This is a genomic window from Mycobacteroides franklinii, assembly GCF_002013895.1.
GTDB classification, from domain to species: Bacteria; Actinomycetota; Actinomycetes; order Mycobacteriales; family Mycobacteriaceae; genus Mycobacterium; species Mycobacterium franklinii.
The window spans coordinates 170694-283990 of record NZ_MAFQ01000008.1 but is presented as its reverse complement, the minus strand read 5'-3'; the positions used below and the strand labels follow the sequence as shown (position 1 = coordinate 283990).

At 64.7% G+C, this 113297-nt stretch carries 117 protein-coding genes, 4 tRNA genes, 1 other RNA gene and 3 pseudogenes (1 of these 125 only partly in view); 75 read left to right on the top strand and 50 right to left on the bottom strand.

Annotated features, from left to right (window positions below; all coding sequences use genetic code 11):
* Window positions 1–230 precede the first annotated feature (230 nt).
* The gene (locus B4393_RS15870) at window positions 231–677 is read left to right on the top strand and encodes a hypothetical protein (RefSeq protein ID WP_133052521.1); all 447 of its coding nucleotides are present in this window, start codon (window positions 231–233) and stop codon (window positions 675–677) included.
* Window positions 678–679: 2 nt separating this feature from the next.
* On the opposite strand, the gene B4393_RS15865 is transcribed toward B4393_RS15870, so the two are convergent.
* Window positions 680–1201, bottom strand: coding sequence for an OsmC family protein (locus B4393_RS15865; protein ID WP_078334928.1), 522 nt, complete (start codon window positions 1199–1201; stop codon window positions 680–682).
* Window positions 1202–1292: 91 nt separating this feature from the next.
* Here B4393_RS15865 and B4393_RS15860 point away from each other — a divergent pair.
* Both B4393_RS15860 and B4393_RS27505 read left to right on the top strand, forming a co-directional pair.
* Window positions 1293–1623: pseudogene (locus tag B4393_RS15860) on the top strand (cupin domain-containing protein).
* Window positions 1624–1686: 63 nt separating this feature from the next.
* Complete coding sequence (locus B4393_RS27505; RefSeq protein WP_157901282.1) at window positions 1687–2319, top strand: hypothetical protein; 633 nt, start codon at window positions 1687–1689, stop codon at window positions 2317–2319.
* A gap of 18 nt (window positions 2320–2337) precedes the next feature.
* On the opposite strand, the gene B4393_RS15855 is transcribed toward B4393_RS27505, so the two are convergent.
* Both B4393_RS15855 and B4393_RS15850 read right to left on the bottom strand, forming a co-directional pair.
* Complete coding sequence (locus B4393_RS15855) at window positions 2338–4218, bottom strand: family 2A encapsulin nanocompartment cargo protein cysteine desulfurase (protein WP_078334880.1); 1881 nt, start codon at window positions 4216–4218, stop codon at window positions 2338–2340.
* Window positions 4205–5128, bottom strand: a complete 924-nt coding sequence (locus tag B4393_RS15850) for a family 2A encapsulin nanocompartment shell protein (protein WP_070937495.1) — start codon at window positions 5126–5128, stop codon at window positions 4205–4207. The genes B4393_RS15855 and B4393_RS15850 overlap by 14 nt, the downstream gene beginning before the upstream one ends.
* Window positions 5129–5545: 417 nt before the next feature.
* Here B4393_RS15850 and B4393_RS15845 point away from each other — a divergent pair, with 417 nt between their 5' ends.
* Window positions 5546–6817 carry a thioester domain-containing protein gene (locus B4393_RS15845; RefSeq protein ID WP_078334879.1) on the top strand — a complete coding sequence of 424 codons (1272 nt, stop codon included), beginning with the start codon at window positions 5546–5548 and terminating at the stop codon, window positions 6815–6817.
* Here B4393_RS15845 and hisC read toward each other — a convergent pair.
* Window positions 6814–7857 carry a histidinol-phosphate transaminase gene (gene hisC, locus B4393_RS15840; RefSeq protein ID WP_078334878.1) on the bottom strand — a complete coding sequence of 348 codons (1044 nt, stop codon included), beginning with the start codon at window positions 7855–7857 and terminating at the stop codon, window positions 6814–6816. The genes B4393_RS15845 and hisC overlap by 4 nt on opposite strands.
* Before the next feature lie 136 nt (window positions 7858–7993).
* Here hisC and B4393_RS15835 point away from each other — a divergent pair.
* The 3 genes from B4393_RS15835 (at window position 7994) to B4393_RS15825 (ending at window position 8653) form a co-directional block, all read left to right on the top strand.
* Window positions 7994–8082, top strand: a tRNA-Ser gene (locus tag B4393_RS15835).
* 48 nt (window positions 8083–8130) lie between these two features.
* Window positions 8131–8203, top strand: a tRNA-Arg gene (locus B4393_RS15830).
* 21 nt (window positions 8204–8224) lie between these two features.
* A complete protein-coding gene (locus tag B4393_RS15825; protein WP_078334877.1) occupies window positions 8225–8653 on the top strand; it encodes an SRPBCC family protein in 429 nt (142 codons plus the stop codon).
* Between the two features lie 28 nt (window positions 8654–8681).
* Here the strand turns inward: B4393_RS15825 and B4393_RS15820 are convergent, their stop codons facing one another.
* Window positions 8682–9275, bottom strand: a complete 594-nt coding sequence (locus B4393_RS15820; RefSeq protein WP_078334876.1) for a TetR/AcrR family transcriptional regulator — start codon at window positions 9273–9275, stop codon at window positions 8682–8684.
* A gap of 112 nt (window positions 9276–9387) precedes the next feature.
* On the opposite strand from B4393_RS15820, the gene B4393_RS15815 reads away from it, so the two are divergent.
* From B4393_RS15815 to B4393_RS15795, 5 genes are all read left to right on the top strand, one after another.
* Complete coding sequence (locus tag B4393_RS15815) at window positions 9388–9612, top strand: hypothetical protein (protein WP_078334875.1); 225 nt, start codon at window positions 9388–9390, stop codon at window positions 9610–9612.
* A gap of 99 nt (window positions 9613–9711) precedes the next feature.
* A complete protein-coding gene (locus tag B4393_RS15810; protein ID WP_078334874.1) occupies window positions 9712–11298 on the top strand; it encodes a GMC family oxidoreductase in 1587 nt (528 codons plus the stop codon).
* Between the two features lie 69 nt (window positions 11299–11367).
* Window positions 11368–11661: a hypothetical protein gene (locus B4393_RS15805; RefSeq protein ID WP_078334873.1), complete on the top strand. Its 294-nt coding sequence runs from the start codon at window positions 11368–11370 to the stop codon at window positions 11659–11661.
* Window positions 11661–13532 carry an alpha/beta hydrolase gene (locus tag B4393_RS15800; protein WP_078334872.1) on the top strand — a complete coding sequence of 624 codons (1872 nt, stop codon included), beginning with the start codon at window positions 11661–11663 and terminating at the stop codon, window positions 13530–13532. Before B4393_RS15805 ends, B4393_RS15800 begins: the two co-directional genes overlap by 1 nt.
* Window positions 13529–14041, top strand: a complete 513-nt coding sequence (locus B4393_RS15795) for a hypothetical protein (RefSeq protein WP_078334871.1) — start codon at window positions 13529–13531, stop codon at window positions 14039–14041. The genes B4393_RS15800 and B4393_RS15795 overlap by 4 nt, the downstream gene beginning before the upstream one ends.
* Here B4393_RS15795 and B4393_RS15790 read toward each other — a convergent pair.
* Together B4393_RS15790 and B4393_RS15785 are read right to left on the bottom strand one after the other, a co-directional pair.
* Window positions 14038–14709 (bottom strand): histidine phosphatase family protein, encoded by a 672-nt coding sequence (locus tag B4393_RS15790; protein WP_078334870.1) that lies wholly within the window; start codon window positions 14707–14709, stop codon window positions 14038–14040. The genes B4393_RS15795 and B4393_RS15790 overlap by 4 nt on opposite strands.
* A gap of 17 nt (window positions 14710–14726) precedes the next feature.
* Window positions 14727–15443, bottom strand: a complete 717-nt coding sequence (locus B4393_RS15785) for an SHOCT domain-containing protein (protein ID WP_078334869.1) — start codon at window positions 15441–15443, stop codon at window positions 14727–14729.
* Window positions 15444–15491: 48 nt separating this feature from the next.
* On the opposite strand from B4393_RS15785, the gene B4393_RS15780 reads away from it, so the two are divergent.
* The gene (locus B4393_RS15780; RefSeq protein ID WP_078334868.1) at window positions 15492–16727 is read left to right on the top strand and encodes an acyl-CoA dehydrogenase family protein; all 1236 of its coding nucleotides are present in this window, start codon (window positions 15492–15494) and stop codon (window positions 16725–16727) included.
* On the opposite strand, the gene B4393_RS15775 is transcribed toward B4393_RS15780, so the two are convergent.
* The 5 genes from B4393_RS15775 to B4393_RS15755 all read right to left on the bottom strand — a co-directional run bounded on the left by B4393_RS15775 (window position 16717) and on the right by B4393_RS15755 (window position 21173).
* Window positions 16717–18003, bottom strand: coding sequence for a threonine/serine exporter family protein (locus tag B4393_RS15775; protein ID WP_078334867.1), 1287 nt, complete (start codon window positions 18001–18003; stop codon window positions 16717–16719). The two genes, B4393_RS15780 and B4393_RS15775, sit on opposite strands and share 11 nt — an antisense overlap.
* A gap of 47 nt (window positions 18004–18050) precedes the next feature.
* Window positions 18051–18764: a hypothetical protein gene (locus tag B4393_RS15770; RefSeq protein WP_133052517.1), complete on the bottom strand. Its 714-nt coding sequence runs from the start codon at window positions 18762–18764 to the stop codon at window positions 18051–18053.
* 72 nt (window positions 18765–18836) lie between these two features.
* Window positions 18837–19208: a LapA family protein gene (locus tag B4393_RS15765; protein WP_078334865.1), complete on the bottom strand. Its 372-nt coding sequence runs from the start codon at window positions 19206–19208 to the stop codon at window positions 18837–18839.
* A 103-nt stretch (window positions 19209–19311) separates the two neighbouring features.
* The gene (locus tag B4393_RS15760; RefSeq protein ID WP_078334864.1) at window positions 19312–20394 is read right to left on the bottom strand and encodes an NAD(P)H-dependent amine dehydrogenase family protein; all 1083 of its coding nucleotides are present in this window, start codon (window positions 20392–20394) and stop codon (window positions 19312–19314) included.
* Entirely contained in the window at window positions 20391–21173 is a 783-nt protein-coding gene (locus B4393_RS15755; protein WP_078334863.1) for an SDR family oxidoreductase, read from the bottom strand. Before B4393_RS15755 ends, B4393_RS15760 begins: the two co-directional genes overlap by 4 nt.
* A gap of 59 nt (window positions 21174–21232) precedes the next feature.
* Between B4393_RS15755 and B4393_RS15750 the strand changes: the two genes are divergently transcribed.
* The 6 genes from B4393_RS15750 to B4393_RS15725 all read left to right on the top strand — a co-directional run bounded on the left by B4393_RS15750 (window position 21233) and on the right by B4393_RS15725 (window position 25948).
* Window positions 21233–21853 (top strand): TetR/AcrR family transcriptional regulator, encoded by a 621-nt coding sequence (locus B4393_RS15750; protein ID WP_078334862.1) that lies wholly within the window; start codon window positions 21233–21235, stop codon window positions 21851–21853.
* Between the two features lie 63 nt (window positions 21854–21916).
* Window positions 21917–22849: an ABC transporter substrate-binding protein gene (locus B4393_RS15745; protein WP_078334861.1), complete on the top strand. Its 933-nt coding sequence runs from the start codon at window positions 21917–21919 to the stop codon at window positions 22847–22849.
* Between the two features lie 4 nt (window positions 22850–22853).
* Window positions 22854–23960: an ABC transporter ATP-binding protein gene (locus B4393_RS15740; protein WP_078334860.1), complete on the top strand. Its 1107-nt coding sequence runs from the start codon at window positions 22854–22856 to the stop codon at window positions 23958–23960.
* Window position 23961: 1 nt separating this feature from the next.
* Window positions 23962–24615 (top strand): ABC transporter permease, encoded by a 654-nt coding sequence (locus tag B4393_RS15735; protein WP_078334859.1) that lies wholly within the window; start codon window positions 23962–23964, stop codon window positions 24613–24615.
* The gene (locus tag B4393_RS15730) at window positions 24612–25373 is read left to right on the top strand and encodes an ABC transporter permease (protein ID WP_078334927.1); all 762 of its coding nucleotides are present in this window, start codon (window positions 24612–24614) and stop codon (window positions 25371–25373) included. The genes B4393_RS15735 and B4393_RS15730 overlap by 4 nt, the downstream gene beginning before the upstream one ends.
* 26 nt (window positions 25374–25399) lie before the next feature.
* Window positions 25400–25948, top strand: coding sequence for a putative glycolipid-binding domain-containing protein (locus B4393_RS15725; RefSeq protein WP_070939095.1), 549 nt, complete (start codon window positions 25400–25402; stop codon window positions 25946–25948).
* On the opposite strand, the gene B4393_RS15720 is transcribed toward B4393_RS15725, so the two are convergent.
* The gene (locus tag B4393_RS15720; RefSeq protein WP_078334858.1) at window positions 25945–26904 is read right to left on the bottom strand and encodes a prephenate dehydrogenase; all 960 of its coding nucleotides are present in this window, start codon (window positions 26902–26904) and stop codon (window positions 25945–25947) included. The genes B4393_RS15725 and B4393_RS15720 overlap by 4 nt on opposite strands.
* 71 nt (window positions 26905–26975) lie before the next feature.
* Here B4393_RS15720 and B4393_RS15715 point away from each other — a divergent pair, with 71 nt between their 5' ends.
* Together B4393_RS15715 and B4393_RS15710 are read left to right on the top strand one after the other, a co-directional pair.
* Window positions 26976–27506: a tRNA adenosine deaminase-associated protein gene (locus B4393_RS15715; RefSeq protein ID WP_070937473.1), complete on the top strand. Its 531-nt coding sequence runs from the start codon at window positions 26976–26978 to the stop codon at window positions 27504–27506.
* Window positions 27503–27961 carry a nucleoside deaminase gene (locus B4393_RS15710; RefSeq protein WP_078334857.1) on the top strand — a complete coding sequence of 153 codons (459 nt, stop codon included), beginning with the start codon at window positions 27503–27505 and terminating at the stop codon, window positions 27959–27961. The genes B4393_RS15715 and B4393_RS15710 overlap by 4 nt, the downstream gene beginning before the upstream one ends.
* A gap of 63 nt (window positions 27962–28024) precedes the next feature.
* On the opposite strand, the gene B4393_RS15705 is transcribed toward B4393_RS15710, so the two are convergent.
* Together B4393_RS15705 and B4393_RS15700 are read right to left on the bottom strand one after the other, a co-directional pair.
* Window positions 28025–28321: a hypothetical protein gene (locus B4393_RS15705; RefSeq protein ID WP_078334856.1), complete on the bottom strand. Its 297-nt coding sequence runs from the start codon at window positions 28319–28321 to the stop codon at window positions 28025–28027.
* 188 nt (window positions 28322–28509) lie between these two features.
* Window positions 28510–28806, bottom strand: coding sequence for a hypothetical protein (locus tag B4393_RS15700; RefSeq protein WP_078282010.1), 297 nt, complete (start codon window positions 28804–28806; stop codon window positions 28510–28512).
* Window positions 28807–29161: 355 nt separating this feature from the next.
* Between B4393_RS15700 and B4393_RS15695 the strand changes: the two genes are divergently transcribed.
* Window positions 29162–29252 (top strand) — tRNA-Ser (locus B4393_RS15695).
* A 53-nt stretch (window positions 29253–29305) separates the two neighbouring features.
* On the opposite strand, the gene B4393_RS15690 is transcribed toward B4393_RS15695, so the two are convergent.
* Genes B4393_RS15690 through B4393_RS15680 form a run of 3 tightly spaced genes read right to left on the bottom strand, consistent with a single transcriptional unit; the run spans window position 29306 to window position 30847 of the window.
* A complete protein-coding gene (locus B4393_RS15690; protein WP_078334855.1) occupies window positions 29306–29779 on the bottom strand; it encodes a hypothetical protein in 474 nt (157 codons plus the stop codon).
* 40 nt (window positions 29780–29819) lie between these two features.
* Window positions 29820–30248 carry an SRPBCC family protein gene (locus tag B4393_RS15685; protein ID WP_078334854.1) on the bottom strand — a complete coding sequence of 143 codons (429 nt, stop codon included), beginning with the start codon at window positions 30246–30248 and terminating at the stop codon, window positions 29820–29822.
* 47 nt (window positions 30249–30295) lie between these two features.
* The gene (locus tag B4393_RS15680; RefSeq protein WP_078334853.1) at window positions 30296–30847 is read right to left on the bottom strand and encodes a DUF4334 domain-containing protein; all 552 of its coding nucleotides are present in this window, start codon (window positions 30845–30847) and stop codon (window positions 30296–30298) included.
* Between the two features lie 85 nt (window positions 30848–30932).
* Here B4393_RS15680 and tgt point away from each other — a divergent pair, with 85 nt between their 5' ends.
* On the top strand, window positions 30933–32153 hold the full coding sequence (gene tgt / locus B4393_RS15675) for a tRNA guanosine(34) transglycosylase Tgt (protein WP_078334852.1): 1221 nt from the start codon (window positions 30933–30935) through the stop codon (window positions 32151–32153).
* Between the two features lie 62 nt (window positions 32154–32215).
* On the top strand, window positions 32216–33445 hold the full coding sequence (locus tag B4393_RS15670; protein ID WP_078334851.1) for a cytochrome P450: 1230 nt from the start codon (window positions 32216–32218) through the stop codon (window positions 33443–33445).
* Here B4393_RS15670 and B4393_RS15665 read toward each other — a convergent pair.
* Genes B4393_RS15665 through B4393_RS15655 form a run of 3 tightly spaced genes read right to left on the bottom strand, consistent with a single transcriptional unit; the run spans window position 33442 to window position 36889 of the window.
* The gene (locus B4393_RS15665; RefSeq protein ID WP_109558228.1) at window positions 33442–34887 is read right to left on the bottom strand and encodes an ABC transporter substrate-binding protein/permease; all 1446 of its coding nucleotides are present in this window, start codon (window positions 34885–34887) and stop codon (window positions 33442–33444) included. The two genes, B4393_RS15670 and B4393_RS15665, sit on opposite strands and share 4 nt — an antisense overlap.
* Window positions 34888–34931: 44 nt before the next feature.
* Window positions 34932–35798 (bottom strand): tRNA glutamyl-Q(34) synthetase GluQRS, encoded by an 867-nt coding sequence (gluQRS, locus tag B4393_RS15660; protein ID WP_078334925.1) that lies wholly within the window; start codon window positions 35796–35798, stop codon window positions 34932–34934.
* 26 nt (window positions 35799–35824) lie between these two features.
* Window positions 35825–36889, bottom strand: coding sequence for an ATP-dependent DNA ligase (locus B4393_RS15655; protein ID WP_078334850.1), 1065 nt, complete (start codon window positions 36887–36889; stop codon window positions 35825–35827).
* An 18-nt stretch (window positions 36890–36907) separates the two neighbouring features.
* On the opposite strand from B4393_RS15655, the gene ligD reads away from it, so the two are divergent.
* Genes ligD through B4393_RS15640 form a run of 3 tightly spaced genes read left to right on the top strand, consistent with a single transcriptional unit; the run spans window position 36908 to window position 39698 of the window.
* Window positions 36908–37936 (top strand): non-homologous end-joining DNA ligase, encoded by a 1029-nt coding sequence (gene ligD / locus B4393_RS15650; RefSeq protein WP_078334849.1) that lies wholly within the window; start codon window positions 36908–36910, stop codon window positions 37934–37936.
* Window positions 37936–39192 carry a glycosyltransferase 87 family protein gene (locus B4393_RS15645; protein WP_078334848.1) on the top strand — a complete coding sequence of 419 codons (1257 nt, stop codon included), beginning with the start codon at window positions 37936–37938 and terminating at the stop codon, window positions 39190–39192. Before ligD ends, B4393_RS15645 begins: the two co-directional genes overlap by 1 nt.
* Window positions 39192–39698 carry a hypothetical protein gene (locus B4393_RS15640; protein ID WP_078334847.1) on the top strand — a complete coding sequence of 169 codons (507 nt, stop codon included), beginning with the start codon at window positions 39192–39194 and terminating at the stop codon, window positions 39696–39698. The genes B4393_RS15645 and B4393_RS15640 overlap by 1 nt, the downstream gene beginning before the upstream one ends.
* On the opposite strand, the gene B4393_RS15635 is transcribed toward B4393_RS15640, so the two are convergent.
* From B4393_RS15635 to B4393_RS15625, 3 genes are all read right to left on the bottom strand, one after another.
* Window positions 39695–40420, bottom strand: coding sequence for a hypothetical protein (locus B4393_RS15635; protein WP_078334846.1), 726 nt, complete (start codon window positions 40418–40420; stop codon window positions 39695–39697). The genes B4393_RS15640 and B4393_RS15635 overlap by 4 nt on opposite strands.
* Window positions 40421–40445: 25 nt before the next feature.
* Window positions 40446–40534: transfer RNA gene (locus B4393_RS15630), tRNA-Ser, on the bottom strand.
* A gap of 5 nt (window positions 40535–40539) precedes the next feature.
* Window positions 40540–41718, bottom strand: coding sequence for an MFS transporter (locus B4393_RS15625; protein WP_078334845.1), 1179 nt, complete (start codon window positions 41716–41718; stop codon window positions 40540–40542).
* A 104-nt stretch (window positions 41719–41822) separates the two neighbouring features.
* On the opposite strand from B4393_RS15625, the gene B4393_RS15620 reads away from it, so the two are divergent.
* From B4393_RS15620 to B4393_RS15585, 8 genes are all read left to right on the top strand, one after another.
* Window positions 41823–43229, top strand: a complete 1407-nt coding sequence (locus B4393_RS15620; RefSeq protein WP_078334844.1) for an alpha/beta hydrolase — start codon at window positions 41823–41825, stop codon at window positions 43227–43229.
* 66 nt (window positions 43230–43295) lie between these two features.
* Complete coding sequence (locus tag B4393_RS15615) at window positions 43296–44270, top strand: NADPH:quinone reductase (RefSeq protein WP_078334924.1); 975 nt, start codon at window positions 43296–43298, stop codon at window positions 44268–44270.
* Between the two features lie 124 nt (window positions 44271–44394).
* Window positions 44395–44943: an SRPBCC family protein gene (locus B4393_RS15610; RefSeq protein ID WP_078334843.1), complete on the top strand. Its 549-nt coding sequence runs from the start codon at window positions 44395–44397 to the stop codon at window positions 44941–44943.
* Entirely contained in the window at window positions 44940–46505 is a 1566-nt protein-coding gene (locus B4393_RS15605; RefSeq protein ID WP_078334842.1) for an AMP-binding protein, read from the top strand. Before B4393_RS15610 ends, B4393_RS15605 begins: the two co-directional genes overlap by 4 nt.
* A 34-nt stretch (window positions 46506–46539) precedes the next feature.
* Entirely contained in the window at window positions 46540–47745 is a 1206-nt protein-coding gene (locus B4393_RS15600) for an FAD-dependent monooxygenase (RefSeq protein ID WP_078334841.1), read from the top strand.
* Window positions 47746–49674, top strand: a complete 1929-nt coding sequence (locus B4393_RS15595) for an FAD/NAD(P)-binding protein (protein ID WP_078334840.1) — start codon at window positions 47746–47748, stop codon at window positions 49672–49674.
* Window positions 49671–51053, top strand: a complete 1383-nt coding sequence (locus B4393_RS15590) for a nitrosuccinate lyase (RefSeq protein WP_078334839.1) — start codon at window positions 49671–49673, stop codon at window positions 51051–51053. Before B4393_RS15595 ends, B4393_RS15590 begins: the two co-directional genes overlap by 4 nt.
* A gap of 229 nt (window positions 51054–51282) precedes the next feature.
* Window positions 51283–53034, top strand: coding sequence for a helix-turn-helix domain-containing protein (locus B4393_RS15585; RefSeq protein ID WP_078334923.1), 1752 nt, complete (start codon window positions 51283–51285; stop codon window positions 53032–53034).
* On the opposite strand, the gene B4393_RS15580 is transcribed toward B4393_RS15585, so the two are convergent.
* Complete coding sequence (locus tag B4393_RS15580; RefSeq protein ID WP_078334838.1) at window positions 52930–54216, bottom strand: IS701 family transposase; 1287 nt, start codon at window positions 54214–54216, stop codon at window positions 52930–52932. The two genes, B4393_RS15585 and B4393_RS15580, sit on opposite strands and share 105 nt — an antisense overlap.
* Before the next feature lie 313 nt (window positions 54217–54529).
* Here B4393_RS15580 and B4393_RS15575 point away from each other — a divergent pair, with 313 nt between their 5' ends.
* The 9 genes and pseudogenes from B4393_RS15575 to B4393_RS15535 all read left to right on the top strand — a co-directional run bounded on the left by B4393_RS15575 (window position 54530) and on the right by B4393_RS15535 (window position 64398).
* Window positions 54530–56155, top strand: coding sequence for a carboxylesterase/lipase family protein (locus B4393_RS15575; protein WP_109558233.1), 1626 nt, complete (start codon window positions 54530–54532; stop codon window positions 56153–56155).
* A 16-nt stretch (window positions 56156–56171) separates the two neighbouring features.
* Window positions 56172–57353, top strand: a complete 1182-nt coding sequence (locus tag B4393_RS15570; protein WP_078334836.1) for a 3-deoxy-7-phosphoheptulonate synthase — start codon at window positions 56172–56174, stop codon at window positions 57351–57353.
* Complete coding sequence (locus B4393_RS15565) at window positions 57347–58105, top strand: SDR family NAD(P)-dependent oxidoreductase (RefSeq protein WP_070937446.1); 759 nt, start codon at window positions 57347–57349, stop codon at window positions 58103–58105. Before B4393_RS15570 ends, B4393_RS15565 begins: the two co-directional genes overlap by 7 nt.
* 3 nt (window positions 58106–58108) lie before the next feature.
* Complete coding sequence (locus B4393_RS15560; RefSeq protein ID WP_070937445.1) at window positions 58109–58777, top strand: isochorismatase family protein; 669 nt, start codon at window positions 58109–58111, stop codon at window positions 58775–58777.
* Complete coding sequence (locus B4393_RS15555) at window positions 58774–60630, top strand: anthranilate synthase family protein (RefSeq protein ID WP_078334835.1); 1857 nt, start codon at window positions 58774–58776, stop codon at window positions 60628–60630. Before B4393_RS15560 ends, B4393_RS15555 begins: the two co-directional genes overlap by 4 nt.
* Before the next feature lie 5 nt (window positions 60631–60635).
* On the top strand, window positions 60636–61604 hold the full coding sequence (locus B4393_RS15550) for an amidohydrolase family protein (RefSeq protein WP_078334922.1): 969 nt from the start codon (window positions 60636–60638) through the stop codon (window positions 61602–61604).
* 55 nt (window positions 61605–61659) lie between these two features.
* Window positions 61660–62963 (top strand): annotated as a pseudogene (locus B4393_RS15545) (HNH endonuclease signature motif containing protein).
* 6 nt (window positions 62964–62969) lie between these two features.
* Window positions 62970–63066: signal recognition particle sRNA small type (gene ffs / locus B4393_RS15540), an RNA gene on the top strand.
* A 48-nt stretch (window positions 63067–63114) separates the two neighbouring features.
* Window positions 63115–64398 (top strand): aminotransferase class I/II-fold pyridoxal phosphate-dependent enzyme, encoded by a 1284-nt coding sequence (locus B4393_RS15535; RefSeq protein WP_078334833.1) that lies wholly within the window; start codon window positions 63115–63117, stop codon window positions 64396–64398.
* Here B4393_RS15535 and B4393_RS15530 read toward each other — a convergent pair.
* Window positions 64395–65051 (bottom strand): hypothetical protein, encoded by a 657-nt coding sequence (locus B4393_RS15530; protein ID WP_078334832.1) that lies wholly within the window; start codon window positions 65049–65051, stop codon window positions 64395–64397. The two genes, B4393_RS15535 and B4393_RS15530, sit on opposite strands and share 4 nt — an antisense overlap.
* A gap of 31 nt (window positions 65052–65082) precedes the next feature.
* A complete protein-coding gene (locus B4393_RS15525) occupies window positions 65083–65817 on the bottom strand; it encodes a hypothetical protein (RefSeq protein WP_078334831.1) in 735 nt (244 codons plus the stop codon).
* A gap of 109 nt (window positions 65818–65926) precedes the next feature.
* On the opposite strand from B4393_RS15525, the gene B4393_RS15520 reads away from it, so the two are divergent.
* The gene (locus tag B4393_RS15520; protein ID WP_078334830.1) at window positions 65927–67963 is read left to right on the top strand and encodes a DNA polymerase III subunits gamma/tau; all 2037 of its coding nucleotides are present in this window, start codon (window positions 65927–65929) and stop codon (window positions 67961–67963) included.
* Here B4393_RS15520 and B4393_RS15515 read toward each other — a convergent pair.
* The 5 genes from B4393_RS15515 to B4393_RS15495 form a co-directional block, all read right to left on the bottom strand.
* On the bottom strand, window positions 67960–69270 hold the full coding sequence (locus tag B4393_RS15515; protein WP_078334829.1) for a class I SAM-dependent methyltransferase: 1311 nt from the start codon (window positions 69268–69270) through the stop codon (window positions 67960–67962). The genes B4393_RS15520 and B4393_RS15515 overlap by 4 nt on opposite strands.
* Window positions 69267–70637: an FAD-binding oxidoreductase gene (locus B4393_RS15510; protein ID WP_109558226.1), complete on the bottom strand. Its 1371-nt coding sequence runs from the start codon at window positions 70635–70637 to the stop codon at window positions 69267–69269. The genes B4393_RS15515 and B4393_RS15510 overlap by 4 nt, the downstream gene beginning before the upstream one ends.
* 76 nt (window positions 70638–70713) lie before the next feature.
* Window positions 70714–71988 (bottom strand): phosphopyruvate hydratase, encoded by a 1275-nt coding sequence (eno, locus tag B4393_RS15505; protein WP_078334827.1) that lies wholly within the window; start codon window positions 71986–71988, stop codon window positions 70714–70716.
* A complete protein-coding gene (locus B4393_RS15500; protein WP_078334826.1) occupies window positions 71985–72959 on the bottom strand; it encodes a phosphotransferase family protein in 975 nt (324 codons plus the stop codon). The genes eno and B4393_RS15500 overlap by 4 nt, the downstream gene beginning before the upstream one ends.
* On the bottom strand, window positions 72946–73617 hold the full coding sequence (locus tag B4393_RS15495) for a TetR/AcrR family transcriptional regulator (RefSeq protein ID WP_191988837.1): 672 nt from the start codon (window positions 73615–73617) through the stop codon (window positions 72946–72948). The genes B4393_RS15500 and B4393_RS15495 overlap by 14 nt, the downstream gene beginning before the upstream one ends.
* A gap of 91 nt (window positions 73618–73708) precedes the next feature.
* On the opposite strand from B4393_RS15495, the gene B4393_RS15490 reads away from it, so the two are divergent.
* From B4393_RS15490 to B4393_RS15480, 3 genes are read left to right on the top strand one after another with little or no spacing between them, the layout of a single operon-like run.
* Window positions 73709–74902 carry an acyl-CoA dehydrogenase family protein gene (locus B4393_RS15490; protein WP_078334825.1) on the top strand — a complete coding sequence of 398 codons (1194 nt, stop codon included), beginning with the start codon at window positions 73709–73711 and terminating at the stop codon, window positions 74900–74902.
* Window positions 74903–74915: 13 nt separating this feature from the next.
* Window positions 74916–75737: an enoyl-CoA hydratase/isomerase family protein gene (locus tag B4393_RS15485; RefSeq protein WP_078334824.1), complete on the top strand. Its 822-nt coding sequence runs from the start codon at window positions 74916–74918 to the stop codon at window positions 75735–75737.
* Between the two features lie 49 nt (window positions 75738–75786).
* Complete coding sequence (locus B4393_RS15480) at window positions 75787–76227, top strand: SRPBCC family protein (RefSeq protein ID WP_070937431.1); 441 nt, start codon at window positions 75787–75789, stop codon at window positions 76225–76227.
* A gap of 5 nt (window positions 76228–76232) precedes the next feature.
* Here B4393_RS15480 and B4393_RS15475 read toward each other — a convergent pair whose 3' ends face one another.
* Window positions 76233–76985: an Rv3717 family N-acetylmuramoyl-L-alanine amidase gene (locus B4393_RS15475; RefSeq protein WP_078334920.1), complete on the bottom strand. Its 753-nt coding sequence runs from the start codon at window positions 76983–76985 to the stop codon at window positions 76233–76235.
* Window positions 76986–77179: 194 nt separating this feature from the next.
* On the opposite strand from B4393_RS15475, the gene B4393_RS15470 reads away from it, so the two are divergent.
* Together B4393_RS15470 and recR are read left to right on the top strand one after the other, a co-directional pair.
* The gene (locus B4393_RS15470; protein WP_078282911.1) at window positions 77180–77524 is read left to right on the top strand and encodes a YbaB/EbfC family nucleoid-associated protein; all 345 of its coding nucleotides are present in this window, start codon (window positions 77180–77182) and stop codon (window positions 77522–77524) included.
* Complete coding sequence (recR, locus tag B4393_RS15465; protein WP_070937429.1) at window positions 77517–78125, top strand: recombination mediator RecR; 609 nt, start codon at window positions 77517–77519, stop codon at window positions 78123–78125. The genes B4393_RS15470 and recR overlap by 8 nt, the downstream gene beginning before the upstream one ends.
* A gap of 1 nt (window position 78126) precedes the next feature.
* On the opposite strand, the gene B4393_RS15460 is transcribed toward recR, so the two are convergent.
* The 3 genes from B4393_RS15460 to B4393_RS15450 form a co-directional block, all read right to left on the bottom strand.
* A complete protein-coding gene (locus B4393_RS15460; RefSeq protein WP_078334823.1) occupies window positions 78127–78840 on the bottom strand; it encodes a type 1 glutamine amidotransferase in 714 nt (237 codons plus the stop codon).
* Window positions 78837–80105, bottom strand: a complete 1269-nt coding sequence (locus B4393_RS15455) for a Mur ligase family protein (protein ID WP_109558225.1) — start codon at window positions 80103–80105, stop codon at window positions 78837–78839. Before B4393_RS15455 ends, B4393_RS15460 begins: the two co-directional genes overlap by 4 nt.
* A 112-nt stretch (window positions 80106–80217) precedes the next feature.
* The gene (locus tag B4393_RS15450) at window positions 80218–80778 is read right to left on the bottom strand and encodes a hypothetical protein (RefSeq protein ID WP_078334822.1); all 561 of its coding nucleotides are present in this window, start codon (window positions 80776–80778) and stop codon (window positions 80218–80220) included.
* A gap of 286 nt (window positions 80779–81064) precedes the next feature.
* On the opposite strand from B4393_RS15450, the gene B4393_RS15445 reads away from it, so the two are divergent.
* From B4393_RS15445 to B4393_RS15425, 5 genes are read left to right on the top strand one after another with little or no spacing between them, the layout of a single operon-like run.
* On the top strand, window positions 81065–81511 hold the full coding sequence (locus tag B4393_RS15445) for a MarR family winged helix-turn-helix transcriptional regulator (RefSeq protein WP_078334918.1): 447 nt from the start codon (window positions 81065–81067) through the stop codon (window positions 81509–81511).
* Between the two features lie 50 nt (window positions 81512–81561).
* Window positions 81562–82602, top strand: coding sequence for a phosphotransferase family protein (locus B4393_RS15440; protein ID WP_078334821.1), 1041 nt, complete (start codon window positions 81562–81564; stop codon window positions 82600–82602).
* Window positions 82599–83780, top strand: coding sequence for an acyl-CoA dehydrogenase family protein (locus B4393_RS15435; RefSeq protein WP_070937425.1), 1182 nt, complete (start codon window positions 82599–82601; stop codon window positions 83778–83780). The genes B4393_RS15440 and B4393_RS15435 overlap by 4 nt, the downstream gene beginning before the upstream one ends.
* Window positions 83781–83815: 35 nt before the next feature.
* Window positions 83816–84799, top strand: a complete 984-nt coding sequence (locus tag B4393_RS15430) for a DEDDh family exonuclease (protein WP_078334820.1) — start codon at window positions 83816–83818, stop codon at window positions 84797–84799.
* Window positions 84800–84812: 13 nt separating this feature from the next.
* A complete protein-coding gene (locus tag B4393_RS15425; protein ID WP_078334819.1) occupies window positions 84813–85964 on the top strand; it encodes a serine hydrolase domain-containing protein in 1152 nt (383 codons plus the stop codon).
* 16 nt (window positions 85965–85980) lie between these two features.
* Here B4393_RS15425 and rpsR read toward each other — a convergent pair whose 3' ends face one another.
* From rpsR to rpmB, 4 genes are read right to left on the bottom strand one after another with little or no spacing between them, the layout of a single operon-like run.
* Window positions 85981–86229, bottom strand: coding sequence for a 30S ribosomal protein S18 (gene rpsR / locus B4393_RS15420; RefSeq protein ID WP_070937422.1), 249 nt, complete (start codon window positions 86227–86229; stop codon window positions 85981–85983).
* On the bottom strand, window positions 86229–86534 hold the full coding sequence (rpsN, locus tag B4393_RS15415; RefSeq protein WP_070937421.1) for a 30S ribosomal protein S14: 306 nt from the start codon (window positions 86532–86534) through the stop codon (window positions 86229–86231). The genes rpsR and rpsN overlap by 1 nt, the downstream gene beginning before the upstream one ends.
* Window position 86535: 1 nt before the next feature.
* A complete protein-coding gene (gene rpmG, locus B4393_RS15410) occupies window positions 86536–86700 on the bottom strand; it encodes a 50S ribosomal protein L33 (RefSeq protein WP_005063154.1) in 165 nt (54 codons plus the stop codon).
* A complete protein-coding gene (rpmB, locus tag B4393_RS15405; protein ID WP_005063156.1) occupies window positions 86700–86936 on the bottom strand; it encodes a 50S ribosomal protein L28 in 237 nt (78 codons plus the stop codon). The genes rpmG and rpmB overlap by 1 nt, the downstream gene beginning before the upstream one ends.
* Before the next feature lie 131 nt (window positions 86937–87067).
* Between rpmB and mrf the strand changes: the two genes are divergently transcribed.
* On the top strand, window positions 87068–88255 hold the full coding sequence (mrf, locus tag B4393_RS15400) for a ribosome hibernation factor-recruiting GTPase MRF (RefSeq protein ID WP_078334818.1): 1188 nt from the start codon (window positions 87068–87070) through the stop codon (window positions 88253–88255).
* Window positions 88255–88497 (top strand): type B 50S ribosomal protein L31, encoded by a 243-nt coding sequence (locus tag B4393_RS15395; RefSeq protein ID WP_070937418.1) that lies wholly within the window; start codon window positions 88255–88257, stop codon window positions 88495–88497. The genes mrf and B4393_RS15395 overlap by 1 nt, the downstream gene beginning before the upstream one ends.
* A 71-nt stretch (window positions 88498–88568) precedes the next feature.
* Here the strand turns inward: B4393_RS15395 and leuA are convergent, their stop codons facing one another.
* Window positions 88569–90404, bottom strand: coding sequence for a 2-isopropylmalate synthase (leuA, locus tag B4393_RS15390; protein WP_078334817.1), 1836 nt, complete (start codon window positions 90402–90404; stop codon window positions 88569–88571).
* Between the two features lie 187 nt (window positions 90405–90591).
* Between leuA and B4393_RS15385 the strand changes: the two genes are divergently transcribed.
* From B4393_RS15385 to B4393_RS15375, 3 genes and pseudogenes are all read left to right on the top strand, one after another.
* Window positions 90592–91629: a hypothetical protein gene (locus tag B4393_RS15385; protein WP_078334816.1), complete on the top strand. Its 1038-nt coding sequence runs from the start codon at window positions 90592–90594 to the stop codon at window positions 91627–91629.
* 110 nt (window positions 91630–91739) lie between these two features.
* Window positions 91740–92654: a hypothetical protein gene (locus tag B4393_RS15380; protein WP_078334917.1), complete on the top strand. Its 915-nt coding sequence runs from the start codon at window positions 91740–91742 to the stop codon at window positions 92652–92654.
* A 34-nt stretch (window positions 92655–92688) separates the two neighbouring features.
* Window positions 92689–92817, top strand: a pseudogene (locus B4393_RS15375) (TetR family transcriptional regulator); the annotation flags it as partial.
* Here B4393_RS15375 and B4393_RS15370 read toward each other — a convergent pair.
* Entirely contained in the window at window positions 92817–93419 is a 603-nt protein-coding gene (locus tag B4393_RS15370; protein ID WP_078282921.1) for a nitroreductase family protein, read from the bottom strand. The pseudogene B4393_RS15375 and the gene B4393_RS15370 overlap by 1 nt on opposite strands.
* An 85-nt stretch (window positions 93420–93504) precedes the next feature.
* Here B4393_RS15370 and B4393_RS15365 point away from each other — a divergent pair, with 85 nt between their 5' ends.
* The 5 genes from B4393_RS15365 (at window position 93505) to B4393_RS15345 (ending at window position 98174) form a co-directional block, all read left to right on the top strand.
* A complete protein-coding gene (locus tag B4393_RS15365; protein ID WP_078282922.1) occupies window positions 93505–94770 on the top strand; it encodes an aspartate kinase in 1266 nt (421 codons plus the stop codon).
* A 28-nt stretch (window positions 94771–94798) separates the two neighbouring features.
* Complete coding sequence (locus B4393_RS15360) at window positions 94799–95836, top strand: aspartate-semialdehyde dehydrogenase (RefSeq protein WP_078334815.1); 1038 nt, start codon at window positions 94799–94801, stop codon at window positions 95834–95836.
* A 63-nt stretch (window positions 95837–95899) separates the two neighbouring features.
* Window positions 95900–96400 (top strand): hypothetical protein, encoded by a 501-nt coding sequence (locus B4393_RS15355; protein WP_078334814.1) that lies wholly within the window; start codon window positions 95900–95902, stop codon window positions 96398–96400.
* A 211-nt stretch (window positions 96401–96611) separates the two neighbouring features.
* Window positions 96612–97625: a DUF4185 domain-containing protein gene (locus B4393_RS15350; protein WP_078334915.1), complete on the top strand. Its 1014-nt coding sequence runs from the start codon at window positions 96612–96614 to the stop codon at window positions 97623–97625.
* Window positions 97626–97688: 63 nt separating this feature from the next.
* Entirely contained in the window at window positions 97689–98174 is a 486-nt protein-coding gene (locus B4393_RS15345; protein ID WP_078334813.1) for a tetratricopeptide repeat protein, read from the top strand.
* A 14-nt stretch (window positions 98175–98188) separates the two neighbouring features.
* Here B4393_RS15345 and B4393_RS15340 read toward each other — a convergent pair whose 3' ends face one another.
* Window positions 98189–99022, bottom strand: a complete 834-nt coding sequence (locus B4393_RS15340) for an alpha/beta fold hydrolase (RefSeq protein WP_078334812.1) — start codon at window positions 99020–99022, stop codon at window positions 98189–98191.
* Window positions 99023–99079: 57 nt separating this feature from the next.
* On the opposite strand from B4393_RS15340, the gene B4393_RS15335 reads away from it, so the two are divergent.
* From B4393_RS15335 to B4393_RS15310, 6 genes are all read left to right on the top strand, one after another.
* Entirely contained in the window at window positions 99080–99430 is a 351-nt protein-coding gene (locus tag B4393_RS15335) for a DMT family protein (protein ID WP_070939082.1), read from the top strand.
* 46 nt (window positions 99431–99476) lie between these two features.
* On the top strand, window positions 99477–99905 hold the full coding sequence (locus B4393_RS15330) for a Fur family transcriptional regulator (RefSeq protein ID WP_078334811.1): 429 nt from the start codon (window positions 99477–99479) through the stop codon (window positions 99903–99905).
* Window positions 99906–99940: 35 nt separating this feature from the next.
* Window positions 99941–101404, top strand: a complete 1464-nt coding sequence (locus tag B4393_RS15325; protein ID WP_078334810.1) for a catalase — start codon at window positions 99941–99943, stop codon at window positions 101402–101404.
* A gap of 61 nt (window positions 101405–101465) precedes the next feature.
* On the top strand, window positions 101466–101894 hold the full coding sequence (locus tag B4393_RS15320; RefSeq protein WP_078282929.1) for an organic hydroperoxide resistance protein: 429 nt from the start codon (window positions 101466–101468) through the stop codon (window positions 101892–101894).
* The gene (locus tag B4393_RS15315; protein ID WP_078334809.1) at window positions 101894–102523 is read left to right on the top strand and encodes a sensor domain-containing protein; all 630 of its coding nucleotides are present in this window, start codon (window positions 101894–101896) and stop codon (window positions 102521–102523) included. The genes B4393_RS15320 and B4393_RS15315 overlap by 1 nt, the downstream gene beginning before the upstream one ends.
* Window positions 102523–103173: a sensor domain-containing protein gene (locus B4393_RS15310; RefSeq protein ID WP_078282931.1), complete on the top strand. Its 651-nt coding sequence runs from the start codon at window positions 102523–102525 to the stop codon at window positions 103171–103173. The genes B4393_RS15315 and B4393_RS15310 overlap by 1 nt, the downstream gene beginning before the upstream one ends.
* A 36-nt stretch (window positions 103174–103209) precedes the next feature.
* On the opposite strand, the gene B4393_RS15305 is transcribed toward B4393_RS15310, so the two are convergent.
* Window positions 103210–104340: a nitronate monooxygenase gene (locus tag B4393_RS15305; protein ID WP_078334808.1), complete on the bottom strand. Its 1131-nt coding sequence runs from the start codon at window positions 104338–104340 to the stop codon at window positions 103210–103212.
* A 136-nt stretch (window positions 104341–104476) separates the two neighbouring features.
* Here B4393_RS15305 and B4393_RS15300 point away from each other — a divergent pair, with 136 nt between their 5' ends.
* Window positions 104477–105802 carry an ammonium transporter gene (locus tag B4393_RS15300; RefSeq protein WP_078334807.1) on the top strand — a complete coding sequence of 442 codons (1326 nt, stop codon included), beginning with the start codon at window positions 104477–104479 and terminating at the stop codon, window positions 105800–105802.
* Here B4393_RS15300 and B4393_RS15295 read toward each other — a convergent pair.
* Window positions 105786–106400, bottom strand: coding sequence for a methyltransferase family protein (locus B4393_RS15295; protein ID WP_078334806.1), 615 nt, complete (start codon window positions 106398–106400; stop codon window positions 105786–105788). The genes B4393_RS15300 and B4393_RS15295 overlap by 17 nt on opposite strands.
* Before the next feature lie 98 nt (window positions 106401–106498).
* Window positions 106499–107068, bottom strand: coding sequence for a hypothetical protein (locus B4393_RS15290; protein WP_078334805.1), 570 nt, complete (start codon window positions 107066–107068; stop codon window positions 106499–106501).
* 103 nt (window positions 107069–107171) lie between these two features.
* Between B4393_RS15290 and B4393_RS15285 the strand changes: the two genes are divergently transcribed.
* Both B4393_RS15285 and B4393_RS15280 read left to right on the top strand, forming a co-directional pair.
* Window positions 107172–108098, top strand: coding sequence for a carbohydrate kinase family protein (locus tag B4393_RS15285; RefSeq protein WP_078334804.1), 927 nt, complete (start codon window positions 107172–107174; stop codon window positions 108096–108098).
* Window positions 108099–108141: 43 nt separating this feature from the next.
* Window positions 108142–108810, top strand: a complete 669-nt coding sequence (locus B4393_RS15280; RefSeq protein ID WP_078334803.1) for a sensor domain-containing protein — start codon at window positions 108142–108144, stop codon at window positions 108808–108810.
* Here the strand turns inward: B4393_RS15280 and B4393_RS15275 are convergent.
* The 4 genes from B4393_RS15275 to B4393_RS15260 are packed head-to-tail and all read right to left on the bottom strand — an operon-like array spanning window position 108807 to window position 112996.
* On the bottom strand, window positions 108807–109685 hold the full coding sequence (locus B4393_RS15275) for an N-acetylglucosamine-6-phosphate deacetylase (protein ID WP_078334802.1): 879 nt from the start codon (window positions 109683–109685) through the stop codon (window positions 108807–108809). The genes B4393_RS15280 and B4393_RS15275 overlap by 4 nt on opposite strands.
* 1 nt (window position 109686) lies before the next feature.
* A complete protein-coding gene (locus tag B4393_RS15270) occupies window positions 109687–110700 on the bottom strand; it encodes an SIS domain-containing protein (protein WP_078334914.1) in 1014 nt (337 codons plus the stop codon).
* Window positions 110701–110714: 14 nt separating this feature from the next.
* Window positions 110715–111617: an N-acetylglucosamine kinase gene (locus B4393_RS15265; RefSeq protein ID WP_078334801.1), complete on the bottom strand. Its 903-nt coding sequence runs from the start codon at window positions 111615–111617 to the stop codon at window positions 110715–110717.
* The gene (locus B4393_RS15260; protein ID WP_078334800.1) at window positions 111602–112996 is read right to left on the bottom strand and encodes a sugar porter family MFS transporter; all 1395 of its coding nucleotides are present in this window, start codon (window positions 112994–112996) and stop codon (window positions 111602–111604) included. Before B4393_RS15260 ends, B4393_RS15265 begins: the two co-directional genes overlap by 16 nt.
* A 42-nt stretch (window positions 112997–113038) precedes the next feature.
* Here B4393_RS15260 and B4393_RS15255 point away from each other — a divergent pair, with 42 nt between their 5' ends.
* Window positions 113039–113297, top strand: the 5' end (the start) of a protein-coding gene (locus B4393_RS15255) for an LLM class F420-dependent oxidoreductase (RefSeq protein WP_078334913.1). It continues 629 nt past the right edge of the window; 259 of the gene's 888 nt are visible here — the first part of the coding sequence; it begins with the start codon at window positions 113039–113041; its stop codon lies beyond the right edge, outside the window.

Here is a 113297-nt window from a genome sequence, read left to right as displayed (position 1 = left end):
CCTTGCCACTTAGGGTCGGGAATGGGTACGCCGCTCGGGCGGCGTGTCGCGCGCTGACTGCCTAACCTGGTGGGGGCGACGGGATGTGGCTTGGCGCCGCGTGACGTTTACGTCCAACACTACGGGGTTGCTGTCGCCGATCTCGTCGTCTCCGGGCGGGTACTCCAGATTCGGGGTGCCAAGAATGGACACCTATCCGAGCTGCAAGGCGTCCCTGAGATCCTGTGCAGGTGAGCACAATGCGCTACGGTCCTTTGGCGTTCGTCGTGGATTCTCTGGGCTGGGCATATATCGCATTGCTTTTGGTCTGGATCATCAAATGCCGGGTGGACAGCGAGGCGTACAGCCCCCTCCAGGCGGCGCGGCACACGACCCGTATCGGAGTGACCTTGCTGGGGGTCGCTGGGGTGGTGTTTAGCGTCCTGATCGGTCTCACCCAGGTGATCCCCGCCGGGGTGGCCACCGCTCTTGGATCCATACTTGCCGTGGCGGTGATCGGTGCTAGCCGGCGCCTACCCATCTGCGGGCGTGGCCCTGACGCCGGGCGGCGCAGGGTGCTGCGCTGGCTTCTGTGGGTGGTGTGGGCAGTGCTGGGGCTCGCACTCCTGACCGTCTTCGGCGCGCTCTCCACCGCATTCGGGGGAGTTCTCGATCGGCCGGGCCGACCACTCCTCTGACATTACGACCGCGGGCGGGTGACCAGCGTGGTGTGCACGGGGGTGGAGCCGGTGGTCAGATCCAGTACCGGGCAGTGGGCGTCGACAGTCTCCTGGAGTTCGCGGTACCGCTCGTCGCTGTCCGGTCCGGAGACCGTCACGGTGACACGGATCTGCTGGAAGCCGGGCCGGATGGTGTCGTCCAGGCCGAAGAAGCCGCGCACATCCAGGTCGCCCTCGGCGCTTGCGCTCAGCGAATCAACCTGAATCCCAAGCCTTTCAGCCCAGAATCGGTAGGTCACTACTTGGCATGACAACAGCGAGGCGAGGTAGTACTCGACAGGGTTGGGTGCGGTGTTCTGCCCACCGAGGCTTGGCGGCTCATCGACGTGCACGCGGTACTTACCCAGGGTGATCTCACTGCCGACCGTGCCCTCCGGTTGAGCGGATGCCTTGAAGACCACCGTCGCCGCGGCCGGTTTGTCGGCGACAGCCGCCCGGGTCGCATCGGTAATCGCATTGAGAGAGGTTGTCGAGGCAGTCACGGGTAACAACGGTAGCGGCATCGACATCCTGGGTGGAGGGTTGCGTCCGCGGTGAATCCAATCCCCGGGGACGTAGTCCTATTTAGTAGTCATGGAGGTCATCTCGATAACGGCCCTGGGTGATGAGCGGGTGGACGCTGCGCGGAACGCGGCTAGCGGCCGGGCGGCACAGTGCATGGCGGCAGCGGGCACGTGCTGAGGCAGCAGTACTGGCGCTTGCGGCCGGCCGCAAGCTTGCCGAACACGAAAACCCGGGCGAGGCAACCTTGTTGGTACTGCGTGGGCGAGTTGAGCTCGCGACGGCAGCCGTTTGCGTTGCGGTCGCCGCCGGTGACTATGTGGTCATTCTGCAAGAGCGCCATGACCTTACGGCAGTTGAAGACTCTGCGGTGTTGCTGACTGTGGTGGGCGGGGTGAGGTAGTCATCGACACAAGCGGTGGTCGCGGAACCGGGCACTGCGCTCCGGGTCTTGTACGCTGCGGAAATGTCATACCCAGACTCTGCAGAACACCCAGACTTCGATGACCAGAAGTCCGGGCGAGAAGCCGACGAGGTAGCACCCTGGTACCGACAGCCCCCGGTACTGATCGCTCTAGTAGGCGCGGCGGTGGCCATTATCGCGGTCGGCGCGGCCCTGGTGATCAGGAGCGGCGACAGCTCAGCTCCGGAGCCGGCAGGCAGCACCGCGCCGAGCGCTACGACGTCGAGCAGTTCGGTACCCGCGCAGCCTGGTAGTGGGGAGCGCATCGCCACTGTGCCGTCTCAAGCGCCTGGCCAAAGACCCGGGACGTCGACGGTTGTCCTGATCCCCAACCCGAATGGTGACGGTTCGATGGTCCCGTGCGAGGGCACGATCTGCACCAATCCCAACCGTGGCGCTGGAGATCCGTCGGACCCGGTACCTGGACCCGGCTATCCGGCCCGCTCCGCGCCGTACCCCACCCCGGGAGACGCTCCCCCGGAGCCTGGGCAATCCACGTTCAGCGGACCTTCACCCACCGCTGGGCCTCCGGAACCCGGACAAACGACTTTCAGTGGTCCTTCGTCCGGCCCCGCCAATGCACCTGCCGACGGGCCGCCGGAGCCGGGACAACGTACCTTCAGTCCCGCAGGCTGACAGCGGAACCCCAAGGCCCTAGGCCTTGGGGCCACCACTTTCCGCGAGCCGCCGCACGGCATCGATGAAGACGTCGATCTCGTCGAAGGTGTTGTAGAACGCGAACGATGGCCGCACCGTCTGCTCCAGCCCCAGCCGGCGCAGGATCGGCTGCGCGCAGTGGTGCCCGGCACGCACCGCGATGCCGTCGGCGTTCAGTGCCTTGCCGACCTCCACCGGATCATGCCCGTCGAGGACGAACGACAGCACGGACGCCTTGTGATCGGCCGTCCCCACCAGCGTCACGCCGGGGATCGCGGCCAGCCGTGGCGTCGCGTACTCCAGCAGTGCGTGTTCGTATTCGGCGATCCGGTCGATGCCGATGCGCTCCACATACCGCAGTGCCTCACCCAGTCCGACGGCGTCGGCGATGTTGCCGGTGCCGGCCTCGAACTTGTTGGGCGGACCCTGGAACACCGCGCGCTGCAGGGTCACGTCGGCGATCATGTTGCCGCCGCCCTGCCACGGCGGAGTCTCCGCCAGCGCGTCCTCGCTGCCGTACAGCACACCGATTCCGGTGGGCCCGTAGATCTTGTGGCCCGAGAAGACGAAGAAATCGGCGCCGAGCTCCTGCAGGTTGACGGCCAGGTGCGGTACCGATTGCGCACCGTCGATGAGCACGCGTGCGCCATAGCGGTGCGCGATCTCGACGATCTGCTTGGCGGGTGTCACGGTGCCCAAGGCATTGGAAACCTGAGTGGCCGCAACCAGTTTGGTGCGCGGACCGACGAGGTCCTCCAGCTCGGACAGCAGCAGGTTACCGGCATCGTCCACCGGGGCCACCTTGATGATGGCGCCGGTCTTCTGCGCAATCAATTGCCACGGAACGATATTGGCGTGATGCTCGAGGTGGGTGATGACGATCTCGTCGCCGTGCCCCAGGTTCTTGCCGCCCCAGGCGTGCGCCACCAGGTTGATGGCCTCGGTGGCCCCGCGCACGAAAATGATGTTCTCGTCCGCCTCGGCGCCCAGGAACTTACGCGCCGCACCGCGGGCGTCCTCGTAGGCATCGGTGGCGCGTGCTGCCAATTCATGTGCGGCACGGTGGATATTCGAGTTCTCGTGCTGATAGAAGTGCACCAGGCGATCGATCACCGACTGCGGTTTCTGGGTGGTTGCCGCGTTGTCGAACCAGATCAGCGGCTTGCCGTTGACGGTCTCGGACAGAATCGGAAAGTCGGCCCGAATCGAGGCGACGTCGAAGGCGCGCGCGTCTTCATGGATCGGTGCCGCAACCGGTGCACCGCCCAGGAAGTAGTAGTTCGACTCATCGCCGCCAGTCGGTGCGGCCGGGCTCGTCCAACCCAGGTCCGGTACGGCCGGTGCCTGGGAGTGCGGAGCCACCCGGGGTGACGCGGTGGCCGGGGCCACCGAGTTCACCGAAGGGGTGGCGAGTACCCCGGGGATCGTTGGTACCAGCCCGGCAGGAACCGCGAAGTCGGACAGCCCCGTCGTCGGATAACCCGTTGCCGCGGTATGCGCCGCTGATGTACCCGAAGTCAGATCGCCACCGCCACCACGCGGAGCCACCGGTACGGCACCGGGAACGCCGTCGGGCGCGGCCGAGCTGAAGGCCGCGACCGGTGGGGCCACCGTGGCGGTCGACAGCGCGTCCGCCACAGGTGCCGGTGCGTACGGACTGGCCAGGGAACCTGCCGTGGCCGCCGCGGAGGATCCGGCCGTCGCGTCCGGGACGTTGCCCCGGGGTGCGACGGGTACCGCCGGGCCCGGGGTGTCGATACCCGGAGCGCCGGTAGGTGTTGCTTCCCAGAACAATTGGGTCGCCAACGCCGACAGCTCCGCCGCAGATGGGAAGCCAGGTGGGCTGTCGGTTACGGGAATCGCGTCACTTGTAGACATGGAACTTGTCCACCTGCACATCGTCGAGAACGGCCAGTGCGTCATCAGTCAGCACAGCCAGCGACGAATACAGGGTGACGAGGTACGAGGCGATAGCCGACCGGTTGATCCCGGTGAACCGCACCGACAGACCGGGTGCCTGCTCGCCGACCAGGCCGGGCTGGAACAGACCGACGACGCCCTGGCGCTCCTCGCCGGTGCGCACCAGCAGGAACTTGGTCTTGGCGTCCTTCACGGGAACCTTGTCCGACGGGATGATGGGGATGCCGCGCCACGTGATGAACTGGGCGCCGAACAGGCTGACGACCACGGGCGGCACGCCGCGGCGGGTGGCCTCACGGCCGAACGCTGCCACGCCCAAGGGGTGCGTCAAGAAGAAGCCGGGGGTCTTCCAGACCTTGGTGATCAGGGCATCCAGGTCATCCGGGGTGGGGGCGCCACCGAGCGTCTTGATGGTCTGCTCCGGGGTCGCCTGGGCCAGCAGGCCGTACTCGGCGTTGTTGATGAGCTCGCTTTCCTGACGTTCCTTGATGGACTCGATGGTCAGGCGCAGCTGCTGGGCGATCTGGTCGTGCGGGCTGGAGTACAGATCAGAGACCCGGGTGTTGATATCGAGCAGCGTCGAGATGGTCCGCAGCGTGTACTCGCGCGGGTTGGTCTCGTAGTCGACGTAGGTCTGCGGCAGCGGGGCCTCACCCTCACCCTGCTCTTCGCTGTGGATCGCGACCTTGTCGGGATTGATCACGCGGTTGACCCGGTAGATACCGGCCTCGACGGGGACCCAGTTGAGGAGGTGAAGCAGCCAGCGCGGGGTGATCGTCGAGAGCTGCGGGACGGTCTTGGTGGCATTGGCTAGCTGCCGTGCGGCGAGATCGCCGAGGGCCTGGGATTCATTCTTGGCAGCGGGCACAGCGGTTTCCTCCTCGGCTAATGGGGATCAAGACCTGACTGCTGAAATCCTAATCGCGATTGGGGCGGCGCATCAGGTAACGAACCCCCGTGCGCGAAACTCGCCGGGGCCGCTTTTTGCCGACACCCCGCCTTGTGGCGGACCGGTATTTGGCCCGTGTGGCAGGAGTCGGCTTGTCGACGAAAACCCGTCGTACCGCGACGCGTACGTAGACTGGATGCATGCAGCACGTCGCACCGTCGCACCGACTCCGGGCGATCCGCGGGCTGCGCGCCGACATCTTCGGGGCGCGCAGCGCCGCCGTGTGTTGCTGTTGTTGTTGATTCCCTAACCCCGCCCCTGGCATCCCGGCTCGTCGTTTTTCGATGTTATCGAGCTACTGGGCTGCAATCCGCCGGCATAAGGATCAATCAACCCATGACCACTCATTCTTTGCTATCACTCGTCGAATGGCCATCCGCCCGCATCACTGGCAGGCGCCGCGGTCATAACGTCGGGGTGCTCCCTCAGCGCCTGACGAGGTACCGCGGTGGCACCTATTCGTCCACGGTGGACGAGGTTGTGTTCACTGACGGAACTTCTGCTCGCACAGATTTAATTCGCCTCAACCCCACCATCGCGGCGTACTCACTCGATATCGCCGGCATCGCCCCCAATCTGCCCTCCGGCTATGCGGTGGCGGACTGGCTGTCGGTGGCGAATCTGCGGGCGCGCACCCGTGAATCGCAGGTCGCGTGGATTCTGGCCAACTCGTTCCCGGCGCTGTCCACGGCACAGCTGAGCCGTCGGTTGCGCGAGGCCGGATACCTGGGTGAGGCGAACATCAAGGACCACGAGGCCATCGCCGGAACTCAGGCGGCCATCTGGTTTCTCACCAACGGGGTGGAGCTGGACACCGCGGCGCGCAATGTGCCCACCGCTACCCGTAAGTCGCCTTCCTTCATCGAGTTTGAATTCAACGAACGGCCGCAGCTGGGCGGTCTGGCAGTGCGTACCGGCGCGGGGCAGCGGCCTGCCAGCGTTCGGCTGCACGCATCCGTCAACGGCGCGCTCTGGCGCGAGGTCTCGTCCTCGGAGCTGAGCTTCACAGAAGGAGAGGCGCGATACGTCAAGGCGCTGGGCGTGGGCGCGACGGTTGCCGAAACCCAGCACGGTGCACCGGATCTCGGGTACCGGTTTTACCGCCTGTATGTACAGGGCGGCACCGCTGACGTCGAGAGTGTCGAATTCTGGTTGCACGATGCGCGCAACCACCGCAACGCCGACCGCGTCGTGCGGCTGTATCAGTACCTGCTGGAGCAGTCGTTACTCTCCACCGGCCAGGCGGAGCATGCCCCCACGATCGACGACTCGCAGGCGGTCATGGCCGCCGGTCTTATGGGCCCGTTCGTGGTGGATTCGCAACGCCCGGTTCTGCTTTCGATCTCCGAGGGAGCCAAGGCGATGGACATCTCCGGCGCTGAGCTGACGGGGCCGGTGCAACCGGGTACCCGGTTCTATGTGCGCCCCGCGGAGTGCGTTGCGGCGGTGACGGTCTCGGTGATCGATCCAGCAGCGACCGCGCGTGTGCTCACCGGGGTGGCCGAGGGGCCGTTGACCCCGCTGGCCCTGGTGCACCCGGGTGCGCAGGACGTCGTCGAACTGACCGTCGAGTGGGCCGCGGCCGCGGAACTATCGCGGGTGAGCTAGCGCCAGGCGCGTGCGAACTTCAGGAACGCGTCGTTTTCGTCCGGCGCCCCGACGGTGACCCGAACGCCATCGGTTCCGAAGGGACGCACGATGATCCGAGCCTCTGCTGAGGCTTGCGCGAATTCGGTGGAGCGCTCGCCCAGCGGCAGCCACACGAAGTTCGCCTGCGACGGCGGTACGTCGTACCCCGCCTCCCGCAGTGCGCCGGTTACCCGGGTGCGTTCGGCGACAACGTCGTTGGTTCGTGCGAGCAGCTCCTCCGCGGCACCGAGCGAGGCCACCGCGGCGGCCTGCGCCAGGCTGGACGCGCTGAACGGCACGTACACCTTGCCCAGTGTGGTGATGACGTCGGGATCGCCGACCGCATAGCCCACGCGCAGTCCCGCCAGGCCATACGCCTTCGAGAAGGTGCGCAACACAACCACATTGGCGTGTTCGCGAACCAGGGCGAGGCTGTCGGTGAAGTCCTCGCGCACATACTCGATGTAGGCCTCGTCGATCGCGATGAGGATATGGGGCGGCACCGACTCGACGAACTGCCGCAGATCGGCCGGCGGCACCACAGTGCCGGTCGGATTGTTCGGGTTGCACACAAAGATCAGCCGGGTGGCATCGGTCACCGCGGCGGCCATGGCAGCGAGGTCGTAGGTGTAGTCGGTCAGTGGCACCTGTACCGGAGTGGCCCCGGCCACCCGGACCACCAACGGGTAGGTCTCGAAAGACCGCCAGCCGAACAACACCTCGTCGCCCACGGTCGCGGTGATCTGGACCAGCTGCTGGCACAGGCTCACCGACCCGCAGCCCACCGCGATGTGCTCCGGTGGCATGTCCACGTGCTTGGCCAGGTGCGAGCGCAGCTCGGCGTATCCGTTGTCGGGGTACCGGTTGATCAGCGAGGCCGCATCGGCGATGGCCGCGCGCACGCTCGGGAGGGGCTCCTGCACGGTCTCGTTACTGGCGAGTTTGATGGCGCCGGGGACGCTGCGGCCCGGGGTGTAGGCCGGTACATCGGTCAGCTCGGGGCGAAGTCGTGCAGGCACGCCACCAGACTATCGGGGCACGTGAGGCCGGATGACGACCAACGGCTTTGCCTTTCGGGCGCGAGGGCCTGTACTCTGTGCCCTCGGCGGTTCGGGATCCATTTTTATGGGTTCGGAGTACCGTTCGGGAAGTTCAGGAGGCGTGCCAGAGCGGCCGAATGGGACTCACTGCTAATGAGTTGTCCCCTTTACGGGGGACCGGAGGTTCAAATCCTCTCGCCTCCGCGTCGGTCTGCAGGCCAAACCTGTTGACCTGCAACAATTGAATAGCAAGCGCCCGTAGCTCAACGGATAGAGCATCTGACTACGGATCAGAAGGTTAGGGGTTCGAATCCCTTCGGGCGCACATATCCGCAGGACGGAGAAGATGACTCGGGTCGAGCGTTATTTCCCGCATCCTCCGCGCCGTGTGTGGGACGCGATACTCAATCCGAACAGCTGGTGGGAATCACCCGACAAACCCGCCGAGATCGCCATCGGTGCCACGTTCGAGATGAAGACGATCCCGGTGATGGGCACTCGATTCAGCGGCCTCTTCCAGATCGAGATTCTCGACGTGACTCCCTACGAACGATTGACGACGAGTCTGGTGGCGCTGGCACATCAGGGTGAGCCGACCCGCTGGGAGCGCCGGACGACGTTCCATGAGCACGAAGGCGGCACGCTGCTGACCATCGTGAATGCGGGCGTGAACACGAGTGATTCCGGCGAACGACTACTACTGCGCGCCGTCAAAGATCTGCAGGAGTGGGAGCTGCACGGTGTGGCCGAGCTCCTGGACCGGACCCACCTCTAACCCTTCACGAGACTGTCCACGGGCACGGTCAGGCCAATCCGTCACGGAGCCGCTGAAAACCCTGGGCGACAAGCGCTCCGGGATCTTTCGAGAGCGTGGAACCGGAAACCGCAAGTTGGATGACCGTGGCGAGGACCGCATAGGCGGCGTTGCAGACCAGCCGTGGATACAGGTCAGTGTCGGGATCCAGCCCGGCGCGCCGGCTGACCTCTGTGAGCACGACGGTTCCCACGTCGTCGGACCGTGCGGCGTCGTGTGCCGCCAAGCTGGGATTCTGTGCCGATAACCGGGTGACCGCCACGGTCGTGCTGAAGGACTCGGAAGTCGCCAGATCCAGCATGACGGCCTCCAGGGAATCGAGGACATGCTCGTCGACGGGGCGCTCACACAGCAGCGCGACGGCGTGGTCCTCGATGCCGCGCAGCGAGAACAGCACAGCGTCTTCCTTGCTGGTGAAGTAATTGCGAAATGTGCGGGGAGTGACACGTACCGCGTCGGCGATGTCGTCCACCGTGACTGCGGCCAGGTCTCCCCGGTCCAGTGCGAGCTCGACGGCGGCGCGGCTCAACGCCAACTTGGTCTCTGACTTCTTCTGCTCACGCAGGCCGATGGACGGTGGCATGTGGCCATAGTAACAACCTTTCTGTTTAAGGAAACTTTTCCAAAAACGGAAACGTTCTATGGGTATATCCGGCGTCACCGTGAGGCCGGAGCACCAAGAAGAGGCAATTGACATGCGGAAACTTCTAGCCACTGTGGGTGTCGCTGCGGTTCTGGCAGCTGGAAGCGTCGCGCTGGCCGGACCCGCTTCGGCGGCGCCGTGCGGCAAGGTCGTGGTGTGGGGAAACGGCGGCGGGACCTGCGAGTCTGATTTCTCGTCCGACGGCAGCTTCACCCGCTGCGACACCGTCTACGTGTTGGGTATCGGTGGGACGAACTGCTACCGGGTGTACCCGTAGGCCCCGAACGATGGGCCGACTCGGCCACAGCCGTCACAAGTGGGACGTCCTGTACCAGAACCTTCCCGACGTCATGTCCAGTCCGCTACCGTCCACCCCATGGTTGACGACCTGGCTGCTGATTTTGTCATTGTGGGCGCGGGATCGGCGGGGGCACCCCTGGCCACCCGGCTCTCCGAACGGACCAACGATCAGGTGTTGGTCCTGGAGGCGGGGCCCAAGGACAAGGACATGGGAATCCACATTCCGGCCGCGTTCTCGAAACTGTTCCGCAGCGACGTCGACTGGGACTATCTGACCGAGCCGCAGCCCCCGTTGAACAACCGTCAAATCTATTGGCCGCGAGGAAAGACCCTCGGCGGCTCGTCGTCCATGAACGCGATGATGTGGGTCCGAGGATTCGCGGCCGACTATGACGACTGGGCCGCGCTCGCAGGCGATCAATGGTCCTTCGCGAACGTCGCCCCCTATTTCAAGCGCATCGAAGCGGTGGAAGGCGCGACCGAAAGCGACGAGGGCACCGATGGCGCGCTGAAGATCTCCAAACAACGCAGTCCGCGGTCCAGCACCGCGGCGTGGTTGGAGGCGGTGAAGGAAGCCGGGTTTGACGTCGAACGGGCTAATACGCCTGAACCCAAGGGCTTCTCGGAGACCATGGTGTGTCAGAGCGGCGGCCGCCGGTGGAGCACCGCGGATGGTTATCTCAAACCCGGTCTGCGGCGGCGGAATCTGAACGTCGTCACCGAGGCCCAGGTGCGCCGTGTGCTCTTCGACGGGACTCGCGCCGTGGGAGTGGAGTACGTGCGCGACGGCATCACGCACACGGTGCATGCGCGGCGCGAGGTGATTCTGTGCGGCGGCGCGATCAATTCGCCTCAGTTGCTGATGCTTTCGGGGATTGGCGATGCCAAGCGTCTTGGTGAGCTGGGGATTCCGATCGTTCACAACGCTCCGCAGGTGGGCCAGAACCTGCTCGATCACCTGTGTTGCCCCGTGGGTTACGCGGTCGAGGCCGACTCGTTGTATGGCGCGGAGAAGCCGCTGCAGCTGGCCAACTATTTCCTGCGGCATCGCGGGATGCTCACCTCGAATGTTGGTGAGGCCTATGGGTTCTTACGTAGCCGTACCGATCTCGCGCTTCCCGACCTGGAGTTGATCTTCGCCCCAGCCCCGTTCTTCGACGAGGGCCTGGGTGAGGCCACCGAGCACGCGATCGTGATGGGCCCGATCCTGCTCAAGCCGGAAAGCAGCGGCGAGATCACCCTGACCTCACCCGATCCGCTGGCCAAGCCGCGCATTGATCCCCGCTATCTGAGTGATCCCGCCGGGCAGGACCGGGCCGCGATGATGTTCGGGCTGCGCACCACCGCCCGCATCGCCGAGACGCCATCGATGCGCGCGATACTCGGCAAGATTCTGCGGCCGAGGAACCCCGGCGACGACCTTGAAGAGACGCTCGTTGCCGCGCTGGAGAACAACTCGCACACGCTCTACCACCCGGTGGCCACGTGCCGAATGGGCGCAGATGAGGACAGCGTGGTGACGCCGGATCTCACCGTCCGCGGTGTGCAGGGGCTGCGGGTGGTCGATGCGTCCGTCATCCCCAGTCTGATCCGCGGGCATACGCACGCTCCGTCGGTGTTGCTCGGCGAGAAGGCGGCAGATCTCATACTTTCTCCACAATGATGAAACCGAATCTCGCCCGCCCGCGTCTAACTCGATAAAGTTGCTGCCAGGAGTTAGCGGAGGGGAACCATGACCGATCCGTTCGGGGTCCGTATCGAGGAGCTCGCGGGCATCTCGAAGGCGTGGCTGGGTGAGACGCTGCACATCAATGACATGCCGTGGTCGGCATTCGAGGATGCCTCGGGTGCGGGCAGCGAGGTGCTGGCAGCCATCCGCGACACCGCGTCGCCCGGCATCAAGGCGATGTCCTCGATCGCGCGCAGGTTCTCGGATATGGCGGGACTCGTCGACACTTTCGCCGCCAATGTCACTGCGCAGGATGAGAAGACGGCCACCTCCTTCGACGCGCTCAAACCACGCTGATGCGCCCCACGATCAGCCAGCTCCGGGGCTGGAATCTCGATGCGCTGGGCAAGGCGGCCGATACGGCACGGGATAACGCGCGGACCCTGGATGCGTCGCTGGACTCGTGTGACCGGGTGTTCAACGACGCCACCGGCTGGTTCGGAAAGACTCACGACGCGGCGAAGATCAAGGTGGACCAGGAACTGGATCACGGTCGCGAGATCCGCAATGTCTTGAACCGCATCTCCGATGATGCCGAGGACGCGGCGCGAACGCTGAAGCACGCCAAGGAGTTCACGCTTCAGGATGTGGATGCCGCGGTTTCCGAGGGATTCACGGTGACCGATACCGGCGAGGTAAGCCACCCGGATGCCAAGAAGGCACAAGCCGCCGCCGACCACCAGCGCAGGATTCAGTCCGGGCTCGACGAGCTCGCGCGCCTCGACGACATGTATGGCAAGAAGCTGCGGGAGGCCGTCAACGATTTGGAGAGCATGCGCGACGGGCACCAAGACGTCACCCTGCCTTCGGGGGAGAAGGTCGATCCCGACGCCCTGGTGGACCGCGTCGCGAAGATGAGCCCCGACGAGCGCGCTGCGTTCATGGCGACGTTGTCGCCCGAGACGGTGGACGCCATGGTGATCGCCAACCCCGAGGTCATGGGCAACAAGGACGGGATTCCGTTCGAGACCAGGATCGCGGCGAACGAGATCAACATTCGCAACGCGCTGAGCGACGAGCTGCAGAAGCAGCCGCCCGACCAGGCGCGGGTCAACCAGCTGCAAGACATGCTCAAACCGATGCAGGACCCGTTGGTCACGCGGCCGGCAGATGCCGGGCCCAGGGACTATTCGGTGGACCGGAAGTACGTCATGTTCTCCACCGAGGGCAATGGCCGCATGATCGAGATGATCGGCGATATCAAGCCGGGCATCAAGGGTGTCGGCGTGATCGTTCCCGGCACCAACACCAACCTCAACGGCAGCGGCTCCAATCACGAGTCGGCGCTCAAGCTGGCCAAGGAGAGCGGATCGCCCATCTTCCTGTATCTGGGCGGCGACTTTCCGCAGGGGCTGGACAAGGCGGCCGACCCCTCCTATGCGGCGGCGATGGCGCCCAAGCTGGTCGACTTCGGGCATGAGGTGGACCGTGCGGTGGGTCAGAGTGCCCCGGGAACACCGGTGACATACGTGGGGCATTCGTATGGCGGTGCCATCGTGGGAACCGCCGAGCAGATGGGCCTGCGTGCTGACCGCATCCTGCACGCGTCGTCGGCAGGGACGGGTGTTCTGCCCGGTGGGTATACGGACCCGAACCCCAATGTGCAGCGCTATTCCATGACGGCCCCGGGCGATCCGATCGCGCTCGTCCAGTCTCTGCCGCGCGATATGCGGCTCTCGGATATCCCTGGTGTGGATCAGATTCCGGGGATTCCGCACAGCGTGGACGGGCGGATCGGCAACCCGTTGGGCGGGCTGCCGTCGGCGACGGACCCGGACAAGATCCCCGGTGTGACTCGGCTGGATACCGGGTACTACGGAGAATTCGGCAAGCATCCGAATCAAGTGATCGTGGGGCCCGACGGTCATGGAAGTTATTGGGATGACCCGAATTCGGATGCCTTCCACAATATTGCGGCGGTCATCGGCGGCGGCGAGGCGACGGCCTACGTCGAGCGGGGAATCGAAACGAATTACGTCGACATCAAGGTCGGCGACGATGGGAATTTCCGGGCTGAGGCGTGGGATCAAGCGCGCGCAGGTGCGGCCCCCAAGGTGCCCGACCTCCCATGGGATGACCAGGGGACCATCGACCGCCGTCATCACCCATGGGACAACCCACGGGTGACCGATCATCCCGAGCATGGCCAGAGGATTCAGGTGAGATGAAGCGTCTGACAACGATTGTGGCCCTGCTGGCGCTAGCGGCCGCAACCGCATGTGGAGGACCGGACACCCGGGCGACGAAAACGACAAGTGAGGACACGATGCAACCCACCACGCTGACGGTGACCGAAGCCGCGCGCATCACCGCCGGCTATGTTTCGCTCGTTTCCGGGCAGGACGTGGATCCTGGCCCCGATAGTGTGGAGAAGGTCGGCTGCCTGACCAACAAGGAATCGTTGATGAGTGAGGGGCCGCCGTGGAAGGTGCGCCGGCAGTGGTGGGTGGACAACCCTCCCGCGGAGTTGGTCAATGGTGCCATGGGCCGATTGGATTCACTTGCTGCCCAGGGATTTAAGCGTCAACCCTGGACTCGGCCGGAGCCAGAACCATCGAACACCAAGACCTATCAGGACCCCCGGGGTTATGTGGTGGGCGCGCGGGCCTACACCACTGCCGGTGGACGGGATCTGTTCGAGGTCACTGCGATGTCGCCGTGTGCCGGCGAGGGCTAGCGGTAGGTCACCAGATCCCGATTGCCGCCGTCCCCGATCAGGTGGGTGTGGTCATTGAACGCGAGCAGGCTCACCCCGCGTTTGCCGTTGACCAGCGAAGTGATTGACGAGTTGATGACAACACGTTGTGCGGTAAGCCAATTCGAGACGCTTCCGCCCCACAGATCCGCGACGATCATGCCGATGACACCGGCCGAGGTGGCCACCACGGTGTCACCGTCGAGCGTGGTGGCATCGGCCATGGCGGCCAACACCCGCTGCTGAAAGCGGGTGTAGCTCTCGGCGTACTCGCCGGAAGAATCGGTGCTGGCCCATTGCGCCAGCCCATCCTCCAGAATGGCCTGGGTGTTTCCCTTGGCCAGACTCTTGACGGTGCTCACGGATGCCAGCCGCCGCATCCGTGAGTTGCCGACGATCTCTTTGTAGTCGTATTCGTCCCAGCGGTCGTCCTGCTGCGGCTCGGATCCCAGGGCCACCGCGATCGCTTCGGCGGTCTGCCGTTGCCGCTTCATCCCCCCGTGCAAGATCCGGGTACCTGCCAGTCCACGGCGGGCTATCTCGGCCGACACGGCGCTAGCCTGTCGTTCTCCGGTGCTGGTCAGTGGGCTATCGGGACTGCTCGAGTAATTGGCAGCCTGACCGTGCCGGACCAGGTAGATGACGCCCATACCGAGAATCGTATCGACTAGCCGCCGCCGAGGACCCGGCGCTTCTCGGCTTCGAACTCCGAATCGGTAAGTGCTCCGGACTCATGCAGGGCGGCAAGGGTTTTCAGTTGTTCGATGCGCACGCCGTCATCGGTGGGGAAGTGTGACGAGTACGTCCGAGTCTCGGTCGGCGGTGGCGCGGCGAATTTCGGGGTCTTACTCGCGCGGCCCCGCCAGAATCCGGCCAGCACGGTCATGGCCAAGCCCACGCCGAACAGCACACCGAACGTCACCGGCCACAGTGCCGAGGCGGTGTTGTTGCCGAAGGCCAGCCGTGGCCGGATATACCCGTTGACATCGCCTTTGGTGGTGACGGCGTATGTGCCCGCTGTGGCGATCTGCGCCACCCACACCCGCACGTGGGCGTCGTTGTTGATCGTCGTCGAACTGCCCATGTTCTCGGTGACGTGCGGATCCTCAACGCCATCCGGCGGAACGAGGTCCATCGTCAGCGGCGGGACGGGCAGGCTGCTGCCCTTGCCGCCCGTGACGCGCGCGTGGAAGCTGATGATCACCTCCCCCTTGGGGAGCACGACGGTGCCAGTGCCGGGGATGGGAACCTCGCCGTACGCGGTGTATCGGTCCAACACGAATGAGTTCATGAATATCGCCGCAATGAAGCCGAGAAGGCCGACGACCAGGGCCAAGATCCCGGCCACCCTCACGATGCGCGGGGCCCGCGGGCGGGTACTCATGCAGGAAGTCTGTCACCGATGGATTGCGCTCGTCGTAGCATCGGACAGATGGACTTCGCCCCGTCTGACCGTGCCGCCGAACTGATCACCGCTGTCCGCGAGTTCATTGACGGGGAGGTCATGCCGGTGGAACGTGCGGTCTTGGCCCATCATGAGGAGTTGTTGGGTGCGCGCGCGGGCACGACGGCCGAGCTGTGGAAAGTGCCCCCGGAGCTGGATACGTTGAAGGCGAAGGCGCGTGCCGCGGGATTGTGGAACCTCTTCTTGCCCGATCCGGAGTTGGGTGGGGGACTGTCGAACTCCGAGTATGCGCCGCTGGCCGAGCAGATGGGCCGCTCGTTGTTCGCGCCTACGGTATTCAATTGCAACGCACCGGATTCGGGGAACATGGAGGTGCTGCACCGGTACGGCAGCCAGGAGCAGAAAGAGGTGTGGCTCGAACCGCTGCTGGAAGGTGACATTCGTTCGGCATTCTGCATGACCGAACCCGATGTCGCGTCCTCGGATGCCACGAACATGGCGGCCACTGCCGTCGTCGAGGGTGACGAGGTGGTGATCAACGGGCGCAAATGGTGGAGCACCGGTGTCGGTCACCCCGATTGCAAGGTGATCATCTTCATGGGGCTGACCGACCCCGATGCGCACCGGTACGCCCGCCACTCCATGGTGCTTGTCCCGATGGACACCCCCGGCGTCACCATCGACCGCATGCTGCCCACCATGGGGTTCTATGACGAGCCGGGTGGCCACGGGGTGGTGTCCTTCGACAATGTTCGTCTTCCGGTGGATGCCTTCATCGCGGGGCCGGGCAAGGGATTCGAGATCGCACAGGGCCGGCTGGGGCCGGGCCGGGTGCATCATGCGATGCGCCTGATCGGGCTGGCCGAGGTGGCATTGGAGCACGCGTGTCGGCGCGGCCTGGAGCGCACCGCGTTCGGAAAACCGTTGGTAAACCTGGGCGGAAACCGAGAACGCATCGCAGACGCCCGCATCGCCATCAATCAGACCCGGCTGCTGGTGTTGCATGCCGCGTGGCTGCTGGACACCGTGGGCATCATGGGCGCGCTATCTGCAGTGTCCGAGATCAAGGTGGCCGCGCCCAATATGGCCCAGCGGATCATCGATATGGCGATCCAGATCCATGGCGGTGGAGGGCTTTCCAATGACTTCCCGCTGGCAGCTGCCTGGGTTAACGCGCGCGCTCTGCGACTGGCTGACGGCCCCGACGAGGTGCACCGTGGTGTGGTGGCCCGCATAGAGCTGGCGAAATACGCTAGCGAGTAACGGTGAGCGCGTAGCGCATTCCCCGGTGCAGACTTGCCCCCACCAACAGCCCTAGGGCGATCGAGAAGATCGCCATACAAGTGTCAAGCAGTGCGGTGAGGTTCGCGTGCCCGGTGGCGGCGACCTCGCTGACATTCACAAAACTCAGTGCGCCCGGCACCAGGCACCAGAAGGCGGCCAGTAGCAACACAATTGCCGACGGTGCACCCTTGAATCGGGCGGCGAACAGGGCGAAGGGAACGACGGCGACCGCGCCCACGAAACCCGTCATCGCCGGTGCCAGGAACAGGCCACCGAGGCGTTGCCCGAGCATGGCGACCCCGATCGCCAGCACCAACCACATCAGCGAGCCGCGCGGCGCGGACTTGTAGAGGTAGAAACCGACGGCGATCACCGGCACGGCCAGCGCGATCGTCCAGCTGCCCAGCGGCGGGCCCAGCGGCGAGGGCTCCGGTGGCCCAGCCACTTTCACGCCGATCACCACACCCAATGCCAGCAGCATCAATTGCGCGATGCCGTACACGATGCGGGTGGAGCCGGCCATCAACTGGGTACTCGTCAGTTCCAGCGCTCCGATGGTCAGCGTGACGCCGGGCAGCACGGCGATCAGGGCGGGTGCCAGCACGCGCGCCAGTCCCTCGCTGGGAACATTCGCGACAATAAACGTGCTGATCACCGTCACCACGAAGGCCGCCACTGCCGGCATGGTGGCGGCCAGGGTGGGCATCGGGTTGGTGGCCAGCATGAGCACCCCGACGATCAGGCCCAGCACCAAGTACGCGGGCAGCGCGGAGGAGGTGGGGGCCAACGCCAATCCGAAGCCTAGGGTCAAGATGGTGTGTCCGATAACGGTGACGATGGTTCCGAAACGGGGCTTCAGGCACCTGATCTCGTAGATGCGTGCGATCGCATCGGCGGGCGCGATGGCACCGGCGACGGCCATGTCGGCAATGGTGTCGATATGGCCGGCCTGGTCCAACTGCGCAGTGCTGCGGGTGGATTCCTCGACTTCGAGCTGCCCGGTGACACCATCGATCTGGATGATCAGCACCGTTGGCAGCACGACAGCGCGTAGCTCTTTGTCGGTGTATCGCGGTGCAATGTCATGCAATTTGGCGAGCACGAGGTTGGTGGGCTGGCCCACCTCGAGCATCGCGATGCCGAGCATCCGCAGCATCGTGACAACCTCGGCGTCGTCCGAGAAATGCTTCGCGTCGGCCAGCGGTACGGGCTTGTCCTTGAGAGTCTTCCGGACAAGCGCAGAAAATCTAGACATCGGCCATATTGTCCGCGTACGCGGTGTTGTACGCCGACTGAATCTGCTTATTCGTCTAATTCACGGAGCCTGCGCTCGAAGGCACTTGAGCAGGCGTCAATCGCTGCCAGCATCCACGGAAGACCTTGGTAGTCGGCGCGGGCACGGTCCAGCCAGGCGCGGACGTCGCTGTCTTCGTGGTCGCTGTAGGTGCTGGGATACCGACAGGCAGTCGATCCGGGTGGGTTCCACGCCATCCCGTACTTCACGAGAAATGAGTCGACACGGGCAAGTTCATCTATTCGTACGGTGAGGTCGGCAATCTGACCCCCATAGATCTGCCGTGACGCCGAGTCGTGGAGCACATGTGAGAACTGCTCCTCGGCCGATTGCCAGGGCGCCTCGTTATAACGTGCAATCGCATCCCACACCGGTTGGGCGATGAGCGCATGCACGATGAAGTCGCCGTCGAGCAATGTGGAGGGCTTGTGGCCACCACCGCCGGGCCCGAAAGAGGTGTTCACCTCGGAACACGTTGTGGTGCGCTCGATGACGTCGACGAGCGACTGAATATGGTCTCTTGTCGGCGGGATTCGATACTCGGGGCGGGTGGTGTCGTCGGCGGCGATGAAGCTTCCGTCGTCGTAACGGTCCATGAAATATTCGAGCACTAGCGCGCTATGGGCATCCGCGTCTGCGCTGATCGTGCCTTGCATGTCATAAGTGCCGTGCAGGGCCAGCGTGATTGGCGTGAAGGTCTCGCCGATTCGTCTCAGGATCACCAGTGCGGCATCCTGATACAGCAGACTGACCCCCGTGACCAGGCAATTGCAGTCGTAGAATCCCAATGGCAGTTAGGCCCGCAGGTTCTTCTTCGCGGCACGTCGCAGCTGGATGATTCGCACCCCACCGACCAGGGCGGTGAGCGCTGCACCGGTGATGGCCGCGAACAACACGGTGATGCCCAGGGGCATCTGGATCTCCCACGAGAGGAAGTGGGTGGTCGTGTCCGTCAGGTTCTGCAGAATGAACACCAGCAGCAGAATCAGGATCAACAGGCCGAGGATGACGCCCGTCCAGGTCGCGGCCGCGCGGGTCCGCTTGACCGCATCTTCCTTCTTCACGGGCTCGGTCTTGGCAGGCAGAGGCGGCCGCTCCCCGACGGGGACATCGGTCGACGAGTCGGCAACCGGAGAGTCCGGTGTGGTACCGGGGTCACTGGTCATGGGTTCATCATTTGCTACCTAGGCGCTGAATGCAAGCGTATGAGGCCGACTTTTCGCGGATGAGATCAACTAGATACCGCGAAAAGACGGCACTCAGCGCAGGTCAACCGCGGATAGTGCCTTGGCCTGCAATCAACGGAAGATCCAGTGGCGTCAGGAATCCCGGCTTAGCGTCGATAACCGCTGGTATGGCGTTGATCGCTCGCATCCCGGTGGCCAGGCAGCCGCCGATGGCGCCGTCACCGGAGCGTTCGTCGCGGAAGACGGTCTCTTGGGTGATGTTCGGGCTGCCCTTGATCTCAATGCGGTACGCGTCATTGTCGACGGACTGTGCCCGCGGCCAATGTGGAGCGGTGTCGTTGGTGATCCGATTGACATGCTCGATGATGATCTTGGGCTTCCCACCCACCCAGCCGCGAATCTCGAAACGCACGGCAGCGCAATGCCCCGCAGCGATGGTTCCGGTATTGGGCTCGGCCCCGTAAGCGATCTCGGTTGGAGTGGCCCACTTTTCGTAGACGGTGTCGATCTTGTCGAGTTTCACGCCGACGGCGTCGGCGATCATGGGAATGGTGTGGCCCCATGCCAGGATCAGCACCTCGGGGATCTCCAGCACCGCCTGCTGGTCCATAGGTGCACCCAGGCCCATCGGTGTGCTGAAATCGCCGTTATAGTACTGATAGTCCAGAAGCTCTTGTACCAGTACAGAATCCACGCGCCCGCCCACGCCGAGCAGCGTCATCGGGAACAGGTCGTTGGCGAAGCCGGGGTCGATTCCTGTGGTGAAACAGGATGTCTGGCCGTCCTCGCAGGCCTGGTTGATATCGGCGAGCATCTCTGGCGGACACACCTGCGGATACACCCACGGGGTCATCGCCGTGGAGACGACGTTGTGCCCGCTGCGTAGTGCGCGAGACATGTTGTCGATGTTCTCCAGGGCGTATTGCGCGGTCGGCCCGAAGTACGCGACGGTGCCCTCGGTACCCAGTGCGGCGTCGATGTCGGTGGTGGCCGCCAGTCCGATCGGATGACTGTCGACCAAGGTTCCCACGTCCACGCCGTCTTTGGCCGGATCGTGCACCAGGACGGCGGCCAGTTCGAAGACCGGATGATCCAGGAGTTCGCGGATCACCAACTTGCCGACAACCCCTGTGCCCCAGACGATAACGGGATACTTGTCACTCATGCGAAATACTCTCCTGCGTTGACGAATAGGGTCTGCCCGGTCACCATCCGGGCCCGGTCGGAGGCGAAGAACACCACGGCATCGGCGACGTCCTCGTCGGCGGGCATCTCACCCAGGGGGAATTTGGCCGTCAGTTCCGCCAGCACTTCCTCCTGGGTGATGCCGCGCTGCTGGGCGACCAGACCGATGTACAGCTGGATGGGCGGCCCGTACATCCAGGTCGGTACCACCATGTTGAGACGAATCTTGTGCGGCCCAAGCTCCTTGGCCAGCTGGTACATCGCGTTCTGAAGCGCGCCCTTGGATGTCGCGTACGCGGATTGGGGCAGCTGCGGGTGGAAGGCCGATTGCGAACCGATGAAGACCACCGATCCACCGTTCTTCTTCAGTTCCGGCACGGCCGCCTGAACGAGCTGCAGGGTGCCGACGACATTGGTGTTGAGCATCGCCTGCCACTGCGCCAGATCTGCGCCCTCGATTCCGCCGAACACATCCTCCTTGGCCGCGACGTTGACCAGTGCGTCCACTGCGCCGAATTTCTCGGCGGCGGTATCGATGAGGCCCTGGCACGCCGACGCGTCGTTGATGTCGGTGACGGCCCAGGCGGCGGTGCCGCCGGTGTCGTCGAGTTCGGTGGCCAGTTTTTCCAGGTTCTCCTGGGTTCGGGCGCCGAGCACGACGTTCGCGCCGTCCTGGTGTGCCTTCAGCGCGACCTCGCGCCCTAATCCGGTGCCGACACCGGATATCACCACCGTTTTTCCGGAAAGAAGTCCTGTCATTGGCCGCCCTTCTGTCTGTGACCCACGCCTCAACGTTACACAGTGTTACGATATTTGCAATGAGTACCGACGAGTTACCTCTGGGTAGGGGCCGGCGCCGCAGCTCCGATATCGACGTCAAGGCGCTTGCTGCCGCGCGCGAGCTTTTGGTGGAGCAGGGATGGGAGGCGACCACCATGGTTGCGATCGCCGAACGTGCCGGCGTTGGTAAGCCCGCGCTGTATCGCCGGTGGCCCTCCCGTGCCCACCTGGTGTTCGAGGCGGTGTTCGGGTGGACTGCCCCCACCCGGGAGATGAGCGCTGCGGCGGGAGTCGGCGATTGGGTTCGTCAATCCTGCACGTACACAGCGGAACTGTTCGAGCGGCCCGATGTCATCGCGGCAGCTCCTGCGCTGCTCGGTCAGATGCGCACCGATCCTGAACTAGGGCAGGCTCTGTGGGGAAGCTTCGGTGCGACGGGTGCGGAACTGCTGTCGAAGGTGATGCGTGCGCAATGCCCGGAGATCGATGAGCGGGAGGCGCAGGATCGAGCCAACGCCACCATGTTCATGATCATCGGAGCGAACATGCTCGCGCGTCAGTTGCTTCCCGACGAGCAGGCGGACGCAGTGATCAAATATTTGCCAGAACTGCTGGCAGGGCCCGGCGAGAGCGCCGGATCCGCCGACTCTTCTGGTTAGCCACCGGAATCTTCCTGACGGTAAAGCCGGGCGAGGCGCCGGTTGCCCGGTTAGTGTCGAAGGATGCGCAGGGCCGCACAATTGTTCGCTGCCGTCATGGCGGTGGTTGTCGTCGGCGGCTGTGGCAGCGCCAATCCCCTGGGTGGAGGCCCGCTTTCGGGTGATCTCAACACGTTGATCGTCGGTTCGGCGGATTTCCCGGAGTCGAAGACCGTGGCCGAGCTGTACGCGCAGATATTGCAGACCAACGGCTTTCAGATCACCAGGCAGTTGGGCATCGGTAGCCGCGAAACGTACGTTCCGGCGGTCAAAGACCATTCGATAGACCTCATCGCCGATTACACCGGAAATCTGCTGCGCTACTTCGACCCGGCGGCCACCGCTACCAAACCCGATGACGTTGAGCTTGCGCTCGTGCGCAAGCTGGACGGCGACCTGGACATCCTGACTCCGTCGCCGGCATCGGATGCCGACACGTTGTGCGTCACCAGAGCGACCGCGAACAAGTGGAATCTGCACTCCATCGCCGACCTTGCCGGGCATTCGGGGGAGGTGACGGTGGGTGCACCCTCGGAGTTCTTGCACCGCAGCGTCGGACTGGCCGGACTCAAGGCCAATTACGGGTTGGACATCCCGGAATCACGCTTCGTCGCGATCAGCGATGGCGGTGGCCCGGCGACGGTCAAGGCGTTGTTGGACGGGACCATCACCGCGGCCAATATTTTCAGTACGTCGCCGGCTATTGCCGAGCATGATCTGGTGGTCTTGGACGATCCCAAGTTCACCTTCCCGGCCGGCAATGTGGTGCCATTGGTCAACGCGCAGAAGAAGTCCGACAAGTTGAAGAAGGTGCTCGACGCGTTGTCGGCGCGACTGACCACCGAGGACCTCACCACGCTCAACGCCGCCGTGTCCGGCAACAACGGCGTCGACCCCAAGCAAGCTGCGCAAAAATGGTTGACGGACAAGGGCTTCGACAAACCGATGGGCAATTGATCGCGTGATCACTTTTGAGAATGTCACCAAGAAGTATCCCGATGGGACCACGGCGGTCGACGATCTCAGCATGCACGTGGACAAGGGATCGTTCACGGTATTCGTGGGGCCTTCGGGGTGCGGGAAGACCACCTCGATGCGGATGATCAACAGGATGACCGACCCCACTTCGGGTGTCCTGACGGTCGACGGCGCCGACGTCAGGACGGTGGATCCCGTCAAATTGCGGTTGGGCATCGGATACGTCATCCAGAACGCGGGTCTCATGCCGCATCAGCGTGTCATCGACAACGTGGCGACGGTTCCGGTGTTGCGTGGTGAATCCCGGCGCACCGCGCGCAAGTCCGCACTCGAAGTGCTGGAACGCGTGGGCCTCGATCCTCAGTTGGCCACCAGGTATCCGGCGCAGCTGTCCGGTGGGCAACAGCAGCGCGTCGGTGTGGCACGTGCGTTGGCGGCGGACCCACCGATCCTGTTGATGGACGAACCCTTCAGCGCCGTTGACCCGAACGTACGCGATGACCTGCAGGCCGAGATGCAGCGACTGCAGGCCGAGCTCAACAAGACCATCGTCTTCGTCACACACGATATCGACGAGGCAATCAAACTTGGGGACAAGGTGGCGGTCTTCGGGCCCGGCGGTGTGCTGCAGCAGTACGACGAACCCGAGCGTGTGTTATCCAACCCGGCAAGTGATTTCGTGGCCGGATTCATCGGGCGCGATCGCGGCTATCGCGGTCTGCAGTTCCGCGACGCGGGTGAGGTGCCGTTGTACGGGGTCAGGCAGGTTCTGGAGTCGCAGATCGGTGACCTGATCGTTGCGCCGGGCGACTGGGTGCTTGTCTGCAATCCCGACGGCACTCCGTTCGGGTGGATGGACGACGCCGGGGTGGATGTATACCGATCGGGGAAGTCTTTGTACGACAGCGTAATTGCGGGCGGGTCGCTATTCGGTCCGGACGGGACGCTGCGGCAGGCGCTCGATGCTGCGTTGTCTTCGCCGTGTGGGCTGGGTGTGGCGATCGGCGCTGATGGGCGGGTACGTGGCGGTGTCCGGGGTGACGATGTGTTGGTGGCGCTGGACCGTCAACGCCGTAACGGTCAGCGGTGATATGCGCTATCTCTTCACCCATCTCGGCGACGCGTGGCAGCTGTCGATGATTCACTTGCGGCTGTCGCTGGTACCGATTCTCATCGGCCTGGCCATCGCGATCCCCTGTGGCGCACTGATTCACCGGCACCGGATGGTGCGGCGGGTGACGACGGTGATCGCCAGCATCGTATTCACCGTCCCCTCACTGGCGCTGTTCGTCGCGTTGCCGCTGATCATCCCGACCCGGATACTCGACGAGGCCAACGTGATGGTGGCGCTGACTCTCTACACGACTGCGCTGCTCATTCGTGCGGTACCGGAGGCGCTCGACGCGATCGCGCCGAACGTGCGCGACGCGGCCACCGCGGTGGGATACCGTCCCTTGGCCCGCCTCGTCAGGGTCGAGTTACCGCTGTCCATACCGGTATTGGTTGCGGGCTTGAGAGTGGTTGCCGTCACGAATATCTCGATGGTCTCGGTGGGTTCGGTGATTGGCATCGGCGGGCTGGGCACCTGGTTCACCGAGGGGTACCAGGCCAACAAGAGCAGCCAAATCGTCGCGGGGATCGTCGCGATCTTTCTGCTGGCCGTCATCGTGGATTCGCTGCTGGTGATCCTCGGGCGCGCTGCCACACCATGGACCAGGGCGACGAAGGCCGTTGGTGCCGCGTGAATTTTCTCTCCGACGCGCTCGGCTACATATTCACCGCGTCCCATTGGACCGGCAGCAGCGGCCTGGGAATAAGGATCGGCGAACACCTGGAGTACACCGTGATCGCGGTGCTGGCGGCGGTGGTGATCGCCGTGCCGATGGGTCTGTTCATCGGACACACCGGTCGTGGCACCTTCCTGGTGGTGAGCGCGGTGAACGCGCTTCGGGCGTTACCGACACTGGGTGTGCTGCTGTTGGGTGTGCTGCTGTGGGGTCTGGGCCTGCTGCCGCCGACGGTGGCGTTGCTGCTGTTGGGTGTGCCGCCGCTGCTGGCGGGAACCTATTCGGGTGTCGCGAACGTGGACCGCACGGTGGTGGAGGCGGCCCGGGCCATGGGCATGACCGAACGCCAAGTGCTGTTCGGCGTCGAGGTGCCCAATGCGCTGCCGCTCATGCTGTCCGGGCTGCGGACGGCGACATTGCAGATCGTCGCGACCGCCACTGTCGCTGCCTACGCCAGCCTTGGCGGGCTCGGCCGGTATCTCATCGACGGCATCAAGGTTCGGCAATTCCACCTGGCCCTGGTCGGTGCCATCATGGTCACCGCGTTGGCCCTGCTGCTCGATGCGTTCCTTGCTTTCGCGGTGTGGCTCTCGGCGCCGGGGACCGGACGGCTGCGGACCGTTGCCGCCCTTACCGCCGGCGCCGGCCGGGTCAGTTCGGGTGGTAGGGGCTCAAGAGGAACCCAATTTGCGCGGTCGCCTACGGTAGACGGGTGAATACCCCCGAGGCGACTGGGCCTGCCGTGCTGACCTGGCGGGCTCACGACGCATCGCGCATGGAATCCACCAGGGTCCAACTATCTGGTCGGCGTATCCGTGCGCACGGCCGTTTCGTGGCCGGTGCGTCCGACGCCCACCCGGCGTTCAGTGCTTCATACGACCTGGTCACCGACGAGACCGGCTCCACCAATCGGCTGTCCTTGTCCACCACGGTCGCCGAGCGGGAACGCCAGCTGTCGATCGCCCGGGACGAAGAGGGCATGTGGACGGTGCAGAACCATGAGGGTGCGACGCGCGCCACGTTTGACGGCGCGCTGGACGTCGATGTGGTGTTCAGCCCCTTCTTCAACGCACTGCCGATTCGCCGGACGGGCCTCTACCAGCAGGAAGGCAGTGCTGTACTGCCGGTTGTGTACGTGACCCTGCCGGATCTGGCGGTCAGTCCCGCCACCATCAGCTACCGCAACGACGGCAAGGGCATCAAGGTGGTCTCACCGGTCGCCGACACCACCGTCACCGTGGATGACGAGGGATTTCTGCTGGAGTACCCCGGACTCGCCATCCGCATCTAGGGCACGTTCCGCAGCACGCCTCCGGCACGACCCGCTTCGGTCAGCTGTTCACGCCAGTCGGCGTCCTGTCGGCTGATGCCGGTGATATCGAACCGCTTGTGTGCCTCGTATCGCTGCCGCGCGGCGTACCCGGCCTCCACCAGCAGCTCTACCGAGTCTTCGGCATTCAAGGTGTTCCAGGTCGCCGCCAGCAGCGCCATGGCCTCTTCCAGGGCCGGCAGCACGCCATGTGGGTTCGATTCGCACATGGCGCGCACCAACGATGGATCTGTGGCGGCAACCCTGGTGCCGTCCCGGAATGATCCGGCGGCCAGCGAGTAGGCCAGGGGGATCCCGTCGGCGGTGACGGCGAGCGCCTCGGCGAGTAGGTGCGGCAGGTGCGAGATAGCTGCCGCGGCCGAATCGTGCTCGTCGGAGCGCGCCGGAACCACGACGGATCCGCAGTCCAGCGCCAGCTGGGTCACCTGCGCGAACACGTGCGGATCGACACCGTCGTCGACGCTGACCACCCAGGTCGCGTCGTGGAAAAGCTTTGCGTTCCCGGCGTTCCAGCCGGATTCGGTCGTTCCCGCCATGGGGTGGCCCCCGACGAATCGCGCCGTCAATCCGTGTGCCGATACTTCTTGCAGTACAGCGGATTTCACGCTGGTGACGTCGGTGATTGGACACTCCGGAGCCAGTTCCGCGATGCGGGTGAGCAGTGGTGACAGGGCCGGCACCGGCACCGCGAGCACGATGAGAGCCTGGGCATTGCGGGCTCGCCGCAGCGCCAGGTCCAGGTCGGCGGTGGCGTCGTAGCCGGCGGCACGTGCGGCGTCAGTGCCCTCGGCGGAGCGGTTGTATCCCCAGACGTGCCGCCCTGCGGCGGTGGCCGCGCGCACGAGGGAGCCACCGATGAGTCCGAGGCCAAGTACGCAGATCGGGGGGCGTTGGTGGTCGTGTTCGGCGGCGTTCACTCCATCAGGTTTGCATACGTGACCAAATGGATTGTGGTCACAACACGGTGTGTGGCACTACCGTATTGCCCATGGACGCACAGCGCGCAAAGGCCGTAGGGCCCAGTGCCGAGAGCCTGGAGGGCTTCGGCGTAGCCGTCGTGCGCGAGGAAGGCCGCTGGCGGGTGACATCGCTGAAGGCCGGAGCGCTCACCGATTTGGCGGCTGCCGAGACCGAGCTGCGTGAATTACGTAGCGCCGGTGCGGTCTTCGGTTTGCTGGATGTTGACGAGGAATTCTTCATCATCATTCGGCCGGCCCCCTCGGGAACGCATCTGCTGATCTCCGACGCCACGGCGGCCATCGATTACGACATCGCTGTCGAGGTGCTCGACAGACTGAATGTGCCGGTCCCGGAGCTCGATCCTGATGAGCTCGACGAGGTCGATCCCTGGGAGGAAGGCGATCTGGGCTTGCTTTCCGATATCGGGCTGCCCGAGCCGGTGCTCAGCGTGATCCTCAGCGAGAGCGATCTCTACCCCGACGAACAACTCGGCATGATCGCGGCCCGCATGGGCTTCGCCGATGAGTTCGGTGCGGTGCTCGACAAGCTGGATCGTTGACATTCCCAGACGATGAATCGCTGATTCGCGCCGCGCTGGTCGCGGCGGGTGAGGCCGGTGCGGAGGATGTGCCGATCGGTGCGGTGATCTACGCCGCCGACGGAACAGAACTTGCTCGTGCTGCGAATGCGCGTGAACGCCTTGGCGATCCGACCGCACACGCGGAGGTTCTGGCGCTACGGGAGGCCGCTGCCAAGCATGGTGACGGCTGGCGGCTGGAGGGTGCGACGCTGGCGGTGACCGTCGAGCCCTGCACCATGTGCGCCGGGGCCCTGGTTCTTGCCAGGGTGGGCCGGGTCGTGTTCGGGGCCTGGGAACCCAAGACCGGAGCCGTGGGATCGCTGTGGGACGTGGTGCGAGATCGTCGTCAATCGCATCGTCCCGAAGTGCGCGGCGGGGTATTGGAGAAGGAATGCGCGGCGCTGCTGGAGGAGTTCTTCGCCGCGAAAAGGTAAGTGACCCGCCCGGCGCGATCGGGGGTCGGGGTCTCGCGCCGGACGGGCCGTATTTAGGGGGCTTTACCGGTGCCAGTCGTTACCGTGGTCGGGCCCGCGATCGGGTCCTCGGTCGTCACGATGATCATCGGCGTGCCAGTCACGCCCGTGGTCGTCTCCGTCACGGTCGCGGTGGAAGTCGTCATGGCATTCGCCCCCTTCCCAGTTGAATCCCCAGATGGGGTTCCAGAACTCGCCCGGGCACCAGTGGTAGGCGGGAGCAGGTAGGGCCGGAGCAGGTGCGGCGCTGGCGGTGGCAGCCAACCCGAGCCCACTCGCGGCGATGGCAGCGGATGCGGCAATTCCAACGAGGATTTTCACGGGAACAGCAAAACATTGCTAACTGGCAATACGAACCCTCTATTCGTACAGAATGCTGTAAATACGCTGTTAGTCATGCAATTTCATGCATACGACGAGCACTCTTGATCACGGAAAGGCGTCAAACAGCAAACAATCTCACTCACCGGGCGTGCCGGTGGGCGGGATTGTTTGTGGGCTAGATGCGGCTACGGCCTCCAGTCACGATCGTGGTCGTGCCAGTCGCCGCGGTCATGGTCGTGCCAGTCGCCACGGTCGTCGCCGCGCCAGTCGCGGTCATGCCGGTCGCCATCGCGATCGCGGTGCCAGTCGTCGTGGCACTCTCCGAATTCCCAGTTGAATCCCCAGATGGGGTTCCAGAACTCGCCCGGGCACCAGTGGTAAGTGGGTGCGGGTATGGCGGGCGCCGCGTTGGCTGTGGCCGCCAGGCCGAGTCCGCCGGCCGCGATGGCTGCGGACGCCGCGATTCCTACGAGGATTTTCATTGGTCAGGGCCTTCCAATCTTGATTGTGTCGATCTCTGCCGTACCGACCTCGTCGTGGCGTTTGACCGCCGCGCAGCATCCGCCCGCCCCGACGGGGCGGCCGCTGCGATGTCAACGAGAACCTGCACAAGCAAGATGGAAAGCCACATTCCTGAGAGCAGCGCCGCTGTATTCGTAGAGGGCGCTGGGAGTTCTCTGTCAGTCATGCAATCTCACGCATATGGACGGTGTGTTGCTAACACTGCCGGTCGGTGGCGCGATATAGCACCTTCACCCGTGGTGGCGCGGGGGTCGTCCCGGATAGCTGGGCCAACCGATTGGGGGATAGGGCCTTGCTGCCTGTAGTCTTCTCGGCGGTGGCGTGTCCGAGCGGCCTAAGGAGCACGCCTCGAAAGCGTGTGACGGGTAACCCCCGTCCGAGGGTTCAAATCCCTCCGCCACCGCCATTACCCTCTGACTGCTAGAGCAGATCAGGGGGCGTTTTTCGGCCGAGCGCCGCTCATCCTGCGGGGCATAGCTGTTGCAGGCGGGAGTTGGCGGAGGCTCCGTGGGAAAAGCTCTTCTCCAGCCGAGAGCGAACTTCTGGTGGGGCGGGAGCGGCCAGGTCTGTTTGACCGCGAGAGTCCAAGCTGACGGTCATCTCGTTCAACGCATTGCGCTGATCAAACATGGCAGTGATCACGTCGATGTCGGATACCCGGCCCTGCGCCATCGTGAAAATGATGGCGTGCTGGTTCAGCATGTCCGCCCAATCCTTCACCAGGCGAGGTGATAACCCGCCGTCGAGTAGTTTGCCAATGAGCTCACGGTCGCCAACGCCCTGGCGCTCCTCATGGAATGTGGCGGAAGCCTGCGTGAGCTGCGGGAGAATCGCATAGTACTGCCGACAACTGTCCTCATCAGCTGTTGCGGTCGGTGCGGTTACGACGACGGACACCGCGACGGCGACGCCGACAGCGAGTTTGGTGAACATACCCCCCCTTTGATCTGTCCTGGTACAAGTACAGCACGTATTAGCGGGCGGTGCGCCCACTCAACATCTCCTGTAGCACGTGTAATGACCGCGCCGTGCTGTCGGTGACGACGCGCAGGAGCACCTTCTCGGAGTGATCATTGATATCGACCCCGTCGAGATACGTCGTGAGAAGGGTGCCGCCGTCCTCAGCGGTAAGGCGGTGGCTGATGGTCCAGCGGGCCGGATTGCCTTCGCGCACCGCGCCCACGAAGTCGACGGCCAGCAGCTCACCCGGATCCGCGGCGACGACGGTGCAGTCACCGGTGCCGAGCAGTCGGGTGCCCATGATGGCCGGATGAGTGATCCGGTACTGGCAACCGACCTCCGGTCGGAACCCATCGGTCTGCAGGGACCACAGGTCTGGATCGACCATCGCCCGCCACACCTGCTGCGGCGGGTAGGCGAAAGATCGCTCGAACAAGATCATTTCGACGCCCTCACGCGGGCAGCGTAGGCGCTGCGCGGCGCCAGCGCTCAGTCTCGGCGCAATGTGAAGAAGTAGGGCTGGTCCATATCGCGCAGATCCATGATGCCCAGCAGCGTCGCGTCGTCGACCTTGCGGAAGTGGTCGATGATCGCCTTGTGGTCGTAGACCATGGCCGCACTGACGGCGCCGCGGAACTCGATGTTGCGCAGACGGGCGCGATGCTTGTTGGTCCGGATCAGCGGTTTGAGCGCGGCCAGTGCGGTCGGCGACGTGCGTTTGACCATCGGGGACTCAGTCAGCCCACTGATCCGGCCCGCGAGTCCCATCGGCGCCAGCATCGGGTCGACCGCGAAGATATCGCCACCACCAAGGCTGAAAAGCAGCGGATGCACATGATCGACATCGTCGAACTGCTTGCCGTACCAGCCCGACACAGTCAGGATGCCGTCCATCGAATGCCCGGTAGGCACCTCACCGCCATGCCAGCGCTGGCCGATCAACTCTTCGGATCGCACGGGCTCCAAATTGTCGAAGAAGACCAAGGCCTCTGCAGTGGTGGTGCCCTGTTCCAGCGCGAGAAGATCCGACATCGTTGTCATCAGCCGAGCCTACGACGATGATGAGCCGCTTGGGCGAAGAGCCGAACGCCGGGCGCGCGACGCGCCCAGGGCAAAATAGCCTCCGATGACTGACCAGTACTTCTCCATCGACGCCACCTTGCCCGGGACTGCGGGCCGGGCAGGTGTCATTCATACCCCGCACGGTGACATCCAGACCCCGGCCTTCATCGCCGTCGGAACCAAGGCCACCGTCAAGGCGGTTCTGCCGGAAACCATGGCCGCGCTCGGGGCCCAGGCGGTGCTTGCCAACGCCTACCACCTCTATCTGCAGCCTGGACCCGACATTGTGGACGAGGCCGGCGGACTGGGCGCCTTCATGAACTGGCCCGGGCCGACATTCACCGACAGCGGCGGGTTCCAGGTGCTCTCGCTGGGTTCCGGGGCGCGCAAGGTGATGGCGATGGACGTCGACAGAGCGCGTGCTGATGACCATGTGATCGCAGGCAAGGACAAGCTCGCCCACGTGGATGACGACGGGGTGACCTTCACCTCGCATCTGGACGGTTCCACACATCGGTTCACTCCAGAGGTGTCCATGCAGATCCAGCATCAGCTGGGCGCCGACATCATGTTCGCCTTCGACGAACTCACCACCTTGATCAATACCCGTGAATATCAGGAGGATTCGGTACAGCGCACCCACGAGTGGGCGCAGCGCTGCCTGGACGAGCACGAGAAGTTGACGCGTGAGCGCGCCGACAAGCCGTATCAGGCGTTGTTTGGTGTGGTGCAGGGCGCGCAGTACGAGGATCTTCGGCGCCAGGCCGCGCGGGGACTGGAATCCCTCGTGAGCAGCGGGGATCGCGGCTTTGATGGCTACGGCATCGGCGGCGCGCTGGAGAAGCAGAATCTCGGCACCATCGTCGGCTGGGTGACATCCGAACTACCCGAACACAAGCCGCGCCATCTCCTCGGGATCAGTGAGCCCGACGACCTCTTCGCGGCGGTCGCGGCGGGGGCGGACACCTTTGATTGCGTGTCCCCGTCACGGGTCGCGCGCAACGCCGCCGTCTACACCCGCGATGGTCGGGTCAACATCACCGGCGCCAAGTATCGCCGGGACTTCACCCCCATCGACGCCGAATGTGACTGCTACACCTGCGCGCATTACACGCGGGCGTACCTGCACCATCTGTTCAAGGCCAAGGAGATCTTGGCCTCTACCTTGGCCACTATCCACAACGAGCGGTTCACCATTGGATTGGTCGACCGCATCCGCGCCAGCATCGTGGACGGGCGCTTCGACGAGCTGCGGGACGACACGTTGGGCCGCTACTACGGTTAAATTCCGGCGGCCGGACGCCGTTGCCTCAGGCGGATCTCAGAATCTCAACGCACACTGGACGCATGCCTACTACGACCGATCCGGGCACCCTGCTTCTTCAGGTGCTCGACCCGGCCAATCGTGCGAATCCGTACCCCGTCTACGGCCAGTTGGTCGAGCAGACGCAGACCGGTCCGGTGCATCCGCCCGGTATGGCAGTGAGTGTGCTGGCGACCTTCGCGGACTGCAACGCGGTGCTGCGCCACCCGCAGGCGTCATCGGACCGCCGTAAGTCGAAGATCGTCCAACGACAGCTTGCCCAGAATCCCAATCTGGTCGGCAGGCCCTCGTTCTTGGGGCTGGACGCCCCCGATCACACTCGGTTACGTAAGTTGGCTTCGAAGGCATTCGCCCCCAAGGTGATCAACGCGATGGCGGGAGACATCCAGGCCCTGGTGGATCAGCTGGTGGAGAACCTCGCCCGGCGCGGAACCTTCAATCTGGTCACGGATTTCGCCTATCCGCTGCCCGTCGCGGTGATCTGCCGCATGCTGGGGGTCCCCATCGAAGACGAGCCGGAATTCGGCAGGGCCTCGGCGCTTCTCTCCCAGGGATTGGACCCGGTGTACGCGTTGACCGGACAGTCTCCGGCCAACATGGACGAACGGTTCCAGGCCGCTCACTGGATGTGGGACTACTTCATCGACCTCATCGCGGCCCGGCGGCGCAATCTTGGTGACGATCTGCTGTCCGCGCTGATCCAGGTGGAGGAGGCCGGTGATCAGCTCACCGAGGAGGAGATCATCTCCACCTGCACCCTGCTGCTCATTGCCGGACACGAGACCACCGTCAACCTGATCGCCAACGCGTCGCTGGCGATGCTGCGTGATCCAAAGCAGTGGAAACTGTTGGGGCAGAATGCTGATCGCGCACCACTGGTTGTCGAAGAGGCGCTGCGCTACGACCCGCCGGTGCACATGGTGGCCCGTGTCGCCGACGGGGACATGACCATTCGCGACTTCACACTGCCGAGCGGCGAGTGGGTGCTGTTGATGCTCGCTGCCGCACAACGTGATCCGGAGGTCGGTCCCGACTTGGACGTCTTCAACCCCGACCGTGCCGAGATCAAACACCTGGCCTTCGGGCACGGACCACACTTTTGTCTGGGTGCTCCGCTGGCCCGGCTGGAGGCCAAGCTGGCGTTGAGTTCGATCACCGCTCGGTTCCCGGAAGCCCGGCTGATGGGTGAGCCCACCTACCGGCCGAATGTCACGCTGCGCGGGCTCGCCGATCTTCCGGTGAGCATCGCCTAGCGCGCGACCGACTTCTCCAGACGCTGTTCCAGCCGGTCCTGTACCACCGACATCGCCATGCAGACGATCCAGCAGTAGACCCCGGCGGTGACGTAAAGCGTGAAGAACTGGAAGGTCGGTGCGGCGGCGACCTGCGCCGTGCGCATCACGTCGGTCACCAGGATCGCCGATGCCAGCGAGGTGTCCTTCACCAGCGAGATCAACGTGTTCGACAGCGGCGGCACCGCGACCCGGCTGGCCTGCGGAATGACGATGCGCCACAACGTGGTGCTGTAACTCATGCCCAGGCTGGAGGCGGCCTCCCACTGCCCGCGCGGAATGCTCAGGATGGACGAGCGGATGATTTCCGCGGCATAGCCGCCCACGTTGAGGCTGAACGCGATAACGGCGGCGGGGAAGGGACTGATCTTCACTCCGAACTCGGGCAGTGCGAAGAAGATCAGAAACAGCTGAAGCAGCAGCGGCGTACCGCGAATAATCGAAATGTAGATGCGGGCGAGGCCGGATAGCACGCGATGATCCGACATGCGGGCCAACGCCACCCCGAGGGCGATCACCAGTCCGATCACGAAACTGATGGCGGTCAGCGGCAGGGTGACGGTGACCATGGCGCGTGCCATCGGCCACAGATTGTCCAGTACCAACTGAGTGTTGGATCTGACCTCACTGGAATCGTTCTGGCCTGCTTCGGTTTTGGTTGTTCCGCTGGCATCGGCCTTCAGGTATTTCTGGGAGATGCGGGTCAATGTGCCGTCGGCCGCCAGCTGATCCAGCGCCCTGTCGAGGTCGGGTAGTAGGCCGCTGTTCTTCCGGGCCGCGAACCCCTGCTCACTGCGCTGTCCGGTGGTCCCGGCGATCTTCACGGCCGGATCGCCGGTGCTGGCTAGGTAGGCGTAGACGGCGATGCTGTCGTTGATGACGACGTCGACCCTGCCCTGGCTCAGCAGGGTGATGGACTGGGTGAAGCCCTCGACCGTCTCCACCCGGGCGCCGGCGTCGCGGGCGATCTGCGACCAGTTGCTCGTCGCGTTCTCGGCGGCCACCTTGCCTCGGACATCGGCCAGGCCGTGAATGGTGTCGTCGTTGGCGCGGGTGACGATCACGCCCTCGCCGATGGCGTAGGGCGTGGACAGGTCGTACTTGGCTTTGCGTGCCGGGGTGATCGTGACTTGGTTTGCGACGATGTCGAACCGTTCGGCGTCCAATCCGGCGAAGATCGCGTCCCAGGGGATCTCCACGAACTCCACCGGGCGGCCCAGTTTCTCACCGACGGCGCGAGCCACATCCACGTCGTAGCCCGTCAACTCCCCGGTGCGCCCGTCGTGAAAGCTGAACGGCGCGTACACGCCCTCGGTGCCGACGCGTAACGGTTCCTGTGCCGGGGCCGCGCAACCGGCTACCGCCACCAGTGCGAGAAGCGCAAGCATGACGGCACGAAGCACCGCGGGAGGCTAACACGATTCGGCCGCCTTCAGGTCGCTTCGAATCAGCCCGGGTATATCCAGGGCTCACGCGGGATGCGCCCGGAATCGAACTGGCTCAGCAGATCGGCGGCGTCGGCGGCCCGGTACCCGAGCGAATCACAGATCAACGCGAACGCCCGATCCGCACCGAGATCGGCGAGGGTCACCGCGCCATCGCGTTTGGCCAACCGTGCCCCCGCGGTATTGAGAACCAATGGGACATGGGCGTATGTCGGCACCGGATAGCCCAGCAGCGCGGCCAGATAGGCCTGCCGCGGCGCGGAGGCCAACAGGTCGTCGCCACGCACCACCTGATCGACGCCCTGCTCCTGGTCGTCGATCACCACCGCGACGTTGTAGGCGGTCACACCGTCACCGCGGCGCACCACGAAATCATCGACGAGGCCGGTGTATTCACCGTGTAGCAGGTCGTGCACGGTGAATGACGAGTTTTCTGTGCGCAGTCGTAGTGCGGGCGGGCGCGCGGCGCGCCGTTGCTTTCGTTCGGATTCCGGCAGCTCGCGGCAGGTGCCCGGATACGCGCCCGGCGGTGAGTGTGGTGCCGTCGGGGCTTGGGCGATGTCTTTTCTGCTGCAATAACATTCGTACAGTAGGTCGCGAGAGTCTAGCGAGGTGATCACCTCTCCGTAGGCGGTGGTCCGATCGGACTGCCACATCACGGGCAGCTCCCACCGCACACCGATCGCGGCGAGGTCGGCCAGCTGGCGCTGCGCCACCGCGGAGTTGGTCCGGGTATCGAGGTCCTCCACTCGCATCAGGAACCGGCGCCCGCTCGACTGCGCGAACAGCCATGCCAACAATGCCGTCCGTAGATTTCCTATGTGCAGGTCGCCCGAGGGGCTCGGTGCGAACCGCCCCGCACCCGTCATATGGTCTTCGCGCAAGCGCTCATCCGTCACACCAAGCCCGGCACAATATCGTTGAGACTGAACGCGATTGGTCGTTCGAGCTGCTCGTAGGTGCAGGAATGCGGATCGCGATCCGGGCGCCAGCGGTTGAATTGGGCGGTGTGCCGGAACCGCACGCCCTCCATGTGGTCGTAGCGCACCTCCACCACCCGCTCGGGGCGCAGCGCGACGAAGGACAGGTCCTTGCCGGCATTCCACCGAGAGCCCGCGTTCTTCTGCGGTGTGCGTTCGCCCGCCTCGTGCGCGGCCCAGTTCCACGGGTGCCCGTCGAGGGAGGTGACCAGTGGTTGCAGTTCCTGGAAGAGGCGCTTGCGTTCGGCCATGGGGAAAGCGCCGATTACGCCGACCGATGCCAACACGCCGTCGTCCTGATACAGGCCCAGCAGCAGCGACCCGATGGTGTCGTCGCCCGATTTGTGTAACCGGTACCCCGCGACAACGCAATCGGCGGTCCGTTCGGGCTTGATCTTGAACATCACGCGCTTGTCGGGTTGATAGGGGATCGCCAACGGTTTCGCGATGAGCCCATCGGTACCGGCCCCCTCGAACTTCTCGAACCAGTGCTGCGCCAGGGTCTGGTCGGTGGTCGCGGGGGTGAGGTGAATGGAGTTCCCGGCACCGGACAGTGCCTCGGTCAGCGCGGCACGCCGCTCGCTGAACGGCCGGGCCGTGTAATCCTCGTTACCCAGCGCCAGCAGGTCGAATGCGATGAAGGAGGCGGGTGTCTGCTCGGCGAGCAGCCGCACCCGCGAATCTGCCGGGTGAATCCGCTGTTGCAGCGCCTCGAAATCCAGCCCCGCATCGGTGGCGATCACGATCTCGCCGTCGACGACGCATCGCTGGGGCAGCTCGGCAAGAATTGCCGCCACCAACTCGGGGAAGTACCGGGTCAGGGGCTTCTCGTTGCGACTGCCCAGCTCTACCTCGTCGCCGTCACGAAACACGATCGACCTGAACCCATCCCACTTGGGCTCATAGGAGGCGTCGGCCGGGATTTTTGCGACAGGTTTTGCGAGCATTGGCGCGATAGGAGGCATGACGGGCAGGTCCATTCCCATATGATGACGGTAATGCCCACGCCCGCCGAGGAACTGGATGTCGACGGCATCGCCGTCCGGCTGAGCAACCCTGACAAGGTGTACTTCCCCCAGTTGGGAGCCGAGGGTGGCACCAAACGCCACCTCGCCGAGTACTACCGCACAGTGGCTGTCGGTCCGATGATGAACGCGGTGCGCGACCGCCCCACACATCTGCAGCGTTTCCCCGACGGCATCGACGGCGAAGAGATCTACCAAAAACGGCTGCCGAAGCACTATCCGGAGTACCTGGACAGCTGTGAGGTCACCTTTCCCTCTGGTCGCACCGCGGAGGTGCTGCGGGTGACCAAGCCCGCCGCGATCGTATGGGCAGCGCAGATGGGCACGGTGACGCTGCACCCCTGGCAGGTTCGTTTCCCCGATCTGGATCATCCCGACGAGCTGCGCATTGATTTGGACCCGCAGCCGGGAACCGGTTTCGACGAAGCCAAGTCGGTTGCGCTCGAGGTGTTGCGCCCGCTACTGGACGAGCTGGGGTTTGTCGCCTACCCGAAAACATCCGGCGGTCGCGGCATCCACGTCTACCTACGTATCGAGGCCCGTTGGGACTTCATCGAGGTGCGCCGGGCCGGGATCGCGCTGGCGCGCGAGGTGGAACGTCGCGCGCCCAAGCAGGTGACCACCTCGTGGTGGAAGGAAGAACGCGGGGAGCGCATCTTCATCGACTTCAACCAAAACGCGCGTGATCGCACCATGGCATCGGCGTACTCGGTGCGGCGCACGCCCATCGCCACCGTATCCACGCCGTTGACGTGGGAAGAACTGGTGGACGCCGAACCCGATGATTTCACCATCGCTACCGTGCCCGATCTGCTGCGGAAACGACCGGACCCCATGGCGGAGATGGATGATGCACCGCAGTCGATCGAGCCGCTGCTTGAGATGGTAGAACGGGACGAGGCGGACGGATTGGGGGATATGCCGTATCCGCCGAACTACCCGAAGATGCCGGGAGAACCGAAACGCGTTCAGCCGTCCCGGGATACCGATAGGAAGCAGTAGTGACAGTCCGCAGTATGTCGTGGCGGGCGGCTGGTGTGTGGTTGGCGGCCGGACTTGTGGCCGTGCTGCTGCAGCATTGGCTGATACCGCTGAACGCCCCGAACAGCTTCGGGTTGTTCACCAACGGTGGCGATCTGATGACCTACCGGTTCGGAGGTCTGCGGGTTCTGCACGGTGAACCGTTGTACGCCAACGAGATACCGGATGCAGGATGGTTCACCTATACCCCGTTCGCGGCAATGATCTTCGCGCCATTGGGTTTTGTGTCGTTGGGAGCTGCGAAGGTCATCTGGTTCTTGATAAATCTGGTGGCCCTGTTCGCCATCATCTGGCGCTGCTGGCGGGTGCTCGGATACTCCGCGAATGCGCCCCTGGCTGTCGCGTGCGCGGGAATGAACTTGGTGGCCTGGGATATTCAGCCGATCCACGGCACCCTGTGGCAGGGGCAGGTGAATCTCGTACTGGCCGCACCCATCATCTGGGATCTCACCCGACCCGAAGGGGCCCGGTGGCGCGGCTGGTCGGTGGGTGTCGCCGCGGGTGTCAAACTGACGGCCGTCATCTTCGTTCCGTACCTGCTGATCACTCGACAATGGCGCGCCGCGTCAGCGGCGATGGTGACGGCCATGGGCACCGTGCTACTGGGATGGATTGTGCTGCCCTCTGATTCGTCCGACTATTGGTTGGGTGCGGTGCGGACGACGGGCCATATCGGCTCGCTGGACCATCCGGCCAACTCGTCGATAGGCGGCGTCCTGGCGAATATCTACACGCCGCAGCAGATGCCGACCTGGTTGTGGGTTCTACTCGCCGGCTGCGCCGCCCTGTGGGGAATGGCGGCCGCGTGGCGCGCGCATTCGGCGGGCCACGAGCTGCTCGCGGTCATCGTCGTTGGGATGGTCGGCTGCGTGGTCTCGCCGTTGGCGTGGACTCACCATTGGGTGTGGACGGTTCCGCTGATGGTGTTGTTGGTCAACCACATTCTGACGACGAAGGGCAGGGCCCGGTGGCAGTGGGCCGCGGCGTCCGCCGTGATCGCGCTGCTCGTGTCCATGTGGTGGTATCTGGGACTCTATGTGCGCGCGATGCGGCTGAATCCTGATTTCGAGTCCTACATCACCGGCTGGGACGCGGTCATCGCGCACATGTCGCGCGCGGAAAGAGTCTTCGACACGGCGCTCTATCCGTTGCTGTTTCTTGCGGTGGCGATTTGGGTACTCGCTACCAAACGCTTACGGGCCGGTACCGTGCAGTAATGAGACATTGGGCGGCGGCCTGCGCCGTCGCGCTGTTCACGGTGAGTGGTTGTTCGTTATGGGATAAGGCTGGGTCCACCCAGATGTCCTACACACCGCAACAGACCGGCGCGTCGCCGGTTCGCTACGACTCGGACCCGCTGGAGCAGCGTTTCCCCAAGCTGCCCAAGCCGGTTACCGGTGAGTGGGTGCAGGGCTTCTTCAGTGACGAGCCCCTGCCCGGCCCCGACACCACGTATTGGGTGGACGCGATCATCGAGATGCCGCCGCAGCAGCTGGCCGCGTACGTGGCGCCCTTCCGTTCGAGCATGGTGCTCGCATCCAGGCCACGCCTGTGGAAGACCCTCGATGCCGGGGTGCCGTCCACCGCGCAGTTCGAGCGCAGCGATGAGCTTGACCGGATGTTGTCCACCAAGACCGACAAGGGTGGCTGGGAGGTCAAGGCGTTCGCACCCAATGACGGTTCGGTTCTCGTCCTGTCGGCGCGAGGTAAGGACGCGAGTTAGGACCGTCGGGTGCGACGGTTGCGCAGGCCGCGGGCCGGTTCGAGAACTTTCTTCACGGTGTCCTCGTCCTTGCCCTCCGCGTCCGGGGTCTCTTCGTCCTTGAGGTCGGTGTTCTCGGCGTCTTCGGCCGCGACGGCCTCGTCCGCGTCGGTGTCCTCGGGGGCCTCAGTGTCCTTGGTGTCCGGGACCTCAGCGTCCTCAGTGTCCTCAGAGTCCTCGGAGTCCTCAGAGTCGGGTGTGGCGGGCTTCTTCTTGGCCGGGCGGGGCGTGCGTTCCGGCGCGGGACGCTCGGCCACGAAGGCCAGGTGATAGGCCGCGAACGCCAGGATCCCGATCGCCGCGGCGGCGCCGTACACCCCGAACTCCCAGATGCCGAACCGGTCCAGGTTCAGCCAGATCTCGGCGATCGCCGTTCCGGTCACCAGTGCACCGGCCAGGAAGCTGCCGGTGAAGGCGGCGGCACGCAGCGTGAGGGCCAGTTGTGGCGTCGCGAACTCGGGCCGACGGGTCTGCCGCCAGGCGGCGAGGGCCGGTACGCCCGCGGCCGCCAGCAGCGCGCCGCTGATGATGCGCATCCACGTACCGAAGGTGTGGCCGGTTGAGCCGTTCAGCTCAGGCCAGCGGGGCAGGGCGAAAAAGAAAAAAAGCAGTCCCGCGATCAAGGAGAGAGCGGCATGGCTGCTGGTCAGAACGATGGTCGCCGTCCGGCGTCCGGCAGCCATTGCCCTCCTTGATGCGGTCCTGCAGTGGCGGAGGATAGGGGATTTGAACCCCTGAGGGCTATTAACCCAACCCGCGTTCCAGGCGAGCGCCATAGGCCACTAGGCGAATCCTCCGTCGGTCATGGTAGCGGACTGGGCTGGGTGCTTATGTCCACCGTCGCCGTGACCGGCCCGGATGCACGTCGTGAGCTGGCCACGAGGGCCGCGCCAGCGATCAGCGCGACTACGAGAGCACCCAGCAGCGGCCGGAACCCGAGAGCACGCGCGAGGTAGGGCGCGGAGCTGGCGCCGAGAAAGACCGTGAATCCGTACAGGGCCGTACCCGCACCGCGTCGGGGAGCGGCCCGATCGCCGAACATGGTGACCATTGCCGTGGAGGCGACCGCGATCCCGGCGACGAAAATGTTGCTGCCGACGATGATGACCGGAATCGATTCGGCGCCGAGCGCCTCGACAGTCAGCCCCACGGCGGCCAGCAGGTAACCCACCAGCGCCCCGGTTTCCGTGCCGACTCTGCCCACCCATGACCCGACAAACGGGGCCACCAACATTCCGGGAATGCCGGCCAGCCGAATCGTGGTGCCCATGGATTCGGGCAGGTGCAACGCATCCACCAGCTGAGTCGCCAGGCTCGTGTACATCGCGACGAACGACAACATCAGCACGAAGACGGCCACCAGCGGCACCGCGATATCGGCACGGGTGAGTAGGCGAGCTTGTGCGGCGAAGCCCGACCTCACCCGCGCCGACGGGTCCCCGCTGCGCTCCTCGCGCATGACGAGCGCCAGGAGCGCGACATTGACCGCGAGTCCGGCGGCGCTCACCCGGAACAGCCACTGCCAACCCCACGTGTCAGTGATGATTGAGGCCATCACCTGGCCGAGGACACCCGCCATCAGGTACGCGGTGGATACCGCGCCGATCGCGGTGGTCGCCGTCCGTCGCGGCAGCGCCTCTCCGAGGTAACTCAACGCGGACGGCGAGAACGCGCCTCCGGCGAAACCTTGCAGCACGCGGAGCGAGCCGAACAGCGCGGGTGTCGGGGCGAAGGGAACCAGAAAGGTCAGAGCGGCCATGACGGATACCCCCGCGAGCAGCACAGGCCGACGGCCAAAGCGGTCGGTCACGGGCCCGAACAGCAGGAAACCCGCCGCGTAGCCGAAGAGTGCCGCGGACAGGGCGGGCGTCATGTTCTGCCCGCCGTAGGACGCCGACACCGCGTCGTGGATCGGAATCCACACGTAGAGCTGCATGGTGACCTGCAGCGCGCACAGCACGATCAGGACAACCCGCGTCATTTCTGCACTATTGGCCGGGCATAGGTGCACCGGCAACCAGCGGCCGCATTGTCCGTCACCTCCGAGATCGGCTGATTCCCAGCGATTCTCCAGAGTGCCCGGGGATGTTCTTCAGGAATCGCGGGGACAATCAGGGCGTGCCGCCGTCGGGGACATTGGTGTTGGCCGAGCTGCCCGCCTATGCGCGAAACAATCCGCTGTACGCAGGCCCGTCGCTTATTCACGGCTGGCTGCCGGTGGCGATTCAGCTTCTGGCCGCGCTGACACTGGTTGCCGGTCTCTATGGCAGGCCACCGAGCTGGCTCCGGGTGTGGGTGCCCAGTGCCCTGCTGTGTGGTGTGGCCGTGGGTTCATCGGCGTACTGGTACATCACCTCGCAAGGGATGGCCGACAACCCGCCACCGCTCCTGCTGTGGACGTGGATCGGTTTGGCCGCAGTGGCATTGGTTGTCCTGATCGCGGGCTGGGTACGGACACAGTGGATACGGCGGGGCGCGATGATGCTGGCGGTGCCGCTGTGTCTGCTGGCCGCTGCCACGGTGCTCAATCAGTGGATCGACTACTACGACACGTTGCGCTTGGCGTGGGCGGCGGTGACCGCCGGCCCCTTGCCCGACGAGGCCGACCTGGCGACGGTGCAGGACCTGAAGGGCAAAGGATCCACGACAACGGGGCGGGTCGTTCCCGTCGATATCCCTTCGGACGCTTCGGGATTCCATCACCGCGCCGAGTACGTCTATCTGCCGCCCGCCTGGTTCGCGCGGCCCGCGACCCCGCAACTTCCTGTCGTCGTCATGATCTCCGGGGCGTGGTCGACGCCCGCCGACTGGGTACGCCAGGGCAACGCGGCCGGTGCCATGGACCGCTTCGCGCAGTCGCATGACGGGGTCACTCCGGTGCTGGTCTTCGTCGACACCGGGGGTTCGTTCAACAACGACACAGAATGTGTCGACGGACCGCGCGGCAACGTCGCCGATCACATCACCAAAGAGGTTGTTCCATATGTGAATTCAGAATTCGGAACGAGGCCTGGCAACTGGGGTGTGGTTGGCTGGTCGATGGGCGGAACCTGCGCGGCCGACCTCACGATCACCCACCCGGAACTCTTCCACGCCTTCGTCGACATGGCGGGCGACCTTTCCCCCAACGCGGGCACCAAGGACCAAACGGTGGAGCGGCTGTACGGCGGCGACGAGGCTCAATGGGCGCGGTTCGACACCTTGTCGGCGATGCGCAGCCATGGGCGGTATCAGGATGTGGCGGGCTGGCTGGACGTATCGACGACCGCAAAGATCAGGGCAGGGCAGGAGCAGTTCACCGGCCCGATCGCGGCGAGTCGGCTCTGCGCGGCGGCGCTGCCCGCGGGCATCGAGTGTGCGGTCGTGCGGCGCACCGGCAACCACGACTGGGCGTACGCACAGGAGGCCTTCGCGCAGGCGTTTCCGTGGATTGCCGGGCAGTTGGGCACGGCCGGGGTGGCGCGGACACCGCTGCCCGCGCAGGAGCCGTGAATTGCAATCATTGGCAACGTAATCCGTCACGTTGTGACGGTCTCCGGCATGCCGCAAGATGTGTGCATGCGCGCCGCCTATATCGAGCAGCGAGGACCCGCGGAAAACATCCGATACGGCACGCTTCCCGAACCTGTGGCGGGGGCCGATGAGGTACTCGTCCAGGTCGGCGCGGTAGCCGTCAATCCGGTCGATACCTTCGTGCGGTCGGGTGCGTACCCCACGTCAATTCCGCTGCCGTTCGTGGTGGGACGCGACCTTGTCGGCACGGTTGTGCACGATGCTGGGGGATTCCGTGCCGGCGATCAGGTGTGGTGCACCAGCCTCGGATACGACGGAAGGCAAGGTGCTACAGCGGAATTGGCCACAGTTCCGGCCGAAAGACTGTATGAGTTGCCGGCGGATGTCGATCCGTTGGCGGCCGTCGCCGTGGCCCATCCTGCCTCTACCGCGTATCTGGCAACCGTCGAGTATGGGGAAATCAGAGCCGGGGAAACGGTGCTGATCGTCGGTGCCGGTGGAAATGTAGGGTCGGCGGCCGTCACCCTCGCGGTCCGATGCGGTGCGCGGGTGATCGCGGTCGCTTCCCAGCGCAGCCTGGACAGATGCCTGCAACTCGGCGCCCATGAGGCGTACGACCACACCACGGACTGGCTCGGGACGGTGGGTAAGGCGCACCACGGCGGCATCGACGTCTATGTCGACACTTCGGGCGTCAACGATCTTGTCGCAGCGGTGGATCTGCTTGCGCCGCATGGCCGCATCGTCCTGCTATCGGGAGACGGAACCCCGGAGACCCAGCGTCCCGTCCCGCTGGGGCCGCTGTACCGCAAGAGCGGATCCATCCGCGGATTTGTCATGTCCAGGGCGTCGGCCTGTCAGCTCGCCAATGCGGCCCAGCGCACCGCGATTCTGTTGGCCGCCGGTGACCTGACTCCGAATACCATTGATGTGATGCAGTTTTCGGAAGCGGCGCGGGCGCACCGGCGTATCGAAACCGAGGTCATGGGGGGCACTCGCCTCGTACTGCTGCCCGCGTGATTCCCGGCCGCAACCAGGGCTTTTACCGTCTGCGGCGCATCGACTTGACGGACCCGGAAACCAACTTGACGGACCGTCCGCGGATACATCGCTGCACCCCAGCGCCGATGCCAGCCTTTTATGCGTGACCCTCTTCGAAATCGAAACCAGCGCCTTCTCCACCGCAACCCCTGACGAGCTGTACGCCTTGGTGAGCGACCTCCCCGAGAGTGGTCGCTGGAGCCCTGAATGCATTGGTGGACAGTGGATATCCGGTGAACCGGGCCAAGTTGGCTCCCGCTTCCGCGGAAACAACAATCGTGCGACCGATGTCGTTGCCTGGGCGCCGGTGGTGCGCGGCGGCTGGCAGACGGAGAGCGAGATCGTGGCCGCCGAAGCGCCTAGGCAGTTCAGCTGGTCCATCCTGAATCGATCGGGCGAATTGCAGGAGAGCGTCTGGAGCTACTTTGTCGACGCCGCCGAGGGCGGATCGATCCTGCGGCACCACTACCGGATGGGTAAGCCCACCGAGGGCATCACCGAGATCATGTCGCACCTCGACGAAGAGGGTAAGCAGCGGTTCGTCAGTGAGTGGGGCGACAAGCTCCGCGCCGATATGCAGGCCACCGTGGACGCCATCGCGCGTATCACCGAGGAGTCGCGCGCTACCCAGGAAGCCGGAGTACCCCAATGATTCTGCAGCGCATCGGAAACCGTGGTATCAAGCTGGGCACGCTCTTCGAGCGCGCGGCACGCAGGCACCCCTCCAACACTCTGACGCTGGATCACCGGCCTTCGCTGGCTCCCCAGCTGCAGGGCACCGCGACCATCGCCGCGGTGGCTGCCGCGGTTGACGATATCGCGCGACGGCTGCGTGCCGCCGGTGTCGCTCCGGGCGAAAAACTGGTCATCCACAAGTCCGATGGTTTCGATATCACGTTGGCGGCATGTGCCGCCGCCCGCGTGGGTGCGGTACCAGTTCTGCTGTCCCCCAAGCTCGACGGCCCGACGGTGGCCACCCTCATCAGGCGGGTCGGCAACCCGACGCTGTTGACCGACGCGGCCAAGCTCGACGGTGAGCTGGCCGGGGAGCCCATCGCCGAAATCACCTCTCGCGTCTTACTCGCCGAAGGCGAACACCCCCAGGCCGTCACACTTTCAGGGCTGACTCCGGCTGCTGCGGCGCCCGCCGCTATACCTAGTCCGCACGATCCGGCACTGATCACGCACACCTCCGGTACCACCGGAGTGCCCAAGCTTGCGGTGCACACCAACTTCACTTTCGAGGCGCGCTATCGCCCACAAGCCGCCGTGGCCGCACTGGTGCGCCGCCGCGAGCCCGTCGTCATCCACGTGTCCTTCGTGCATTCGCGTCTGGTGACAGCACTGGCGATCGCGATCCTGCGCGGCTTCCCGGTGGTGGTACTCGTCGACGACGAACCGGAGCACGCCGCGGAGATCTTCCTACGCGTGAAGCCGGGAATCCTTGAGGCCCACCCGAATACTTTCATCAATTGGGAGGTGCTAGCCGAAGACCCGCGACGCCCACTGGCCTCGGTGAAGTACTTCAGCAGCACCTTCGATGCCATTCATCCTCGCACCGTGCGCACGCTGCTCGCGGCCTCGGGTCGGCGGCGCCCGCTGTTCGGACAGCTCTACGGACAAAGCGAGGTTGGTCCTATCGTTGCGCGCGGGTTCAGCCGCTTCCGTTCCGCGGACTCCGATGGGCGTTGCGTCGGTTACCCCTTCCCGGGCATGACCGATGTGCGGATCGTGTCGCGCAATGGGCAGCCGCCGTCGTCGGAAAACCCCGGCTACATCGAGGTGCGCACCGACGGCCGGATTCGTACCTACCTCGGCGAGCAGGAACGCTACGACAAGCAGCTCGATGACGGATGGTGGCGGATGGGTGATGTCGGCTACCGCACCCGCTGGGGTTGCATCCATCTGCTCGATCGCGAGGTTGACCTGATCGACGGTTTCGGCAGCACCCTGGCCGCCGAGGATCGTCTGTTCCTGGCGGTCGATGAGCTCACCGAGGTGATCATCGTCGCCGGCCCGAATGGTCTCGCCCAGCCGGTTGTGTGCACGAAAAACGATGTGCCACTGAATCTTAACGCGTGGGACGCGGCGGCGGCGCAGCTGCCACCCATGGCGCCACCGTTGCAGCTGCGTCTCGATGAACTGCCGCAGACGGCCACCACGAAGATCAAGAGGCTGGAACTGTCGGCGCGCATCGGAGCCGGGGCCTTCTGATGAGCCGCGTGCGCGAAGAGAATGGAGCCCAGTGATGAGCCGGCTCATTGTGGTTGGTGGCGGCATCGGCGGGCTTGCCGCCGCGTTGAGCGCCGCCTCCTCGGGTAACGAGGTGATCGTGCTGGAGCGGGCCCGTGAGTTCGCCGAGATCGGGGCAGGTATCCAGCTAGCACCCAACGGATTACATGCGCTGGACCTGCTGGGTGTGGGTGACAAGATCGCGCGCATCGGAGTCCAGGTGGACTCGCTGCGACTGTTCGACGCCACCGTCGATCGCCTGATCAACACCATGAGCCTGGGCGCGGACTACCAGCATCGGTTCGATAGTCCGTACCTGGTGGTGCATCGCGCCGAGTTACATCGCATCCTGGTCGACAAGTGCGCCGCGGACGGCCGCATCGAACTGCGCAGCCGTAGTGAGGTATTCGGATATCGGCAGGACGCCGCGGGAGTGCGCGCGCTACTTAGCGACGGCACCAGCGTGGAAGGCGACGGTCTGATCGGCGCCGACGGCATCAACTCAGCCATCCGGCGCACCCTGCTGGACGACGGAGAACCGCGGGTCGCCGGGATCACGGTGTACCGCACCACGGTTCCGATCAACCGTGTCGACGAGAGTCTGCAATCGAATTCGGTCACGTGGTGGACCGGGCCCGGATGCCATCTGGTGACCTACCCGATCGCCGGCGGCGCACTGCTCAATCTGGCGGCCAGCCGAACCGACGGCGCCGTGGAGGCGTTCTCGGGAGTCTCGGTAAGTGAGGCCCGGGTGCTCGGCGAGCTGGCGCCCTTGCGGGGGACGGCCCGCAGTCTGCTTGAGCTGGGACGGGACTGGAGGTCCTGGGCACTGGTGGATCGTGACCCGGTGCGGCAGTGGTCAGACCGGCGGGTGGTGTTGTTGGGTGACGCGGCACATCCCATGCTGCATTATGCGGCGCAGGGTGCCAGCCAGGCACTCGAAGACGCCGTCGTCTTCGGCGCGATCATCGGTGCCGATCCCGACCGTATCCCCGGCAGATTCGGCCGTTTTGTCGAGGCGCGGCGCGACCGCACCGGAGACGTGACATTGGCGGCCCGGGACAGCATCGGCATCTGGCACGCGGCCGGGCACGCGGCCGTAGAGCGCAATGAAAAGCTGGGCGCCATGCACGATTCCGATCTGCATGAGGCATTGGCCTGGATGCACGGCGATACCGATTTCGGTCTGACAGCGGTGGCATCGACGGCGGGAGTGCGGTAGATGTCGGATCATCAGATTTGCATCATCGGTGCCGGCCCTCGCGGACTGGCGGTGCTGGAGCGGCTGTGCGCCAACGAACGTCACGCACCCACTGCGGACCGGATCGTCGTGCACGTGGTCGATCCGTACTCACCGGGAGCCGGATCGGTGTGGCGCACCGATCAGTCCTGGCATCTGTTGATGAACACCGTGGCCTCGCAGATCACCGTCTTCACCGACGACAGCGTGGCCATCGCGGGCCCCATTGAGCCTGGGCCGACACTCTACGAATGGGCACAAAGTCTTGCATTGCTGGGTGATCCATCCCGCAGTGGCGAGAAGGCCATCGCCGAGGCACGCACGCTGCGGTCCAATTCGTACCCGACGCGCGCACTCTACGGGCACTATCTCAGCGACAGTTTCGCGCGCGTCGTCGGATGGGCGCCGGAGCACGTGACGGTTCGTGTGCATCGTTCCCGCGCGGTGGCGCTGGCCGATACTCACGGTGATATCGATGGGCCCCAGGGGGTTCGGCTGGAGAACGGAGCCCGTTTACACGATCTCAAGGCCGTCATTCTGGCTGTCGGACACGTGCCCGCGGGGCTGCGTCCCGGCGAGGCGCGCGCAGCCTCTCTCGCCCGTATCCACGGGCTGACCTATGTCACGCCGGCCAATCCGGCGGACATCGACCTGTCGGCCATCACAGCAGGTGAGCCCGTGGCAGTTCGGGGACTGGGACTGAACTTCTTCGATTACATGGCGTTGTTGACGGTGGGACGGGGCGGGAAGTTCCTGCGTGAGGGTGCGCGCCTGGTGTACCGCCCGTCGGGGCAGGAGCCCGTGCTGTACGCCAGTTCGCGCCGTGGCATCCCGTACCACGCCCGCGGCGAGAACCAGAAGGGATCCTCCGGGCGCTACTTTCCGCGGCTGCTCACCGTCGAGCGGATTGCCCAGCTCCGCGCGGATCTCGGAGGGCTGCTGCAGTTCCGCCGCGACCTGTGGCCGCTTATCGCGCGTGAGGTGGAGTGCGTTTACTACGAACGGCATTTGACTCAGCGCGGTGCACCGGTACAGGAGTTCGCCGAGAGTTACCTCCATGCCGCGCAGGACGCGCTGCCTGCGGTTCTGTCTGATCATGGGCTGGGAGATATCGTCTGGAAATGGGATGATCTCGACCGCCCCTGGGGCGACCGTGAGTTCAGTGGCCCCGAGGATTTCACCGCGTGGATCCTTGAGCACCTGCGGGCCGATGTCGTGATGGCGCGCGAGGGCAATGTCGACGGGCCGGTGAAGGCGGCACTCGACGTACTGCGGGACCTACGCAACGAGATCCGGCTCGCAGTGGATCACGGTGGTCTGGACGGAAAGTCATACCGGGACGAACTGGAGAGCTGGTACACGCCGCTCAACGCCTTCTTGTCTATCGGCCCTCCGGCCCAGCGGATCGAGGAGATCATTGCGCTGGTGGAGGCGGGCGTCATGCATTTGGTGGGGCCGCAGATGCAGGTGCGCTTCGACACCCACGATCCCGCGGTGGTCATCGAGTCGCCGCTGGTGCCGGGATCGGCGGTGCGCACACGCAGTCTCATCGAGGCTCGACTGCACGAACCGGACCTGCGCCGCAGCAGCGACCCGCTGCTGGTCTTCCTGCAGGAGACGGGGCAATGCCGCCAATACGAGATTCCCACAGACGATCAGAAGGCCTACCAGACAAGAGGACTGGCGGTCACGGAGCGTCCGTATCGGTTGATCAGTGCGGACGGGAGAGTGCATCCGCGACGGTTCGCCTATGGGGTTCCCACCGAATCGGTGCATTGGGTCACCGCGGCGGGGATCAGGCCGGGAGTGGATTCGGTGACACTGGGTGACGCCGACGCGATTGCTCGTGCCGCATTGGCGTGTGCGCCCAATCCTTTAGCGGATGTGGGTGATCACGGGGTGTTGGTGTGAGCGGTTTCTTGGATACCGGGCTGCTGTCCCCGGTGAGTGCCGGCACCAACGCCGAGGCCGAACTGACCGATGCGGCCTGGTTGCAGGCAATGCTCGATGCCGAGGTCGCGCTGGCGGCCGCCCAAGCGGATATCGGCGTGCTGCCGAGGGATGCGGCCGATGTCATCGCCAGGGCAGCGGCCGCGCACGATATCGACGTCCGTGCGGTGGCTCTATCGGCTCGGGAGACCGCGAACCCCGTCGTCGGGCTGATCAAGGAACTGACCCGGATCGTGGGTGAGATCGAGCCGAGTGCCACGGATTACGTGCATCGCGGGTCGACGAGCCAGGACATTCTCGATACCGGGGCGATGATGCTGACGAAGCGGGTTCTGGAGATCATCGCCACGGACCTGGGCCATGTGGCCGAGGCGCTTGCGGAGCTGGCCGCGCAGCACCGTGACACCGTGATGGCCGCCCGCACGCTGGCCGTGCAGGCCGTGCCGACGACGTTCGGGCTCAAGGCATCCGGGTGGCGTGCGCTGGTTCTGGAGGCACACACACGGGTGTGCGCGCTGGCGGATGCGCTTCCGGTATCGCTCGGCGGTGCCGCGGGAACTCTTGCCGGATACCTCGAATACGCGGGGCAGGAGGGGATCGAGCCCGGGGCGTTCGTCGAGAAACTGAACGCGGCATTCGCGCGCAGAACGGGGCTGGCCGAGTCCGGCTTGCCGTGGCATGCGCTGCGCGCTCCCATTGCGGATATCGGCAGTACCACGGCCTTCGTGGCGGGAGCTCTCGGAAAGCTCGCGGTCGACGTACTGACGTTGAGCCGCACCGAGATCGCCGAAGTAGCGGAGCCGGCCCCACCTGGTCGCGGGGTGTCCTCGGCGATGCCACACAAGCGAAATCCAGTGCTGGCAACCATGATTCGATCGGCGGCGCTCCAGGTTCCGGCCCTGAGCATCGTCCTGACGCAGTCGTTGCTCAGCGAAGACGAGCGCTCGGCCGGTGGCTGGCACGCGGAATGGTTGGTGTTGCGGGAGTGCTTGCGCCTCACCGGGGGTGCGGCCCAGACCGCCGTTGAACTGAGCCGCGGACTGCAGGTGCGCGCCGAACGGATGTCGGAGAATCTTGCCCTGCTCGGCGGTCAGCCGTCGGCGGAGCGGCTGTCGGCGGCACTCGCCCCACGGCTGGGCAAGGGGCCGGCCAAAGCCATCGTCACCGCCGTGGTGGATGAGGCGGTCACGCGTAACCTGAGTTTGCGTGAGGCAAGTCTGGCCCGGCCGGAGATCATCGAGTGGTTGAGCGAGGCCGAGATCGATAAACTGCTGGACCCCACCACCTACATCGGAGCGGCAGGTCAGCTGGTTGCGGAGGTCATCGCGCGCCCTTGCTGAGGAAATCACCTGCGCGAACTTTCACTCAGGTTGATTCTTTGCGAACTGTTCGCGCGCAAGAGTCTTGACGGTGCCCTACCCCGCCCATACGGTTGCCACGCACACACGGCAGACGGGGTTGTTGGGATTGACTGAGATTCAGGCGAGTGGGGCGCGCGATGCGGTGCCGAGTGCGGGCCACTCAGCGTTGGCCGTGCTGCGGCTGCTGGCCTCCGGAACGGCTCCCGACGTGTTCGAGGCCCGGCTCAAAGAGATGGCGCGTGAGTCCTCGCCACCGTGGAGCGCCGCCGATCTACACCGGGCCAGGGGGTACGCCGAGCGCATCTACGGCCTTATCGAGGGGCAGAATCAGCGTGAGGCACGGCTGTCCAACTTGGTGGGCGTGGGAATCGACCTACTTGGCTGCCATGACCTCGACGAAGCGTCGACGACCCTGGTCAAACGTGCACGGATCATGCTCGACGCCGACTTCTCCTTCATCTCGGTGCGCGACGACTCGGCTCCGGAGATGCGGCACCACGTGCGCTACGTCGACGGGCCCACCACCGCCATAAACCACGGGCTCTATTTCCCGATCGGAGACGACGTCGGGTTGGTCAGCCTGTACCGCGCGGGACAGGGCCCGGTGTGGACCGCGGATTACCCGTCCGACACCCGATTCAGCCGGGCCAGCGACGGCGATGCCGCCATGCGTTCTGAGGGTGTGCACAGCCTGATGGTCATGCCGATGGAACATGAGGGACGGCATTTCGGCAACCTGTACGTCGGTTCGCGGACGGTGCGCAGCTTCACGGCCGCCGAACGGTCTCTCTTCGCGAGCCTGTGCTCGTTCGCGGGGATCGCTCTTGCCCGAGCCCGTGAATTCTCCAGCAATACAGCGCAAATCAGCGCATTGGAGCGTCGGCTGGAGCTGCGGACCACGCTGTTGGACACCGGAGCAGGTCCCGGAGGCATGGACGGCTTTGTCCTCACGGCCGGGGAGCAGCTCGGCGTCGCGATGCGGGTGACGGGACATGACGGAGGCGAGATCGCCTCCTATAAGTGGAAACCGAACGCGCGCAACATCCTTACCGCAGCGCTGACTGTTGGTGACGACTTCCACGGTGAGCTGTCCGTCGCGAGTCTGGGCGACGGGCCGGTCTCGTTGTACCCGTTGAAAATTCAGGATCTCGCCACGACCGCCGCCGTGGTGCTGTGCGGTGACAACCGGATGTCGCTGTCGGTATCGCAGCTGCGCAATGACCTGTTGCGCGACGTGCTGGACTACCGTCAGCGTGACAGTCGGTTGGTCCAAATCTATGCCCGTCGTTTGGCTTTGGACCTCAACCAGCCACACATCGTCGTCATCGTCAGGCCTGAACGTGGTGGGCTGGATCGCGCGTCGCTGTGGTCGGCATCGTTCGCCTCGCGGGTAGGTGGCTTGCGCGCCACGCAGGATGAGGTGGTGGTGCTGCTCATTCCGGGATCCGACGCGGGGCGCGCCGCCCAGACGGTATGGGACGAGACGACGGCACACCTCCGGATGCCGGTGACGGTGTCCTCCGCCGGACCGTCGGACCGGATCGAGTCCATCGAGGACACCTACCAGGACGCGATGCGTTGCATGGATGCGATGAGCGCGCTGGGTGCCCTTGGAACAGCCGCTGCCGCAAACGAACTAGGCTTCCTGGGGGTGCTTTTATCGCGCCACCAGGACGTGGAGGGATTCGTCAGATCGATGGTCGGCCCCGTCATCGACTATGACGAGGACCGCGACACCGACCTGCTGCAGACACTCGACGTGTATTTCACCGTCGGTGCCAGTCCCACCCGCGCCGCGAAGATCCTGCACACACACCCCAACACGGTGGTGCGCCGACTCGATCGGGTAAATGAGCTACTTGGTGACGGGTGGCAGGATGCCGAGCGGCTCCTGGACACGCAGCTCGCCATCAAGCTGTGGAAAGTGAGAGGTTCGCTGCTCACTCGCCAGACCGGGTGACACCAGGCAGCCGACTGCCGCCGCGATGGACACCAGGGTGGCGTGCCGGTGCCATCCGGTGAACGACCGTCCTGCGAAGTCCTGCATGCCCATCCGGTTCGCCAGGTGCAGATATCCCTGTTGCACGTGATCGGCCAGTGCCACCTGATGCGCCTGTGACGAGGTGGAGAACTCGGGGTCATTGGTCAACCAGAGTTCGGTGCGCGCACGGGAATGGTCCAGGGGAGTCATCCCGACGAGCGTCAACGGTGTCCGCGATCGTGGCGCACCCGGGTCGGCCAGCTGTACCTTGGCGATGCTGATCAAGTGGCGGCGTCCCTGGTAGACGTACTGCTCCGTGCGGCGCGAGCCCTTGGTGGCCTGCACGATCTGGGCAGCCGGCAGCACACGCCCCTGGTAGCCCGCGAATGCCGGGTCGACGACCTGAAGCTGTAGGTCGCTGGGTACTCGGGTGGTCGCGACCTGGTGTGCGAGTGTCCCGAAGACCTGTGCCAGGTCCGCGCCACTGGCGCCGAGCAGATCGAAGATGACTGGTGCCTTCGCGGGGCGCGCCACCCGGGCGAACTCTTGGAACGACGAGAGCGCGCAGCCGCTCACCGACTCCAGCGGGTAGTCCTCGGGGATGGAGGTCTTCGACTTCTTGGGGGTGGACTCCAGCCAGGGCTGCGACAGGTGCAGCCGCCAGCTCACCGGCACCGCGAAGCCGTCGGCAGCGAGCCACACGCTGAGGGCCAGCTGGCCGTTGACCGCCCGGCCGGCGCGAGGGCAATACCGTCGGTCCACGCCCACCGAGTGCACACCGGCCTTGGGGATCAGCATCGGGGTCACCACCCATGCCGCCGCGTGGTACGCGCTGGTGAGATAGGACGTCAGGTCCCGGCGCACCGCCCACCAGTCCCAGGTGGAGCTGTTCACGAAGTGATGCAGATTCTGCTCGCTCACCTCGCGACCCGTCGATCGGCCCATGCTGGCCGCCATGTTCCGTGCCGACTTACGTCCGCGCACCTTCAACAGGCCGGTGACATAGTCCTCACCCTTGGCGCGCTGATCGCAGCGTGGCAGCGATCGCAGCACTTCGGGGCATACATGCGAGGCTACGGACGCCATCGCGTCGACCGAGTTGACGCATGGGCGCGTATCGAACAGTTCGGTCGCGGCCTGGGTCTTGGTCGCAGATGTCATGCTGAAGCACCTCGATGAGTTAGCGGATGTTCAATGTCGACCCAAGAATGGGCGAGACTCGGGCTGAGGGCCAGGTATTGGCACCACACAAAGTGACGGACTATGCGGGTGCCCCGCTACACCGACGTTGGTGGACTAATGCGAGATGACTGATTGGTGAACAACCCTCTGAACTGGGACTTGTTGTTTGCGGCCTGAGTGCATAGGTGGCGCAATGGGGTGGCTAAGGGGTCAACTTGACGGATTGTCTCCGAACTGACGAATTGAATTCGCGATTGTTTGGTGCGCGATGCCGTATCCCGAAGATGGAGAGGTGATTACCCGGCGGGAATTGCTAGGAACAGCCTTTACGTTGGCTGGAGCGGCGGCGATTGCCGGTTGCGGCTCGCAGGCTCGCGCGGCAAACCCGCAAGTTACGGTGACCGGCGGCGCGATTCGGGGGCAGACCGCCGGCAAGGTGCACGTGTTCCGTGGCATCCCCTACGCGCAGCCGCCGACGGGAGAGAATCGTTTCCGATCCCCCCGCCCGGTGACTCCGTGGGGAGACACGTTGAACACCACCCGGTTTGGCTCTGACTTCATTCAGCCGACCGGTGGCGATCCGGTGCGCCAAGAAGATGCGCTCTACGCCAATGTGTGGACGCCGTCGGTCGACGGCGCAGCGTCACTGCCGGTGATCGTCTACATCCACGGTGGTGGCTGGTCCCGGGGTGCGGGCAGCCTGCCGGTGTACGACGGGGCAGCGCTCGCCGAGCGCGCCGGTGCCGTCGTCGTCAACTTCAACTATCGGTTGGGTGCGTTCGGGTTCTGCGGTCATCCGGCCCTGGAAGACCCCGCTACCGGGCTGCACGCCAACTGGGGGCTGCAAGACCAGATCGCGCTGCTGCACTGGGTTAGTGAGAATGCCAGGGCATTTGGCGGCGATCCGGGAAACATCACGCTCATCGGCACCTCCGCGGGTGGTGCGAGCACGTGGCAGCTGGCCCTGCATCCGCAGACGCGCCCGCTACTGCGCCGGATCATCAGTATCAGCCAGGCGCATGTGTGGAGTCCGTACCTCAGTCTCACTCCGGACGATGCCACCGCGGTGTTCGATGCGCTGGCCGCCGCTCAGGGGGTCGCGGTGAAGAATCTGAAAAACATACCGGCGGATCGGATCCGCGATTGGTGGGTTGCGCAATTCGCCCTGCCGAAGCAGCAGCGGGTGGTGAAGAGCGGTCGTCAGTACCGCGGTCCGGTGCTGGATCCGGTGCTACTTCCGGCCTTCGATGTCAATCAGCCGTTACCAGACATCCCCACCATCTCCATCTATACGAGCACCGAGGGAGCCTTCTTCACCGGCCCCAATGCGCCCGAGCCACAGGCGCAGCCCACCGATGCGGCCTCGCTGCGCGCCGCGTTCCGCGACATCCTGGAGCAGGGGGTGCCCTCCGTGTCGGGGTCGACTGTCTCCGATGCCGTTGCCTTGTACACGGATTCGGCGAAGCAGGACGGCAGGCCGACGGATCCACTATCGCTGTGGACCGAGCTGTGGGGCGATGCCCTGATCCGTCACGACATCCTCGCGTTCACCCGTCGTGTGGCGGTGGAGCGACGCGCACCGCTGTACCTGATGGAGTACGCGCACCCCGTGAGGCCGCCGTACTTCGGTGTGCCGCACGAGTCGACATCGCCGTTCCTGTTCGGTACCTACGCACACCCGACCAACGTGGCCAAGTTCGGCGACGGGCCGAAAGAGCAGGAAACCTCGGCCGCCTTCATGGATCTGGTGGCGGAGTTCGCGCACGGCAAGGCGCCGACAAGTCCGCGGCTGCCGCAATGGGATCCGGTGGGCCAGGACGTGCGCCAGCTCGTGCTGCGTGACGGGGCCGGAACCATCACCACCCCTCCCAAGACCACACAGCTGGGCGTTCTCGACGCAGTCCAGTGGGGCAAGTGAATCGGAAATCAAACGAATGGAGATCACGAGAATGACTGCGCCATCACTGCTGCTCAATACCGGACGGGCTGTACAGCAGCCGGTCTGGGAGAACAACGCACATCTGGAGCGGGTGCGCTCGGAGCTCAGCGAGCTGCCCGCACTGGTCGGATCCGACGAGATCAGGACTCTGCGCACGCTGCTGAGCACTGTCGCTCAGGGCCGGGCCACCATCATCCAGGCGGGTGACTGCGCAGAGGACCCGCAGGAGTCGACCGATGCCCACGTGGCCCGCAAGGTTGCGCTACTCAACATCCTCGCCGGCACCATGCGGATGAAGACGCATCGTCCGGTGCTGCGCGTCGGACGCATCGGCGGGCAGTATGCCAAACCGCGGTCCAAGCCCACCGAGACCATCGACGGTGTCGAGTTGCCCTCATTTCGTGGGCATCTGGTCAACGGTCCGCAGCCGCATCCGGTGCATCGGCGCGCCAATCCGGACCGGATGCTGGCCGGATACTGGGCCGCGAACCGGGTGATGAGTCACCTTGGGTGGCGGGTACCTTCCTCACTGTCGGTCATCGAACCGCCGGTGTGGACATCCCATGAGGCGCTACTGCTCGACTACGAGGGGCCCCAGCTGCGTCGCGACGGTGAGAACCGCATGGTGCTCACGTCCACACACTGGCCCTGGATCGGCGACCGGACCCGGCATCTCGACGGGCCGCATGTCGAATTGTTCTCCCGCATCGCCAATCCCGTCGCGTGCAAGGTGGGGCCGTCGATGACGACGGAGGACCTGCTCGCGCTATGCGAAAAACTGGATCCGGAGCACGAGAGCGGCCGGCTGACGCTGATCGCACGGTTGGGTGCCTCGGCGGTGCGGTCCAAGCTCCCCGATTTGGTTGCCGCCGTGCGCGATTCCGGCCACCCGGTGATCTGGCTGTGCGACCCGCTGCACGCCAACACGGTGTCCACAGATTCGGGGTACAAGACTCGGCACGTCCAGACGGCCATCGACGAGGTACGTGGTTTCCGCGAGGTGCTCGCCGATGCCGGTGTGCACGCGGGTGGATTGCACCTTGAGGCCACTCCGGACGACGTCATCGAGTGCGTTTTCGACGGCTCCCAGAATCACGAAGTGGGCGAGCGGTATTCAACGCTGTGCGATCCGCGACTCAACGCCGCGCAGGCGACCGAGGTGGTGTCCGCATGGTAGCGGTGGTCACCGGCGCGGGCGGCGGAGTCGGTTCACGGGTGGTGACCACGCTGGCACGCCGGGATGAGCGGGTGGTTGCGGTGGATATCGATGAGGTGGCTATCAAGCAGCTCGTCGAATATGCCGCCGATGAGGGGCTAGATGTCATCGGGCAGGTCCTTGACATCACCGACGACACCGCCGTCGCGGTGGGGGTGTCCGATATCGAGTCCCGTGTGGGGCCGATAACCTCGCTGGTCAACGGCGCGGGCGTACTGAGGACGGGTGCGGCGGTGGAGTTTTCCGACGCAGACTGGGCACGCACCTTCGATGTCAACGTACGTGCGCCGTTTGTGCTGAGCCGGGAGGTGGCGCGGCACATGATTCCGCGCCGCGCGGGATCAATCGTGACGATCGCCTCTAACGCGGCATTGGTGGCGCGCAAGGGAATGACGGCGTATTCGGCGTCCAAGGCGGCCGCCAATGCCTTCACCAAGAGCCTCGGGCTGGAGCTCGCCGAACATGGAATCCGTTGTAACGTGGTGGCTCCGGGATCTACGGACACCCCCATGCTGCGGGCCATGCTCGGTGATTCCTCCGACGCTGGACTCATCGCCGGAAGCCTTGACGACTACAAGCCGGGGATTCCGTTAGGGCGCGTTGCCCAACCACAGCACATCGCCGACGCCGTGGCCTTCCTGCTTTCCGACCAGGCCGCCCACATCACCATGCATACGCTGGTGGTCGACGGCGGCGCGACGCTAGGGGTTTGACCCATGACCACCGTCGATGCTCTTCGCGTAAACGGCTCATCGCCAGCCACACGCGGCATCCCGATCATTGCCGAATACGACCTGCCGACCGTCGATCTGCTACCCGCCAACACCGCGACCTGGCAGATCGATCCCGACCGCGCTGTGCTGCTCATTCACGATATGCAGCGCTACTTCCTTGCTCCACTGCCTGTTTCATTGCGTGCGGAGCTGGTGAGCAACGTCGCCGCCATCCGTGACCGGAGCGTCGCGGCCGGAATCCCGATCGCCTACACGGCCCAACCCGGCAGCATGACCCAGGAGCAGCGCGGTCTGCTCAAGGATTTCTGGGGCCCTGGGATGCGCGTCGACGAGGAACATCGCCGGATCGTCGATCCGATCGCTCCCGAGGCGGGCGATTGGGTTTTCACGAAGTGGCGCTACAGCGCATTCCATCGCTCGGCGCTGTTGGAGCGGATGCATGCGACCGGGCGGGACCAGTTGGTGATCTGCGGTGTCTACGCACACGTCGGAGTGCTGATGACGGCGGTGGACGCGTTCACTCACGATATCGAGACCTTCCTGGTCGCCGATGCGATTGCCGATTTCGATGACGAATCGCATTGGATGGCGCTGGAATACGCGGCGCGGCGGTGCGCCGTGCTGACCGTTACGGACGAGGTGCTGACATGAGTGACCTGCTGGGGCGGGTATTGGCCGGAGAAGCCGGACCGTTCGCGCTGTTGTACCGGCCCGAATCCGGTGCGCCGGAGACCGTCGATGTGTTCACCGGCGCGGTGGCCTCCGTCGAAAGAATCGCCGACCTGCCATTGCGTGACCATCAGATTGGGCATGATCTGCTGGCGTTGGTGCCGTATCGGCAAATCGCCGAGCGCGGATTCGTGGCGCCGGATGACGGTGCTCCGCTGCTGGCGCTGGCGATCGAGCAGCAGGAGCTGGCGCCGCTGCCCGAGGTGCTGGATCGAATCCCCGAGCATCCGGTAGTCGTGGGCCACAGCGATTTCGACATCGACGACGAGGAATACGCGCGGCTGGCGTCGGGCATCATCTCCGAGGAGATAGGTCAGGGTGCCGGCGCCAACTTCGTGTTGAAGCGGAACCTGCTCGTTCAGTTGCACGATTATTCGATCAACACCGCGCTGACGCTCTTCCGCCGGCTGCTGGAGCGTGAGAAGGGAGCGTATTGGACGTTCCTGGTGAGCACCGGGGAACAGGTGTTCGTCGGTGCCACGCCCGAACGTCATATCAGCGTGCAGGATTCGTTGGCGGTGATGAATCCGATCAGTGGGACCTACCGGTACGGCGCCAATGGTCCGAGCCTGGATGCCGTCATGGAGTTCCTTGCCGACACCAAGGAGTCCGATGAGCTCTACATGGTGGTCGATGAGGAGCTGAAGATGATGGCCCGCATCTGCCCCGACGGTGGCCAGGTGCAGGGACCGTATCTGAAGGAGATGGCGCGGCTCGCGCATACCGAGTATTTGATCTCGGGTGTGACGAACCGCGATCCACGAGAGATTCTGGCCGAGACCATGTTCGCGCCCACTGTGACCGGAAGTCCATTGGAGAACGCGTGCCGGGTGATCCAGCGCTACGAGCCCAAGGGCCGCCGGTACTACAGCGGTGTCGCCGCGTTGATCAGCACCGACCCGGCTGGCGTGCGCCAATTGGATTCGGCGATTCTGATTCGGACCGCAGAGATTTCGCCGGATGGAGCACTGACCGCCGGTACCGGCGCCACCATCGTTCGGCATTCCGATCCTGCGAGTGAGGCTGCCGAGACCCGGAGCAAGGCAGCGGGACTGCTCTCGGTGTTGACCACTCGCCGTGAGCTGCGCAGTCATCCACGGGTAATGGAGGCGCTCGCGAACCGCAACACCGGTATCGGAACCTTCTGGCTAGGGCACGGTTCGGGGGAGAGCGCCACGAACTTGGCGGGCCGTACCGCGCTGGTGGTCGACGCCGAGGACACCTTCACCTCGATGATCGGGCTGCAGCTGCGAGCCTTGGGATTACGGGTGGAGATCCGCCGGTTTGATGAGCACATCGATCCCGGATCACATGACTTCCTGGTGCTCGGCCCGGGGCCCGGAGACCCGACGGCGATCGATATACCGAAGATTTCCGCCCTCACCGCATTGACGAAGACGGCTTTGACTCGGCGCGTACCGTTTCTGTCGATCTGCCTGAGTCACCAGGTGCTGTGCCGGCAGCTGGGCCTGCCTGTCCGGCGCAGGGAGCAGCCGAACCAGGGTGTGCAGCGGCAGATCGATCTGTTCGGTACCGAGCGGTACGTCGGGTTCTACAACACCTTCGCCGCGGTGACGGGCGGGGAGTGGGTGGACACCGCGGCGGGCCGGGTGCAGATCAGCGCGGACGCGGTCACGGGTGAGGTGCATGCATTGCGTGCGAAGCGATTCGCGTCGATCCAGTTCCATGCCGAGTCCATTCTGACCCGGGATGGCGTCGGGATCTTCGGTGAGCTGTTGACGCCGCTGGCGACGGGGGTTCCGGTACTAGCATGACGAGTGTGCGCATCGACATTCACGCTCACCTGTGGTCCGATGACTATCTCTCGTTGCTTGACGGTTACGGGCGCCCCGGTACCGATGTCCATCGCGGTCTCGGAGCCGGGGCTACGCGGGATGATCTGGATGGGCGTTTTGCGTTGATGGATGAGGCGGGCGTGGACCTGCAGATCCTCACCGCGACACCGGCATCGCCGCATTTCGAGGATGAGGTTGCGGCCGTGGCAAGTGCGCGGTTCGTCAACGACGAGTACGCGAAGCTGGCGACGGAGTATCCGGGGCGGTTCCGTGCGCTGGCATCATTGCCGCTACCGCATATCCCGGCCGCGCTGGAGGAATTGACTCGGGCGATCGATGAGCTGGATATGTACGGCGCGGCGATCACCACCTCGGTGCTCGGGCGTTCCATCGCCGATCCGATCTTCGATCCGCTGTATGCGGAGCTGAATCGCAGGGGTGCAATCCTTTTCGTACATCCCGCGGGGTGTGGTGCGGAATCCTCACTGATCACTGATCACTCACTGACCTGGTCGATCGGGGCGCCGATCGAGGACACCATCGCGATCATGCATCTGATCGTCGCGGGTATCCCGTCGCGGTATCCAGACATGAAGATCGTGACCTGTCATCTGGGCGGTGCGTTGCCCATGGTGTTGGAGCGCGCGAACCGGCAGGTCACCGAGTGGGAAGCGACGCATTGCCCGGAAGCGCCCAAGGATGCGGCCCGCCGGCTTTGGTACGATACCGTCGGACATGACCACACGCCCGCATTGCAGGCGGCTGTCGCGTCACTGGGTGCGGACAGGCTGATCTTCGGATCGGACTTTCCCTACCAAGGGGGCGCCAGGTACATCAGCTCCGCGAGCTATATCGAGGATGGTCTGCCGGCCGAGGATGCGTCGTTGATCCTGGATCGCAACGGCGCAGAGTTATTGGGGTTGAGCGGCGCTAAACATCTTCTGCCCCAATAGTTTCAACTGTCACAAACCGGACTGTTCTGTCGGTGGATGTCGTTATTATTCGAACATGAGTTCGATCGGGGTGTTGGAGGCGGCGGTTGATGTCTTCTGCGCTGATTCGGTCGATGGGCTCACGGCCGCTGAGGCGTTGACGGTGTTGGCGCGCCTGGAGGTTGTGCAGCGCCGATTGTCTGCCCGCGGTGTGGGTTTGGTTCCGAAGGTGACGGGTGAGGCGTCCCCGGTAGAGCTTGGGGGCACGTCGTTTCCGGATGTGTTGTCGCGGCGGCTGCATATCGGTAAGGGTGCGGCGCGGCGCCGGATCGCCGATGCGCAGCAGCTCGCCCCGCGGCGGGCGATCACCGGTGAGGTGCTTGAACCTCAACTACCGCGCACCGCCGAAGCGTTGGGGCGCGGCGATATCGGCGAGGAACACGTGCGGATCATTCGGCAGTTCTTTGACCGGTTGCCGGTGGTGGTCGATGCCCCGACCCGCGAGGCAGCCGAGGCGCAGCTGGCGGTAATGGCCGCGCAATTCAGGCCCGAACAGTTGCGCACCGGCGCCGACCGGATGATGGCTCTGTTGAATCCGGACGGGGAATTCTGCGATGTGGATCGGGCGCGGCGCCGCGGGGTGAGCATCGGGCAACAAGGCTTTGACGGCATGTCACCCATCTCGGGACTACTCGATCCAGAGACCCGGGCGTATCTGGATGCGGTGTTTACGAAACTGGCCGCACCGGGCATGTGCAACCCGGCCGATCAAAGCCCACAAGTGGATGGTGAGCCGTCACCGGAAGCTGCCGAACACGACACCCGAACCAGTGCCCAACGCAACCACGACGCCCTGCGCGCGTGCCTGGGCTCAACACTGGCTTCCGGGAACCTGGGTTCACACCACGGCCTACCGGTCACCGTCATCGTCACCACCACACTCAAAGAACTGGAATCAGCAGCCGGTATCGCCATCACCGGCGCCGGCACCCGCCTGCCCATGCCGGATCTGATCCGCGCCGCATCGCATGCTCACCACTACCTGAGCATCTTCGACGACAACGGCAGACCCCTATATCTCGGACGCACCAAACGGATCGCCTCGCCCGATCAGCGGATCGTGTTGCACGCCAAGGATCGCGGCTGCACCCACCCCGGCTGCAGCGTGCCCGGATATCTCTGCGAGGTCCACCACATCGACGAATGGGCCCACGGCGGGGCCACCGACATCGACAACCTCACCTTCGCCTGCGGACCCCACCACCGCCTCCTGGACCACGGCTGGACCACCCGAAAACGCGCACCGACGGCACCACCGAATGGACACCCCCACCACAGCTGAAGCTGGGTGAGGAAAGACCGCTGACCCCCGCCTACTAGACTGGTCGCTGGACCCCGCGCGGCGTCTATCCTGTGAACTCCCCCAGGGCTGGAAGGCAGCAAGGGTCAACGGGCTCTGTCGGGTGCGCGGGGTCCCCTTTCCGAAGATCGCGCCCTCCGGATGCCCCTCAGGGGCGAATAGGGGAAAGTCGTGTCGTTCCTGTCGCTTGGACCCGACGAACTCGCAGCTCAGCATCGGTTGCAGCAGGAGAATTACACCCAGCTCAAGGCCAAGGGTCTGTCGCTGGACCTCACCCGGGGAAAGCCCGCGCCAGAGCAGCTCGATCTGTCCAACGGTCTGCTGTCCCTACCCGGCGCCGATGATTTCCGCGACGGCAATGGCACCGATACGCGCAACTACGGCGGCGGCAATGGCCTGCCGGAGCTGCGCGCAATCTTCGGCGAGCTGCTCGGCGTCCCGGCGCCCAATCTGATTGCCGCCAACAACGCCAGCCTGTCGCTCATGCACGACGTGATCGTGTACTCGCTGTTGCACGGCAACGTCGACTCGCCGCGTCCTTGGTCGCAGGAGCCATTGGTCAAATTCTTGTGCCCGGCGCCCGGGTACGACCGCCACTTCGCGATCACCGAATCCTTCGGCATCGAGATGGTTCCGGTCCCGCTGCGTGAGGACGGCCCGGATGTCGACCTCATCGAGGAACTCGTCGCCTCTGATCCGACCATCAAGGGCATGTGGACCGTGCCTGTCTTCTCCAACCCGACGGGCACGGTGTACTCCTGGGAGGTCACCCGTCGCCTCGTCCAGATGAATACGGCCGCACCGGATTTCCGGTTGTTCTGGGACAACGCCTACGCCGTGCACACGCTCACACACGATTTTGTCCGGAATGTGGACCTGCTGGGTCTCGCCGAAACCGCCGGGCACCCCAACCGCCCGTTGATCTTTGCCTCCACCTCCAAGATCACCTTCGCCGGTGCGGGCGTCAGCTTCATGGGCGGATCGCTGGCCAACATCGCCTGGTATCTGCAGCATGCCGGTAAGCGCAGCATCGGGCCCGACAAGGTCAATCAGTTACGACACCTACGCTTCTTCGGCGATGCCGAGGGCGTCAAGCTGCACATGCAGAAGCATCAGCAGATCCTTGCGCCCAAATTCCAACTGGCACTTGAGATCCTGGACGATCGGTTGAAGGAGAGCAAGATCGCTTCTTGGAGTGAGCCCAAGGGCGGCTACTTCATCAGCCTTGATGTGCTTGATGGCACCGCCAAGCGCACCGTCGCCCTGGCCAAGGAGGCCGGCATTGCGCTCACGGAGGCCGGGGCTACGTTCCCATACCGAAACGACCCGGACGACAAGAACATTCGGTTGGCGCCGACATTCCCGCCGCTGGAGACCGTAGGCGCTGCCGTCGACGGTCTTGCGACGTGTGCACTGCTGGCGGCGACCGAAAAGCTGTTGGAGCGTGGCGCCTAGGGTGCGTTTTGCACCTTGCTGACCTGCTTGTTGAGCAGCGTCAGCGCCAGCTTGTCGTCATCGCTGGTCCACGGCTCCATGGCGTGTAAGACCTTGACGGTCACCGTGGTGCCCCGCGGCTGTGCGGTGAGCGTCTTGATGGTGATCGGGACGGTCTGTTCACCGTCCACGCCCAGGTTGCCCGTGAAGACGGTCGCGGTCGTGTCCACAGTGGTCGCGGAGACCTTCTCCACTTTCACGCTGCCCCTTCCGCCCACTCCGTCGAGATCCAGTGTGACGGACGCGCATCGCCCGGCCTTCTCCTGCAGCGATGCGAAAGAGTCGGCAATGCCCTTGCCGACCACCACGTCCACGCGGATGGCTCCGTCCTCGTACTGCGCGGCCGCTTGGTCAAAGGTGACGGTGTCGTGATTGACGAAGATGTTGCACTCGACGGGGCTTACGGTGGGGCCGTCTTGGCCCGGCTGCTTGAGCACCTCGTAAGTGCCGGAACCGTCGGGGAAGTCCTCGCGCGGCAGCAAGAGACTGGTGGGATCACCCTTGGGCAGTCCGGGTGAGCCATCTGATTTCGCTTCACCCTCGACGACATTGGAGCACGCGGAGACGATGATCAGCGCGGCGGATATCGCTGCGATGGACAGTGTGCGAGTCACAGGATTCCCCAACCGTTGCGTGCCTAGCTGCCTATGGCGCGTTCTGCACCTTGGCGATCTGCTTGTTGAGTAGATCCAACACCAACGTGTCCTGCTCTGGTGTCCACGGATCTATGAATCGGTCGACCTCGATCCGCACGGTCGTGCCTCGAGGGTGTGCGACTGCGATATGCGACTCGACGCCGATCTGATCTCCGTCGGGCCCGAGAAGGCCGCCAATCTTGACCAACTTGGTCTCCACCGCGGCACCAGGCAGGTCGGCAATGGAGACTTTCGCCTTCATGGCCACCCCGTCGCCCTCCATTTGCACCGACGCGCATTCTTGTGCCCGCTTCGCGAGATCCTCGAACGACTGCTTGATCCCGAGCCCGACACTGCTCTCCGCCGTCACGGTGTCCGCCTCGTACTTGGCTTGCGCTCTGTCGTAGTCGCCGTCTCCCTCGGAAATGAACTCGTAGCATCCGGGCGGATTGACCTTCTCCGGCTTGGGCTTGCCGGTCTTTTCCTTATCCAGCTGGCCCTTGTCCTCGACCGTGAACTTCCCATTGCCTGCGGGAAAGTTCTCACGGGTGAGCAACAGCGCGCTCGCCGGGCCCGTGGGCAACTTCACGGTCGGCTCATCCGGCTGCTGCGAACTTGACGACGGCACCGGTGGATTGTCCGGCGATTCCTTAGATTCCTTGGAACAAGCGGAGGTAAATGCGAGTGTGATGACACTCGCGCCCACCGCCAACACAGTGCTCATATCAACGCGACGTGTCCTCATGGCCGGACTTTAGCGAACAAGATCACCCGGCGTGGCGGTTTGTTCGCCGGATGGCCCGGGGAGGGGAGCTGGGTAGAACAGTCTGTGGTCGCCGGTACCCTTGCTCTCCGTGGCCCTGTACCGCAAGTATCGCCCGGCGAATTTCGCCGAAGTCGTCGGCCAGGAGCATGTCACCGGACCGTTGACCACTGCCCTGGACGCTGGCCGGATCAACCACGCCTATCTGTTCTCGGGGCCCCGTGGCTGCGGTAAGACGTCCTCAGCCCGTATTCTGGCCCGCTCGCTGAACTGCGCGCAGGGGCCCACCTCGACGCCCTGTGGCACCTGTGACTCATGTATCGCGCTGGCTCCCAATGGTTCGGGCAACGTCGACGTCATCGAGCTCGACGCTGCCAGCCACGGTGGTGTGGACGACACCCGCGAGCTGCGCGACCGCGCCTTCTACGCGCCCGCTCAGTCGCGCTATCGCATCTTCATCATCGACGAAGCGCACATGGTCACCACCGCGGGTTTCAACGCGCTGCTCAAGATTGTCGAGGAGCCGCCTGAGCATCTGATCTTCGTCTTCGCGACCACCGAACCGGAGAAGGTGTTGCCCACCATCCGGTCGCGTACCCACCATTATCCGTTCCGCCTGCTGGCACCCAGGACGATGCGCGCGCTCGTCGAGAGCATCTGTGCGCAGGAGAACGTGGCCGTCGACGATCCGGTGTATCCGCTGGTGATCCGCGCCGGTGCGGGGTCCCCTCGCGACACCCTGTCGGTGCTCGATCAACTTCTTGCCGGCGCCGACGAAGAGCGCGTCACCTACCAGCGGGCGCTCTCGCTGCTGGGTGTCACCGATATCGCGCTGATTGACGACGCGGTGGACGCACTCGCCGCCGGTGACGGCGCCGCGGTGTTCGGGGCCATCGAAGGCGTGATGGATGCCGGGCACGATCCGCGGCGATTCGGCACCGATCTGCTTGAGCGTTTCCGCGATCTGATTGTCCTGCAGGCTGTTCCGGATGCCGCGGAGCGCGGCGTGGTCGATGCGCCACAGGATGTGCTCGAGCGCATGCGGGAGCAGGCCGAGCGCATCGGTCCTGCCACGCTGACCCGGTACGCCGAGGTGCTGCATGCCGGGCTGGGGGAGATGCGTGGTGCGACGGCGCCACGGCTGCTGCTGGAAGTGGTGTGCGCGAGACTGCTGTTGCCGTCGGCCGCCGATGCCGAATCGGCTGTGCTGCAACGTGTCGAGCGTATCGAGAAGCGTCTGGACATGTCGGTGCCGGAGGCCGGTGGAGGAGGCGCGGCACCGCGTTTCGTCCGTAAGTCGCAGGCGCCCGCTGCCCCAGCTGGGGAAGCACCCACTGTCCCGGCCGCGGAGGCGCCCGCGCCACCCGCGGCGACTCCGGCGCCCGAACCACCCACGCCGGCACCGGCTCCCGCATCCGAACCTCCGGCACCAGCACCAGCACCAGCACCAGCACCGACGCCTGCGCCCGCGCCGAGTCCGGAACCGGGACCCGCTCCTGAACCAACACCTGAGCCTCCCGCGCCGGAACCCGTTCCCGAACCGGAACCTCCCGCGCCGGAGCCAACTCCCGAGCCTGAACCGGAGCCCGCTCCAGAACCCGAGCCCCGCCAGCCCGGTGCCCTCGATACCACCGCTGTGCGCAATGCCTGGGCGGAAATCCGGTCCAAGGTCAGGGACCGCAGCCGCACCACGGAGGTCATGCTCTCGGGCGCTACCGTGCGCGCCATCGAAGGCAAGACCCTGGTGCTGTCCCATGATTCGCCGCCGTTGGCCAAGCGCATCACCGAGTCGCGCAACGCCGAGGTCATCCGAGAGGCGCTGAAGGATGCGCTCGGCGTGGACTGGGAGATCCGCTGCGAGGTGGGCAGCGCCGAGGCGACGGCGCCTGCGGCAGGTACCCGACCGGCCAAGGCTGCCCCCCGGGTGGTGACCCGTCCGAGCCGCCCGACGGCTGCACCCGAGCCGGCTTCCGAGCCGGAACCAGAGCCGCCGTCGCCCGAGGAGGAAGAGGAGCAGATGCTCGCCGAGGCCGGGCAGGGCGAGGCGGGGCCGCGGCGTGACCCCGAAGAGGTTGCGCTGGAACTGCTTCAGACCGAGCTGGGCGCCCGCAAGATCGATCCCAGCTAGGGCTGCCACCACGGGCGCAGCGGCAGCGAGGAGCCGCCACGCTCATCAAGCTTGGTGGCCAACACCTGGTGTAGCTGAACGACGTTGCGTTCGAAGCCCAGTCGCGAACCGGCCATGTACAGGCCCCACACCTTCGCGGTGGCCTCGCCCACTTCACGCACCGCCGCATCCCAGTGTTCGACGAGGTTGGCGCACCACTCCTTGAGTGTCAGCGCGTAATGATGGCGCAGGTTCTCCTCGTGCAGCACCTCGAGACCGACGTTCTGTATCTCGGTGATGATCCTGCCGGATCCGGTCAGCTCCCCGTCGGGGAACACGTAGCGGTCAATGAAATACCCTGCGACGGCAGAGGTTCGGTTGTCGGGACGGGTGATGCAGTGATTGAGTAGCAGGCCACCGGTCTTGAGCCGCGACTGCAGGAACCGGAAGTACGCCGGATAGTTCGCGATGCCGATGTGCTCGGTGAGCCCGATGGACGAGACGGCATCGAACTCGCGTTCCGTGATATCGCGGTAGTCGGCATGACGAACCTCGGCCAGATCCGAGAGCCCCTCGTCGGCAATGGCTTTCTGTGCCCAGGCCGCCTGCTCCGCGGAGAGTGTGACACCGGTGGCCCGTACGCCGCGCCGCGCCGCGTACCGGACCATCGACCCCCACCCGCAGCCCACATCGAGCAGCCGGTCACCGGCCTTGAGCCCCAACTTGTCGAACACCAGCCGGTACTTGTTCTCCTGCGCCTCCTCCAGGCTGGCATCGGCGTGGGGATAGCAGGCGCACGTGTAGGTCATGGACGATCCAAGCACCCACTCGTAGAACGTATTCGAGACGTCGTAGTGATGATGGATGGCCTCGGAGTCGCGTGTCTTGCTGTGACGGAATCCTTCGACGATCCGCCGCCAACGGGGCAGGGCCTCCTGCGGCGGTGGCGCGATGGGACGCAGATGCTCAAGACCGATCGATCTGACGATGTTGGCCAGCACCCGCGCGGGTGGACGTTTGAAGTCCAGCCTTTCGGCCATGGCCTTCAGCAGCTCGTACGGGTCTCCCGGATGAACTCCCTGCATCTCGATATCGCCCGAGACGTAGGCCCGCGCCAGACCCAAATCACCTGGAGCCGTTGCCAAATATGTGGTGCCGCGTGGAGTCAGCAGGTCGAGTCCCAGTTCCGCGTTCTCCGGACCAGCCTTGCTGCCGTCGTATGCGCTGAACCGCAACGGCAGATCACCGGCTGCCATGATTTCCAGGATCTCGGCCAGCGAGAGCTTGCCGCTCTCGCCTCGGTCATTCTTGGCTTGTGTGGTTGTCATTGTCGCCGTACCGCCTTCGCATAGAGATCCAGCAATCGGTTATCCGGGTCGTACGTCTTCTTCAAGGTCCGGTAGTGCTCGCCGCCGTATTGCGACTCGAACTCGTCGCGCGAATAGAAGGAGTCTGAGTACAACGACTTGTGCCCACCCAGCTCACCCACCTTGCGCTCGATGAGCCTGTTGGTTGCGCCCTCGACGGGACCGACGGGCACGGAGGACCAAAACCCGATGTTGACGTACGTCTGTCTCGACCGTATCGGATACAGCGGCCAGCCCTGGTCATCACGTAACCGCAAGGGACACAGCCACACCGGTTCGATCGGGATCTCGTCCAGGAACCAGCGCAGGAACTCCGCGGTCTGCGCGATCGGTACCTCGACGTCTTGCACGACACGTTCCCGGGCCGGACGTCCGTTAAACCGCTCGATGCGGTCGGCGATGTCATAACGCTGGTCCAGACCGATCATCTTCCAATACACGCTGCTGCGCCGGTACTTTCGCGGCCACAGTCGCCGGATGCGCGGATTTTGCGCACCGAAGGCGCGTGAACACCAGAACCAGTCCGTGTCCCAGCGCCATAGATAGTCGTGAATTGTCAGCCGATCGTTGCTGATTCCGTCCGCGTGCTGGATTGACCGGTAGTAGATGCGTTGCCCGGTGTAATCGCTCACCGGTCCCGCAGTGGCCGTCTGGGTGCCCAGACAGAGGTAGGACTCGTCGGTGCTGAACACCACGCCGTCCACGTAGTCCACGGGTTCGCCCTGATAGGTGGCCGAGTCCACGACTGTGTCCATCGCCGTCACCAGTTCATCGACGCTGTGGAATCGAATGTGTCGCAAGGCGACGAATGGTTTGACGGGTTCGAGTTCGATGCGCAGACGCACCGAGTAGCCCAGCGTGCCGTACGAATTGGGGAAGCCTCGATACAGATCCGGATGCCGATCCGGCGCGGCGGTGATGATCTCGCCGGCGCCGGTGAGAATGTCCATCTCGACGACGGATTCGTGGGGAAGTCCGTTGCGGAAGGATGTGGATTCGATGCCGAGTCCGGTGACCGCTCCACCCAGCGTGATCGTCTTGAGCTGTGGCACCACCAACGGCGAGAGCCCGTGCGCAAGTGTTGCCTCGACCAGGTCTTCATAGGTGCACATGCCGGCCACATCGGCCGTCCTCTTGACGGTGTCCACGTCGATGACACCGGTGAGCCCGGAGGTATCCAGGCCCGGTGTGGTCGACTTTGCCCTTGCGCGGAACAGATTTGACGTGGGCTTAGCCAAACGGACAGTCGCCGTCGTGGGAATGGCCCGGTAACTTCGCAGTAGCCGGTTCACTCCCTCGGCGTGCGCCGATCCCAATGTGATAGGCACAATTCCTACGCTAGCCCGGTTCCGGGCGGGGCGCATCCGAGATCTTGATTCGGCGACTACGCGCGACTAGCGGGGACTAACCGAGGGTCAATCGTCCTAACCGAATCGGTGCTCCGCCAAGCTGTTCGTCGATGCGGAGCAGCTCGTTCCACTTGGCGGTGCGTTCGGATCTGGTGATCGAGCCCACCTTCAGTTGCTCAGCGCCCCAACCGACCGCCAGGTGCGCAATGGTGACATCTTCGCTCTCACCGGATCGCGCGGAGACGATGGTGTCCCATCCGCAGTCGTGAGCGGTATCGTGCGCGGCCTTGGCGGCACTGAGCGTTCCTGCTTGATTCGGCTTTACCAGCAAGCCGTTACACGCTCCGGTTTCGGTTGCTCGTCGCACGCGCTCGGCGTTGGTCACCGTGAAATCGTCTCCGACAACCAGGACACGATGTCCCACTGCTTGAGTGAAGGCCGCCAGCGCCGCGGGGTCGTCCTCGGCGAGGGGATCCTCGATGGAGGCGATCGGATACTTATCGATCCAGCCGATCAGAACCTCCGACCACGCGTCGGAGTCAAGCTCGGTGCCATCGAGCCCCAGGCGGTAGCGGCCGCCACTGCCGAACTCACTTGATGCGATGTCCAAGGCGATCGTTACCTGGGCGCCGGGCTGCAATCCGGCGCGCTCGATAGAGGCGACCAGCAGCTCCAAGGCGTCCTCATTGCAGTCCACCACCGGCCACCAACCCCCCTCGTCGGCCACCCCGGCAAGCCTGCCCCGTTCGGAAAGTATTGCCCCGCAAGCGCGATGGATCTCGGCCACCCAATTCAGGCCCTGCTCGATGCTGTCCGCAGCGGCGGGAACCACCATGAAGTCCTGGACGTCGGTGCGACGCGCGGCATGGGCGCCGCCGCCAATCACCTGAATCTCCGGCATCGGCATTGCGGCCGTTCGATCGCCGATCAGATACCGCCACAAAGGTATTCCATGTGCGGCCGCGGCCGCGTGTGCGGCTGCCATCGATATCGCCACCGCGGTATTCCCGCCGATGTCCGCGAACTCGGCCGAGCTGTCGGCCGCCGCCAGCGCCGTATCGACGGCCTGCTGGTTCGTCGCATCAACGCCGACGAGATGCTGGGCCAGGCCCCGGGCCGCGGCCACGGCTGTCGTCACGTCGTACCCGGCGAAGGGCCTGCCGCCGTCCCGCAAGTCGGTCGCCTCACCGCTGCCCCGAGATGCGCCGGCCGGAGCGATCGCGCGCCCGATGCTGCCATCGCCGAGGAGCAGCTCCGCTTCGACGGTCGGCCGTCCCCGCGAGTCCCATACCCGTCGAGCGTGCACACCGCTGATCTGTGTTCCGGTCATAACCCCTCCAACTGTTGTGCGACGGCCAACGGATCGGTGGCGGATTCATGCAGGGCCCGTCCGGCGCGCACGCGTAATGAATCACGTTGTGCGTCAGACAAATAGTCGACTGGCGAACGCCCGTCGACGCGGGCCAGCGCCAACGCGGGCAGGAGCCGCGCGGTGCGAGCGGCAACCGCATCCGGGGACTCCCAGGAGACGTCTCGCAGGTATGCGGCGAGGAGGTGAGTGCTCGTCTCCTGCAGTAGATCGCGATGCTGCGGCGTCCATATCCGCTTGAGCAGCAGGTGATTGAGACAGAATGCGAGGTCGAAGGCGGGGTCGCCATACCAGGCGCATTCGGCGTCGGTCAATACCGGCCCGTCGGCGGTGACGATGATGTTCTTTGGACTCACGTCTCCGTGTACCAGCGCGATCCGAGTGTTCGCAAGATCGTCGGCAAGCGTCGACAGGACGGCGGCGTGTTGGGGGAGGCGCTGTGCTGGATAGCGCAGATATGGCTCGATCCGCAACGCCTCGAACAGGTCATCGGAGGCGAATTCGCTTGCCGCCGTGTCATCACCGGCGGTGTGGGCATGCACGGCGGCCAGGCGCGCGCCGAGTACCGCGCCGACCTCCGGATCGATGCGGCCGGCGGCCAGATCCTCTCGCCAGGACGGGACAGATCCCAGATCGACCATCGCGAAAGCGTGCAGACCCTCGTCAGCCACCACAACCTCCGGGACGAAGGCCGGAACGATCTTCGACACGGCCGTCAGATAGCGTGTTTCGAAGGCGTTGCGCGCCACCGGTACTACCCAGTGTGCTGCTACGCGTAGCCGCTCGACGGCCCGCTTGACCACGACCGATTCCCCGGAACTCAGCCGGACGCGCCATACATCGGAGGACACCCCTCCGGTGAGCGGTTGCGCCTCCAATGGCACGAGTTCGGCGCGGTATAGAAGTGTCACCACCCAGTCAGGTGGCGCCATGCGCGCCTTCGGATTTCCACCACAGCGCGTTGAACCAGATGCGGGCCAGTGTGTCGATGGCTTCCTCATCGGTGACCGAGCTGCGCACGGTCTCGCCGCCCTCGACCAGCCAGACGTAACAGAAGTAATCCATCATCGCGCCGATCGCCGATGCGGTGATATCGGGATCCATCCCCGGGCTGTACCCGCGTGTTTGTAGATGTCGAATGTTGTTGGCGATCATCGTGCGTGCGGGGGCCCGCAATTTTCGCCAATAGTCCACGAAGGTGGGATCGATCTGGGCTGCCTGGAACACCCCGGAAAGCACCGGCGCATGTTCCCGATAGGTGGTCCAGTACACCGTGACGATGTCTCTGATCACGTCGTACGGTGCGCGATCGCTGGTTGCGACGGTGTCGCCGCGCGCGTACGCGTCGTCGCGGAACTCATCGACCATGGTGCGCAGCAGCTCGGCCTTGTCGGTGAAGTAGTTATAGAAGACTCCGACGGATTTCCCGGCCTCGGTGGTGATGTCGACGACCCGTGTCTCGGCGTAACCGACTCGGGAGATGACCTCGCGCGCGGCGTCCATCAAGGCGCGGCGGGTGCTGCGCCCGCGCTGTGTCGAGGGCTGATCGGCGGCTGTGGGCCGGATCGCTGAATCGCTAGACATCACCACTCCGCCAAGGCTACATTAAACCTGAATCGAGATTCAGTTTTAATTCGATCGTGTGTCATCCACTAATGATTGCGCAGGTTGCGAGGTTTTGATGACGAGTTCGACAGCAGTGCAGCCCGATGCCGTTGCGCGTGCGCGTGAGCTTGCGCCCGCCATTGGCGCCAGAGCGCTGGAAGCAGAGCGTCTGCGGCGGATGCCCGACGAGACCATCGCCGAGCTGTCCCAGTCGGGGCTTTTCAGCCTGATGGCGCCGAGGCGATACGGGGGCGATGAGGCAAGCCTGGAGACCCTGGTCAGTGCGGTCATCGAGGTTGGCAAGGTCTGCGGATCGAGCGCCTGGACGTTCTGTATCTACGGGATTCACAACTGGCTCGCCGGCTTGTTCCCCGAGAAGCTGCAGGACGAGATGTTCGGGTCCGTGCCCGCCGGGTCTCCCTTGCTGTTTCCGGGCAGCTGGTCGCCGTCGGGTATCGCCACCCCGGTCGAGGGCGGCTACAAGATAACGGGGCGTTGGCAATTCGGTAGCGGTGTGTGGCACTCGTCATGGGCGTCCGTCGCCGCGGTGGTGCAACATGATGAGCAGCCGAAGTACCCCGACCTGCGCACCTTCATGATCCCCCGCTCCGACCTGGAGGTCATCGACACCTGGTTCACCTCGGGCTTACGGGGTACCGGAAGCATGGATATCGCCGTCAACGACGTCTTCGTTCCTGAGCACCGGGTGCAGGAGTTCGGTCCGCTGGCACGTGGGCAGTCGCCGTCGGCGGAACTGCACGGGTCTGCCATCTACCGGATACCGCTCTTCTGTGCTCTGTCCAATGTCGCGGCGGCGCCCGCGGTCGGGATGGCCCTGGGCACGGTGGAGCTGTTCACCGAGAAGATCAAGACCAGGGTGATGCGGTACTCGATGCAGGAGCAGTCCAAGCTTGCCACCGCGCATCGCCGCATGGGACATGTTGCTGCACAAGCGGAATCCGCCCGGGCTCTGTTGCTGGACACAGTGCGGAATGTGGAGGACAAGCTGCGTTCGGGCGCGGGACTGACGACGGAGGATCGGGTGGCCGTGCGCCGCAACTGCGCCTACGTGGTGGAGGTGTGTAAACATGCGATCGCCGAGGCGGTCGAGGCGTGCGGCGCTTCAGCGCAGTACGAGGACTCACCGTTGCAGCGTCACTTGCGCGATGTGAACACGTTGTCCACACACGTTGTGTATGACACGGATTCGGCCTACGAGCTGTTCGGGCGGGTAGAACTCGGCCTGCCGCCGGGGTCTGTCGCGTTCTGATGAGTGCAGTCTGGTGAACGCCGAGGTGCCCGAGCTCACCGGGTTACGTTGCGCGCTCGATGATCGCGTCCTGACCGTGCTGTTTGACCACGGCCCGCTCAATCTTCTCGACGGGCCACTCATGTCGAGTCTGTCGCGTCTGGCTCGATGGCTCTCGGATCGCGACGATGTGCGGGTGGTGCTGTTCGGCAGTGCCAATCCGGACTTTTTCATCGCCCACCTGAATGTCGAGATTCTGCAGACGGATTCGGCTCGCACGGAGGAGTCGGTCGAATCCTTTCAGCGACTGGTCGGCAGGTTTCGGGCGTTACGGCAGGCGACCGTCGCCCTCGTGGAGGGCAGGGTCGCTGGTGGCGGCAGCGAGTTCCTACTCAACCTGGACATGCGGTTCGCGGTGCGCACCAAGGCGGTCTTCAATCAGGTAGAGACCGGATTGGGCATCGTCCCTGCTGGATCAGGCCCCCAACACCTGGTCCAGACCATGGGCCGGGCGCGCGCCCTTGAGGTGATTTTGGGTCACCAGGATTTCGGCGCGGATCTGGCGGAGCGATACGGCTGGGTGAACCGTGCCCTGGACCCCGATGAGGGGTGGCGGTTCGTGAATCGGCTCGCCCGGCGTATCGCTGTCAACCCGCTCGAACTGATCGCCGGAGCGAAGAGCACGGTCGATGCGCTGGCCAGCGACCTGGAGCCGGGATTGGCCGCCGAGCGCACAGCCATTGTTGCCGCGTTCGCCGACGCCCACAGCACCCGCCGAATCGAGCGCTTTCTGCAACGGGGCGGCCAGACGGTGGAGGGGGAACGTGGCCTCGGCGATCTGGTGGGCGACCCCTAGACTGCGACTACAACCAGTAGTAGAACCAAGTAGCAGCGAGGGAGAACTCATGGGTCAGGTCAGTGCGTCCAGTTCGGTGTTGATCGACGCGGCGCCCGAGGCAGTGCTCGCGGCTGTCGCCGACTACGAGAACGTGCGCCCGAAGATCCTGTCCAGCCACTACCGCGACTACCAGGTGCTCGAAGGCGGTCAGGGTGAGGGCACCGTGGCGTCCTGGAAGCTGCAGGCAACCGAGTCGCGGGTCCGGGACATCAAGTCCAGCGTTAGCGTGGCAGGGCACACCGTCATCGAGAAGGATGCCAACTCGACGCTGGTGACCAGTTGGACCGTCGCACCCGCCGGAACCGGCTCCACCGTCACCACCAAGACCGCGTGGACCGGTGGCAGCGGTATCAAGGGATTCTTTGAGAAGACCTTTGCGCCGTTGGGGCTCAAGAAGATTCAGGCCGAAGTTCTGGCCAACCTGAAGCAGGTCGTAGAAAAGGGTTAAGTCGGCTAGCCGCCGGGAGCGGCCTCGGGTGCCGGGGCCGGTTCCGCGGCGGGCGCGGTACCGCTGAGGTAGGCGACGATGCCCTGAACCACGGCCTGTGCGTACTTGGACCTACCCTCGGGGCTCGTCATCATCGCGGCGTCCTGGGCGTTCTTCATGTTGCCGAGCTCGACGAGCACCTTCGGGTGCTGGGCAAGGTTGAGGCCCGCCAGATCCGAGCGGCCGTAGAGTCCGCCGGTGCCGATGTACGTCGCGGGTGTCAGGCCGGCGGCCTGCAGGCTGTCGCGCATGGTCTTGGCAAAACGCAGCGTCGGCTCACCCTGCACGGCGTTCACCGGCGGGCTTGAGTAATTGACGTGGAAGCCGTGGCCGCCGGCCGGGCCGCCGTCGGCGTGGATGCTCACCACCGCGTCGGGGTTGTAGCCGTTCTCGATCTCGGCGCGCTTGTCGATGCACGCGGCGAGCTTGTTGTCGTCGCCGCGGGTCATGGCCGTACGCACACCCAACTGGGTCAGCTGCTGGCGGATGAGCAACACGGTGTTCCACGTGAAGGTGTGCTCGGGGTATCCGCCGTCGGTGGCGGTGCCGCTGGTCTGACAGCTCTTGGTGCCGCCGCGGCCGTCGGGCACCTGGTTGTTGATCGAACCGTCATTGGCGCCGTTGTGTCCGGGATCCAGCACGACGATGCGTCCGGCGACACCGGGTGCCGCACCTGCGGTGACGATGGTGGGGGCCGAGGACGCCACGATAGGCAGCACCGTGACCGATGCCGCCGTCAGCAGCGCTGTCCCGGACAAGCCCAGGGCGCGACGGAGTGGCAAGGCCCACGACATTTGGCGTCCGAAACTCACTCGCACCTGGCCACGGTAGCCCGGACGGCGGCTACCCTTGTTGACGACCCGCCGAGGCCCGGCGAGCGTGACCAACTTGATATCCGCCACGAAGGAGACACATGCAACCCGGAGGCGCCCCGGATATGTCGGCCCTGCTCGCGCAGGCACAGCAGATGCAGCAGCAGCTGATGGCTGCTCAGGCGCAGATCGCGGCGGCCGAGGTCGTGGGCGAGTCCGGCGGCGGCCTGGTGCGTATCACCGCTAAGGGCAGCGGTGAGGTGACCGGCGTCCAGATCGATCCGAAGATCGTCGATCCCGAAGACGTGGAGACGCTGCAGGACCTGGTCATCGGCGCGCTTGCGGATCTGTCATCGAAGACACAGGAGCTCGCAAGCCAGCGGCTGGGGCCGCTCGCGGGTGGTCTCGGCGATCTTGGTGGAGGGCTGGGATTGCCCGGTGTTTGAGGGCCCGGTCCAGGACCTCATTGACGAGCTGGGCAAGCTGCCCGGGGTAGGGCCCAAGAGCGCGCAGCGCATCGCCTTCCATCTGTTGGGGGTCGAGGCCCCTGATATCGATCGACTGACTGCGGCCCTGACGCGGGTACGCGACGGTGTCCAGTTCTGCGAGGTGTGCGGGAACGTCTCCGATAAGGAGCGCTGCCGCATCTGTTCCGATCCGCGCCGCGATATTGCCCTGGTCTGTGTTGTCGAGGAGCCCAAGGACGTGCAGGCGGTGGAGCGCACCCGCGAGTTCCGCGGTCGCTATCACGTGCTCGGCGGCGCGCTGGATCCGCTCTCGGGTGTCGGACCCGAACAGCTGCGTATTCGGGAGCTGTTGAGACGCATAGGAACCGAGGAGGATGGTGTCTCCATCTCGGAGGTCATCATCGCCACCGACCCGAACACCGAGGGCGAGGCCACGGCGACCTATCTGGTGCGGATGCTGCGCGATTTTCCGGGGCTGACCGTCACCCGGTTGGCCTCGGGTCTGCCGATGGGCGGGGACCTGGAATTCGCCGACGAACTGACCTTGGGGCGCGCCCTCTCCGGGCGGCGTCCCCTCTAGATCATTTGGCGGACAACCGCTCTCGGCGCAGTCGCGCCACCTCATCCAGATCCAGTGCAGTCAGTTCCGGCACGTTCATGGCGCGTGCCAGCAGGAGATCGGCCAGCTCGGGATTGCGCGCCAGACACGGACCGTGCATGTAGGTGGCGATCACGCTGCCCTGCACCACACCGTCGGTGCCGTCGCCGGCCCGGTTTCCCGCTCCGCGTGACACCCTGGACAACGGTGCCGCTGCAGGTCCTAAAATCGTTCCGCCACGGTGGTTCTCGAACCCGGTCAGCGTGTTTTCGAGCTCATCCATGATGGGCACGCCGGCCAATTCTCCGATGGTGCGCTTGTCCTGGGGACTGGTGGTGACATCCAGCAGGCCGACGCCTTCGACGCGTTCACCCGATGACGTTTCGTACCAATGCCCGAGCACCTGGATGGCCGCACAGATCGCCAGCACCGGTGCACCGCGCTCGGCGGCGCGCTGCAATCCCGGGTGGGCGATGAGGTGACGAGTGGCAAGGCGCTGGGCGTAGTCTTCGGCGCCGCCCAACGTGTAGACATCGAGGGAGTCAGGCACCGGATCGGCCAGGGTGATCTCCACGATCTCGGCGTCGATACCGCGCATCCGCAACCGCTGCCGCAGCACGACGGCATTGCCCGAATCGCCGTAGGTGCCCATGACGTCGGGCAGGACCAGGCCCACGCGGACGGTGGATTCGCTCATACTGCACCACCTTTCGCCAGCGCGCGATTGAGATTGAGGAAGGCCGTGTAGTTCGCGATCACGTCGACCCTTCCGGGTGGGCAGGCTCGGATCGCCTGTATGGGGTCGTGGTGCAGGGTGTGCGTGACGCTGGCGTAGGTCAGCCGGACCGCCAGATCGGTGCCGCGCTCGCCGGACGCGACGACGGGAGGCACGGGGGAGTCCGCGTTATCGCAGGCGAAATGCTCGAAGTTGACGTCCCACAGCCAGGACAGGTCCTCGCCGTCGGGCACTTGTCCGTTGACGGCGATGACGAGCCCGTCGGCGTCGGTGTCCACCATCGACAGCGCCTCCTGCCAGCCGGCCGGGTTCTTGGCCAGCAGCAGCCGCACCGTGTGATCGCCGAGCTCGATGCTGCGATAGCGGCCCGCGACCTGATCGACGGCGGATACCGCATCCACGGCAGGACCGGGGCGGGCGCCGAGCTCGACGGCAGCGGCCACCGCGAGGGTGGCGTTTCCACGGTTCGCGGTGCCGGGCAGGGTCAGCGACATCGGCAGGCTGATACCGCTGGGGCCGTAGATGCGATCGTCGTCGAACCACCAGTCCGGATCGGGGCGGGAGAAGTCGGTTCCTGTGCTGTACCAACGGTTTCCGTCCCGCATGATGAGTTCGCCGCTGCGCGGGCAGCTCACCGAGTCGCCGGCCCAGCCGCCGCCCGCTGCCACCCAGACCACATTGGGGTTGTCGTAGGCGGCAGATGTCATGAGGACGTCGTCACAGTTCGCGACGACCACCGCATCCCGGTGCCGGGACAGCCCCTTGCGCAGGGTGCGTTCGATGTTGTTGATCTCGCCGACGCGATCAAGCTGATCCCGGCTGAGGTTGAGCAGCACGATGACCGCAGGGTTGACCGCATCGGCGACATGCGGAACGTGCATCTCGTCGACCTCGAGCACCGCGAGTTCGGCCTCCCGTGTCCCGGCCAGCGCGGCAACCAGACCGGCATCCATGTTGGAGCCCTCTGTGTTGGTGGCCACCGGTCCCACGGTCGCCAGGGCGGCCGCGGTCATCCGGGTGGTGGTGGACTTGCCGTTGGTTCCGGTGATCAGGGCCGTGCGGCGACCCCGGCCCAGCTGCGCCAGTACCGAGCCGTCCAATTTGAGGGCGATGAGCCCGCCGATCATGGAGCCCGCGCCGCGACCGCTGATCCGGGATGCCCAGCGTGCCGACCTCCCGGCGGCCAGTGCGATCCGGCCGCGCACGGATAGGTGGTCTTGGGTCACTCGCGGAGTTTATTGGAGGCGGTCGGCAGGACACGATGTCACCGCCTTCGAGTACGCGTTCACCGTCCGTGCGACCCGAGGGGAGGGCCGCACGGACGGGGATGAACTACGCCTAGGCCAGGGCGCTCTGGAGCGTCTTCTTGACGTCGTTTACTGAGGCCAGGAGGGTCGCGCTGGCCTCGGCCAGCTTCTCCTTCTGGGCGTCGGTGCCGGTCAGGGCGATGACACGCGCCAGGCCGGCGACCTCGGCCAGCCCCGAGCGGAGCTTGAGGATGTTGACGAGCTTCGGGAAGAGCTTGGCCCGCAGTGCCTGCGCGGTCTGGCTCGTGATGCCCCGTTTTGCGAGCAACTTGGTGCCGAACTCGGTCAGGGTGGCTACGCCGTCATCGGTCTTGACGACGCCGCGATGGGCGAGGCGTTCGAGGACGCGTTCCACCACGGGCTCGGGAAGCGCGATCTCGCCCTCGGTGGCATCCGAGACGCGCTGCACGATCTCCGCGGCGCTGGCCGGCCCGTCGAGCAGCAGTGAGGCGGTGACCGCACGCTTGATGCGGTGACCGAAGCCGACGGGGCCGAACCCCGGGCCGCCAAACCCGGGTCCACCGAAGCCGGGACCACCGAATCCGCCGAAACCGCCGCCGGGACCTTCGGGGCCTGCAAATGAATCAGACATCTAAATCTCCTTTTCTGATGATCAGGCAGCTGATCTGTCGTCGACAGAACCTGTATCAACATCCTTGATACCCGCGCCGAATCGAGCATGTCAAGGTGCTTGATATGAATCAGCTGAGAATTTAAATAGAAGTGGTAATCCATTGCACGGCAATGGCTCCCCGGCCAGTCCTATGTCGGACGCCCTCGTGAACTCGGTAAAAGGTGGTGGGCCGGTGGGTTTACCGCCCGAGCGCACGGAGTCAATGGGCACGAGTCTGCGCACATCCTGGGCGGTTCATGCCAGGATGCTTCCGATGAGTCAATCCGATGAGGTCGAGCCGCTCGGGTACCTGATGTTCCGGGCCGGTGCCGTGATGCGTCCGCAGGTCCTTGCCGCGCTGAAGCCGCTCGGGCTCGGGATGCCGGAGTTCATGTGCCTGCGGATGCTCAACGAAAGCCCCGGGCGCACCAGTGCTGAGCTGGCGCGCGAACACAATGTCTCGGCCCAGGCGATGAATCAGGTCCTCAACGGATTGCAGAACGTCGCCTTGGTGTCCCGGCCGACGGTGCCGGCGTCGGGACGTGCCTTGCCGGCTCGGGTGACCGCCAAGGGCAAGGCACTACTCAAGCGCGTGGAGTCGGCCATCTGGGCGGCGGAGGACGAGATGTTTGGCCGGTTGGATGCCGACGATCAGCGTGAACTCAGGCGAATTCTCGGGCGGCTGATCGACGCTGCCGGCGAAAACGAGTGAGCGTCTCCCCAACCAACCAGCCGGTTGGGTGAGCGGCTAGGGTAACGCCTGTGTTCCGGGCCACAGCTGAGACCACGCCGCAGAATTGGGCCGCGCTGTCGGCCTGGGTGACGCGGCAGGGTCACGTTCTGGACACCTCGGCGGCGCGACAGTTCGCCGGCGGCAAGGCCAATCTCAACTACTTGGTGTCCCTCGACGGGCAACCTGCCGTTTTTCGGCGCCCGCCCGCGGGGCCGATCGCCGAAGGCGCCAACGATATGGCCCGTGAGTGGCGGGTGCTGTCACGCCTGAACGACGGCTTCGCCTTGGCCCCGCGCGGCCTGCTGTACTGCGACGACCTGGACATCGTGGCCGCCCCCTTCCAGTTTTTGGAGTACCGAGAGGGGCTGGCGATCGGTGGCGAGCTGCCACAGGGCCTACCCGCCGACGCGCCGGCACGCATCACCGCCACTCTCGTCGAGGCCATGACCTCTCTGCATCGGATCGCGCCCGAGAATGTCGGATTGGGCGAGCTCGGCAAGCCCGGCGGGCTGCTGGAACGGCAGCTCACCGGCTGGACGCGCCGTGCTCACGCGGTCTGGCCGGACGGCCTACCTGCCGTCGTCACGAATCTGACCGCGCGGCTGCAGCAGCAGATCCCCGAGCCGTCGGGAGTCTCGTTGCTGCACATGGATCTCAAGCTCGACAACATGCTTGTCGACGAGGAAACGTTGGCCCCCAACGCGATCATCGACTGGGATATGACCACCCGCGGCTGCCCGTTGTTCGACCTGGCGATTCTGGTGTCGTACTGGATGGAGCCCGGCGACCCGGCCGAGGTACGTGCCGTCAATCAGATGCCCACCACCGCAACGGGTTTTGGAACCCGGCGGGACATCATCGATTCCTATTTCGCCGCGGCCGGAACAGATCCCCGCCCGCTGCACTGGCATGTTGCCTGCGCGCGGCTTCGATTGGCGGTCGCGTGGATGCAGCTGTACCGCAAGTGGCAATCCGGTGACCTGGTCGGAGCGGATTATCCAGGCTTCCAAGACATCGCCATCGCCGTCCTTGACTGGGCGGCAACACAATTCACCGAGGGAGAAATATGATCGACTTCAGCATTCCGGAAGAGTTGGCCGCCAAGGCGCAGCGGGTGCGCGAGTTCGTCACGGAGACCGTGATCCCCTACGAGCGCGACCCTCGCCTGACCGCGCACGGACCCACCGATGAGCTGCGCAACGAACTCGTCGGCAAGGCCCGGGACGCCGGACTGCTCACCGTTCAGGCACCCGAATCCTATGGTGGCTGGGGTCTTTCACATATCGGTCAGGCAGTGATCTTCGAGGCGGCGGGCTGGTCGACCCTGGGCCCCATCGCCATGAACTGTGCCGCGCCCGACGAAGGCAACATGTTCCTGCTCGGCAAGATCACCAACCAGGAGCAGTCCGAGAGGTTTCTGCGGCCTGTCATCGAGGGACATCAGCGCTCGGCGTTCGCGATGACCGAACCCGACGGCGCCGGATCGGACCCGTCTCAGCTCAAGACCTCGGCGACCTTCGACGGCCAGAACTTCGTCATCAATGGGCGAAAGTGGCTCATCACCGGCGCCCGCGGCGCCAAGACCTGGATCATCATGGCCAATCTGGAGGCCAATGACCATCTGCCCGAGGGGCCGACGCTGTTCCTGTGTGATGGCGACACCGAGGGAATTGTCATCGAGCGAATCATGAACACCATGGACCGCAACTACGCCGAGGGGCACGCGGTCGTTCGGTTCGACAACCTGACCCTGCCGCGCGAGGCACTGCTCGGCGAGACCGGCCAGGCCTTCCGGTACGCACAGCTGCGGCTGGCCCCGGCGCGGTTGACGCACTGTATGCGCTGGCTCGGTGCCGCTTCCCGCGCTCAGGACATCGCGGTCGAGTACGCGCGCACCCGGACCTCATTCGGCAAGACCATCGGTGAGCACCAGGGCGTGTCCTTCATGCTCGCCGACAACGAAATCGCGCTGCATCAATGCCGTCTGACCATCTGGCATGCCTGCTGGATGATGGATAACGGTGCCAAGGGCCGGCACGAGAGCTCGATGGCCAAGTCGTTCGTGTCCGAGGAGCTCTTCAAGGTGACCGACCGGTGCGTGCAGGTACTGGGCGGTATCGGCATCAGCGACGAGACACCGGTGGAGATGATCTTCCGCGATATGCGCGCCTTCCGCCTGTACGACGGCCCCACCGAGGTACACAAATACGCCATCGGCCGGCAGGTACTGCGAACCCCGCGCGCCTAGAACGGGTTGTCGGTCCCACATGCCATCCTTCAGTTATGCCGATCTGGGGGCAGACGCCCGACCACAGCCCCAAGTGGGTGGTGGTTGACCTGGAGACTTCCGGTTTTCAGCCGGGTCGGGCGCGTGTCATCAGCGTCGCGGCACTGGCACTGGATGCGGACGGGACCATCACAGACAGCGTGGTGAGCCTGCTCAATCCGGGCGTTGATCCGGGTCCGACGCATGTCCATGGGCTCACCCCGGAGATGTTGGAGGGCCAGCCGGAGTTTTCCGATGTCGTCCCCGATCTCATCGCGCTCCTGCGGGGACGCACGCTGGTGGCCCACAATGTCGGCTTTGACTATTCGTTCCTGGCGGCCGAGGCCGAGCTTGCCGGTGCCGAGCTGCCCACCGACGCCGTGATGTGCACCGTCGAGCTGACCCGGCGTCTGGACCTGGATACTCCGAACCTGCGTCTGGAAACCCTTGCGGCGCACTGGGGTGTCGAGCAACTCAAGGCCCACGACGCCTACGACGATGCCCGAGTGCTGGCCGAGGTGCTGCCGAAGGTGCTCGAACGGGCGCGGGAACGCGACACCTGGCTGCCGATTCGCGAGACCACCCGCAAGCGTTGGCCCAATGGCCGGGTCACCCACGATGAGCTGCGCCCGCTCAAGACCCTGGCATCTCGCCAACCGTGTCACTGGCTCAACCCCGGTCCGTACACCGCGGGACAACCGCTGGTGCAGGGCATGCGTGTGGCCCTCAGCTCCGAGGTCACCCGCACGCACGAGGAGCTGGTCGAGCAGATCATGCAGGCCGGACTCGCCTATGCCGATACCGTCGACGAGGACACCTCGGTGGTGCTCTGCAATCAGGCAAACCCCGAGCAGGGTAAGGGATTTCATGCACGGTCGCTCGGTGTGCCGTTGCTCGATGACGAGACATTCATGACCGAGGTGCGACGCGTTGTGGGTGGCACCGATATCGAACAATTCGCGATTCCCAGCCGCGCCGGAGCACAGTACTCGCTGTTTTGATGAGCCCAGCCTGATGCGTCGAATCCTCTATGTAGTGCTGACGGTTGTGCTGCTCGTCAGCGGGTGCGGGAAACACTCGGCCATCACCGCCGCGGACCTGGACGCGCAGACTGCCACCACACTGGACGCTGCCATCAACGAGGTGCTGACGAGCACCGCGGTCCCGGGCGCGATCGTCGGGGTGTGGGGGCCCAAGGGCAAGTACGTGCGGACCTTCGGCGTCGCGAACACCACAACCCGCGCGCCGATGCAGACCGACTTCTTTCACCGGATCGGCAGTGTCACAAAGACCTTCACGGTGACGGCGGTGCTGCAACTCGTCGACGAGGGCAAGCTCGGACTCGACGATCCGGTTGCCAAGTACGTCGACAAGGTCCCGAACGGTAACAAGATCACCCTGCGGGAGCTTGCCCGGATGCAGAGCGGGCTCTTCAACTATTCGATGTCGCTGGCCTTCAACCGAGACCTGGAGACCGATCCACGGCGCCGGTACAGCACCCAGCAGCTGCTCGACTACGCGTTCGCGCAGCCGCCCAATTTCCCGCCGGGTCAGGGCTACGAATACAGCAATACCAACGCCGTGCTGCTGGGGCAGGTGGTGGAGAAGGTCAGCGGGCAGACGCTGCCCGCGTTTGTGCGCGAACACATCACGGAGCCGCTCGGCATGAGCCACACCAGCTTTCCGGATACCAATACCCTTCCCGATCCGCACGCCCAGGGCTACACCCAGCTGACCCCCGCCGGGCCGCTCACCGATAGCACCGACTGGAGCCCGTCGTGGGCGTCGTGGGCGGGTGCCATGATTTCGACGCTCGACGACCTACGGATCTGGGTGCCCGCGTTGGCGACCGGCGCGCTGCTCAAACCCGCCACCCAGGAACAGCGACTCGATGCGACGGCGATGCCTCCGGTGCCCGATGATATCCGGTACGGCCTGGGTATTTTCGATGCCCGGGGGTGGATCGGTCACAACGGCAGCATTCCGGGCTATCAGACGCTCGCCATCTACTCGCCGGCCGAACAGACCACGGTGGTGGCACTGCTCAACACCGATGTGGCCAAGCAGCCCGCGCAGCCCAGCACGCTGTTCGGCACGGCGATCACCAAGGTGATCAGCCCGGAGCATGTGTTCCTGCTGGAGAACGCGATTCCGCAGCCGCGCTGATCAGGCGTGAGGTTGATCAGGCGTAGGGCAGCAGTGCCATCTCGCGCGCGTTCTTGATCGCGGTGGCGACCTGACGCTGCTGTTGCACGGTCAGGCCCGTCACGCGGCGCGACCGAATCTTGCCGCGCTCGGACACGAACAGTCGCAGGGTGTTGGTGTCCTTGTAGTCGACCGTCTTAAGGCCAAGCTTGGCAAAGAGATTCGGCTTGGCGGGCTTGGTGTCGACAAGTTTGGCGCGACGATTGCGCGTGGGCTTGGTGGCCATCACCAGCTCGCTTTCCGCACGCCGGGCAGCGACCCGTCGTGCACTAGTTCACGGACACGTACTCGGGACAGGCCGAACTTGCGCAGGTAACCGCGCGGCCGGCCATCGACGGCGTCGCGGTTGCGCAGCCGGACCGCACTGGCATCGCGGGGCTGACGGTTCAGCTCGGATTGCGCGGCGACGCGCTGCTCGTGGCTGCTGGCCGGCGAGCGGATGATCTCCTTGAGCTCGGCTCGTCGCTCGGCGTAACGCGCGACGAGGGCGCGGCGTTGTTCGTTCTTGGCGATCTTTGATTTCTTGGCCATCTCAGCGCTCCTCGCGGAAATCGACGTGCTTGCGCACCACTGGGTCGTATTTGCGCAGCACCATCCGGTCCGGGTCGTTGCGCCGGTTCTTGCGGGTGACGTACGTGTAGCCGGTGCCCGCGGTTGACCGCAGCTTCACAATGGGGCGAATTTCGTTGCGTGCCATCAGAACTTCCGTCCTTGCGCGCGCAGCCGGGCCACCACGGCCTCGATCCCGTCACGGTCGATGACCTTGATGCCCTTGGCGCTCACCCGGAGCTTGATGCGCCGATCCTCAGAGGGCAGGTAGTAGGTCTTCAGCTGGATGTTGGGCGACCAGCGGCGACGGGTGCGGCGATGCGAATGCGATACCGCGTTGCCGAAGCCCGGTGACCGTCCGGTCACCTCGCAATGTGCGGACAAGGGAACTCCATTCATACCTATTTGATAATGGGAATCATTTTCGACAAGTGCTGTCCGGGACTGTACCGTGAAGGCGGTACTAATGAAAATCGTTTGCATTTAGCTGCACAAGGGCTGGAAAAGGGAGATTCATGCGCACGCCGGTGCTACTCGTGTCCGGGCAGACCGATACCGATGCGGTCGTGCAGGTCATGGCGCGCGACCCGGGAACGGTCGTCGTCACGCACCGGTTTGACGGGCACATCGTCAAGCGGTCCGTCACGGGTGTCCGCGGTATCTCCGAAACCGTTCTGGAGCTGGCTCATGGCTGTGTGTCGTGCACGGTCCGCGACGATCTACTCGTCCTGTTGCGCAAGCTGCATCGCCGTGACGATGTGGGCAGGATCGTGCTGCACCTGGAGCCATGGTTGGAGGCGGACCCGATCTGCTGGGCGATCAACTCCGTGCCCGTTCGGGTGGGGCCGGGATTCGTCGATGGACCGGCGGCGCGCGATGTCGAGATCGCCGGCGTGGTCTGCTGCGTCGACAGCGTGCACTGGCTGGAGCAGGCGCTCAGTGACGACGAACTCCCGGATGGCCGGACGTTGGCGCAAGTGGTGATCGGTCAGGCGGAGTTCGCCGACGTGCTACTGGTGCGCAATCCCGAACCCGAGGTGCTGTCGGTGTTGCGGCGCCTGGCACCGCGCGCGCGGATCACCGCACGCACCGGCCGCGTCGAGCAGGCCCTTGACCATCTGGAAGTCGACGCGCGACGTGGCCGGGCCGATGACCCGCACGGCGCGTTGCTCGCCGGGCAGCCTTCCCTGGTCGCCGACGGTCGCGTCGCGCTGGTGGAATTCAACGCGCGCAGGCCCTTTCATCCGCAACGGCTACATGCCGCTATCGACATGCTGCTGGACGGTGTGATCCGCACCCGCGGCCGGCTCTGGCTGGCGACCCAGGACAAGCAGGCGATGTGGCTGGAGTCTGCAGGCGGTGGGCTCAGGGTATCGGCCGCCGGAAAGTGGCTGGCAGCAATGAATTCGATCGAAGCGCAGCGGGCCGACCCGGAGCGCAGGGCATTCGCCGACCTCATGTGGGATTACCGGTTCGGCGATCGCCATAGTGCGATGACTGTCTTGGTGTGCGGTGCCGACACTGTCGAGGTGCTCGACGCATTGCGGGGTGCGCTGCTCACCGACGATGAAATGGCAAGCCCCGCAGAGTGGGACGAGTTTGACGACCCATTCGGTGACTGGCATGAGGATCCATGCGAGCACGCGTCCGAGGTTGAGGCATTCCTTTCCTACGGCGAACACAACACAGAAGGGAACCACTGATGAAACCCGGAATTCACCCCGACTATCACCCAGTCATCTTCCAGGACACCACCACCGGCAAGATGTTCCTGACCCGCTCGACGGCGACGAGCACGCGCACCGCCGAGTGGGAGGGCCAGGAGTATCCGCTGATCACTGCCGAGGTGACCGCGGACTCCCATCCGTTCTGGACAGGCGATCGCCGGATCGTCGACACCGCCGGTCAGGTGGAGAAGTTCCGGCGCCGGTACGGGACTCGCTAACCGGATCGAGTGCGAGCCTGGCGCGGAAATTCGACTGAGAATCCGCGCCAGGCTCGCGTTCGATGTGAGCGCTAGCGGGTACGGGCAGCGCGGTTGACCGCCGACACCACGGCCCGCAGCGAGGCCGTGGTGATCGACGGGGCGATACCGACACCCCAGACCGTCTGGGCCTCACCGCCGTTGGGGCCGACGACCATGGCCTCCACATAGGCGGCGGCCTGGGCGTCGTCACCGGCGCTCAGGGCGTGCTCGGAGTAGTCCAGGACGTTGACGGTGTAGCCCACGGTCGACAGCGCATCCACAAATGCGGCCAACGGGCCGTTGCCCGTGCCATGAACTTCGGTTTCCTTGCCATCGATCTTCACCACGGCGGCAATGGAATCCGTTCCGCCATCCTCTTCGGAGGCGGTCACCTTCTGACGGATGCGCTCCAGCGGGGTGATCGGTGCCAGGTACTCCTCGGCGAAGACGTCCCAGATCTCCTTGGGGTTCACCTCGCCGCCCTCGCCGTCGGTGATGCGCTGGATCGACTGCGCGAACTCGATCTGCAGACGGCGCGGCAGCACCAGTCCATGATCGGACTTCATGATGTAGGCGACGCCGCCCTTGCCGGACTGCGAGTTGACGCGGATCACGGCCTCGTAGCTGCGGCCGACATCCTTGGGATCGATGGGCAGGTACGGCACCTGCCACAGGATGTCGTCGATATCCGAATCTGCTTCGTCCGCATCGCGTTTCATCTGATCCAGGCCCTTGTTGATGGCGTCCTGGTGGCTGCCCGAGAAGGCGGTGTAGACCAGGTCGCCGCCGTACGGGTGTCGCTCGGGGACCTTCAGCTGGTTGCAGTACTCGACGGTGTGCCGGATCTCGTCGATGTTCGAGAAGTCGATCTGCGGATCAACACCGCGGCTGAACAGGTTCAGCCCCAGCGTCACCAGGCAGACGTTTCCGGTGCGCTCGCCGTTGCCGAACAGGCAGCCCTCGATGCGATCCGCACCCGCCTGGAAGCCCAATTCGGCTGCCGCGACGGCCGTTCCACGGTCGTTGTGCGGGTGCAAGCTCAGGATCACCGAGTCGCGGCGCGCCAGGTTGCGGCTCATCCACTCGATGGAGTCGGCGTACACGTTGGGGGTCGTCATCTCCACCGTCGACGGCAGGTTGAAGATGATCGGGTTCTCCGGTGTCGGCTTGATGATGTCGCCGACGGCGTTGCACACCTCCAGCGCGTACTGCAGCTCGGTGCCGGTGTAGGACTCGGGGGAGTATTGGAAACGCCAGTGCGTGTCAGGGTATTTCGCGGCTTCTTCGACACACTTGTGTGCACCGTCGGTGGCGATCTTCTTGATCGCATCCTTGTCACCGCGGAACACCACGCGCCGCTGCAGGATCGAGGTCGAGTTGTAGAAGTGCACGATCACCCTGGACGCGCCCTCGCACGCCAGGAAGGTCCGCTCGATCAGCTCCGGACGACACTGCGTCAGCACCTGGATCGTGACGTCTTCGGGAATGGCGTTCTCGCTGATCAGTTCGCGGATGAAGTCGAAGTCGGTCTGGCTGGCCGACGGGAAACCGACCTCGATCTCCTTGAAGCCCATCCGGATCTGCAGATCGAACATCCGGCGCTTGCGGGCCGGGCTCATCGGGTCGATCAGCGCCTGGTTGCCGTCGCGTAGATCGACGGCCCCCCACTGCGGTGCGCGGGTGATCACCTTGTCGGGCCAGGTGCGGTCAAAGGACTCAGTCGGCTCGCCCCCCGGAACTTCCAAGGCGAAGGATCGGTACCGGTGTACCGGCATCGAACTGCTCTTCTGGGTGTTCCAGGCAGGCTGGTCGGCGGGAATGGGCCCGTTCGGGGTGACGACGCTGCGGGGGGTGTAGTTGAACTCGTCTGAGGAAAAGCTAGTCATGGGAAGGCTCCGGGAGTTTGAGGGTTATCTCGACCGGCACGCCAACAACCCGCGACAGGAAGCCGGTCTGGATCAGACCCTGTCGCGGCGTCGGAGGAGGAGCGTCCGCTGCATAGGACGGGACTCTACCAGCCGCGGGGAGCCCGCTCATCTGGCAAGCTCGCAGAGCATGTGGGTACGCAGGGGGATGGGGGCGCTGGCGATTCTGCTGGTCGCCACCGGCTGTACGCGCACCGTCACCGGGCAGGCGCAGGGAGTCGAACCCGGGCCCGGAGCCGACTCCTTCTTTCAGGGTGATCAGCCGGATTACGGCCAGAGGCTGAATGCTCAGGAGAAGGCGACTCTCACCTATGCGCGCGCGCTGCGGCGTGTGGACCCCTGCGGCTTCGCGGCCGGCCTCAAGGAGTACGGCGACCCGGGACAGGTCGTCGGCGACTTTCAGATGTGTTATGCCAGCGTGAAGGTTACGGGTGCCCCCAGCCCCACCGAGGTGTCCTACGAGTACTCGATGCAGGACAAGCACGACGCCGTCGCCGCGTTCCGGGTGGGGTCTGTCCCGGTTTATGAGACGGGGGAGGAGTGCGAGTATGAGATCCCTCTCGGTCTGGAGCGGTTACCTGGAGCACCATCGAGTCCCCCGCTGCAAGCGATGTTGTCGGTCTCTGCGTACCTCTATGGGTCGGACGAGCACTCGGATCCGGACTGCCGAGTGGGTAAGCAAGTGGTGACGTCGATTGCCAAGCAAGTTCCCTCGGGACTGCAGCCGCGGTCCGCGCTCAGTGCCTATCCGATCAAACTGGCCGAGCGTGATCCGTGCGAGATCCTCAGGGAATACCCCGGTCAGGCGCACGAGGTGTCGATCGACCTGCTGGGAGATCCCTTCGGTTGCGACTTCTCGCTCTCGGATTCCGATATCGACTACACGGTGCAGCTCACGAGTAGTGTGGACGACTTTCCGGATGAGTACACCAAATCCAAGCGTGATGGCGTGACGTACTTCCACAACGAGGACCCGTCGCGGCCAACGGGCTGTCATGCTCTGGCTTTGGTTGGAGATCCGTTATACCCCAAGGATATTGGTGGTGGCGCGGCGAATACCGACGCCGACGCCTACTTCCCTGCCGTTGTCGCCAGTGCCTTCATCGGAAGGGATCGGAAGGACTGTGGGCACATGCGGGAGATTCTCGACAAGGCGGTGCGGTTATTCGCAAACTCCGCTCGGTAGTGCTGCTTATCGCCACGGTGTGGGCGATCGGGGCGTGCTCCACCGTTGTTTCCGGTACTGCGACCGGACGTCTGCCCGCGCCGACCGGCCAGACGTTGTTTGACGGTCCGGTGCCCACCTACGGTCAGACCTTCACGGAGAAGCAGACCACGCTGCTGGCCTACCTGCGGGCACTACGCCGGGTCGACCCTTGCGGTCTTCTGTTGATGCTGAAGGACATTGGTGCGCCCACGTACATTTCCGGAGATGTGGGGGGTTGCTTCGGATCCGTCAAGGTCGCGGGTTCGGCGAGCCCGTCGAGCGTGGGGCTGTCGCTGATATTGGGCGACTACTCGCGGGAGAAGCCCGAATTCGGGGTCGATGGGACGCCGGTCTTTCACACCGCGGGTACCTGTCTGTACGAGTTTCCGATCGCCTTGGACAAGCTGCCGAATGCGCCGAAGTTGACCAGGGGGGCGGGCACGCCGGCACTGCGGGTCGTGGTCGTTGACGGTTCACGGAGCGGGCTGGTGCCGAACTGCAAAATGGCACAACCCGTTATCGGCGTGCTGGCCAAGATGAACCCCGCCGATATGCCCGTGCGTGATGCGTTGAGCGCATATCCGATCAAGATTGCCGAACGCGATCCGTGTGAGATTCTCGGTGAGTATCCGGGCCAGGCGAATGAGGTGAGACAGTCGCTCTTCGGTGATCCGTACGCGTGCCGATTCTCTTTGCAAGACAATGACGCTCAGTTCGAACTGACCATCAGAACCGGCGTCGATCCGCCGTCGAGATTGCGGGGGGAAATCCGCGACGGTGTCGAATACTTTCATGGCCGCGACGGCAGCATGTGCACCAGCATGGTGCGTCTGGGCAAGCCGCTGTACGCCCGGGACGTTCCGGGTGGCGCGGTCCAGGAGAGCAGTACTCCCGAGCGGGTTTTCATCGAGGTGCTCACCTTTTCGCTGAAGAACAGCGACTGCGGATCCACCCGCGAGATGATCGACAAGGCGGTACGGATCTTCCGCGGTTCGTTCGACTGAGGCATGAGCCACGACACCATGGCGGAATGGATACCGACGAGAGGTGGGACGCACCACCATGCGCGCGGTCAGCGCGGAGGCAGGTGTCCCGTGGGGAACTCTTCAGTACGTCTTTCCCAGTAAGCAGGGTCTGCTCAAGGCCGTCATCGAGGACGTCGCCAACTAGCCGCCGTACGCGTTCCCCCAGCGCTCGGCGAAAGCGATATCGCTGAGTGCTGGGCGCTGCCGGGGAGCGTGGTCGCGTTCGACTGTCGATTCCTCAGCGTCCGCGTAGCTGTCCAGGACGGGTCCGATCGCGACGACCGCGATGGGCCGCACGTTCTCGGGGATATTGAACACAGCGGAGGCCTCCTGCACCCGGAAGCCCGCCATCGGATGGGTGTGCAACCCGTGGGATCGGGCCTCGACGCCTAATTGGGCGATAGCGAGCCCGGCGTCCACGGTGGCGTAGACCGCGGTGTTGTCGTCGTCACCCAGGTCGGTGCCCACCAGGACGAGTGCCGCCGCAACTTTTGCGTAAGAGTTTCCGCGATTCAGCACGTTGGCGAGGGCCTCATGGGTGGCCTCCCCGCGACGTCCCACGATGTATCTGACCGGGAAGCGCTTACCCCAGCTCGCCGCCCAGCGACCCGCTTCGAGCAGGGCTGTCAGGGTTTCGGGAGCGAGGCTCGCGTCCGGATCGAAGTTTCGCGGACTCCACCGTGAGGCGATCAACGGCTGAATCGGAACCGCGGTGTCAGCAATGCGTTCGGTGGGGTTGCCCATGAGGGCCAGGTTATCGAGTTGTCCGACCCTCTATCCTGATGACCGAGGTCGGACCGACCTTGACCGAACTGCAGGAAGGTATGCCGTGGCGCTCGTCGTCCAAAAGTACGGCGGATCGTCGGTCGCAACGGCCGAGCGTATCCGCAGGGTCGCTGAGCGCATCGTCGAGACAAAAAAGAATGGCAACGATGTTGTCGTCGTCGTTTCGGCGATGGGTGACACTACCGACGAGCTGCTTGACCTGGCCCAACAGGTCTGCCCGGCACCCCCGCCCCGTGAGCTGGACATGCTGCTGACCGCGGGCGAGCGGATGTCCAACGCCCTGGTCGCGATGGCCATTCACTCGCTGGGGGCCTCGGCGCGCTCGTTTACCGGCTCGCAGGCCGGCGTCATCACCACCGGTAGGCACGGCAGCGCCAAGATCATCGACGTCACCCCCGGCCGGTTGCGTTCCGCCCTCGACGAGGGCCAAGTGGTGCTGGTCGCGGGATTCCAGGGAGTGAGCCAGGACAGCAAGGATGTCACCACGCTCGGACGCGGTGGCTCCGATACCACCGCCGTCGCGCTGGCAGCCGCCCTGAAGGCCGATGTCTGCGAGATCTACACCGACGTCGACGGGGTTTTCACCGCCGATCCGCGGATAGTGCCGAATGCGGCCCGGCTCGACAAGGTCAGTTTCGAGGAAATGCTGGAAATGGCGGCAGCGGGAGCAAAGGTGCTCATGCTGCGCTGTGTGGAATACGCCCGGCGATACAACGTTCCGGTTCACGTGCGCTCGTCGTACACCGACAAGCCGGGCACCATCGTCAGCGGATCAATGGAGGACATTCCTGTGGAAGAAGCGATTCTCACCGGTGTCGCACACGATCGTGGCGAGGCCAAGGTCACCGTTGTCGGAATCCCCGACGTGCCGGGCTATGCCGCCAAGGTCTTTCGTGCCGTGGCCGATGCCGAGATCAATATCGACATGGTGCTGCAGAACATCTCCAAGGTCGAGGACGGCAAGACCGACATCACCTTCACCTGCCCCAAGGAGAACGGGCCCACCGCGGTCGAAAAGCTGGACTCGCTGAAGAACGAGATCGGCTTCTCGCAGGTGCTCTACGACGATCACATCGGCAAGGTATCGCTGGTGGGCGCGGGTATGCGTAGCCACCCGGGTGTTACTGCAGGCTTCTGCGAGGCGCTGGCCAAGGCCGGGGTCAACATCGAGCTCATCTCCACCTCCGAGATCCGGATCTCGGTGCTGGTCAAGGACGATGAGCTGGATACCGCGGTCAGGGCCATCCACGACGCCTTCGAGCTAGGCGGCGAAGAGGAAGCCACCGTGTACGGGGGCACCGGACGATGAGGCGAGCGCAGCGACGGGGGATCCAGGCATGACCTCGATAGCGGTCGTCGGTGCCACCGGTCAGGTGGGCGCCGTGATGCGAAAGTTACTAGAGGAGCGCGAATTTCCGGCCTCTTCGGTGCGCTTCTTCGCCTCGGCACGCTCCGAGGGCAAGAAGCTGACGTTCCGCGGCCAGGAGATCGAGGTCGAGAACACCGAGACGGCCGACCCGACGGGCATCGACATCGCGTTGTTCTCCGCCGGGGCCACCATGTCGCGGGTACAGGCCCCGCGCTTCGCCGAGGCCGGCGTCACCGTCATCGACAACTCGTCGGCCTGGCGCAAGGACCCGGACGTGCCGTTGGTGGTGTCGGAGGTTAACTTCGACCGCGATGTGCGCGGGCTGAAACTGCCCAAAGGCATTATCGCCAACCCGAATTGCACGACCATGGCCGCGATGCCGGTGTTGAAGGTGCTGCACGACGCGGCCGGGCTTACCCGGCTCATCGTGTCGACCTATCAGGCGGTGTCGGGTAGCGGCTTGGCCGGCGTGGAGGAATTGGCCACCCAGGTGCGTGCCGGTATCGACGGCAGTGAGCAGCTGGTGCACGACGGTTCCGCCGTCACCTTCCCCGATCCGGTGAAATACGTTGCACCCATTGCCTTCAACGTGATCCCGCTGGCCGGCTCATTGGTTGACGACGGTTCCGGCGAGACCGACGAAGACCAGAAGCTGCGCAACGAGAGCCGCAAGATCCTGGGCATTCCCGAGCTGCTGGTGAGCGGAACTTGCGTGCGAGTGCCGGTCTTCACCGGACACTCGTTGTCGATCAACGCCGAATTCGAGCGCGAGCTGACCGCGGCACAGGCCAGGGAACTGCTCGGCGCGGCGGCGGGGGTCACTCTTGCCGACGTGCCAACGCCTTTGGCTGCCGCGGGTGCCGACGACTCGCTGGTGGGGCGCATCCGCCAGGATCCGGGCGTTCCCGGTAATCGTGGTCTGGCACTTTTTATCTCCGGAGACAACCTTCGGAAGGGTGCGGCGCTCAACACGATTCAGATCGCCGAACTGCTCGTCGCGAGCTGACTCACGGGAGGTTCACAGGGTTTTCCTGCGGAGGGTCCAGGCTTATCGAGTCATTCTCGAAGCATGACAAATGCAGAAAAACCCGAAAACCCAACCGAACCGGTTTCTACCGCGCCGCCGGTTGTCGCCGCCGGGCCGTCACCAAAGAAGGCCCGCAATGTCGGCAAGGTGCTGTCCATCGCGACGGTGGCCGCAGGCGCTGCCTGTGTCCTGGCCGCCACCTTCGGCGCCGGCTTGGCCGTAGGTGCGCATACCCATCACCACGGTGAGCACCGGGACCGAGCGGCCATGATGTTCCACCCGGGCGGGCCGGATGGTGGCCAGCCACGCGGTGGCGGCGACTGGAACAGGGGCCGCGACCGAGACTGGAACGGTGACCATGGTCGCGATTGGGGGCGCGACAGAGACCGCAGTGGACACGGAGACCGTGATCAGCGCGGCGATCGTGACAGCGACAATCCCGCCAACCCGAACTGGCAGCGCACGCCTCCCACGGGACAGCCCCCGGGCTTGACGATTACGGTTCCGCCAGGGCCAGGCACCGCGTCGCCGTTGCATCCGTAGTCGGCCCATCGCGACCTGCGCGCGGTGCCACTGACTACCCTGTGAGCTTCGGGGCTTGGTGGCACCGTGCGGTGCTGGACAGGAGATGCGCGTGCGGCTGGTTGCGGTCTTGGTAACCGCCGCGTCGCTGGTTGTCTCCGAATTGCTAAGCGGCACTTCGGCATTGGCGGACCCGCTGCGGCCTGCTGCGCCGCTGCTCGATCCCGGTGAGGTGGTGCGCATTGGGCCGGTCGCGGGCACCGGGACCGCTACCGCCGAATACAATCTGGGCGCGACCGATCTGTGCGAGTTCATGGTTTTCACCGGCGGCATGCTGCAGATCTGCGGTGACAGCTTCGCCGGTCAGGGGGTGGGATACGGCGGCTGGCATTCACCGGTCGCGCTGCGTGTCGATACCGAGTCGGTGCCGGATGCTTCCGGTGTCCGTCACTCCGGCGTCCTGGGCACCGACCGGCCGCTGCTGGCTGATCCGGCTCCGCCGGGGTACTCCCAACTGCCCTCGGGCGTGGTCGACATCAACGGCACCAACTGGCTGCTGGTGGCCGTCACCAAGAATCTGATCCCGCAGTCGACGCGTCTGGTGAAGCCGGACCCGTTCCGTGCGGGGTGGGCGACAGTGCCCGGATCGGTGCGTCCGGGCGATTATCAGGGCGGCCAGCAGACACAGATCAGCGGCTACTACGACCCACTGTGGACTCAGGAATCGCCGAAGGGCTGGGTGTACATCGTCAGCGACGCGTTTGATCGCTCTCGGCCCGCGGTGCTGTACCGGGCCAAACCGGACACCTTTACCGACCGTGCTACCTGGCAGGGGTGGGGCGTGGACGCCCAAGGCAGGGGAGCCTGGGGCCGTCTCCCGACGCCCTTGTGGGGAGACCATCTGGGTGAGATGAGCATGAAAATGGTCGACGGGCAGGCGGTGCTGTCCTACTTCAACCAGACCACTGGCAACGTCGAGGTGCGGGTTGCCGATAGCCCGACGCGGCTCGGTGCGGTACCGGTGACGACGGTGGTCAACGCCGGGGCATGGCCGGCTGTCGCCGACGAATTACCGGAGTCTTGGGATAACACCTTGGCCCAGCCCTACGGCGGCTACATCGGTCCTGACTCCACGCTGGATCGGCTCAGCATCTACGTCAGCCAGTGGAACACCGATTCGCGCGACCATGCCCCCTATCGGGTGATCGAATTCGCGGTGAACCCGTTGCGGGCGGGTGTGGGTTAACTAACACTCGCTTGTTACCAGATTTGTCGACGTCCGAATGACTGCTGGTTATGATGTCTATCGATGATTGCTAGCGGAACCTTGATCGACATCGCCGCCGGTGAGTGGATAGCCGGTGGACAGGGTTCGCGTACCGTCGATTCTGTGGACGCTGAGGAGCTGGCAACCCGCGCAAGCGAGGCGCTGGCGTCTGGAGACGATAGCGAGGCGATGCGTCTCGCCAACGATGCGTTGGAGCTCGAGCACAAAAATGCGCTGTCATGGCGGATCTTGGCCTACTGCCTCGGCAGCATGGGACGACATTTCGATGCGATCGATTGTGCGCTTTCCGCGGTGCGGTACGGCAGCCGTGACGCCGTCAATCACTACACCCACGCGTGGACCCTCAAGGCCGCTAGCAAACCAAACGAGGCGCTGGCGGCGATCGATGAAGCGCTCGATATCGATCCCGAATTCGCCGATGCGCTCGCGCTGCGTGCGGTGATCCGCAATGAGCTGGGTGATCGTGCCGGGGCCATCGACGATATGCGCAGGGCGCGGTCGCTCTAGCCGGCCACGTGCCTTCAGTCCTCCAACGCGTGCCGCTTGAGGAAATCGTCGATCAGGGCGTTGACCTCGTCGGGGCGTTCCAGCGCCGCCAGGTGCCCGGTGTTCTCCATGACGACGAACTCGGCCCCGGGAATCGCATCGGCCATGAGTTCGGTCTCGGCGACCGGAAAGGTCGGATCCTCGCGCCCGGCGACAACGAGGACGGGCGTGGTGATGCGTCCGAACAGCTCACGTTGATCGGGCCGGGCGGGAACCACGCTGTTGACCGCCCAGTACACCGAGTCGACGTTGAGATCGCCCAGTTCCGCGCGGATGGCCTGCTCGACGTGGGGGCGCTCGCGCAGGATGGTGGGCCCCACAAATGCCTTGACGGCGCGGGTGGCGAAGGGTTCGCGGAACCTGCCGAGAATCCGGACTATCTCGGTGAGTAGCCGAAATTCGACCTTCTGGCGTGTGCTGGCCGGTGAGGCTGTGGCGTTCATCAACACGGACGCTCCGGCCCGGTGCGGATAGAGGGCGGCGAAGGTACCGCCGATCATTCCGCCCCAGGAGTTGCCGACGACGTGGGCCCGCTCAATGCCCAAGGAGTCGAGGATTTGTTCGATGCTGTGCGCGCAGTCCTCGAATCGGAACATGCGGCGCAGCGACTGACTGTCACCGTGGCCGGGCGGGTCGACGAGGATCACGGTGTGGTGATCGGCGAAGTATCGCGCCTGGTCGGCCCACATGGCCCCGGTCATCAGCAGGCTGGGCCAAAAGAGGATGGCGGGCCCTTGGCCGGCGATCCTCACGTGCAGCCCGCCCAGGCAGCTTTGGATATATCGGTCGTGCAATGCGGCGCCGCCCATGCGCAGCAGGCTAGCGGCTGTGGGCAGCTGACAGGGAAGAACTGCAGAATGTGGGACATGCTCACCGCGCGCCTGTTGCCGCCTCTGCTGTTGATTTGCTCGAACGTCTTCATGACTTTCGCCTGGTACGGGCATCTCAAGTTTAAGGATCAACCGTTGTGGCTGGTCGTACTGGTCAGCTGGCTCATCGCATTCTTTGAGTACTGCCTCGCGGTTCCCGCGAATCGGCTTGGTAGCGAGGTGTATTCGGGCGCCGAACTCAAGGCGATGCAGGAAGTCATCACCTTGACGGTGTTTCTGGGCTTTGCGGTGTGGTATCTGGGGGAGAAACTCACGCTGAATCACCTAGTGGGGTTCGTGCTGATCGCCGCCGGGGCCTACTTCGTGTTCAACGGCCCTTTCGGGTAAATAAGCCATTTCTTGACTCATTCCAGAAAAGGCGCATACTGGTGGAGTGACCGCAGTACAGCCCCTCGCCCCAGACGCAGCGTTGCGCCGGGCGGGACTGCGTGTCACCGCTCCGCGCGTTGCGGTTCTGAACGCGATTGCGGCCCATCCACATTCGACCGCGGACATCATCGCGATGGTGGTGCGTGCCGATCTTGGGAAGGTGTCCACACAGGCCGTCTATGACGTGCTCAAGGCCTGTGTCAGTGCCGGGCTGGTGCGACGTATCGAGCCGGCAGGTTCCGCGGCGCTTTTCGAGACGCGTATCGGCGATAACCATCACCATCTGGTCTGCCGCCGTTGCGGTGCCGTCACCGATGTGGACTGCACCGTTGGGCATGCGCCGTGCCTGGAGCCGTCACATACCGCGGGGTTCGTGGTCGACGAGGCCGAAATCGTCTTCTGGGGGCTATGCCCCGAATGTCAGCCCGATTAGTTCAGCCCAGTTAGTCAGGTATCGAGGAGGTTTTCATGTCCATCCGAACAACCACGAACACGGGAATCGCAGTGGAGAGCGACGACGAGTCGTTGACCGCAGGCATCCAGGGCCCGGTTCTGCTGCACGACCACTATCTGATCGAAAAGCTTGCGCAGTTCAACAGGGAACGTGTTCCCGAGCGCATCGTGCACGCCAAGGGCGCCGGTGCATACGGGGAGCTCGTTGTCACTGCCGACGTTTCGAAGTACACCAAGGCCAAGCTGTTTCAACCGGGCGTGAAAACAGAGTCACTGGTTCGTTTTTCGACGGTGGCCGGAGAACAGGGGAGCCCCGACACCTGGCGCGACCCGCGTGGTTTTGCCATCAAGTTCTATACCGAGGACGGTAACTACGATCTTGTCGGCAACAACACCCCCGTCTTTTTCATTCGTGATGCCATCAAGTTCCCGGACTTCATCCGCTCGCAGAAGCGGTTGCCGGGATCAGGGTTGCGGGACCACAACATGCAGTGGGACTTCTGGACGCTGCGTCCCGAGACGGCACACCAGGTCACCTGGTTGATGGGCGATCGCGGGATCCCGAAGAACTATCGCCACATGAATGGATACGGTTCGCACACCTATCAGTGGGTCAATGCCGAGGGCGAGCGCTTCTGGGTGAAGTATCACTTCCGGACGGATCAAGGTCAGGATTTCCTGACCCAGCAGGAGGCGGACGCACTCGCCGGATCTGACGCCGATGCGCATCGCCGCGATCTGTGGGAGGCGATCGAGCAAGGCAATTTTCCGAGCTGGACCCTGCACGTGCAGATCATGCCGGTGGACGAGGCTCAGGGATACCGATTCAACCCGTTCGATCTGACGAAGGTCTGGTCCAAGAAGGATTACCCGCTGATCGAGGTCGGCAAGTGGACGCTCAATCGCAACCCGCGCAACTATTTCGTCGACATCGAGCAGGCTGCCTTCGAACCGTCGAATATCGTTCCGGGAATTGGCTTCTCGCCCGACAAGATGCTACTCGGTCGGGTCTTTGCCTACGCCGACGCGCATCGGTACCGGATTGGCACCAACTACGCGCAGTTGCCGCCCAACGAGGCACGGGCCGCGACCGTGAATTCCTACTCCAAGGAGGGCGCGATGCGGTACCACTTCAATGATCCGGAGGTTCCGGTTTACGCCCCCAACTCCTTTGGCGGTCCGCATGCTGATCTGCAGGCTGCGGGCGACGGCGGCGCATGGGATTTCGAGGGCACCGCGGTGCGTGCCGGGTACATCCAGCATGCCGAGGATGGCGACTTCGTTCAGGCCGGAACCTTGGTGCGTGAGGTGCTGAACGACGATCAGCGTGCGCGTCTGGTGAGCAATATCGTCGGCCACGTGCTGGGCGGCGTCAGCGAACCTGTGCTGTCCCGGGTGTTCGAATACTGGAAGAACGTCGACTCCGAGCTGGGCAAGGCCGTCGAAGAGGGTGTTCGCGCCGGGCTTGAAGGTCAGTAGGCAGTTCTTGGATGACGCCGGTTCTCTCCAAGGGGGCCGGCGTCATCCGTATGCTGGTCGTATGTCCAATGAGGCCGTCTACACAGCAGAAGCCACGTCGACCGGGGGAGGTCGTGACGGGCATGTCCGCTCGTCGGATGGCCGGATAGATCTAGACACCCGAATCCCAAAGTCGATGGGCGGCAACGGGGAAGGCACCAATCCCGAGCAGCTGTTCGCGGCGGGGTATTCGGCATGCTTCTTGAGTGCGCTCAACCTGGTTGCCCGGATAGCGAAGGTGCAGCTTGATCCCGCGACATCGATCACCGCCAAGGTGGGGATCTTCAAGACCCCCGAGGGTGGATTCGATCTGTCGGCCGAGCTGGACGGGTACCTTCCCGGGCTGTCGCAGGAGGTCGCCGATGACCTGTTGGAGCAGGCCCACGAGGTGTGCCCGTACTCCAACGCCACCCGCGGCAACATCGAGGTGACGGTCAAGGCGCGCGTCTGATGCGAGCTCTCGTCGTCATGGGGGTGTCGGCGATTGCGCTGGCGTTCGCGCCGTCCGCGCTGGCGGTCGGCCCCGAGGTATTGGATAGCGTTCTCCAGAGCCCCGCAACAGTCAGCACGTTGGTCGGGACAGAACTGCAAGCCACGCGCACCCTCGACGCCCCGACGGGCGGTGTTGAGCTGAGCGAGCCCAACTGTGTGGACTTCGCCGAGGTCGGTCTGGATCAGGTGTTCAATGGAAACCAGGGAACGCTCGTTGCGTTCCGGGGCCAGCTCGCGCAGAAGTCCGGATCGGATGCGCGGTATTCGGTGAGACAGGCCGTGGGTGTGTTCAACAGCCCCACGGCGGCCGTTGACCCGGTGGTGGCGTTGCTGTTCATGTCGGACTGCTACGGGCACCCGATCAAGATCACCGATGACCAAGGTGTCACGGACACATGGACATTCACCGAGGGGAGTTCCGGCGGTGGTGCGGCCAGCTGGTCGATGACCAATAGCGCCCACGACCGCAGCTGCTATGTCCAAATGCGGGCGCGACACGAGGTCATGTTCCAGGTGAAGGTGTGCTCGCCAAGGAACGGGGAACGCGCCGCGAACCGTATCGCCGACGCGATGGAAGCTGGTTTGTGATGGGAATGGCTCGGATTACGCTGATTTCGGTGGTAGCCACCACCCTGGGTCTGACATCGGCCCCGGTTTCGGTTGCCGGTCCGTCAGATCCGGGCGTCGTCAACTATGCCGTGCTCGCCCGTGGATCCGTAAGTAATGTCATTGGCTCGCAACTGGGTTCGCACAGCGAGTTCACTCAGCCATTCCAGGCGTTCTCGGTGGACATCCCGGTGTGTAACAACTGGTCCGATATCGGGCTTGACGAGGTCTACGCCGACCCGGATTTGGCCTCGTTCCGCGGGGCGACGACACAGGACTCTGCCACGGATGCAACGCATTTGGTGAAGCAGGCGATTGGGGTTTTCGCCAACAACGATGCCGCCGACCGCGCGTTCCATCGGGTGGTGGATCGCACCCAAGGGTGTTCCGGGCAGACCGCTACGTTGATTCTGGACGACGGCCGGCGTGAGGTGTGGACATTCACCGGCCCGGCGGCCGGTGCGTCGGATGCCGCATGGGTGAAGGAAGAGGCGGGCGTCGACCGCCGCTGCTTCAACCAGACTCGCAGGCGCGAGAATGTGCTGCTGCAGGCGAAGGTCTGCCAGCCGGGCAATGGCAGCCTCGCGGTGAATGTGCTTGCCAACACCATGCAGAACGGCCTGGGCCAGTAGAAGATTGGCCCAGGCCGCTACCACTCGATTCGGTGTCTAGACCGAGGCGGCCTCGTTGAGTTCATTGAGCGTATTGGTGGCTTCCAGGTACTCCTGCACCCAACGCTCGATAACGGTCGCCGACTTCTCGACCTTGGTGAACTGCCCGACGACCTGACCGATCGGGTTGAACGCGACATCTATGCTCTGATCCGGATACTTATTGGTCGCCGCTACTGCCATCCCGGAAACCATGTACTGCAACGGCATTCCGAGCGGTTCGGGGTTGCCTTCGGTCTCCCAGGCCACGGTCCAGTCGTTGCGCAGCATGCGTGCGGGCTTGCCGGTGAAGGACCGGCTGCGCACGGTGTCGCGGCTGCCTGCCTTGGCATACGTATCGCGCTGAACGTCGGTGGTGTGTGCCTCCTCGACCATCAGCCATTGCGAGCCGGTCCAGGCTCCCTGAGCACCCAGCGCGAGGGCCGCTGCAACCTGAGCGCCGCTGCCGATTCCGCCCGCGGCTAGCACGGGTACCGGCGCGACTGCCTTGACGACCTCGGGCCACAGCACGATCGAGCCCACGTCGCCGCAGTGACCGCCGGCCTCGCCCCCCTGGGCGATGATGATGTCCACCCCGGCGTCGGCATGCTTGCGGGCCTGTTTGGCCGAGCCGCACAGTGCCGCGACCTTACGGCCCGCGTCGTGGATCGTCTGGATCATGTCGGCCGGAGGTGTGCCGAGCGCGTTGGCGATCAGCGTCATCTTCGGGTGCTTGAGCGCGATTTCCACCTGCGGAGTGGCGGTGGCCTCGGTCCAGCCCAGCAGTTGCAGGGCGTTGTCGTTGCCTTCTTCCATCGGAACGCCGTGGTCAACCAGGAGCTTGCGGCCGAAATCCAGGTGCCCCTGCGGAACCATCTTCTGAAGCATCGCGGTGAGCTCGTCGGCCGGCATGTTCGCGTCCATGCCCTCGTACTTGTTGGGGATGACGATGTCGACGCCGTAGGTGTGGTCGCCGATGTGCTCGTCGATCCAATTGAGCTCGATCTCGAGCTGTTCAGGGGTGAATCCGACGGCACCCAGCACGCCGAAGCCACCGGCCTTGCTCACCGCGACCACGACGTCGCGACAGTGGGTGAAGGCGAAGATCGGGAACTCGATGCCGAGCTCGTCGCAGATAGGGGTATGCATTGCCGCTCCTATAGGGGTGATGGGGCGCATCGAAAAACTGGAACATGTTCTAGTTTAGATGAGGTCCTGCACGCGCCAGTAGTGGCTTCCCTACACTCACGCTGACCTAATCGCACGAGCCGGGAGTAGCCAGCGCATGTTTCCGCATATGGGAGTGCCGGACGCGGCCAATACCGCCTGGGTGCTGACGAGTGCCGCATTGGTGCTGCTGATGACCCCGGCACTGGCCTTCTTCTACGGCGGCATGGTGCGCGCCAAGAGCGTCCTCAACATGATGATGATGTGCTTCTCGGCCGTCGCCGTGGTGTGGGTGCTCTGGGTGGCCTTTGGCTACTCGATGGCGTTCGGCACCGACATCGGTGGCGGCCTGCTCGGCGATCCCTTCCAGTTCGCGGGGTTGCAGCACTTGTTCGAGGGTGACTACAAGGCGTCCTCGGTGCCACTGTGGGGGCCGACGAACATCCCGGCGCTGGTGTTCGTCATGTTCCAGGCCGGATTCGCCATGGTGACCGTGGCGCTCATCGCGGGCGCGGTGGCCGACCGGATGCGCTTCCTCCCGTGGATCGCCTTCACGGGACTGTGGGCGACCCTGGTGTACTTCCCGGTCGCGCACTGGGTGTTCGCGGTTGAAGGCACCACCGCCGACAAGGGCGGATGGCTTGCGAACCTGGGCGTCCTCGACTTCGCAGGCGGTACCGCCGTGGAGATCAACTCGGGTGCCGCGGGCTTGGCGCTGGCCGTGGTCCTCGGTAAGCGGCGTGGATGGCCGCGTGAGGCGATGCGCCCGCATAACCTGCCTGCCGTCATGCTGGGCGCCGGACTGTTGTGGTTCGGCTGGTTCGGTTTCAATGCCGGATCGGCGTTGGCCGCCGACGGCACCGCCGCATTGGTCATCGCCAATACCCTTGGTGCGGGCGCGATATCGATGGCGAGCTGGCTGCTGGTGGAAAAGATCCGGCATGGCAAGCCGACCTCGTTCGGCGCGGCCTCGGGCGTCGTGGCGGGGCTGGTGGCCATCACACCCTCGTGTGCGGCGGTTACCCCTATCGGCGCGTTGGTGATCGGCGGGGTCACCGGTGCGGTCAGCTCCCTTGCCATTGAGCTGAAATACCGACTGGGATACGACGATTCGCTCGACGTTGTGGGCGTGCACCTGGTTGGTGGCGTGGTCGGCACGTTGATGATCGGTGTGGTCGGCAGTGCCGCGGCGCCTGCGGGTGTCAACGGACTGCTGTACGGCGGTGGGCTGCATCAGTTCTGGCTGCAACTTGTCGCTGTCGTCACGGTGCTGGTCTACTCGGTGGTGGTGACCGGGCTCATCGGGATGAGCTTGCGGCATTCCCTGGGTATCCGATCGCACCCGCAGCACGAGTCCGACGGTCTCGACGACGCCGAACATGCGGAATCGGCCTACGAACTGGCCACCACACGCGGTGGTGGTCTCATCAACCCCGGGCGTTGAACCTGCCGATTCCGGGCAGGAAACGCCCGACCCGGGTTCCGTATTCGCGATAGGTCGCGCCGTGCGCCGCGAGCAGGTAGGGCTCCTCGACGGCGCGCACCTGCAGCTCGATGGATGTCGCTAGTAGGGCAAAGCCACTGAAAGCCAAGGGGTTCGGCGTCATCAGCGCCGCCCCGGCGGCGAACGTCAGCATTGCGGTGAAGATCGGATTGCGTACCCATCCGAAGACGCCGGTGCTCACCAATGTGGTGGTCTCCCGGGTGTCGACACCCACCCGCCAGGATTCGCCCATCGTTTGTTGCGCGCCGATTGTCGCGACGATTCCCGTCACGGCCAGTGCGATTCCGGCAATGTGGACAGGCCGGTTGTCAAGGGCGGCAAGGGGGCTGACCAGTCCGGTCAGCTGCAGAACAGGCGCGAGCAGTGTGACAGCTATCGCGGCGATGAATCCGATGCCCGCAAGCCATTCACGTGAACCCGGGCTGCCGTGGAATCCGCGGAACCCGGTGGACCCTGTCGCACGCCACTGGTGATAGCTCTTCCAGCCAAGCCCGGCCGCGATGAAGACCAGATACAGGGCGAGCGCTGCCATGGCCATGGGCACCCTCTCTATCGATGCATACATTCGCATAGAACAATATATGAGCGCGAGTGTCAACACCCCGAGTGAGCCGGGCAGGGGCGGTGTCTACTCGTCTAGCGGGACCACAGCCGCCACATACTTGTCGCGCCGTCGTATCCACGTGCGCGCTCCGCGGCCTCGGCCACGGTCTTGCCTGCGGTCAGCTCGTAGAAGAACAGCACCGCGACAAGAAACGCGGCATGCCCGTCGGGTGCTTCTTGTGGCGCGAAGTAGCCGCCCGCGCCGGCATCCAGGAACGCATCCGCGAGTTCTGGACTCCCCGTTTCGCGCCCGATGGATACCACGAAACTTCCGTTGAGCCGCAGGTGCCGGCGTACCTCGTCGGGCCCCAGCAGTCCGGTGAACGGTTGTTCGGAAGCTATAGGTTCGCCAAGCTCGGGGAGCAAGATCCGGCCCTCGTCGCCGTGGCAGCCCAGGATCACAAAGGGCGCGATCTGCCGGGCACTGCCCAGTGCCGCGACAATGTGACGGGGCTGCCCGATGGGGTGATAGTGCACCCTGATCCCGAACTCCTCCAAGGCATCCCGCAAAGGCCGGGCAGAGGAATCGTCGATGTCGACGAGGTCGACCTCCGTCCACGTCAGCGCGCCCCCGACCACATCATCGATTCGGGACTGTGACATGCGTGGCAGCGTAGACCTTCGGTGCCGAAGCGGGCCAGTGAGTTTTGGTTCGAACGCCACCGAAAGATGCTGCGATAAAACCAGTCTCGGGTAGCCTCGATGCGTGCCTGACACCGACGGTCTCATCGTCTGCGGCGAGACCTTGGTTGACGTGCTACCGGCTGGCGTTGGGCTCTGGCGATCGGTGCCGGGCGGAGGTCCGTATAACACCGCGATCACGGCGGCCAAGCTCGGCACGCGGACTGCTCTTCTCACGCAGGTATCTCGCGACGCCTTCGGGCGCCAATGCGTCGAAACCCTGGCCAGGGCGGGTGTCGACGAGTCATTGGTGATGCATCAGGACGTGCCCACCACCCTGGCCGTCGCGGACATCGATGAACGCGGTGTCGCCCAGTATCAGTTCTACTGGCGGGGAACAGCTAACGATGTTGTGCCACAGTCATTTCCTGATCCGGTGCGTCCTCCGGCGGCAATCTGGGCGGGGTCGATCGCCAGCGTGCTCTGGCCGGCTCGCGAGGCGCTGCGGGCCTGGATCGCCGAACACTATCCGGACACTCCGCTCACCTTCGATGTCAATGTGCGACCGACGCTCATCGCCGACCGGCAGACCTATGCCGAGCGCATTGCGCCGTGGCTGTCCATCGCGGAAGTAGCACGGGCCAGCACCGACGACCTTGCCTTCCTGTATCCGGACACGTCCATCGAGGGCGCAGTGGAGGGTTGGTTCGGCGATTACCCACGCGTCGACATCGCGTTGATCACCTGTGGGCAGGCGGGATCGCTGGCCTTCCGCCGGGGCGACTCATCGCCGCTGCGCATCCCGGCCCACAAGGTCACCGTTATCGACACCGTCGGTGCCGGTGACACCTACACCGGGACCTTTCTCGATGGGTTCTATCAGCGCCGACTCGATCTGCCCGAGGCATTGCGCCGGGCAGCGGTGGCATCGGCGCTCACCTGCACCCGACCCGGCGCGCAACCACCGGATGCCGCCGAGCTGGCCAACGAGCTGCGCCGCACCGCGTCCTAGAGTTCAATACACAACAATTGGGGCCGAGCCGAGGGGGACGCACATGCGATCGGTAGTGGGAGCATGGATGGTGGTGGTGGCGATCGTCGCCGTGCATCCGGCTGTCGCGTTCGCCGAACCTGCATCTACCGTGCCGCCGTCGGCGATCGACGGCCTGATGCTCAGCCAGCCGCAGGCCGAACGCGTGATGGGTGTGGCGCTGCCCAACGTGCAGCGGCAGAGCGCCACGTTCTCGTTGGATACCGATCGGCCGGACTGCGGAAGTGTTGTGTTGGCGTCCGTGGCAAGTTACGACCGTGCCCCCTATGTGGCGGCGCATTCTCAGGCGCTGTGGGATCACCCCGGCTGGTTCACCCTGGTCGACCAAAGCGTGGCGGTCTTCAGCACCGATGATGAGGCCCGCGATTTCACCCTCAGCGAGGCCGACCGCTGGCGCAAATGCGAGAACCAGACCGTCAACGTCTCCGAACTGGCGATCGATGGTTCCACTCTCGCCTCCACCGCGGAGATCCGGCGTGTAACGCAGGTCGACAACGTCATTGCCGTGGGTTACTCACGCAATGATGCTGCGTATGCGTCGTGCCAGCACGTGCTTCTCGGAGAACGCAACGTAGCGATTGATATACGCACGTGCTCAACGGTTTCCAAGAGCAATGGTGAGCGTGCCTTTGATTTGATGAAGATCGTCGGTCCGCGGATCTGGCAGGCCTAGAAACCTACCGCGCGTCGGGGATTGACCGACGTTTGTAGGGAGGCGATCTCGGCGTCCGCTTGGGTCGCCGCGAACCCGTACAGGTCGGCCATGCTCGCGGTGCTGCCCGCGATCGTGCCATCGGTCAGTCGTGCCTCACCGGAGGTGACGGTGACCGGTAGGTGGCCCAACTGATATGCGCCATCCGGCATTCCGGCCGCACACATCGCGTCGGTGACCAGTGCGATCCGGTCGGGGCCGACGGCCGCCAGCACCATGCGGTAGGTCGCGGGGTGGATATGCACGCCGTCTGCGATAAGTTCGATGGTCACCGCCGGGCTCTCCAGGAGTGCCGGGATAGGGCCGGGTTCACGATGATGGATCGGCCTCATGGCGTTGAAGAGATGGGTAGCGACAGTCGCCCCAGCCGAAATGGCCTGCAGGGTCTGCACGTACGTGGCATCGGTATGCCCCACCGCGGCCACCACGCCCCGCGCGGTAAGCAGCTCGATGGCAGGCATCGCGCTAGGAAGTTCGGGTGCGATGGTGACCATCCTGATATGCCCGGCACCGGCGTCCAGCAGTCGCTCGAGCTCGGCGAGGTCAGGGTCGCGCAGCAGTCGTGGATCATGAGCACCGGCATATCGCGGTGAAAGCCAGGGGCCTTCGAGGTGAATGCCGGAGATGCCCTGGGCGCCGGCCATATCGGCCAGCACACGCACGGCATTGAGCATGTCATCGGGGGCGAGGGTCACCAGACTGGCCAGCATGCCGTCGGTGCCGTGGGACCGATGCCACGCGGCGGCAATCCGATTCGCCTCGACGTCGTCGCCGAATGAGGCACCGCCGCCGCCGTGTACGTGCATGTCGAAAAACCCGGAAGCGGTCACTGGCACTTCACAATGTCTCGGTCACCTTGGACAGACCTCGTGGCACATCGGGGTTTTCACCGCGCCCGATTGCCAACTGCATGGCCAGGAGCTGTAGCGGAATGATGGCCAGCATCGGCGAAAGCTCCTCGAGGGTGGGCTCCAGGGTCACGCCCAGCCCCGTCGCCGCGACCGCGTCCGCCGACCCGATGCAACACACGTCGGCCCCACGCCCGGCCAGTCGATGCAGCACATCGTTCATGGCCCGGCCACCGACGCCATGGGGCACGATGGCGATCACCGGCACCTGGGGGTCGACCATCGCCAACGGGCCGTGTAGCAGGTCGGCTCCCGAGAACGACTGGGCCGAAAGATAACTCGTTTCCATCAGTTTGAGGGCGGCCTCACGCGCCGTCGGATAGGAGTAGCCGCGCCCGGTGGTGACCAACCGCGAGGCGAATCGGTAGCGGGTGGCCAGCTGCTGCACGACGGCGCTGTGCAGGATCTCTTCGCCGCGTTCCGGGAGCAGGCTGGCAGCCGTGTTGTCGCGACCCGCCACGTCGGTGAGTAGTAGGTACAGCGCCAGAAGCTGCGCGGTGTACGACTTGGTGGCGGCGACAGCGAGTTCGGGTCCGGCCAGTATGTCCACGTGGTGCTCGGCGGCGGTCGCCAGCGGAGACCGCGCGGCATTGGTCACGGCCACCGTGAGCGCGCCCTGCTGGCGTGCGACCGTGAGCGTCTGCACCAGGTCGGGCGAGCCCCCGGACTGGCTGACCCCGATGACCAGCACGCCCGCAAGATCCGGCCGCGCACCGTAGGTCGTCATGGTCGACGGCGAGGCCAGCCCGGCGGGAACCTGCCAGATGATCTCGGTGAGGTACTTGCCATACAACGCGGCGTGGTCACTGGTCCCGCGCGCGACGAAGAGTACGAAGCGAGGCTGGTATTCGATGATCTTCGCCGCTACCTCCGAAATCGCCGACCGGCCGTCCGAAAGGAGCCTCCCCCATACGGTGGGCTGTTGACGGATCTCGTCAGCCATATGTGTACCGGCGGTCATGCCTTCTCCAATCCCTCGACGTCGACCCCGGCCAGGGCCAATGCTCCGAATACCGGTTCACGTTGCAGCACAGCAATATCCGAAACCCCGGTGGTCCGCGTGTGTTCGATGATATCGGCGACAAGGCCCGGTTGGTTGACCAACAGACCGCCGCCGAGCACCACCGGCAGCCCTGGGCCCAATCGTAAGCAGACGCCCTCGATCAAGGCGGCCAAGTCGATGGCTGTTTGCCTAGTGATCACCTGAGCGGCCTCGTCTCCGGTGGCGGCGAGATCGAAAACCAACTTCGCCATCGTGGCCCAGTACCGCCGCTCGGAGTGAGCGTAGAAATGGTCGAGCAGCTGCGCGGGTTCGGTGACACCGCATTCGGAGGCGAACTTCTGCGACAGCGCGTCCGGCGCGTCCCCTCTGTCGGAGAGTGAGAGGGCATGCCGCACAGCGGATCGCGAAACGCCGTAGCCACTGCCGTCGTCTCCGAGTAGATACCCCCATCCACCGACGCGCGCCGTGACGCCGTCGGCACGCTTTCCCCAGGCCACGGACCCGGTGCCGGAAATCACCGCGATACCCGCCGACAAACCTCCCGCCGCCAGCACCAACTGGGTGTCGTGCACCGCGGTGATCTCGGCCCGGGGCGCATACGGTCGCAGCAGCCGGACCAGGGCTTGGGCGCCCTCCGCGGTGTCCACACCCGCGGATCCGGCGCTCACTCGAGTGACATCGTCGCCGCCGAACGTGGAAAAGATTTCAGCGAAAACGGTTTTCGCCTGTTCCTCGGTGACAGATTGCAGGTTTGCGCTGCTGCCCAATGCGTCACCGATCACCTTGCCGTCCGCGACGGCCACCGCGCGGGTCTTGGACCCGCCGATGTCGATCCCAACTATCACGTCTCGGGCCACTTGCCTCCGCTTTCCCAGAAGTGCCGAATCTCTTCAAGGTTGCGCCCCTTGGTTTCCGGTGCCAAGAGATACACAAACACCAGAGCCGCCACCGCGAGCACCCCGAAGACTCCGAAGGCCGCTACACCGCCGAGTGTTGTCAACAGAGTGAGGAAGTACATGGAGACAACGGCGTTGGCCACCAGGTCCGATGTCAGCATGGCGCTGGCCCCGTAAGAGCGCAGCCGCGCGGGAAAGCTTTCGCCGGCGTACACCCACACCAACGACCCGAATCCGAAGGTGAACCCCACCGCGATGAGCACGATCCCCAGGAATCCGAGGACCGTCAGCACCCCACCGAATGATGATCCGCCGACCGCGAATACGCCCACCAGTAATGCGTCGGCGACGATCATGATGCCGATCCCGATCATGAGGATGGGCCGCCGACCCATCCGGTCGATGCTCGACATCGACACGAACACCGCCAACAGTGCCGCCACCTGGACGAGCGCCGGCAGGCCGAGCTTGGCGAAGTATCCCGACATGCCCATGGCCTCGAAGATCCGGGGCCCGTAGTAGACGACCGCGTTGATACCCGTGATCTGGATGAAAAACCCAAGGCCGACAACGAAAAAGGTGGCTCTGCGGTATGGCGGAGTGACCATTTCCCGTAATCGCGCCAGCACCGAGCTTCCGCCTTCGGCGTGCAGCGCCTCGGCGATCTCCGCAAGCTCGTGGTCGACGTCGATGTGCGGATCCACCATGCTCAGCACCTCGCGTGCTCGTGCGTGGTCACCACGCATCATGTACCAGCGTGCGGTATCGGGGAGCCGAAGCAGTGCTATCAGCACCAGTGCGGCCGGTATGGCAGCCAGGCCCAGCATCAGGCGCCAGCTGCCGGTCGACGCCAATGCCCAGGCGATGAGATAACCAGCGATGATCCCCGTCACGCAGGCCAGCTGGTAGAGCACCAACATCGAGCCCCGGATCTTGGTGGGCGAGGACTCCGCGACGAACACCGGAACCACCACGACCGAGACACCCACCGTCACCCCGAGGAGAAATCGGGCGGCGACAAGAGTGTTCAAGTCGACGGCCAGTGCGGACAGCAGTGAGAAAACACCAAACGTCGCTGCCACCAAAACCATTGACCGCTTTCGGCCGATCTTGTTGGACAGCGGCCCACCGATGAGTGCGCCAAAGATCTCTCCGATGACCACCGCGGTGGCGGCCACCTGCTGGTCGTGGGTGGAAAGGTGCAGGTCTTCGGTGAGGAACAGCAACGCTCCCGCGATATTGGAGGAGTCGTAGCCGTAGATGACCCCCACCGCGGCGGCGGTCACCGCCACCATGACGCCCAAACGGGACGTCGACCGGAGGTCGGTGATCAGGCTCATTCGCGAGATCCTATGGTGACAGGTGATGTCAGGAGGCTGCTTGTGAAGATCGGTGTCGTCGCTCCAGTGGAGCTCGGAATTACCGCGGAGCCCGACAAGATCCTCGAATTCGCGCATGCCGCAGAGCAGCTGGGATTCAGTGAGATCTCGGTGGTGGAGCACGCGGTCGTCATAGGAAACACGCAGAGCACGTATCCCTACTCGCCCACCGGGCAGTCTCACCTGCCCGACGACGTCGACATCCCCGACCCACTTGAGCTGCTGTCCTTCGTCGCGGCGGCTACCACGACACTGGGGCTGT

Coding starts and splice junctions, on each gene's coding strand:
- B4393_RS27505 (WP_157901282.1), top strand. CDS start 1,687: ATGTCATACCCAGACTCTGCAGAACACCCAGACTTCGATGACCAGAAG.
- B4393_RS15855 (WP_078334880.1), bottom strand. CDS start 4,218: ATGTCTACAAGTGACGCGATTCCCGTAACCGACAGCCCACCTGGCTTC.
- B4393_RS15845 (WP_078334879.1), top strand. CDS start 5,546: ATGACCACTCATTCTTTGCTATCACTCGTCGAATGGCCATCCGCCCGC.
- B4393_RS15825 (WP_078334877.1), top strand. CDS start 8,225: ATGACTCGGGTCGAGCGTTATTTCCCGCATCCTCCGCGCCGTGTGTGG.
- B4393_RS15820 (WP_078334876.1), bottom strand. CDS start 9,275: ATGCCACCGTCCATCGGCCTGCGTGAGCAGAAGAAGTCAGAGACCAAG.
- B4393_RS15815 (WP_078334875.1), top strand. CDS start 9,388: ATGCGGAAACTTCTAGCCACTGTGGGTGTCGCTGCGGTTCTGGCAGCT.
- B4393_RS15810 (WP_078334874.1), top strand. CDS start 9,712: ATGGTTGACGACCTGGCTGCTGATTTTGTCATTGTGGGCGCGGGATCG.
- B4393_RS15805 (WP_078334873.1), top strand. CDS start 11,368: ATGACCGATCCGTTCGGGGTCCGTATCGAGGAGCTCGCGGGCATCTCG.
- B4393_RS15800 (WP_078334872.1), top strand. CDS start 11,661: ATGCGCCCCACGATCAGCCAGCTCCGGGGCTGGAATCTCGATGCGCTG.
- B4393_RS15795 (WP_078334871.1), top strand. CDS start 13,529: ATGAAGCGTCTGACAACGATTGTGGCCCTGCTGGCGCTAGCGGCCGCA.
- B4393_RS15790 (WP_078334870.1), bottom strand. CDS start 14,709: ATGGGCGTCATCTACCTGGTCCGGCACGGTCAGGCTGCCAATTACTCG.
- B4393_RS15785 (WP_078334869.1), bottom strand. CDS start 15,443: ATGAGTACCCGCCCGCGGGCCCCGCGCATCGTGAGGGTGGCCGGGATC.
- B4393_RS15780 (WP_078334868.1), top strand. CDS start 15,492: ATGGACTTCGCCCCGTCTGACCGTGCCGCCGAACTGATCACCGCTGTC.
- B4393_RS15775 (WP_078334867.1), bottom strand. CDS start 18,003: ATGTCTAGATTTTCTGCGCTTGTCCGGAAGACTCTCAAGGACAAGCCC.
- B4393_RS15765 (WP_078334865.1), bottom strand. CDS start 19,208: ATGACCAGTGACCCCGGTACCACACCGGACTCTCCGGTTGCCGACTCG.
- B4393_RS15760 (WP_078334864.1), bottom strand. CDS start 20,394: ATGAGTGACAAGTATCCCGTTATCGTCTGGGGCACAGGGGTTGTCGGC.
- B4393_RS15755 (WP_078334863.1), bottom strand. CDS start 21,173: ATGACAGGACTTCTTTCCGGAAAAACGGTGGTGATATCCGGTGTCGGC.
- B4393_RS15750 (WP_078334862.1), top strand. CDS start 21,233: ATGAGTACCGACGAGTTACCTCTGGGTAGGGGCCGGCGCCGCAGCTCC.
- B4393_RS15745 (WP_078334861.1), top strand. CDS start 21,917: ATGCGCAGGGCCGCACAATTGTTCGCTGCCGTCATGGCGGTGGTTGTC.
- B4393_RS15735 (WP_078334859.1), top strand. CDS start 23,962: ATGCGCTATCTCTTCACCCATCTCGGCGACGCGTGGCAGCTGTCGATG.
- B4393_RS15715 (WP_070937473.1), top strand. CDS start 26,976: ATGGACGCACAGCGCGCAAAGGCCGTAGGGCCCAGTGCCGAGAGCCTG.
- B4393_RS15700 (WP_078282010.1), bottom strand. CDS start 28,806: ATGAAAATCCTCGTAGGAATCGCGGCGTCCGCAGCCATCGCGGCCGGC.
- B4393_RS15690 (WP_078334855.1), bottom strand. CDS start 29,779: ATGTTCACCAAACTCGCTGTCGGCGTCGCCGTCGCGGTGTCCGTCGTC.
- B4393_RS15685 (WP_078334854.1), bottom strand. CDS start 30,248: ATGATCTTGTTCGAGCGATCTTTCGCCTACCCGCCGCAGCAGGTGTGG.
- B4393_RS15680 (WP_078334853.1), bottom strand. CDS start 30,847: ATGACAACGATGTCGGATCTTCTCGCGCTGGAACAGGGCACCACCACT.
- tgt (WP_078334852.1), top strand. CDS start 30,933: ATGACTGACCAGTACTTCTCCATCGACGCCACCTTGCCCGGGACTGCG.
- B4393_RS15670 (WP_078334851.1), top strand. CDS start 32,216: ATGCCTACTACGACCGATCCGGGCACCCTGCTTCTTCAGGTGCTCGAC.
- gluQRS (WP_078334925.1), bottom strand. CDS start 35,798: ATGACGGGTGCGGGGCGGTTCGCACCGAGCCCCTCGGGCGACCTGCAC.
- B4393_RS15655 (WP_078334850.1), bottom strand. CDS start 36,889: ATGGACCTGCCCGTCATGCCTCCTATCGCGCCAATGCTCGCAAAACCT.
- ligD (WP_078334849.1), top strand. CDS start 36,908: ATGCCCACGCCCGCCGAGGAACTGGATGTCGACGGCATCGCCGTCCGG.
- B4393_RS15640 (WP_078334847.1), top strand. CDS start 39,192: ATGAGACATTGGGCGGCGGCCTGCGCCGTCGCGCTGTTCACGGTGAGT.
- B4393_RS15635 (WP_078334846.1), bottom strand. CDS start 40,420: ATGGCTGCCGGACGCCGGACGGCGACCATCGTTCTGACCAGCAGCCAT.
- B4393_RS15625 (WP_078334845.1), bottom strand. CDS start 41,718: ATGACGCGGGTTGTCCTGATCGTGCTGTGCGCGCTGCAGGTCACCATG.
- B4393_RS15620 (WP_078334844.1), top strand. CDS start 41,823: ATGTTCTTCAGGAATCGCGGGGACAATCAGGGCGTGCCGCCGTCGGGG.
- B4393_RS15615 (WP_078334924.1), top strand. CDS start 43,296: ATGCGCGCCGCCTATATCGAGCAGCGAGGACCCGCGGAAAACATCCGA.
- B4393_RS15605 (WP_078334842.1), top strand. CDS start 44,940: ATGATTCTGCAGCGCATCGGAAACCGTGGTATCAAGCTGGGCACGCTC.
- B4393_RS15600 (WP_078334841.1), top strand. CDS start 46,540: ATGAGCCGGCTCATTGTGGTTGGTGGCGGCATCGGCGGGCTTGCCGCC.
- B4393_RS15595 (WP_078334840.1), top strand. CDS start 47,746: ATGTCGGATCATCAGATTTGCATCATCGGTGCCGGCCCTCGCGGACTG.
- B4393_RS15580 (WP_078334838.1), bottom strand. CDS start 54,216: ATGACATCTGCGACCAAGACCCAGGCCGCGACCGAACTGTTCGATACG.
- B4393_RS15570 (WP_078334836.1), top strand. CDS start 56,172: ATGGAGATCACGAGAATGACTGCGCCATCACTGCTGCTCAATACCGGA.
- B4393_RS15565 (WP_070937446.1), top strand. CDS start 57,347: ATGGTAGCGGTGGTCACCGGCGCGGGCGGCGGAGTCGGTTCACGGGTG.
- B4393_RS15560 (WP_070937445.1), top strand. CDS start 58,109: ATGACCACCGTCGATGCTCTTCGCGTAAACGGCTCATCGCCAGCCACA.
- B4393_RS15555 (WP_078334835.1), top strand. CDS start 58,774: ATGAGTGACCTGCTGGGGCGGGTATTGGCCGGAGAAGCCGGACCGTTC.
- B4393_RS15525 (WP_078334831.1), bottom strand. CDS start 65,817: ATGAGGACACGTCGCGTTGATATGAGCACTGTGTTGGCGGTGGGCGCG.
- B4393_RS15515 (WP_078334829.1), bottom strand. CDS start 69,270: ATGACAACCACACAAGCCAAGAATGACCGAGGCGAGAGCGGCAAGCTC.
- eno (WP_078334827.1), bottom strand. CDS start 71,988: ATGACCGGAACACAGATCAGCGGTGTGCACGCTCGACGGGTATGGGAC.
- B4393_RS15500 (WP_078334826.1), bottom strand. CDS start 72,959: ATGGCGCCACCTGACTGGGTGGTGACACTTCTATACCGCGCCGAACTC.
- B4393_RS15490 (WP_078334825.1), top strand. CDS start 73,709: ATGACGAGTTCGACAGCAGTGCAGCCCGATGCCGTTGCGCGTGCGCGT.
- B4393_RS15480 (WP_070937431.1), top strand. CDS start 75,787: ATGGGTCAGGTCAGTGCGTCCAGTTCGGTGTTGATCGACGCGGCGCCC.
- B4393_RS15470 (WP_078282911.1), top strand. CDS start 77,180: ATGCAACCCGGAGGCGCCCCGGATATGTCGGCCCTGCTCGCGCAGGCA.
- B4393_RS15460 (WP_078334823.1), bottom strand. CDS start 78,840: ATGAGCGAATCCACCGTCCGCGTGGGCCTGGTCCTGCCCGACGTCATG.
- B4393_RS15450 (WP_078334822.1), bottom strand. CDS start 80,778: ATGTCTGATTCATTTGCAGGCCCCGAAGGTCCCGGCGGCGGTTTCGGC.
- B4393_RS15445 (WP_078334918.1), top strand. CDS start 81,065: ATGCTTCCGATGAGTCAATCCGATGAGGTCGAGCCGCTCGGGTACCTG.
- B4393_RS15435 (WP_070937425.1), top strand. CDS start 82,599: ATGATCGACTTCAGCATTCCGGAAGAGTTGGCCGCCAAGGCGCAGCGG.
- B4393_RS15430 (WP_078334820.1), top strand. CDS start 83,816: ATGCCGATCTGGGGGCAGACGCCCGACCACAGCCCCAAGTGGGTGGTG.
- B4393_RS15425 (WP_078334819.1), top strand. CDS start 84,813: ATGCGTCGAATCCTCTATGTAGTGCTGACGGTTGTGCTGCTCGTCAGC.
- rpsR (WP_070937422.1), bottom strand. CDS start 86,229: ATGGCCACCAAGCCCACGCGCAATCGTCGCGCCAAACTTGTCGACACC.
- rpsN (WP_070937421.1), bottom strand. CDS start 86,534: ATGGCCAAGAAATCAAAGATCGCCAAGAACGAACAACGCCGCGCCCTC.
- rpmG (WP_005063154.1), bottom strand. CDS start 86,700: ATGGCACGCAACGAAATTCGCCCCATTGTGAAGCTGCGGTCAACCGCG.
- mrf (WP_078334818.1), top strand. CDS start 87,068: ATGCGCACGCCGGTGCTACTCGTGTCCGGGCAGACCGATACCGATGCG.
- B4393_RS15395 (WP_070937418.1), top strand. CDS start 88,255: ATGAAACCCGGAATTCACCCCGACTATCACCCAGTCATCTTCCAGGAC.
- leuA (WP_078334817.1), bottom strand. CDS start 90,404: ATGACTAGCTTTTCCTCAGACGAGTTCAACTACACCCCCCGCAGCGTC.
- B4393_RS15385 (WP_078334816.1), top strand. CDS start 90,592: ATGGGGGCGCTGGCGATTCTGCTGGTCGCCACCGGCTGTACGCGCACC.
- B4393_RS15370 (WP_078282921.1), bottom strand. CDS start 93,419: ATGGGCAACCCCACCGAACGCATTGCTGACACCGCGGTTCCGATTCAG.
- B4393_RS15360 (WP_078334815.1), top strand. CDS start 94,799: ATGACCTCGATAGCGGTCGTCGGTGCCACCGGTCAGGTGGGCGCCGTG.
- B4393_RS15355 (WP_078334814.1), top strand. CDS start 95,900: ATGACAAATGCAGAAAAACCCGAAAACCCAACCGAACCGGTTTCTACC.
- B4393_RS15345 (WP_078334813.1), top strand. CDS start 97,689: ATGATTGCTAGCGGAACCTTGATCGACATCGCCGCCGGTGAGTGGATA.
- B4393_RS15340 (WP_078334812.1), bottom strand. CDS start 99,022: ATGGGCGGCGCCGCATTGCACGACCGATATATCCAAAGCTGCCTGGGC.
- B4393_RS15335 (WP_070939082.1), top strand. CDS start 99,080: ATGCTCACCGCGCGCCTGTTGCCGCCTCTGCTGTTGATTTGCTCGAAC.
- B4393_RS15325 (WP_078334810.1), top strand. CDS start 99,941: ATGTCCATCCGAACAACCACGAACACGGGAATCGCAGTGGAGAGCGAC.
- B4393_RS15320 (WP_078282929.1), top strand. CDS start 101,466: ATGTCCAATGAGGCCGTCTACACAGCAGAAGCCACGTCGACCGGGGGA.
- B4393_RS15315 (WP_078334809.1), top strand. CDS start 101,894: ATGCGAGCTCTCGTCGTCATGGGGGTGTCGGCGATTGCGCTGGCGTTC.
- B4393_RS15310 (WP_078282931.1), top strand. CDS start 102,523: ATGGGAATGGCTCGGATTACGCTGATTTCGGTGGTAGCCACCACCCTG.
- B4393_RS15305 (WP_078334808.1), bottom strand. CDS start 104,340: ATGCATACCCCTATCTGCGACGAGCTCGGCATCGAGTTCCCGATCTTC.
- B4393_RS15300 (WP_078334807.1), top strand. CDS start 104,477: ATGTTTCCGCATATGGGAGTGCCGGACGCGGCCAATACCGCCTGGGTG.
- B4393_RS15295 (WP_078334806.1), bottom strand. CDS start 106,400: ATGGCCATGGCAGCGCTCGCCCTGTATCTGGTCTTCATCGCGGCCGGG.
- B4393_RS15290 (WP_078334805.1), bottom strand. CDS start 107,068: ATGTCACAGTCCCGAATCGATGATGTGGTCGGGGGCGCGCTGACGTGG.
- B4393_RS15280 (WP_078334803.1), top strand. CDS start 108,142: ATGCGATCGGTAGTGGGAGCATGGATGGTGGTGGTGGCGATCGTCGCC.
- B4393_RS15270 (WP_078334914.1), bottom strand. CDS start 110,700: ATGGCTGACGAGATCCGTCAACAGCCCACCGTATGGGGGAGGCTCCTT.
- B4393_RS15260 (WP_078334800.1), bottom strand. CDS start 112,996: ATGAGCCTGATCACCGACCTCCGGTCGACGTCCCGTTTGGGCGTCATG.